This window comes from Streptomyces chengmaiensis, from assembly GCF_029846775.1.
Classification (GTDB): domain Bacteria; phylum Actinomycetota; class Actinomycetes; order Streptomycetales; family Streptomycetaceae; genus Streptomyces; species Streptomyces chengmaiensis.
Map to the genome: position 1 here is coordinate 55,734 of NZ_JARWBG010000022.1, position 114,583 is coordinate 170,316.

Here is a 114,583-nt window from a genome sequence, read left to right on the forward strand (position 1 = left end):
GCCGACTACATCCCGGCCCTGACCGAAGTCGATCCGCATGCCTTCGGCATGGCGCTGGCGACCGTGGACGGCGAGGTGTACGGGGTCGGCGACTGGGAGCAGCCGTTCTCCATCCAGAGCGTGTCCAAGCTCTTCACACTCGCGCTCACGCTCAGCCACGGCCCGCACGGCGACGAGCTGTGGAAGCGCGTGGGCCGCGAGCCCTCCGGCAACCGGTTCAACTCGCTGGTGCAGCTGGAGACCGAGCACGGCATCCCGCGCAACCCCTTCATCAACGCGGGCGCGGTCGTCGTCACCGACCGGCTGCACACCCTGACGGGGGACGCCGCCGGGGCCGTACGGGGGTTCCTGCGCACCGAGTCGGGCAACCGGCACCTCGACACCGACGCCCGGGTCGCCGCCTCCGAGGCCCTGCACGGCCACCGCAACGCCGCGCTCGCCCACTTCCTGGCCAGCTACGGCAATCTGGAGAACCCGGTCGAGACCGTCCTCGACCACTACTACGCGCACTGCTCCATCGCCGCGAGCTGCCGCGACCTCGCCCTGGCCGGCGGCTTCCTGGCCCGCCACGGCCTGCGCTCCGACGGCGCCCGGCTGCTGCCGCGCAGCGACGCCAAGCGGATCAACGCGGTGCTGCTGACCTGCGGCATGTACGACGCGGCGGGCGAGTTCGCCTACCGGGTCGGGCTGCCCGGCAAGAGCGGCGTGGGCGGCGGCATCCTCGCCGTCATCCCGGGCCGCGGCACCCTGTGCGCCTGGAGCCCGGCCCTGGACCCCGCGGGCAACTCCCTCGCCGCCGTCCACGCCCTGGACGCGTTCACGACCATGACGGGCTGGTCCGTCTTCTGACCTGACACCCCCGGTGCACCCGGGCATTGACAAGGTGTCATAATGGCCGTGTAGCCCTTCGCGTATCCCCCGTCGCGAAGGGCTACACCTTTGCGCGGGTTTGCAGTCGCGTCGCATACGGCCGGCACCGGACGACGGCCGCGCCCGGGCAGCGCCCCGGCGGCGGGCAGGACGGCAGGCACGGACAAGGGACTCCCCTCGTGGCCCCCTGCCCGTGTTTTTTCGAGTTAACAGTGGCGTAGAGTGTTTACGCAAGCCCGGCCCGCCCCCCTGCAACGGGCCGACCCACTCCCTCGCGCACGCCACGGCGTCCGTGACAGGGTTGGATACGTACACGCCCGTTGACCGCGGGCCGATGTGAACGTTGGGGGATCCGGATGGACGGCAACGGAGCGTCGCGAACACCCGAACTGAAGACGCTGCAGCAGAAGGTCGAGTACATGGTGGAGAAGACCTTCCCCGGCGAGAAGGTCTCGGGGCGGGCCTTCGCCGAGCTGGTCAGACAGCGGGGCGGTTCGCTCTCGCACAGCTACTTCTCCAACATCCTCGCCGGGAAGGTCACCCACCCCTCGGAGGACATCCTCAAGGCGCTGGGGCTGGGCTTCGGGGTGGACTGGCGGTTCTTCAAGGAGGAGTCCGAGGTCGTCGACGACGTCGTCGCCGGACTGCAGTTCCTGGCCAGGCGGCGCACGGGGGAGATCAGCGGCGTGGCCGAGCGGGGGCTGGAGGAGGACGGGCTGCCGCCCGAGCTGCTGCAGTTCGCCCTGGCCCTCCTGGAGGAGACCAAGGAGAAGCAGGCGGGAGAGCGGCACGGGAAGGAGCCGGCACGCGGGGGACAGTAAACTCGCCGATCGCATGTCACCCGTACGCGTGACGACGATCACGAGGCCCCATGTCCATGCGCGAACTGCGGAAAGAGTGCGAGGCCGGACTCGCCGGCCCGCCCGTCCCCGCCCCCTTCGGCGCCGAGGGCCCGGTGGCGAACATGGAGGCGGCGCGCGGCCGCACCATCGACGAGCGGCAGGCGCGGCACGTGCTCGCCGAGGCGCGCCGGCCGGCGGCCGCGGACCCGGCCGGGGCGACCCCATGAGCGGGACCGCAGCCGAGACGGGCGCCGCCAAGGCCGCCCGCCGCGTCACCGACGTCCTCCAGCCCCGCAACGTCCTCCTCGCCGGCATGCTCGGCATCGGCCTCGCCGCCGCCGGGGACTGGACAGGCCTGGCCTGGGGCTTGCTCGGCGCACTGTGCGCAGGGCTCATCCCCGCCGGCTACATCGAGTGGGAGCGCGGCCGAGGCGCCTGGGGCGACCGGCATGTCGTCGACCGCACCCAGCGCGCGCCGATCTTCTTCGTCATCCTCGGCTCGATCGGCGCAGGCTCCGCCGTGATGGTCGCCGGACGGGCCCCGGCGGGCATCCTCGCCTCGATGCTCGGGCTCTGGGTGATGACCGTCGGGCTCCTCGCCGTCAACACCCTGTGGAAGATCTCGGTGGACTCGGCCGTCGCCTCGGCCGTCGTCACACTGCTGTCCGCCGTGCACTCCCCCTGGTGGCTGCTCGCCTGCCCCCTCGCCGTCGCCGTCTGCTGGTCCCGCGTCGCGCTCGCGTACCACACCGTCGGGCAGACCGTCGCCGGAGCGGCCCTCGGAGCGGCCACGGCGACGGCCCTGCTCTTCGTCTGAACGGTTCGCGCGAGGGCGTGTTTTCGCCATTGACCCGGCATCCGCCGGAGGCGGACCCCGCGATGCGGTGCAATGACGCGGAGGGCGCGGCACGCAGGGAAGGCGGCACGGTGGCAGGCGAGGACACGGCGGCGAAGGCCGTACCGGACCCGGCGTCGGCGTCGGCCGATCCGCGCGGCATGCGACGGGTGGCGACGGCCGGCTTCGTCGGCACGGCGATCGAGTTCTACGACTTCTTCCTCTACGGCACCGCCGCCGCCCTCGTGCTGAACGACGCGTTCTTTCCCAACCTCTCCCCCGTCAACGGCACCCTCGCCTCGATGTCCACCTTCGCCGTGGCCTTCCTCGCCCGCCCCCTCGGGGCTGTGCTCTTCGGCCACTTCGGCGACCGGGTGGGCCGCAAGGCCACCCTGGTCGCCTCCCTCCTCCTCATGGGCCTGTCCACGGCCGCCGTCGGGCTGCTGCCCGGATACCGGGAGTGGGGCGTCTGGGCCCCCGCCCTGCTGGTGTTCCTGCGGCTGTGCCAGGGCATCGGCATCGGCGGCGAGTGGGGCGGCGCCGTCCTGCTGTCCGCCGAGCACGCGCCGCCCGGAAAGCGCGGCCTGTACGGCGCGTTCCCCCAGTTCGGCCCGGCCGCCGGCTTCTTCGCCTCCACCGGCGTGTTCATGCTGCTGTCGGGCGCACTCGACGACGAGCAGTTCCGCAGCTGGGGCTGGCGGCTGCCGTTCCTGCTCTCGTTCGCGCTCGTCGGAGTGGGGCTGGCGGTCCGCCTGAGGATCAGCGAGACGCCGGTGTTCGCCCGTGCCGCCGCCGCCCGCGAGACCAGCCGCGCCCCGGTGGCCGACGTCGTACGGCTGCACTGGCGGCAGCTGCTCCTCGGCGGCGGCGCGATGGTCGTCGTCTACGGGCTCTTCTACACCGCGACTGCCTACGCCCTGTCCTACGCCACGTCCGCCGCCGTCGGCGTGGACCGCACCATCATGCTGCTGCTGTCCATGGCCTCCGTCATCCTGCTGATCGCCGGCACCTGGTGGGGCGCCCTCCGCTCGGACACCCTCGGCCGCAGGCGCGTCTGCCTCCTCGGCGCGGCGCTGTGCACCGTCTGGGGGCCGCTGCTGCTCGCGCTGCTGGACACCGCGCGGCCCGCGCTGGTCCTCCTCGGGCTCTGCGGAGCGCTCGCCTGCGTCGGCGTCATCTACGGCCCGATGGGCTCCTGGCTGCCCGAGCTGTTCTCCACGAAGGTGCGGTACTCGGGCGCCTCGCTCGCATACAACCTGGGCGGGGTGCTGGGCGGCGCGGTCGCGCCGCTCGTCGCCACCCGGCTGCAGGACGTCCACGGCTCCCACGCCGTCGGCGGATACGTCGCCGCGATGGGCGTGGTGTCGCTGGTGTGCGTGTGGCTGCTGCCGGAGACCAGGGAGCGGGACCTCTACGCGGCCCCCAGGGCCCCGGCGCCCCGGCGCGCCGACGCCCCGGCACACGGTGACGTCACCGAACCGTAAGAGTTGCCGGGGCCCGCGGGAAGCGCGTCCGCTCTAGTCTCAGGACGTCACCCGACCCACAGGAGCCGACATGCGCGCCCGTGCCCGTACCCTCCTCGCCGTTCTGCTGTCCGCAGCCCTGCTCAGCGGATGCGGTTCGGGCGGCGGTTCCGAGGCGCCCGGGGACTCCCAGGACTCCCAGGACGCCGCGGCCGCGAGCACGCCCTCCCAGACCCCGCCCTCCGAGGCGACCGCGCCGCCGGAGGAAGCACCCGCGACGACCGGGACGCCCGAGGTGCTGCGCTTCACCGGAAAGACGGTCGACGGAAAGGACTTCGACGGCGCGACGCTCGCCGGAAAGCCGACCGTGCTGTGGTTCTGGGCCCCCTGGTGCCCCAAGTGCCGCGCGCAGGCCGCCGAGACCGCGAAGGTGGCCGCCGACTTCTCCGGCAGGGCGAACGTCGTCGGCGTCGCCGGGCTCGACCGGAACGACTCCATGCGCGACTTCGTCGCACAGACCCGGTCCGGGACGTTCCCGCATGTCTCCGACGAGGCGGGCGAGGTGTGGAAGCGCTTCAAGGTGACCCAGCAGAGCGTGTACGTCATCCTCGACAAGGACGGCAAGGAGACCTACAGCGGGGTGCTGCCCGGCGGCAAGGGCCTGGCCGAGAAGGTCGGGAAGCTCGTCGGCTGAGCGCCGGACAGCGCGCACAGGACCCCCGCGACCACCGCCATGGCCGACCTCCCTCTCGCCCTCGCCCTCAGCGCCGGAATGCTCGCCGCGGTCAACCCGTGCGGCTTCGCCCTGCTTCCGGCGTACCTCTCCCTCCTCGTCCTCGGTGACGACTCCCCCGGCCGTACGGCGGCCGTCGGCCGGGCGCTGACCGCCACCGCCGCGATCACCGCCGGATTCGCCGCCCTCTTCGGCGTCTTCGGGCTGGCGATCCTGCCCGTCGCCGGCCGGGTGCAGGAGCAGCTCCCGTGGTTCACCATCGGCTTCGGCGCGCTGATGGCGGCCGCCGGGGCGTGGCTGGCCGCCGGACGCCAACTGCCGGCCCTCGCCCCCAAGGTGCGGCGCGCTCCGTCCGTGACCCGCTCGGTTCCTTCGATGGCGCTGTTCGGGATGGCGTACGCCACCGCCTCGCTGGGCTGCACCATCGCGCCGTTCCTCGCCATCGTCGTCTCCGCCTTCCGCAGCGGCTCGACCGGCGAGGGGATCGCGCTGTTCGCCGCGTACGCCGCCGGTATGGGCATCATCGTCGGCGCGGCCTCGCTGACCGTCGCCCTCACCCGCAGCGCCGCCGTCGGCCGGCTGCGCGCCCTCGGTCGGCTCGCGCCCCGCATCGGCGGCGTACTGCTGCTGCTCATCGGCGCGTATGTGGCGTACTACGGCTGGTACGAGATCCGGGTGCAGAACGACCCGGCTGCCCAGGACCCGGTCATCGACGCGGCCGGAGCCGTCCAGCGCGCCATCGCGGACGCCGTGGACGCCGCCGGGCCCGGAACCGCCGCCGCGGCCTTCGCGGTGCTGCTGGCCGTCGCCGGAACCGCGGCCGTACGGCGGCGCAGGCGGTCCGGTCGACGGCCCGAGGGGAGCGCGGGCGCGGGGGCGGGGGCGCACAGTAGTGCGGGGTGAGCCAGGCCCTGGCACACCCCGCCCCCCTCTGAGATGCTTCCTGACGACAACGCGACGGCGGACGAGGAAGCCGGTGAGATTCCGGCACGGTACCGCCACTGTGTAGGGGGAGCGACTCCGCCATGGCCACCGCCTGCTGAAGGGTGGGAAGGCCGGGGAAGCGTCGATCCCGAGTCAGGAGACTCACGCCGTCGCACCTCGACGTTCCGGGGCGGATCTCCCCGAGAGAGGACGGTGGCACCCGTGTGCCCGCGTATCTGTGACAGCTCCTCCGTGCAGCCTGCCGTGCCGACCCCGGGCCGCTGCTGAGCGGCTCCCGGCACCGGACGTCTTCTTCCCCACGCCGTCAGGCGTTTCCCTTTCGCACGCCAGGAGCCATCGTGCCCGTTTCCCTGCTGCGCAGGCGCATGCCCGCGCGCCGCTCGACCGCCACAACCGCCACGACCGCCGCCGCCACCGCGTCGCTGCTCGCGCTGAGCCTCGCGCTCACCGCCTGCGGCGGCGACTCCGCACCGCCCGCCGCGGACACCAAGGCCGCCGAGAGCGGCGGCGACGGCTGCATCGCGGACTTCGACCCCGCCAAGGACTACTTCCCCGTCAAGTCCCGGGTGGAGCACGCCCGGAACTTCACCCTGCGCTATGCGAAGAGCTATCAGGTCCTCACCGTCAAGGAACCCTTCCCCAAGGGCAAGCCGGAGACGTACGTCCTGGTCAGGTGCGGAGCCCCCAAGCCGAAGCTGACCGGCGAGCTGGCAGAGGCGCCACAGATCACCACACCGGTCAAGAGCCTCTACTCGGCGTCCACCACGCATCTGCCGCTGCTGACCGAGACCGGCACACTCGATGTGCTGACCGGCGTCGGCAACAGCGCCTACATCAGCTCGCCCGAGGTGCGTGAGCGGGTGAGGTCCGGCGAGGTCGCGGTGTACGCGGCCGACAACAGCATCGACGCGGAGAAGGTCATCGCGGCCAAGCCCGATGTGCTGATGACCGGCGGCGCCGACGACCCGCAGTACCCGAAGCTGCGCCAGGCGGGCATCGCGGTCGTCGCCAACGCCGAGTGGCTGGAGCCCAGTCCGCTGGGCCGGGCCGAGTGGGTCAAGGCGGTGGCCGCGCTGACCGGGGCCGAGAAGCGGGCGGGCGAACTGTTCGACACCATCGAGTCGGACTACGGCAAGGTCGCCGCCAGGGCCGCCAAGGCCGCGGAGAAGAGCGAGCCGGTGAAGGTGCTGCCCGGCACCATGTACCAGGGCCAGTGGAGCATGGCCCCCGGCGGCAGCTACCTCGGCCGGCTCATCAAGGACGCAGGCGGCACGTACCCCTGGGCGGGCGACAGAAGCGCCGGCAACCTTCAGCTCGGCTTCGAGGCCGTGTACGCCAAGGGCGGCGACGCGAAGATCTGGCTGACGGGCGAGCAGTGGACGTCCTCCGCCGACGCGGTCAAGGCGGACCGCCGCTACGGCGAGCTGGCGGCCGTCAAGGACGGCGAGATCTGGACGAACACCAAGGCCCTCGGCCCAGAGGGCGGCAACGACTACTTCGAACGCGGGGTGCTCCGGCCCGACCTGGTGCTCGCGGACCTCTTCGCGATCCTGCACCCGGAGGAGGCGGCCGGCCACACCTTTGCCTTCCACCAGAAGGTGCCCAGGGCGTGACGGCCGTCACCGACACATCGCCGACCGCCCGCGAGCCGGTCCCCGAACCGGCCCGCGGGCCCGCGCGGCGGCGGCTTCTCGCCGTCGGCGCGCTGGCCGCGGGCACGGCCGCGCTGTTCGTGCTGACGATCGCCGTCGGCTCGTACCACGTCCCGGTCGGGGAGGTGGTGCGCGTGCTGTTCGGGGACGACGGGGCCGATCCACGATGGACCGTCATCGTCCACGAGGTGCGGCTGCCGCGCGCGCTGACCGCCGTCGCCGTCGGCGCGGCGCTGGCCGTGGCCGGAGTGCAGATGCAGACGCTGTTCCGCAACGCCCTCGCCGACCCGTTCTCCCTCGGTGTGAGCAGCGGGGCAAGCATGGGCGTCGCGGCGGTGGTCGTCACCACCGGCGGCGTCGCCGGAAGCTTCACCGGCGATCTGGCCGGGCTCGGCCGCATCGGCGTCATCATCGCGGCCGCCCTCGGCGCGGCCTGTGTGCTGGCGCTGGTGCTCACGCTGTCGCGCTGGGTGCGGTCGGCGGTCACCCTGCTGGTCATCGGCGTGATGATCGGCTCGGCCGCGACCGCGCTGGTGAGCGTGGCGCTGGTGTACGCCAGGCCGGAGCGCGCCCAGCAGTTCGTCATCTGGGGTCTGGGCAGCTTCTCCGCCACGACCTGGCCCGACCTCGCGGTGATGCTGCCCGTGATCGGAGCGGGGCTGCTGACCGCACTGCTGACGGCCAAGCGGCTCAACGCGCTGCTGCTCGGCGAGGACTACGCCCGCACCATGGGCCTCAACGTCCGGCGCACCAGGGACCTCGCCCTGCTCGGCACCTCGCTGCTCGCCGGGGCCGCCACCGCGTTCTGCGGTCCGGTGGCCTTCCTCGGGCTCGCGGTGCCGCATCTGACCCGGGTCGCCCTGGGTACCTCCGACCACCGGGCGCTCATCCCGGCGGCGATGCTCGCGGGCGCGTTTCTGGCGCTGGCGTGCGCGCTGCTCAGCCGGCCGCCGGGCATGGACGCGGTGCTGCCGCTGAACGCGATCACCTCACTGTTCGGCGCGCCCGTCGTCATCGCCTTCCTGGTGCGCAGCCGCCGCGGACTGCAAGGAGTGACGCCATGACGGAACTCGTGGAGACAGCGGCCGAGGACGCTTCCGCCGCGACCGGCACGACCGGCACCACGAACAGGACCCGCACCACGGACACGACCGGCGCCACGGACAGGACCCGCACCACGGACACGACCGGCGCCACGGACACGACCCGCACCACGGACACGACCCGCACCACGGACTGGACCCGCACCATGGACACGACCGCCGCCATGGTCACGACGGACACGACCGGCACGGAGGGGATCAGCACCCGCGGGCTCACCGTCGGCTACCGCATGCGCCGGGCGTCCCGGCGGCGGCGGGAGCGGGCCGTGCTCCGCGAGCTGGACCTGACCGCGCGCGCCGGAGAGCTGACCGTGCTCCTCGGTCCCAACGGCGCGGGCAAGTCCACCCTGTTGCGCACCCTGTGCGGGCTGCAGCCGCCGCTGGCCGGGTCCGTGCGCATCGGCGGCCTCGACATCGCCGGCCAGTCGCCCGCGGCGCTCGCCCGGCGTCTCGCGGTCGTACTGACCGACCGGGTGGACGCGGGACTGCTGTCCGCCCGCGAACTGGTCGCCCTGGGCCGCCATCCGCACACCGGGTTCACCGGACGCCTCTCCGACGCCGATCACACGGCCGTGGAGTGGGCCCTGGACGCGGTGGCCGCCGGGCATCTCGCGGACCGGCCCGCCGCCGAACTCTCCGACGGAGAGCGCCAGCGGGTGCTCACCGCACGCGCCCTCGCCCAGGAGCCGGCGGCCGTGCTGCTGGACGAGCCGACCGCGTTCCTCGATGTGCCGTCACGGGTGGCGCTGACCGTGCTGCTGCGCGACCTGGCCCGCAGCAGGGGCCTGACGGTGGTGGTCAGCACCCACGATCTGGAGCTGGCGCTGCGCGTCGCCGACGCCGTCTGGCTGGTCGACCGCTCCTTGAGGGTGCACGCGGGCGCACCCGAGGATCTCATCGCCCGCGGGGCGGTCGCCGCGGCCTTTGACGCCGAACATCTGGCCTTCGACGCCGCCTCGGGCAGCTTCGGGCTGCGCCGCCCCGCGCGGGCGACCGTGGCCATGGACGCCCCGCCCGCGCTGCGCCCGCTGCTGGAGAGAGCCCTGGCACGGGAGGACCTGGCCACAGGGGACGGCGACACCCTCGTCACCGCGGGCTCCGACGGGACGCTGACGGTGCGCGGGCGCGGCAGGACCGTACGGACGCGGTCCTTCCAGGAGCTGACCCGGGAGGTACGGACATGGTGAGGAACACCGCGCACACCGCGCACACCGCCGCCCTCGGCCTGGCCGGCCGTCTGGAGCGGATCAGCGCCGTGGGACCGTACTTCGCCGTCCACTGCGGCGATCTGCCGGACGCGGACGCCGCGGGCTTCCGCCCGATGACGGAGCTGTACGAGGACGGCGCGCTCACCGCCTACACGGAGACGGTGCGCGGGCGCATGGGCGTCGACCAGCCGCGCGTCGCCGCCTCCACGGTGCAGCTGGGCACCGCCTCCCGGCTGTGGTCGATCGCCCTCGCGACGGCCGCCGTCGGCGGACGCGTGCCCGATCTGCATCCCCGGACGCTGTGGTGGCGGCCGGGCGCGTCGGGACCGGTCGAGCTCTGGCTGCCCGTGCCGCGGGAGCTGCCGGACGCCGCCGCGGACGGCCCGGCCGACGCCGTGCACCGCACCGTGGCCGAGGCCAACCTCCGCCCCCTCGCCGACGCGGTCCACCGCGTGTTCGGCGTCTCCCCGCACATCCTGCGCGGCAACGCCGCCTCCGCCCTCATCGGCTCCCTGCGCGTGCTGCTCGCCCGTGTCCCGGAGGCGGACCGGGCGGCGGCCCTCGCAGTCGTACGCGACCTGCTCGGCCGGGAGCCGCTGGCCGGAGCCGGGGACTTCACCGCCGACGCGGACGGAAACGTCGCCTTCCGCCGCCGCAGCTGCTGCCTCTACTACCGCGTGCCGGGCGCGGGCGTCTGCGGCGACTGCGTCCTGACCAGCCGCCCGAGCCGGGCGAACCGAACCACCCTGGACAGCGGGACCACGCGGAACAGCAGGACCGCCCGGACCACCGGAAACAGCCGCTGAGGAAGGAAACAGCCATGACTGCCACGGAGTACGCCGTCGTCGAGACCCCAGGCGGCGGCGTCGAGCACGTCTGGGCGCTGCCCGCCGACGAGTCCACCCTCCTCGACCTGATCACCGCCGTCTTCACCGACCACTGGCAGCACATCCACTTCGGCCCCATCATCGAGGGCGCCGCCTGGGAGGTCGGCGCGCCGAACGCCCCGACCGGCATCACCGTGAACGACGGCTATGCCACGGTCGACTTCGGGGCCTGGCACTTCCATCTGTGCATCGGCGAGCACACCGCGTCCGGGGCGGAGATGGGCCGTATCCGCCGCTGCTCGCGCGCCGAGCTGTACCGCACCGTCGGAGCGGACGGCGCCCCGGTCAGCTGGGGCCTGCGGCTCTTCAACGGCCGGGACGAGCAGATGATGACCGTCCTGCTGCCCAATCCGTTCCTGAGCGACCGCCAATCCATCCTGGACGCACCCGACTTCGGCCGCCTCGCCGCCTGGGACGAGCTGCGTGAGCGGTTCCTGTCCCTGCCGCCCGATCCGCTGGACCGCACGGGCAAGGGCTTCGCCCACGGCTGAGGCGGCCCGGTCCGGCTCGGGCCGGCTCCGCCCGGCTCGGGTCGGCTCCGCCCGGCTCGGGCCGGCTCCGCCCGGCTCGGCCCGGATCGGGTCAGCTCAGCTCGGCTCCGCCCGGCTCGGCCCGGCTCGGCTCGGCTCGGGTCAGCTCAGCTCGGCGAAGGTCTCCACCGCTCGTGTCCTGCCGGTCACGATGATCACATCGCCCTTCTCGATGACCGTCTCGGCGGTCGCGTAGGTGAAGTCCTGTCCGGGCCGTTTGATGCCGACGACCGTGACGCCGTACTTGCTGCGCACGGCGCTCCGCCCGAGCGGCACCCCGGTGGCGATCTCCGGCGCGACCGTCTTGACCAGCGCGAAGTCGTCGTCGAACTCGATGAAGTCCAGCATCCGCCCGGTGACCAGATGGGCCACCCGCTCGCCCATCTCATGCTCGGGCAGCACCACATGGTGTGCGCCGAGGCGTTCGAGGATCTGGCCGTGCTGGCGGCTGATGGCCTTGGCCCAGATGTTGGGCACGTTCTCTTCCAGCAGGTTGGAGGTGACCAGGATGCTGGCCTCTATGTCGGTGCCGATGCCGACGACCGCGCTGGTGAACTCGTGCACGCCGAGCTGCCGCAGCACCTCCGGGTCGGTGCAGTCGGCGACGGCGGAGTGGGTGAGGGCGTCACTGTGCCGCTGGACGAGCCCGGGGTCGGTGTCGATGCCCAGCACGTCCCAGCCGCGCCGGGTCAGTTCATGGGCGAGCGAGCTGCCGAAGCGCCCCAGGCCGATCACCGCGACCCGCTGGTCGCCCAGCTCCGGACGCTGCTCGACGAGCCGCCTGCGGCGACGGCGGCGCAGTTGGTGCAGGTAGTTACCCAATGACAGGTCGCTCCTCGGGTAGCTGGTAGCGGCGTGTGCGCTCGCGCAGGGCGAGCGCCGACACCAGGGTGATGGGCCCCAGTCGGCCGACGAACATCAGCATGATCAGGATCAGCCGGCCGGAGTCCGGGAATTCGGCGGTGATGCCGGTGGACAGACCGACCGTGCCGAAGGCGGAGACGGCCTCGAACAGCACGTCCTCGAAGGGCGCCCGGATGACGGTGAGCAGCGCCAGTGTGGCGCTGATGACCAGGCCCACGCCCAGCAGCGCCACCGTCAGCGCCTGGCGCAGCGCGTGCGGCGCGAGGCGGCGGCTCATGACCGTGGAGTTGGGCTCGCCGCGCACCTCGGCCAGCATGGCCGCGGCCAGCACCGCGAAGGTGGTGACCTTGATGCCTCCCGCGGTGCCCGCGCTGCCGCCGCCGATGAACATCAGGGTGCAGGTCATCAGCAGCGTGGAGGCTTCCATCGCGCCGATGTCGAGGGCGTTGAAGCCGGCGGTGCGGCTCATCGCGGAGTAGAAGAAGCTCTCCAGCAGCTTGTCGCCCCAGGTGAAGGGGCCGAGCGTCGCCGCGTTGCCCCACTCCAGCAGGGCGGTGAAAAGCGTGCCCGACACCAGCAGCGCAGCCGTTGTGACCAGCGTCAGCTTGGTGTGCAGCGTCCAGCCCCGCCGTCCCGTGGTGCGCATACGACGCCGGTGCCGCAGCAGTTCCAGCAGCACCGGGAAGCCGAGACCCCCCAGAATCACCGCGGCGGCGATCGGCAGGGTCACCCAGGGGTCGGTGGCGTACCGGGTCAGGCTGTCCGGATGCAGCCCGAAGCCGGCGTTGTTGAACGCGGAGACCGCATGGAAGAACCCCAGATACACGGAGTCGACTGTGGACTCGCCGTACCCGAAGCGGAAGCGCAGCGCGAGGGCCGTGCCGATGGCCAGCTCCACGGCGACGGTCGTGCCCGCCACCCCGAGCAGCACCCGGCGTACGTCTCCGATGCCCAGGCTCTTGGTCTCCGCCTGCGCGGTCAGCTGCATCCGCAGCCGCAGCTTCCCCGACACCAGCAGCGCCAGCAGGGACGCCATGGCCATGATGCCGAAGCCGCCGACCTGGATGAGGGCGAGGATGACGCCTTCGCCGAAGCCGCTCCAGTAGGTTCCGGTGTCCACCACGACCAGACCGGTCACACAGACCGCCGACGTCGATGTGAACAGCGACGTCACAAGGTCCGTCGCACGGCCGTCCTGGGAGGAGACCGGGAGGGACAGCACCGCGGCGCCCGCGAGGATCACCATGGCGAAGGCCATCACGACCGTACGGGCCGGGTGGGTGGTGAACAGCTTCTGCCACACCCGCGTCACGCGTCCCGCCACCTGCCGGCCTTCCCGAAATCCCGTTGTCCCGTTCCGAGGTCCTGCCGGTCGACAGGGCCGGAGAGACCCTACCTGTACGGACTTATCCGTTACGCGGCGAGTCCCGGCGCGCCCCACACCGGAAACCAGCGGGACAGGTCCTTCTCGATGCGCAGATCGTCGGAGAGGAGCGACCTGATCTGGAGTTCGAGGGCGTTGTCGCGCTTCTCGACGGCGCCGGGGAGCGGAGCGAAGGGGTAGAAGGTACCGCGCTTGTAGAGGTAGACCAAGGCCAGGGGCCGCTCGGCCCGGTGCGCGTCCTCCTTCTGCTCCGCGAAGGCCATCAGTGAGCACAGCAGCTGCGGCCCAAAGCCCGCCTCCTGGAGCAGGGTGTTCACCGCGTGCAGATCGTTGACCAGCGCGGCCGTGTCCTCGGCGGGCTGGCGGGCCAGCAGCCATGTGTAGCCGTAGGCGTCCTGGCTGAACTCGACGGGGACGCCGCCGCGTGCGGTGTCGGCGTCGAGCAGCTCCCGTACGTCCTTCTGGAGTCGGCCGAAGGCCCCGCCTTCGACGCTGGCGAAGCAGACGGAGCCGACGCCGGTGGGGGTGAACCCGGCGGCGGCCTGGAGTGTGATGGCCGCGCCGGGGAGGGCGAAGAGCTGGTCGAGGTCGGGGCGTACGGGCTTGCTGCGCCCCAGCAGGGCGTCGAGGAATCCCACGGGCTCATCACGTCTCTCGTCGTTCGCGCCTGTCGGCGTCAGCGGCCGAGCTGGGCGGAGATCCGGCCGAGCTGGTCCAGGCGCTGCTCCAGGGTGGGGTGGGTGGACAGCAGCCGGGCCAGGCTCTCCTTGGAGGAGAAGGCGGGGGTGAAGAAGAAGGCGTTGAACGGCTCCGCCTTGCGCAGGTCCCTGGTGGGTATCCGCGCCATCTCGCCGTCGACCTTGGTGAGGGCGGCGGCGAGCGCGGAGGGCCGGCCGGTCAGCAGCGCGGCGGCGCGGTCGGCGGACAGCTCCCGGTAGCGGGAGAGGACGCGGGTGAGCAGGAAGCTGATGACATAGACCACCGCACTGACCAGGGGTATCAGGATCATGGCGATGGCGGTGCTGCTGTCCCGGCTGCTGCGGCCGAGGCCGCCCCAGAGCCAGACACGGGTCATGACGCCGGCCAGCACGCCGAGGAACGACGCGATGGTCATCACGGCGACGTCGCGGTGGGCGACATGCGAGAGCTCATGGGCCAGGACGCCTTCGAGCTCCTCCGGCTCCAGCCGGCGCAGCAGCCCGGTGGTGGCGCAGACGAGGGCGGTCTCCTGGTTGCGGCCGGTGGCGAAGGCGTTGGGCACGTCGCTGTCGGCGATGGCCACCCGCGGCTTGGGCATGTCGGCGAGGGCGCAGATCCGGTCGACCGCGCCGTGCAGCTCCGGGGCCTGCTGGGGGGTGACCTCGCGGGCGCCCATGCTGTAGGCGGCGATCCGGTCGCTGAACCAGAACTGGACGATGAACAGACCGCCCGCGATCAGCAGGATGATGGGCCAGGCGCCGCGCATCAGGGCCATCAGCACGCCGACGAAGACGACGTAGAGCAGCCCGATGAGGAACATGGTGGTCGCCATGCGGGCCGTCAGCCCCCGGTCGGGGGTGTAGCGGGTGTGGGACCGGGCTGCTGCCATCGGATGTCCCTTCTGCTCCGGCCCCGGCTGCCGCCGGGTGCCTCTGGTACGCCTCCCCCCTCCCTCGATTGTGCCTTTTCGCCCATATTTGCGAGATAAATCTTTTCTCAGGTAAAAGGCGTCAGCTGAGAGAGGCCTCGAAGTCGGCGAAAGCCCGCTCCAGACGCCACTGGAGAGCCGCCTTGGGGCTGGCGTCGAGGAGCCCGGCACAGGCCGCCGACGGGGGCGGGGCAAAGACCCGCGGGCCGGGGGCGCGGCAGACCCCCGCCATGCGATACGGCGCCGGGTCCTGCCACAGGCTGCGGCCGGGCAGGAAGGCGTGCTCTAGCGAGGCGCGGGCGAGGTCCTTCAGCTCCGGATAGCTCAGTGCGTAGGTGCGGGCGGCGCGCTGGTACTCGTGCGAGACGTCGGTCCGCGAGACGCCCGGATCGTCGGTGGCCAGCACCACCGGGACGCCGTAGGCGCGGTAGGCGTCAAAGGAGTGGTCCTCTCCCGCGACGCCGAGGATCTGCTCGTTGCTGGTGAGCGGGGCCTCTACGGCCACGCGCCGCTCGGCCATCGTGCGGGCGAGCTGCCGCCAGTCGTCCTCGTACTGCAGATCGACGCCGTGCCCGATGCGTTCGGCGCCGGCGGTGAGCACGGCCTCCCGGATGTGGAAGCGCAGGTGCTCGGGCTTGACCAGCCCCGGGACGAGCTCCCCGGCGTGCAGGGTGAGCCGGACGCCGGGGTGCACGCGGCGCAGCAGCCGGAGCATGCGCATATGGAGCCGGTAGTCGCGCAGCGCGATCTCGCCGTCCTCCGGCTGGACGAGGTTGACGGCGACGAAGCGGGGGTCGGCCTCGGCGAGCCGCATGCCGAGGACCATCTGGGTGAAGACCTGCTCCGGCGGCGTTTCGCGCAGCACCTGGTAGACGTACCGGACCGGCAGGCGGCAGGCCCTCGGCTGCGGGCGGGCCGTGTCGCAGCGCGCGACCCTGCGGAACTGCGCCGCCTCCGCGTCGGCCTCGGCGCGGGCGCGCGCGACGAGCCGGTCCATCCTGCCTTCGGCGAGCAGCGTGCGGTGCAGCCGGCGCAGCTCCGGGTCCCAGCCCACCTCGGCGGCCAGGGCGGCGGCCCCGTCCGACGCGGGGTTGACCATTGTCTCCAGGTAGAGCTGGTTGTGGTCGACGAGGGATCGGGCGACCTCTGCGAGCAGCCTGCCGCCGTTGCCCTTGAGCACCGCGCCGAACTTGCCGAAAGTGGCGAAGAAATGGTCGTGGCCGGACTGGCCCGTGGGCGCGCCGGCGGGAAAGTCCTGCATGGACCAGGCGCGCAGCAGCGCACGGTGGAAGGCCGCGTCGGTGCGGGCGTCGGCGGCCGGCCGGCTGCCGGGCGCATCGCAGGGCGGACGCACCGCGGTCAGCGACCCCTCCTCGATGCACAGCCTGTCCTCGCCCGCGATCCGGATCAGCAGTTCGGTCGTGGCCGCACCCACGAGGTGGCTGTGCAGCTCGCCCCCTTTGGGCATGGCCCGGAAGAAGCTCCGCAGGGCCTGCGGCCGGTCCTGCACCCCCTTCAGATACGCGTCGACACGCCGCTCGGCGGGCGTGACGGGACGCGGACGGGGGTGCGGGTGCGCGTGCGGGAGGGAGTGGGGGTGCGGGTGCGGGTGCGCGTACTGGAGGGGGTGGGGGTGCGGGAGCGGATGGGGGTGCGGGTGCGCGTACTGGAGTGGATGAGGGTGCGGGTGCTCCGTGGCCGTGGCCGTGGCCGTGGCCGTGGCGGGGGCGGCGGGCAGCAGGGCCGCGACGGCCAGGCCACAGGCGGGGAGGACGAGACGGCGGTCGGTACGCGAGAAGCCCACGCCCGCATCATCGCCACCCGCGCCCGCCGTCCCGGAGCCGACAAGCGGACGCGCGGCCCCGCGTCACCCGCACGCCCGACGGGGCGTGCGCCTCCCTGCCGGGGCTTCGCCCCCACACCCCCTGGCAGGCTCGCGGCGCTGCCGCCGCCAAGGCACACACATGGCGACAGCCGTGCATCCCGAGGTGCGGAACGCCCCTCGCGCCACCACGCCCTGAATGCCGTGCCGACCACCAGCGGGCCGGCCCGACGACGCGAAACCGCCGCGCAGAGGGGTGCGGGGCGGCAGCCCCGCAAACAGCCCCTCCCCCGAAGGGGGTCCGGGAGCCGGAGCCCCCGGAAACACTCAGAACGCCTGGGACGGCCAGTCCAGCAGACGGGCCCCGATCACCGCCGTCTGCAACGTGTAGCGGTGCATCGGATCCGCCGGGTTGGAACCCGTCAGCTTGTGGATGCGCTCCAGGCGGTACGTCAGCGCCCGCACGCTCAGCGACAGCCGCCGTGCCGCCTCCGCCGACACGCAGCCCGAGTCGAAGTACGCGGTCAGCGTGTCCAGCAGCGGCACCGCGCCGCCGCGGGCGTTCTGCAGGGGGCCGAGTGTGGACCGCACCAGGTCCGCCATCGCCTGGCGGTCGCGCGCCAGGACCGGGAAGACCAGCAGGTCCGCGGCGCGCAGCAGCGGTTCGTCGATGCCCATGCGCAGCGCCAGGTCGAGCGCCGTGAGGGCCTCCTCGTACGAGTGGACGATGCCGCCCGCGCCGGGCTGCGGCCGGCCGATCGCGACGCGGCCGCCGTCCGTGGCCGCGTGCGCCTGCTTGGCGAAGTGCGTCAGCACATCCGCCTGGTCGCCCGGCGCGATGCACACCAGCCGCCCGTCCTTGGTGGCGATCAGGATGCTGCGGTTGCCGTACCGCGCGCTCACCGCCTGGTCCACCCTCCGCGTCACCGGATGCGTGTCGTCGTATGTGCCGTCGCCCTCCGCCACCGCCACCGCATGGGCGTGCGACAGCAGCAGCCCGAACCGCTCCGCCCGCTGTGCCAGCCGCCCCAGGTCGCTGCGCCCGTGCAGCAGGTCGTCGACGAACTCCCGGCGGTCCGCGACCTCCTGCCGCACCGCCAGCCGCTGTGCCCGCTCGTATCCTTCGGCGAGCGCGTCCACGGCGTGCTCGACCGCCGCCAGCACCCGGTCCGTCCCCGTGGCGGTGTCCGCAGACCGCGCGGGCCAGTGCTCGCGCGTCGCCGACAGGTAGGCCGAGACGAGCGCGCGCAGCGTGTGCCCGGCCTCCGCGGCCTGCTCCCCCAGCGTCCGGCGCGTCTCCAACTCGTCGCGTGTGAGCCGCCGTCCGGTGTCCGCCGCCTCCGCCAGGATCTTGTCGTACCCGGCCAGGTACTCGTCCGGAATCTCCCGCCCCGTCATCCGCGGCCCCTCTCCCCGTCGTCGCCCCGTTGTGGTCACTTCACTGAATCCAGGTCCAAAGCGGGCAGCCTGTTCCCGCCCCAAGCCGAGCCCGTCCGGACAGAAAATGCCGGAACCCGGCAATGAACGGCCCCCAGGTCATGCCGCCAGGATCCTGTCAACGAACCTTATGAGACGTGTAAAGTCCCCGGCGGAGTGCCGGGAAGTCTGGTCGGCGATCAGGAGACGCCTCCCTCTTGCAGGTGTCTCCGCCCGTGTCCGCTAGCGTCATCTCTCGCCGATCGGGGGACCCAGAACCCATGGTGCTCGTTGCCGTCTTCGGTGTGGCACTGCTCATCGCCGTCCTGCTCTCCGGCCTCGCGGCCCGCACGGTGCTGTCCACCTCCTTCCTCTTCCTCGTCGGCGGCGCGCTTGTCAGCGACGGATTCCTCGGGCTGATCCACATCACCCCGGACAGCGGCATCGTCGCCGTCACCGCCGACCTCGCCCTGTTCGCGGTGCTGTTCACGGACGGCATGCACGTCTCCTTCCCCAAACTGAAGGAGAACTGGAAGAACCCGGCCCGAGCCCTCGCCCTCGGCATGCCTCTCGCCCTGGTCGGCATGGCGCTGATCACGCACTATGTCGTCGGCCTCGACTGGACGACCTCGTTCCTGGTCGGCGCGGTGCTCGCGCCCACCGACCCGGTGTTCGCCTCGGCCATCATCGGCCGCAAGGAAGTGCCGTCGAAGCTGCGTCAGCTGCTCAATGTGGAGAGCGGCATCAACGACGGCCTCGCGCTGCCCGTCGTGCTGATCCTCATCGCCGCCGCCGGCCCCACCGCGGGCCACACGGCCGAGATGTCGTTCGGCTCGATCGGCCTGGAGCTGGCCCTCGGCCTGGCCTTCGGCGTCGCCGCACCACTGCTGGTGCACTGGCTCGTACGGTTCCGGCTGCTGGGCGCCGAGCCCAAGCTGCAGCCGCTGCTGCCGCTGGCGACGGGCGTGATCCTGTACGGGGTGTGCCATCTGACGCACGCCAACCCGTATCTGGCCGCCTTCTCCGCGGGCGCGGTCATCGCCGCCACCTCCGAGGAGGCCAAGCACGCCTTCGAGCCGCTCGGCGAGGCGCTGGCGGAGCTGGCCAAGTTCGCGGCGCTGCTGGTCTTCGGCGCGCTGCTCACCCCGCAGCTCTTCGGCGACCTGTCCGTCGGCGGCTACATCGCCGTCATCCTGGCGATCGTGCTGATCCGGCCCGCCTCGCTGCTGCTCTCCCTGATCGGGACCCGCTTCGAGCGCAAGGAGAAGCTGGTGGCGGCCTGGTTCGGCCCCAAGGGCTTCGCCTCGGTGGTGTACGGACTGCTGGTGCTGCAGGCCGGCATCCCGCACGGCCAGGAGGCGTTCACTCTGATCGCCGTCTGCATCGCCTTCTCGATCATCGCGCACAGCAGCACGGATGTGCCGATCGCCCGCATCTTCCATGTGGAGAAGCTCGCCGGCATCCCGGGCAGCGATGACGACCACCCGTCCGGCGCCGCGGCCCGCGCCGACAGCGTCACCCGCCCCCGGACCGACGCACACACAAACACAGCCACAGACACGGACACAGCCACGGACACAGTCGCAGACACCGACACCGACACCGACGCCAGCCATGACGACGCCCCGCCGGCCGCGCTGCCGGAGCAGGGCAGCAAGGAGAGCAGCGGACGTGCGCGCACATGACCTCGCGGAGCCCTATCCCTCGGTGACGACGGACGACCCGGCGTCCGACGCGGCACGGCTGCTCGCCGAGAAGCAGCTGCCCGCGCTGCTGGTGCTCGACGCGGACGGCCAGCCGTATGCGATCGTGCCCGGCTCCCAGCTCGTACGGCAGCTGGTGCCGGAGTACGTCATGGAGGACCCGCTGCTCGCCTCCGTGATCGGCGACCGCCACGAGGAGGGGCTGATCGACGCGATCGCCGATCTGACGGTCGCCGAATGGCTGCCGCGGCGGGCCTACTCACCGCCGTTCGTGGGCCCCGACGCGGGCGCCCTGCAGGTGGCGGCCCTGATGGCGCGAACCCACAGCCCGTTGGTCGCGGTGATCGAACGGGATGCGCAAGGGGTCCGGCTGCTGGGCGCGATCACCGCGGCGCGCCTGGTGCGCCACTTCCTCAGCGAGGGGGACGGTCCCCCTCGCCCCGGGCCGGACGGTCCCGGAGCCTAGACGCCGCCCGGGGGCAGGGTCTCGCCGGGGACGCCGTCTTCCCGGAGGCGTACGAAGGGAATCCGCTCCCCGGCGGCGCGATAGGACTCCGCGGCGCGGTCGGCACGGTCGGCACGGTCGGCGCGGTCGGCGCGGTCCACAGTCAGTCCCATGTACCGGCAGAGCCGTCTCGCGGTCCTCGGGTGCTTCGCCGCATAGCGGGCCATGATCCGTCCGCCCTCCTCCGGCTCCACGAAATACGCCGTGACCAGCCGGTACCGGCGGCCGGACTGGATCGTGGCCTGCGGCTGCACCCGCAGATTCCGGTACCAGTCGGCTCCCGGGCCGAATCCGGAGGCCACCACCCAGCTGGAGGAGCCCGGGGTGTGCTCGACGACCTCGACGACCGTCTCCCTGGTCAGGCCCGTGCTGCGGCCCGTGTGCACCAGCCGCAGCAGCCGCCCGCCGAACAGCGGACCGAGGCCGATGCGGAAGAGCAGGTTCGGCAACCGGAAGGCGACACGCCGCCAGCCCGTCGGACGCGTCGGCCAGTGCCCTTCCAGGGGATCGGACGTCACGGTTCCGCCTTCTTTTCGGTAACGGAGAGATGAGCGGGAACGAGCGGGAAGATTCGCCAGTGGAACCTTTGCATAGTCTCATTGTCAGGCGGGAGAGGAGGCCGTCCGTCAACCGCCTGTGTCGCGGCCGCGCCCCCTGGCACGATGCATTGGGGAGAGCCGTTGTCCCGGACGCCGGGCGCACGCCGGGCGCCGATGCCCGGAACACATCCGCCGGCAGTCGGAGCGATCACCTGGAGTAGGCCTTGGCCGAGAAGCGTCCGCCGCCGCACCACCTGCTGCTGTCGGTGCTGCCGTTCGCCGTCATGGCCGTCGTCGCCGTCGTCGACGTCACGGCCGGGCCCAGCGTGGGCTTCCTGCCGCTGGTGTCGCTGGGGCCCGCCTTCGCCGGACTGGTCGGAGGGTGGCGGCGCACGGTGCTCATCGGCGCGCTCGCGCTCGTCCTGTGTGCGGGGCTGGGCCTGTACGACGGGCTCTTCGACACCCGGCGCGGCTACACCTCGATGGCCTCGGTCGCCGGTGTCACCGCGGCAGGCGTCGCCGCGGCCGTGATGCGGCAGCGCCGCGAGGCGGAGCTCGCCGGCGTGCGGAGCATCGCGGAGGTCGCCCAGCGAGTGCTGCTGCGGCCGGTCCCGCGCAGCGCCGGGCATCTGCGGGTGGCCGTCTCGTACACCTCGGCGGTCGCGGAGGCCCGCATCGGCGGGGACCTGTACGAGGTCGTCACCTCCCCCGGCGGGGTGCGCGTGGTGGTGGGGGACGTCCAGGGCAAGGGCCTGGAGGCGGTGGAGACGGCGGCGGTGGTGCTGGGCGCATTCCGGGAGGCCGCGCACGACGAGCCCGATCTGATGTCGGTGAGCGCCCGTTTGGAGCGTGCCGTGGACCGCACCCTTCGGGGGGAGAAGTTCGTCACCGCGGTGCTCGCCGAGATCACCTCGACGGGGCGGGTGACGTTCCTCAACTACGGGCACCCGCCGCCGATGATCGTACGGCCGGACGGCGCCGCACGGTTCGCCGAACCGCCGCAGTACGCGCTGCCGCTCGGACTCGCGGCCCATGGAATGCCCGGCCCCGAGCCGTACACCGCGCCGTTCGCGCCCGGCGACCAGCTGCTGCTCTACACCGACGGGGTGAGCGAGGCGCGGGACCGGGAGCGCAACTTCTATCCGCTGGCCGAGCGGGCCGGGCTGCTCAAGGACCCCGATCCGGAGGCCGCGCTGGAGGCGCTGCGCCACGATCTGAGCCGCCATGCGGAGGGACCGCCGCACGACGACGCGGCGATGCTGCTGATCAGACACCGGACGGGCTGACGCCGCACAGTCTGACGCCGCCGCGGGCCCGCGGGGCCCTGCTGTGCGCGGCCGACGCCCGACGGCCGACGCCGACGGGCGACGCCGACGGGCGGCTCGGCGTCCGGGCGGCTCGGCGCGGCACGCGCCGGGCACCCGGCCGGCGGCGGCTCCGGTCCCACCGACTGCGGGGGCGGAGGCTCCCTCCCTGCTCGCGCCCCCCGACGGCGGCCGGTCAACGCGTGACGCGCGACGCATCCGGCCGGGGGCGGCGGCCGAGGAGTTCGGCGAGTCCGCGCCGGGTGGCGGCCAGCACCACGCGGTCCTCCGGTTGCAGCACATAGCCGGGGTGGAGGTCCCACATCAGGCCGGTGGGGTGCTCCTCGCCGTCCGCGGGGTGGGGCGTGGCGAGATCCGGGCGGCGGTCGTCCGGCGCGGTGGTGTCCAGCGCGAGGAGCCGCCAGGCCCCGGGGCTGAAGGCCTCGGCGACCGTACGCCCCTCCAACTGCACATGGCCCGCCACTTCGAGCGCGGCGAAGAGCAGCACCTTGCGCTCCACGGGGATCGCGCCGAGGATCTGGCGGCCCATCATGGCCCCGGCGAAGGCGGGCGCGGCCAGGGTGGAGACGCTGCGGCTGCGGGTCAGCGCCTCGGGGTGGGCGGCGCGCAGGGTGCGGTAGACCGCGGTGGCGAAGTCGTCGTCGTACAGGCGCAGCGCGACCCGCAGATCGGGCTTGACGGTGCGCGCGTAGAGCGCTGCCTCCAGATTGGTGGTGTCGATGCTGGTGAGCGCGAGCAGCGCATGCGCACGGTGGATCTTGGCGGCCTCCAGGACGCCTTCCTCCGTGACGTCCCCGAGGACGGTCGGCACCCGCAGCCGACGGGCGAGGGGGACGCCGCGGGCATCGGGGTCCTCTTCCACGACGACCACCGGGATGTCGAGTTCACGCAGCCGGGCGAGCACCCGGGTGCCGACCTTGCCGAGGCCGAGCAGCACGACATGCCCGGACAGACCGCGCGGCGGGCGGCGCAGCGCGGAGTTGCCGCGGAACGCGCCCAGCGCCTCCAGTGCGCCCGCCACCAGCAGCGGCAGCAGTGCGAGCCCGACGAGCCCGGACAGCAGTTGGAGGATCTGCCGGGCCGGTTTCTCCCCGACGGCCGGGTCGTTGATGGCGAACAGGTCGAGGATCGTGATGTACGCGGCGTGCAGCGGGCCTTCGTCGGTGGTGACGATGGAGGCCACGGTGAGCGCGAGCACGGCGAGCCCGATGGCGGCGACGGCCCAGCGCAGTCGGCGGGAGAACAGTTCGCCCAGCGGTACGGAGCGACCGCCGAGCCGCCTGGCGGGCAGTGCGGGGCCCGCATGGCTGACGGTCTCCAGCACGACGGCGCCGCGGCCGACGGCGGCGTTCACGCTGCGGTCGTCGGGCAGCAGGGCCGGCCCCTCGGGTCCGCTGGCGTCCGAACCCTCCGAGCCCGCGGGGTCGTTGCGGGTTGCGGACAGCAGGGCGAGCGTGCACAGCCCGGGGTCCACGACCTCGCCGTCGGGGGGCGGGGTGCGCTCCACGGCCCGCAGCAGCAGCCCGTCCGCATGCACGATCTTGCTGGTCCCGGCGACGGCGGTGGCGGCGAGCGCGGGCGCGGCGGTGTCGGCGTCGGACAGCACCGTGGTCGACGCGTCCAGCGCGGCGGCGTCCAGCTCCGGCATGGCGACGGCGGCGGCCTGGTCGAGGAGCTCCTCCAGATGCTGGCCGAGCTTGCGGTTGTAGAGCCTGATGACCAGCCGGAGCCGGGGGTTGAGTCTTCGGGCGGTCAGCGCGGCGCGGATGTTGGTCTCGTCGACGTCATAGACGAGCGCGAGGGCGGCCGCCTGCTCGACCCCCGCCTCCGCCAGCACCGTCTCGGTCGGCTCCGCTGCCTCGATCAGCCGGTCCGCCGCCTGCTCGGGCACCCCCTCGGCCGCGGCCGCCGCCTGCGCTGCCCGCCCCATCACCGCGGACATCCGCTCCAGCAGCACCGACGCCCGCCCCCGCCCCGGCACGGTGAGCGGCGCGCTCGCCCCCTCGGGCGCGGCGTCGATGACGAGGGTGACCCGCTCCCCGTACACATCCCGGAGCTCTGCCCCGAGCCGGTGCGCGAGCGCATCGTCCCCGCACACGATCATGTGCCCGTCGGGTGTGCCGTACCGGCCCTGCGAAGAGGGTGAAGTCTGCTGAGGAAGTGAAACCACAGCCAAAGCCTGCACCGCACAAGGACTTTCATGCACGCGGGGGCGTGCCTGAGTCAAGGCCGGTCTTGCGGGCCTCCCGGCTCTCGAGGACGCCTTCGGCCAGCAGCTGCTGGCCCTGCTCAAGCAGTTGGACGCCGCCTGCCAGGCCACGGACGACCGCGCCGCAGCCGCCGAGACCGCCTTTCACCAGCACGCCGACAGCGAGATTCTGCTCAGCTTTCCCGGCCTCGGTCCCCAGCTCGCAGCCCGCGTCCTCGCCGAGGTCGGCGACGTGACCCGGGAGTCGGCCACCGCTGACGGAGGTGCCCACTTCGAACCGCTGTCGCGATGTTCGCCACCACGGACAGCACCCCCTCGGCATGATGGATTGATGATCAACCCGATAGCCCCCGTGGTGCCACCTGGCCGTATGAAGCAGACACGGCAGCCCGACTTTGCACTCTCCGGGAGCATGCATCTGCGCCCTTGGCGGGAGAGCGACGCACGGATCCTGGTGCAATCGTGCCTCGACCCGGACATCCAGCAATGGAACCGCCCCGGTCGGCTGACCACCGACACCGCCCGGGAGAAGATCGCGCGCTGGAAGCTGCGGTGGCAGAACGAGGAGGCTGCCATCTGGGCCATTGCTCCCGCGGACGACGACGCCCCTGTCGGATTGATCGGCCTCGCCGACCTGGACCTGCAAGGCGGCAGCGGCGAGTTTGTCTACTGGCTGTTGCCTGCTGGCCGTGGGCGCGGAGCCATGGTAAACGCCACTCTTGCCGTCAGCCATTGGGCCTTCGACACTCTCGGACTGCATCGCCTGCGTATTACGCACTCCGTGGCCAACACAGCCTCCTGCAGGGTTGCCACCCAAGCCGGGTTCCCCTTAGAAGGGACGATGCGCAGCGCGCTCCTCCACGCCGACGGCTGGCACGACGAACACCTCCACGCGCGCATCCAGGACGACAGTGGACCATCGTGAGCCAGTGGAGCCGTCCCACGGCAAGGCAGGCGACAGCGGCGACACGATGCATCATGACTCCCTCGGTGTACAGCCCGCGCATCCTGGCAAGGACCACTGCCAGCCCCTCCGAGTCGGCAGACTTCAGCGGCAGCCGTGCCGCTACTCCTCGGTGGCAGCGATCTCCACGGTGAAGCTCACTTCACCGGACGGTTCCACGCGCAGGGAGTTGGCGTCTCCCCCGACGTGCTCCAGGAAGTAGGTGGCCATGTTCCGCGTCAGCCGCTCATCAACGTGGACGGGCTTGGCGGGCGGATCACCAGGGGCATTCAGCCCTGCCATCGGTGCGTAACGAGGCAGGGCCACTTCGTGGCCCCAAGACCATGCTGCGGCTGCTACGACAACGCGCACCAGCTGCGGCTTGCGCCACGTGCGATTGGTGACGATGAGCGTGAACCGCACGGCGCCATCACCGTCATCCAAGCTCCACCCATGCGTCCACTCCAGCATCACCCCCACGGCACCTGGGAAGGAGCCGTCCTCCTGGCGGAATGTCGGCAAGAGGGCCTGCAAACTCGGATCCCGCAGGCGTTCTTTCAGGAACTCCAGCATGGAATCCCGCCAATGCTCGAAATACACCGTGCCGCCCCTCCCCGCCCAGCAGTACGGGCCCTTGGTCCATCGTGCACGGTCTCGGAAGGCTGTCACCGTATGTCCGCGCCATTGGCTCACATCGGCGCACGGCCGACGCGCAGCCAGAGCGTGCCCCTCACTCTCAGAGGGTCAGCGGGGCCGAACGTCGGGTGCGGCTTCGTCGTGGTGTGCGGTCGGGACGCGGGGAGGGTGATCGCTCCCTGGCGGGTATCTACTGCATAGCCACCGGTTGATGCGCCCGTTCGGCGTACCGTGGCGCTGGAGGTGGTGAACGGGATGACTACGGAGCTGGCGGACAACGTTCGCAAGTACCGGCGTCGGGCCGGGTTGAGCCAGGAGGAACTGGCCCACGCCGCAGGCGTGTCGCCGGGAACAGTGCGCAAGGTGGAGCAGGGCGGAACGGTCCGCATGGAGACGCTGCACACCCTCGCCCGCGCGCTGGAAGTGACCACGGCAACACTGCTGGCTCCGGATGCTCCGCAACCGGTGGGCCGCGCCGAGGACAGGAACCGCGTCAACCTCATCGAGCTGCGGGCCGCTCTGACTCCGCCGGTCGGGCTGGCCGATGGGGGCGGCGAGGCCGGCGAGGAAGAGCCGAACGTACGTCTCTTCCGCCGGGCGGTGCATGACGGCGCGGTGCTGTACCACTCCGACAGCTACAAGAGCGTCGCCTCCCAACTCCCCGGACTCCTGCGGGACGCCAGCAGCGCGGTCGCCTACTACGCCAACGGTGAGGAGCACCGCCAGGCGCTTCTGGCCCGAGCTGAAGCCCTGCAACTGGCCGGGCGGTACCTGACACAGGTCCGGCAGTACGACCTCGGCTACACCGCCCTGGCCGGTGCGATCACCGACGCCCGCCGTGCCGCGGACACACTCACCGCAGCGTCCGGCGTGATCGGCATGTGCTGGCTGCTCCTGCGCCAGGGGCGACTGGACGAGGCCGAGCGCCTCGCCGCCCAAACTGCCGACATGATCGAGCCGAGGCTCTCGAAGGCGACTCCCGACGAATGCGCGGCGTGGGGCTGGCTGGCACTACGTGCTGCGGCTGCCGCAGGCCGCAACAACCGCCCCGAGGAGGCCCGCCACTACCACCGCGTGGCCACCACAGCGGCATCAGCGGTGGGACGGGAGCACACCGGCTCGTTCTTCCGGCACTGGACGACCTTCGGCCCGCTGACCGTCGGCATGAAGGGCGTGGAGGATGCCATGGTCGTGGGCGACGCGCGCACCGTCGTCCGCAAGGCCGGCGAGGACGCCCTGTCGCCCAGGGCATGGAAGAGTACCGGGCGGCCGAGTGACGACAACTGGAACCGCCACCGCATGGACGTAGCACGCGCCCACGCCCGCACCGGCGACCTGACCGCGGCCATGGACGAGCTGACCGGGGTCCGCCGAGCATCCCCCCAGTGGCTCAGACACCAGCACGTGGCTGCCGAGACCATGCAGGAGATCCTGAAGAAGCGCAAGCGCACCCTCACCTCCGAGATGCGCGACATGGCCTCCTACCTGGCCGTCGTCGGATAGCTACCACGCAGCGCAGCACTTCGCACACTCGATGTCGCAAACTGCCCTGGCTCATATATGGAGTGACGGCCAGTCAGCTCCTACGGTCACCGTGTCCCTATCAGCGGCCCAGCCGGGGGTGCCCAGTGAGCCAGCCCAGGAGCGACGCGGACCGCCTGCGCCGCAGGGAACTGTACGACGCGGCAACGGGCCTGGTCGGCCCCCGCTTACTGCCGTGGACCACGCCGGACGGGTGCCCTTGCTATCTGAGCACCGACGGCAGGGGCTACCTGTCCACGCTCGCCGACAGCATCGAAGCCGTCCAGCTCGGCATGGGCGAGGAGCTGCTGGAACACGCCCGCGAAACCGTGGCCCCCGGCATGCGGGCACTGTCGGCCACCGAGTACCGCTGGCTCGCCTCCCGGCTGGCCGAAGCCCTCACCGACGCGCTCCGGGTGGCTGAGTCACGGGGGCAGCGCATCCCGGACCCGCAGGAAGAGGCGGCCGAGCGTGCCTGACGCCACCAGTGCCAGCACCCCGACCAGCAGGCGGCGCTACCGCTTCCGCCAGTACCACGTCACCGCCGTCGTGGACCCCATGACCCTGCCGACGGTCGAGGCCGTCTGCGTCACCGGCGAAGACCACGACTGCGGCGCGACCTCCGGCGCAGTGCACACCGAAGACGAACTGACCCGCTGGATCGCCGAACACTGCGCCCGGACCGGCCACGACTTCTACCACCGCACCACCCGCACCACCCTCCGCGCCGAACCCGGAGCCTGGCACTGACCCGTGTCTGTCCCCCCTCGATGTTCCCGCAGGTGTCGTACGGCTCCGTGCGTGCGGCGCTTGATGAGGGTGTGGAGCGCGGGGTGTGGGACTACGAGGAGGGCGCTGTATCAGCCCACCACGACGACTGGGGCTCGGGGACCGTCACACCAGCGCGATGAAGAGTGCCAGGGTCAGCAGTGCCAGCAGCGCGCCGTACAGGGCCAGGGTGAGGGCGCCGGCCTCGGAGGAGGGGTCCCGGTCCGCGGCGCGGGAGAGGCCGAGGGCGCTGCGCAGCAGCAGGGCGAGCGCGGCGACGGACAAGACGGCGAACAGCGAGTCGATCACGCTGGGAGATTCTCACGGGGCGTCGGGGGGCGCATGCCGGGCGGTGCCGATTCGGTGACGGGTGGTCAGGGTGCCGGCGTCTCCTGCTCCCCGGGGCCCAGGGCCGTCAGGGCGTCCGTCAGCCACTTGGTCCAGAAGGTCTCCAGTTCGATTCCGCCGCGCAGGACCAGATGGCGCAGCCGGTCCGTCTCCGCGGTGCGGCGCTCAGGGGGGAAGTCGCGGTCCTCGATGGACCGGTAGTGCTCCAGCTGGCTGCGGTGGAGGTCCAGATGGCGGGCGAGTTCCTCCCGTATGCCGGTGCTGCCGACGACCGCCGCGGCCCGCAGCCGAAGCAGCAGCGGGTCGCGGACGGTCTTGGGGTCCTCGCGTCTGGCGACCCAGGAGGCGAGTTCGGCGCGGCCGGCCGGGAGGACCTCGTACTCCTTCTTCTGGCCGCGCGCGGGCTGCTCCGAGGGGAGGGCGCGGATCTGGCCGGCCTGCTCCAGTTTGCCGAGCTCCCGGTAGATCTGCTGGTGCGTGGCGGACCAGAAGTACCCGATCGACCTGTCGAAGCGGCGGGTCAGCTCCAGACCGGAGGAGGGCTTTTCGAGCAGGGCCGTGAGGATCGCGTGCGGGAGGGACATGGCCCCGATCCTAGGGAGGTGGGAAGGCTGTCACGTCAGCCGGAGCAGCCGGGCAGCCGGAGCGGTCGGAGCGGTCGGAGCGGTCAGAGGGCGGCCGCCAGCCGGGTGCCCTGGTCGATGGCGCGCTTGGCGTCCAGCTCTGCCGCCACGTCCGCGCCGCCGATCAGATGCGGGGTGCGGCCCGCCGCGGTCAGCTCCTCGTACAGCGTGCGCTGCGGCTCCTGGCCGGTGCACAGCACGACCGTGTCGACGGGCAGGACGCGCTGCTCGCCGTCCACGGTGAGGTGCAGGCCCTCGTCGTCGATCCGCTCGTACGTCGCGCCCGCCGTCATCGTCACCCCGCGGTGCCTCAGCTCGGTGCGGTGTATCCAGCCGGTCGTCTTGCCGAGCCCGGCGCCGACCTTGCTGGTCTTGCGCTGGAGGAGGTGGACCTGGCGCGGGGGTGCGGGCCGCTCGGGGGCGGTCAGCCCGCCGGGGCCCTCGTAGTCCATGTCGACGCCCCACTGACGGAAGTAGGCCGCCGGGTCCTGGCTGACGCCCTCGCCGCCGTCGGTGAGGAACTCGGCGACGTCAAAGCCGATGCCGCCCGCTCCGATCACCGCGACGCGCCCGCCGACGTCCGCTCCGTCGCGCAGCACGTCCAGATAGCTCAGCACGCTGGGGTGGTCGGCTCCGTCGATGTCCGGGGTCCGCGGGATGACGCCGGTGGCCAGGACGATCTCGTCGTGGGCTGCGGTCTCCAGGTCGGCCGCCGTGACGCGGGCGCCGAGGCGCACCTCGACGCCCAGTTCGTCCAGCCGGACGCGGAAGTAGCGCAGCGTCTCCTCGAACTCCTCCTTGCCGGGAATCCGCTTGGCGATGTTGAGCTGGCCGCCGATCTCGTCCGCGGCTTCGTAGAGCACGACCTCGTGGCCGCGTTCGGCGGCGGACACGGCGCAGGCGAGCCCCGCGGGCCCGGCCCCGACGACGGCGACGCGCTTGCGCAGCCGGGTCGGGGAGAGCACCAGCTCGGTCTCGTGGCAGGCGCGCGGATTGACCAGGCAGGAGGTGAGCTTGCCGCTGAAGGTGTGGTCCAGGCAGGCCTGGTTGCAGCCGATGCAGGTGTTGATGGCGTCGGCGCGCCCGGCCCGCGCCTTGGCGACGAAGTCGGGGTCGGCGAGGAAGGGCCGGGCGAGGGACACCATGTCGGCGCGGCCCTCGGCGAGGATCTGTTCGGCGATCTCGGGGGTGTTGATGCGGTTGCTGGTGATGAGCGGCACGGACACCGCGCCCATCAGCTTCCTTGTCACCCAGGTGTACGCGCCGCGCGGCACGGAGGTGGCGATGGTGGGGATGCGGGCCTCGTGCCAGCCGATCCCGGTGTTGATGACGGTTGCCCCGGCCGCCTCGATCTCCTTGGCGAGCGTGACCACCTCGTCGAGGGTGGAGCCGCCGGGCACCAGGTCCAGCATGGAGAGCCGGTAGATCAGGATGAAGTCGGAGCCGACCCGCTCGCGTGTGCGCCGGACGATCTCGACGGGGAAGCGGATGCGGTTCTCGTATGAGCCGCCCCAGCGGTCGGTGCGCTGGTTGGTGGCGGCGGCGATGAACTCGTTGATCAGATAGCCCTCGGAGCCCATGATCTCGACGCCGTCGTATCCGGCGGACCTGGCGAGTTCCGCGGCCCGTACGAAGTCCTCGACGGTCTCCTCGACCTCCGCGTCGGTCAGGGCGTGCGGGACGAAGGGGCTGATGGGGGCCTGCAGCGCGCTGGGGGCGACCAGATCGGCGTGGTAGGCGTACCGTCCGAAGTGCAGGATCTGCATCGCGATCCGCCCGCCCGCGGCGTGGACGGCGTCGGTGACGACGCGGTGCTCGGCGGCCTCCGCCTCGGTGGTGAGCCGGGCCCCGCCCTCGTACGGGCGGCCCCGGTCGTTGGGCGCGATGCCGCCGGTGACGATCAGCCCGGCGCCGCCGCGGGCGCGGGCGGCGTAGAAGGCGGCCATCCGCTCGAAGCCGCGCTCGGCCTCCTCCAGGCCGATGTGCATCGACCCCATGAGCACACGGTTGGGCAGCGTGGTGAACCCCAGGTCGAGCGGGCTCAGCAGATGCGGATACGGGTTGCTCACGGCGGCACTCCTCGGCCTGAGGCGTCAGCGGTCGACGGTCAGCGTTCGGCGGTCGGCGTTCGGCGGCCGGACGTCACGGTCGGGGACGTCGGCGGCCAGGGAACGTCAGCAGCCTTTGTAGCCGCGCACCGCCGATTTTGCAACAAGGTGCAAAAGATCCGCTCCGCCATGCCTCGAGCGCGATGCGAGACGATCAACCCGGGCGTCGTCGGGGGCGGAAGGGGGGGAAGAGCCATGTGGATCCTGGGTGCCGTGGCGGGCGCGTTCACGGTGATGGTGCTGCCCGCCCTGCTCGGCCGCAGGCTGCTCGGCGTCGAAGCCGGTCCGCTGCGCACCGTGATCGCCGGGTTCGCCGGGATCTCCGTCTCCGGATCTCTCATCGCCCCGCAGCTCGAGAAGCAGGGCGCCCGCGTCGAGCTGTTCACGCTGATGGCGGGCGTGGGGCTGCTCGCCGCCATGGTGACCCTGGTCGTCCTCGACCTCGCCTCCCCGCCCGGCGGTCTGCGCCCGCTGTCCTGGGCCGGACGGCTGCGCGGCCGCATCGCGCGCGTGCGCCGCTACTCCCGGATCGTCAGGATCGCAGGGCGGCACGGCCTCGGCCCCTATCTGAGCGGCCGCGGCCGGCCGTACGAGACCCGGCACGAACTGCTCGCCCAGGAGCTCCGCCAGGCCCTCCAGGCAGGCGGCGCCACCTTCGTCAAACTGGGCCAGCTGATGTCCACCCGGCGCGATCTGCTGCCCGCCGTGTACGTCGAGGAGCTCAGCCGCCTCCAGGACCGGGTGGAGCCCGCCCCCTGGCCCGAGGTGGAGCAGGCGCTGCTCGCCTCGCTGGGCGCGCCGCCCGAGGAGGTCTTCGCCGCCTTCGACCGGATGCCGCTCGCCGCCGCCTCCATCGCCCAGGTGCACGCGGCCGTGCTGCACGACGGCGCACGCGTCATCGTCAAGGTCCAGCGCCCCGGCATCCGCGACGCCGTCGAACGCGACCTCGACATCGTGAACCGGCTCGCCGCCACCCTTCAGGCCCGCACCGACTGGGGCCGCGCCCTACGGCTGCCCGAGCTCGCCCAGGGCTTCGCCGTCGCCCTGCGCGAGGAACTCGACTTCCGCGTCGAGGCACGCAACATCACCGCCGTACGGCAGGCTGCGGCCGCCCGCGGCGACCGCAGCGTCGCCCTCCCGGAGCTGTGCCAACGCCTCAGCAGCGAACGCGTCCTGGTGATGAGCCGGATCGACGGGGTTCCGCTGGGCCAGGCCGAGACCGGCGGCCCCGAGCACGGCAAGGAGCTCGCCGACACCCTGTTCACCGCGCTGCTCAACCAGATCGTGCACGACGGCGTCTTCCACGCCGACCCGCATCCCGGCAACATCCTGCTGCGCCCCGACGGCACCCCGGCCCTGCTGGACTTCGGCTCCGTGGGCCGCATCGACGCAGGGCTGCGCGATGCGATGGCCGGGCTCTTCCTCGCCGTGGACCGGGGCGACCCGGCCGCGCTGCGCGATGCGCTGCTGGAGGTCACCGACCGGCCGGAGGACGTGGACGAGCAGCGGCTGCAGCGGGCGCTCGGCCAGTTCAGCGCGCGGCATCTCGGGCACGGGTCCGCGCCGGGCAGCGCGATGTTCACGGATCTGTTCCGGCTGGTCACGGACTTCCGCCTGGCCGTGCCGCCGGAGATCGCCGCCGTGTTCCGGGCGCTCGGCACCCTGGAGGGCACTCTGGAGCGGGTCGCGTCCGGGTTCAACATGCTGGCCGCCTCGCGGGCGTACGCGGCCGGGCAGCTGACCCGGCAGCTCGGCACGCAGGCCGCCCGTGAGACGGTGCGCGACGAACTCCTCGCCGTACTGCCGGTGTTGCGGCGGCTGCCGCGCCGCCTCGACCGGATCGGCAGCGCGCTGGAAGAGGGCCGGCTCGGCGTCGGCGTACGGCTGCTGGCCGATCCGCGGGACCGGCGCGTGGCGGGGGAGCTGCTCAGCCGGGTGCTGCTGACGTTCCTCGGCATCTTCTTCGGCGTGGTCGGGGTGCAGCTGCTCGGCACGGAGGGCGGGCCGCAGGTGACCGACGCGCTCAGCCTGTACGCGTTGATCGGCTACCACCTGCTGGTGCTGTCGGCCGCCGTGGTGATCCGTACGGTTTATGTGCTCACCCGTCCCTTGGAGTGACAATCAGAAAACTGTTCCGGTCACCCACACGGCGCAAATCCGGCATCAGTGCAGGTGGGACGCCCCTTAGCGTGCACGTGTGGCTGGTTGGGAGCAGTTGGGCGCACTGGGCATCGCAGTGCTTCTTGGCCCGCAGGGTGCATCGGTCGAAGTGGGGACGCCGGGCGGCGGCCCCGAGGTGTCGGTCGTCGTCCAGGTGACGGAGTGTCCGCCGCCTCCCCCACCGTGTCCAACGCCCGAGCCCACGCCAGAGCCGGAACCAGAACCGGAACCGGAGCCCCCCGCGCCAGAACCTTCCGCCTCGGAGCCGGAGCCGGAGCCGGCACCCGAACCAGAGCCCGAACCAGAACCAGAGCCCGAACCGGAACCGGAGCCCCTGGCACCCGAGCCTGAACGGCCCGCACCGCCGACCCCCGCGCCCGAGCCCACGCCCGACCCGGAACCGGAGCCCGCGCCCGACCCGGAACCGGAGCCCGCGCCGGAACCGGAACCGGAGCCCGAGCCGGCGACACCGCGACCGGCCGTACACGCGCCCTCACCGCCCGCGGACCCGCCCGCGGACCCGCCCGAGCCACCCCAGGACTTCGAGGTACGGGGCTACAGCGGCACCCATGCCGCGCCAAAGACCGGGACCTCGCTCGTCGTGCTGACGATGGTCACCACCACCCCGGCCGTCCTCGCCGCCGCCCTGCTGCGCCCGCGCTCACGAAGCGCCTCGGGCGGCCGCGGCGGCCGCTCGTCCTGACGGACGCCCCTCACCCCCACCCCGTTTCACTTCACACTCGGAGAGCCTCCATGTCCGAATGGCTGGTCCTGGCTGCCGCGATGGCCGCCGCCTGCGCCGTGGTCCTCGTCGTCGTCGTTCTCAGGCACCGCAGGCTGAACAGGGCCGAAGAGTCGGTCGACCCCTCGGAGACACCCGACGTCCTCGAATACATGACGATGATGGTCGGCGTCGTCTACGCGATCGTGCTCGGCCTTGCCATCGCGGGCGTGTGGGAGGCGCGCAGCGCCGCCCAGGACGACGTACGGCGTGAGGCCCAGGCGCTGCACGAGATCACCCAGCGCGCCAAGGTCTACCCGCCCGAGGTCCAGGACCAGCTGCACAAGAACGTCAACGCGTACGTCTCCCATGTGGTCCACCACGAGTGGCCGCGGATGATCGACAGCAACGAGCTGACGGGACGGGGCGACCTGCTGCTCGACACCGTCCGCGCGGGCATCGCCGAGCGGGTCCCGGCCAATGAGCTGGAGTCGCACGCCTACCAGCCGCTGGTGGACCAGGTGGCGGTCGCCAGCGACGCGCGGAACGCACGCGAGTCCCACGCCGGAGAGACGCTGCCAGGTGTGGTGTGGTTCGGGCTGATCACCGGCGCGCTGGTCACCGTGGGGCTGATCTTCACCCTGCAGATCCAGCGCTCACCGCGTGAACTGCTGCTCGCCGGACTGTTCAGCGCGTTGATCGCGTTTCTGCTGTTCCTGGTCTGGGACTTCGACGCGCCGTTCGGGCGGTCGGGCACGGACTCCGCCGAAGCGTTCCACCAGCTGTTCGGCGGAGCGCTCGGCCAGCAGGGCTGACCCGCTATTTTCCCTGCCCGCCGACATAGAACAGCAGGTACACGAACCCGGCGAAGAGGTGGCTGGCGAAGACGTAGACGAAGACGCGCAGCGCGACGCCGCGCTCCTTCCAGCTCTCGCTCTCGCGCTTGTCGCCCACCGTCACTCCTCAGGGGTCCGCACCGTCCGATACAGGGTACGAGACCGTGCGACACGGGGAAGAGTCCGACCGGACGGCCGGTCTGCCCAATTTTGCGTAGGCTTGCAGTGTGCGACACATACGTCACACACGGAGGTGGCCGCCATGGCTCCGCGCGAAGCAGCGAAGAAGGACAACGGCAGGATCGTGGTCGGCGTGGACGGCTCCGAGCCGTCGCTCAAGGCCCTGCGGTGGGCCGTACGGCAGTCCGGCCTGACCGGCGACACGGTGGAGGCCGTGATCAGCTGGGAGTACCCGGCGGCGGGCTGGGCCTCGATGGTGCCGAGCATGCCCGAGGACTTCGACCCCGAGAGACTGGCCGCCAAGATCCTGGACGAGTCCCTGGAAGGGACGCTCACCAAGAAGGACGCAGCGGCCGTCACCCGCACGGTCACCGTCGGCAGCCCGGCGCAGGTGCTGCTGGAGCGGGCCGAGGGAGCGTCGCTGCTGGTCGTCGGCGACCGCGGGTACAGCCTGTTCAAGTCGGCGCTGCTCGGGTCCGTAGGACTGCACGTCACACAGCACGCGCCGTGCCCGGTGGTCGTGGTGCGCGGCGAGGTCCCCGCAGCCTGACCCGGGCGCGCCTGACCCGGGCGCGCCTCATCCGGGCGCACCCCATCCGGGCGCGCCTGATCCGGGCCCGCCCGCTGACCTGGGCACACGGTCCGGGCGCGGCGTCAACCATCTGTCGTTGCCGGTGCCGGCTCCTGTCGTTCTCGGCATGCCCCTGCACTCATCTGGCGCGACCACCCCGCAGGCGTCCTCCGGGCCGCGATCGGCCGGGCGACGGGCGGCCACGGGGGTCTGGTGCCGGTCACCGGCGAGGCCGGCATCGGCAAGACGACGCTGGTCATGGACGCGGCGGACGAGGCGCGGCGGTGCTGGGCGGGTCGTGCTGGGATTCGCAGCGCGCTCCCGGGTACCGACCGTGAAGACGGAGCGCAGCACCTCGACCGCGTACAGCCCACTCGAACCATGGCCGCAGGTCGTCGCCTCCCTGCCTCGCTTCCGGACTCTCATCCGCCAGGCGCGAGACGACGACGCGCGGCCACCAGACCGGATCTGGCGGCTCCGTTTGCCGGTGCTCTCCGCGCTGTACGCGCTACTCGTGCGTGTAGAAGAGGTAGAAGGCCACGACGGTCACCCCCGCCCCCACCGAGACCCCGAGCCCCGTGGACCTGAGGACGCTGGACTCACCCGTCAGGCTGACCAGGAAGCCGATCGCCGCCGCCGACAGAGCGCCGTAGCAAAGGGCGCGCAGCTCACGCGGCAGGCTCTTCTGGTACCGGCCCAGCAGAAAGGCCAGCACGGCCATCACGGCCCCGGACACCACCGCGAGAACGGCCTGGCCGACCGAGCCGGGGCCGCCGTCGCGGGCGATGAACGCCGCGTAGGCCCCGTACGAGATGCCCAGCACGAGGGGCAGCGCCCAGCCGAGGTAGCCGTGGTGCCGGCGCGTGGGCGTCGCTGCGTGTGCCATGGCGGGACTCCTTCGCTCGTGTCCACCATGTGTCCTCCTCCCAGGGCACACCCGCATACGGCCGCGGTCAACTCGTGTGCCCTGCGGGGCGGCGGTCAGCGCACGCGACCGGGCGCTTCCGCGGTGAAGCGGGCGAACTCCGACACGTCGTGGGAGGAGAAGACGCGGATCAGCCTCGGGTCGTCGCGGCGGGCTTCGCGCAGGCGGTCGAGGCCGGTCAGGCGCTGGCCGTGGTTGTCGGCGACGAAGCGCTGGTAGAGGGAGAGGGGGCGGGGGCAGCGGGGGCGGCGCAGGTCGATCTCGCCGTGGAAGAAGTACGCGTCCCCCGCGTGCAGCAGCCAGTGGTCCGGCCGCTGCACCGCCACCGCGCAGTGGCCCCTGGTGTGGCCGGGCAGCGGGATCATCAGGATGTCCGGGGAGCGCTGGACGGGAGAGGCGGCGAAACCGTGCCAGGTCGAGTCGGCCGTGTCGTGGATGACCCAGTGGGGGCTGTGCGCCCAGTGGGCGGGCATATAGCGGCCCGCGTCGAGGCGGCTCTCGCGTCGCATCGCCGCCCGGTACTCGTCGGCCGTCACATGGACCCGTGCGTGGGGGAAGTCGGCGAGGCCGCCCGTGTGGTCGAGGTCCAGATGCGTCAGGACGATGTCCCGCACGTCGTGGGGGTCGTAGCCGAGCGCCCGTATCTGGTGCGCCGCGGTGCGCGAGAGGTCGAGCGTGGGCCGCGCGAGCCGACGGAACAGGGTCCCGAGGCGGTGCGGCTCCATCACGTCCGCGGCGCCGAGGCCGGTGTCGATCAGGACGAGGCCGCTGCCCGTGGCCACCAGCAGGCAGTGGCCGACCATCCGTTCGGCGCCCACCAGGGGGCTCATCGGCGCGCAGTCGAGGTGGTGGACCGCGGGCACGGACATCTGGGCCTCCAGGAACTTACAGCGTAAGTACGGGGGTAACAGGGGGTAGGGAAGCACTTACGCTGTAGGCCGTCAAGGAGTCGGGAGCCGCCCATGTCCGCCGCACCTCCGTCCCGCCGCGAGTCGACGGCCAAACCGCTGTCCCGCGAACGGATCATCGCCGCCGCGCTCCGCATCATCGACGCCGACGGGGCGGACGCCCTCTCCATGCGGCGGCTCGCCGCGACCCTGGGCGTGCAGGCGATGTCGCTCTACAACCATGTGGGCGGCAAGGCCGATCTCATCGACGGGGTGGCTGAGTTCGTCACACGCGAGATGCGGCTGCCCAAGCCGATGGAGGGCAGCTGGGAGGACCGGATCCGCACCATCGCCCACGCTTTCCGCCGGACGTCCCTGCGCCATCCGCGCGCCTGCCAGCTTGTCCTCACCCGCCAGCTCAGCTCGCCCACCGCGCTCGCCCCGATCGACTGCTCCCTCACCGTCCTCCTCGACCACGGCTTCGACGAGGAGACGGCGGTGCGGGCGCTGCGGCTGTTCACCGCGTACCAGGTGGGGTGCCTGCTGCGGGAGTTCTACGCCTCGTCCGAAAACCGGGGCGAGGACGACGCGGCGGTGCGCGAACGCGCGGGCCGACTGGCCGGGTCGGGCTTCCCCGCGGTCGCCAGGGTCGCGCCGATGCTCGCGGTGATCGACCATGAGGCGGAGTTCGCGTTCGGAGTGGAGACGCTGATCGAGGGGCTGCGCAAGCACGCGCCGCCTCTCGCGTCTGCCGGGCGGGAAGGCCGGTAGGGCCGGGGCGAGCAGTACGGGCAGCCCGGACAGCCCGAAGCCTGTCCGGCCCATCGAGTCCGTCCACCCGTCCGGCCCGGACAGCCGGGAGGGACCGGCCGGCCCCTCCACCCGTCCCACCCGGGCCACGCGAGCCGACCGAGCCACACGGGCAGGCGGGGCAGGCGAGCAGGCGAGCCACGCGGGCGGCCAGGCGGGCCGACCGGGCAACGCGGCCACACGGCCACACGGACCGACCGAGCCACGCAGGCAACGCGGGCAACGCAGGCAACGCAGGCAGGCGGCCACACGGGCCGACCGAGCCACGCAGGCAACGCGGGCAGGCGGCCACGCGGACCGACCGAGCCACACGGCCACACGGCCACGCGGACCGACCGAGCCACGCAGGCAACGCGGGCAGGCACGCGGGCACGCGGACCGACCGAGCCACACGGGCAGGCGGGCGGCCACGCGAGCCGACCGAGCCACGCAGGCAACGCGGGCCACGCGGCCACGCGGGCAACGCGGGCGCGAAGACTGACGTCTTCACAGGGCGAGCACGCGGACGACACAGCTCGGAGGACGGCGCCTTGGAGAGCAGCACCATCACCCCGGCGGCCCCGGAGGCCGCCGACGACACCACCGCGGCGCGCCGCGGCGGCCTTCGCCGTCTCGCCGGCTGGTCGGCCGTCGCGCTCCTCCTCGTGCCCACCGCCGTCGCCGCCTGCCGCACCGCGGACGTCGACGCCGTCACCCCCATGCCCCAGCTCCTCGCCTTCCTCCCCTGGATGCTCCTCCCGGCGGGCGCCGCCCTGCTGCTCGCCTTCCTGGGGCGGCGGCGCGCCTCTGTCCTGTGGGCGGCGGCGGTGCTCGCGCTCCTCGGCTGGTACGTCAGGCCGTACGACACCGGGCTGACCGAAGACCCGCCGGGGCCCGTCGCCGCCCGGCTCACGGTGCTCACCTCCAACCTGGAGTTCGGCGGCGCGACCGAGGGTCTGCTGACGGCGGTCCGCCGGGAGCAGCCGGATCTGGTCTTTGTCCAGGAGTGCAGCGTGGCCTGCGCCAAGGCGCTTCGGTCCCGGGTCTCCCGGACCGACTACCCGTACCGGCACATCGTCGAGGGCGATCCTGCGGAGGGGTCGGCCATCCTCAGCAGGCACCCGCTCGAGCCCGCCCCCGGCGTCGACTCCGTCCTCGCCATGCCGGGCGCGACGGCGACCGTGGGCGAGCTGCCGGTGAACCTCCAGCTCGCCCACCCGCTGCCGCCCGTCCCCAGCGCCGTGGACGACTGGCGGCACGAACTCGGCCGGCTCACCTCGTACGCCGCCGGAGCCCGGGACGGCGGCCGCCCGACCCTTATCGCCGGGGACTTCAACGCCACCCAGGACCACGCCGCCTTCCGCCGGGTCCTCGAAGCCGGCGAGCTGCGCGACAGCGCGACGCTGGCAGGCGCGTCCCGCACCCCGTCGTGGCCGGCCGCGGTCCGCCGCCCGCTCGGGGCCCAGATCGACCATGTGCTGGTCAGCGAGGACTTCTCGGTGCGGGGCGCCCGCTTCCTCGATCTGGCGGACACCGACCACCGCTCGCTGCTCGTCACCCTCGATCTGCACCTGCGCACTGAGTGACTTGCGCTGATCGCTCCCTTCGGGGTCTTTTGTTGACCATGCGCGAACGCGAACGCCCGACGGGGCTGATGACGCCTCCCGACTGGCTGCTTCAGGCGCTGCGCCCGCAGCGCGTCCCCGTCCCCTGGGCCGCCGTGGCCCGCGCCGGCGTCGCGCTGTCCGCACCGCTCGCGGTCGGCTTCGCCGCCGACCGGCCCGCGTACGGGGCGCTGGCCTCCATGGGCGCGCTCTCCGGCGTCATCGGAGACACCGCCGACGCCTACCGGATGCGCATCTTCAACATCGCGGTGCCGCAGCTGTTCGGCGCGGTGGGCGTCACACTCGGCACGCTGGTGTACGGGGAGGGCTGGGCGGCCGTCGCCGCGCTGACGCTGGTCGCGCTGGTCTCCGGGATGATCTCCTCGATCGGCGCGGTGGCCTCCGTATCCGGGCTGCTGCTCCTGCTGAACGCGGTGGTCGGATCCGGGCTGCCGCTGCCCGAGCCCTGGTGGAAGCCGCCGCTGCTGCTCGGCGCCGGCGGGTTGTTCGTCCTGGCGCTGACGCTGCTCGGCTGGCCGTGGCGCGGGCGGGAGCCGGAACGGGCCTCGGTCGCCGACGCCTACCGCAGCGTCGGCGAGCTGCTGGCCGCGGCCGGCGGCGACGCGTACCCGGCACGACGCCAGGACGTCACCCAGGCGCTCAACACCTCATACGACCTGATCCTGGCCCGGCGCGCCCGCGACCTGGGGCGGGGCAGCCCGATGACCCGGCTGCTCGCACAGCTGAACGCGCTGATCCCGCTGGTCGAGGCGGCCGCGGCGGCGCATCTGTACGGACGGGCCTCCCGGCGGCCCGAGATCGCGGAGGCGGTACGGGACCTGGCGGACGTGATCGCGGCCTCCCGCACCCGTCCTGTCTCCCGCACCCGTCCTGTCTCCCGCGCCCGCACCGGCCCCGCCTCCCCCGCCTCCCGCACCCCCGCGGCGCCGCCTCCCCTGCCCGAACCGGAGGGCCCGGCCGACCGCGCTGTCGACTCCGCGCTGCGCCACGCCTGGACGACGGTCCACCAGCCCGACCCGGACCCGTACAACGTCGACGACCGGCTGGGCCGCCCCGCGGCCCTCCGCTTCCGCGTCCGCCGCGGCGCCCGCGACATCCTGCTCTCCAATGCCTCCTGGCGGTACGGCCTGCGGCTGGCGCTCTGCATCGGCCTCGCGCAGACGCTGGTGACGCTGGTGCCGGTGGAACGCTCGTACTGGGTGGCGCTCACCATCACCTTTGTGATGAAGCCGGACTTCGGGTCGGTCTTCTCCCGCGCCGTGATGCGCGCGCTGGGCACCGCGGGCGGGCTGCTGATCGCCATCCCCGTCCTGGCGGAGGTCCCCCGCGGCTGGTGGGACGTGCCGGTGACGATGGCGCTCGCCGCGCTCATCCCGGCGTTCACCGTGAAGGGATACGCCTTCCAGACCGCCGCCATCACCCCGGTGATCCTGGTGCTCTCCGACCTCATCAACCACCAGGGCTTCGATCTGATCCTGCCCCGGCTGACCGACAGCCTCACCGGCTGCGCGATCGCACTGATCGCGGGCTATCTGCTGTGGCCGGAGAGCTGGCACGCCCGCATCGGCGACCGGCTGGCGGACGCCGTCCAGGACATCGCGGAGTACGTGGCGTGCGCGTTTCCGCAGGAGTCCGCCGAAGCCCCGGCGGCGCACATGGAACGGGTCCGCACCCGCCGCCGCATCTACCGCGATCTGTCCGCCGTGCGCACCGAGCTCCAGCGCGCCCTGACCGAACCCCCGCCGACGGGCACGCGGGCCGCCGCCTGGCAGCCGCTCGCCGTCGCAGTCGAACGCATCATGGACGCCACCACCGCCGCCCGCGTCCGCGTGGCCCACGGCGCTCCGCCCCCGCCCCCCGCCGAGGTCGCCGCCGTCACCCGCCAACTCCGCGAACTCGCCGACGGCCTGCGCTCCAGCAGCGTCCTCGTCACGGTCCGCGCCAACCTGGAGGGCGACGAGAGGGGCATCCTGGCCCCCCTCCGCCACGAAGTGACTGCAGCCCGCGCCATCGCCTCTCCCACCGGCCGCTGAGACCGGGCGAGCCGGCGGCCGGGCAGGCCGCACCGCGCGGGCTCAGCGGCCCCGGTCACCGGGGGCTTCGGGGGTTCAGCGGCCGCGGCCGCCGGGGGCTTCGGGGGTTCGCGGGGGGCCGCCGAGGCCCTGGAGGCGTTCCAGTTCGCGGCGGTCGCGCTTCGTCGGGCGGCCCGTGCCGCGGTCGCGGAGCGCGACGGGGGCGGTGAGCTCGCGCGGCGGGGGCGGGGGGCTCTTGTCCTCGTAGCACTGGACGGCGACCGGCGCGCCCACTCGCTTGCGGATCAGCTTCGAGACGACGACGATCCGCTCGCGGCCCGCGAGGAAGACGCGGACCTGGTCGCCGGGGCGGATGGCGTGCGCGGGCTTGACGCGGTCGCCGTTCACCCGGACGTGGCCCGCCCGGCAGGCCGTGGCGGCCTGGGAACGGGTCTTGGTGAGCCGTACGGACCAGATCCATGCGTCGACCCGTACCGGGCCCTCATCCGTCGCGTCTGCTGCCATGGTCACGACTGTACGTCGCCGGGGACGGCGGATCCTCCGACTTGTCCAAGGCCCCAGATCACAGGGCTGTCACGGAGTGCCGTCTGTTCCGCCGGGCGGCCACCCACCCCCTCACCCCGCCCCCTGCCTCCCACTACGATGCGCTCGATCCCATACAGCTCATCGGCTTATCCGATCCGCTCGCTCGCCATGGACTTCTGAGGGGTTGCCGATGGCCGTACGCCGACGACGCTTCACACCGGACTTCGACCCGGTCTTCGGGGACCGCCCTCTCGCCGCCGCACTCCAGGACATCGTTATCGGACGCTGGCAGACCGCCCGCGACCTGCTGTACGAGACCGGCGACGACTGGCCGCTGCGCACCCACCGGCTGCGGCTGCTGGCGCACACCGCCGCGGAGACCTCCGCCGCCGAGAGCTGGCGGGCCGCGGAGCCGGACAGCGCGGACGGGGCGGTGCTGGGGGCGGCGACGCAGGTCGTACGGGTGCTGCACACAGCGGTGGGGGCGGGCGCACACCATGCCGGCTCGCACTGCGGAGGCTGCACCGCCGACCGGGCGGTCCTGGACGCGACCGTGCTGTCCTGCCTCAAGGCCGCAGACGCCCGGCCCGCCGACCCCATGCCCTGGGTGTCGCTGCTGACACTGGCCCGGCTGTACGAGGAGGGGGTCTCGCCGCGCGAACTGTGGCGCTGGCAGGACGAGCTGCGCCGCCGCGACCCGTACAACATGGAGGGCCATGTGCAGCTGCTGCGCTACTACTCGGCCCGCTGGCACGGCACGCACGGCACGATGTACGACTTCGCCCGCGACGCGGCGGGCGCGGCCCCGCTCGGCTCGCCGCTGCCCGTGCTGGTGCAGATCGCACGCGTGGAGGAGTACCGCTATATCGCCGACATGGCGCGCGGCCGCCCGGTCCGCGGCTTCGACCAGCACTGGAAGCACGAGCTGGCGGAGGTCGAGGTCCGCCGCACCTGGCACCGCTGGATCCTGGGCCGCCCGCCCGGCCCGCCGGCCCCGCACGAGGTCGGCGACCTCAACTGCCTGACGCACGCCGCCTGCCACGCGGGGCTGAAGGAGCAGGCCCGCTCCCTGTTCACGCTGCTCGGACGGCAGGCGTCCCGGGTCCCCTGGTCGTACACCGGGGACCCGGCCGAGCAGTTCACCCGCTTCAGAAAAGCGGTGGGCGCGGCGGGCCCGCTGGGCTGACCCGCCGCGCCTGCCCGGAGCCGCCTCCGAGCCGCTCGGTCAGACGCCGATGTCGCGGCCGTCCTTGCGGTAGACCGCCACCACCGACGGGCGGACGATCCGGCCCGGCCCGTCGGGCCAGACACTGGCCGGGTTCTCGACCGACGCGCCGTCGACCTCTCCCGGGTGCTGCACGGCGACCAGCACGCGGCGGTCCTGGATGATCGGGCCGCAGGTCTCCGCGCCCGCCGGGACCGTCAGGAACTGCTTGATCTCGCCGCGCCGCTCGCCGCGCGTCGCCACGCCGAACAGCCCGTCGTGCGAGCCGAGCTTGTTGCCGTCCGTGGAGATCCACAGGTTGCCGTGGTCGTCGAAGGCCACGTTGTCCGGGCAGGAGATCGGGCTGACCTTCTCCTTGGGGAAGCCCGCGTAGTACGTCGCCGGGTCCTCCGGGTCGCCCGCGACCAGGAACAGCCGCCAGGCGAAGCCGTCGCCGGACGGATCGTCCCAGTGCTCGGCGAGCTCCAGGACCTGGCCGTGCTTGTTCAGGTTGCGCGGGTTGGCCTCGTCGGCGGCCGGGTGGCCGTCCTTGCCGCGGTTGGTGTTGTTCGTCAGCGCGACATAGACGCGGCCGGTGCGCGGGGAGGGCTCCACGTCCTCGGGGCGGTCCATCTTGGTGGCGCCGACCTTGTCGGCCGCCAGCCGGGTGAAGACGTACACCTCCTCGGCGGTCATGCCCGGGACGTGCGAGGTGTCGCCGGTCGCCAGCGGGATCCACACGCCGGAGCCGTCGAACTCGCCGTCGCTCGGCAGCTTGCCGCTGCCGTCGATGTCCTGCGGCGAGTCGCCGGTCAGCTTGGCGACGTACAGCGTGCCCTCGTCGAGGAGCGTGGCGTTGTGCTCGCGGGCGTGCCGGCTGTTGCCCCTCTTCATACGCTTCGACGAGACGAACTTGTAGAAGTAGTCAAAGCGCTCGTCGTCGCCCATGTAGACCACCGGGCGGCCGTCGGCCGTCAGCCGCGGCTGCGCGGCCTCGTGCTTGAAGCGGCCGAGGGCCGTGCGCTTGCGCGGGGTGGAGTGCGGGTCGTACGGGTCGAGCTCGACGACCCAGCCGAAGCGGTGCGGCTCGTTCGGCTCCTGCGCCGCGTCGAAGCGCTTGTCGAACCGCTCCCACTTGCGCTCCGTCGCGCCCGAGCCGATGCCGTAGCGCTTGTCCGTGGGGCTGGAGCCGTGGGCGAAGTACTGGTTGAAGTTCTCCTCGCCCGACAGGATCGTGCCCCAGGGGGTGGTGCCGCCCGCGCAGTTGTTGAGCGTGCCGAGCACCTTGCGGCCGGAGCGGTCGGCGGAGGTCTTCAGCAGGTCGCTGCCGGCGGCCGGGCCGGTCAGCTCGAACTCGCTGGTCGCGGTGATTCGGCGGTTGAGGTGGTGGCGGGTCACCGGGGTGAGCTTGCCGTTGCGCCACTCCTCCTGGACCACGACGACGGACAGGCCGTGCGCGGCCCAGGCGATCTCGACCTGCTCGCGGGTCGGGTTCTCGGAGTCGTAGCCCTTGAACATCAGCTGCTCGTCCGTGTACTCGTGGTTGGCCACGAGCACCTGGCGACGCCACTCGCGGGGCAGCGGGAGCAGCGAGAGGAAGTCGTTGTTGTAGCCGAACTGGCCGGCCTGCGCCCTGGCGCTCTGCCGGTCCGGGTGGAACGCGGGCGCGCCCCGCAGAATCGGTTCGCCCCAACGGATGACGACATTCTGCGCGTACCCCTCGGGAACGGTCACCTTGTCGTCGGTGTTCGGCGCGACCGGGGTGAAGCGCAGCCCCCGGGCGCCGTCGGCCTTGCCGGGGCGGTGCCGGTGGTCTCTGCCCGCAGGCGCGACTGCGGGCGCGGCCGCCTCGGCGGAGGACGCGCCCTGGACGACGGCCGCGCCGCCCGCGGCGGACGCGACGGTCACCACGGCTGCGGCCCGCATCATCGAGCGGCGCGACAGAGCGCCCGCTATGACGTCGCCCGCGTACTCGTTGTCGCTGGTGTTGGGCACCTCATGGAAGCAGGCGTCGCCGCAGCGGTAGCGGCAGGTGAGAGCGGAACGACCGCCCGCATGGCGGTTGACGTTCAACAGCGGCAGCATCTTGCGCACTTCGCTTCTTCCTCCTCCGGCGCCCCCGCGCCGACCGTATCGACAGTGTGTCGGAATAAGTCCGGCCATGACGGTAGGCCGGACGACGCGCGGTGTGGCGGACGAAAAATGAACACGGCGTGAATGCGACGGGTATGAGGCGGGGTTGACATCATGCGCGTGATGTGGGCGTGGTCAGCCCCGCCCCTGCGACGGTTCCGGCGGGGCGGCGGCTAACCTTACGTGTCCGCCATGGCCGTCGGTCTGCGTCGAACAGGGCGGCGATCCCCTGGCCCGTACGGCCGGAGTGCGGACGAACCACCGCAATCAACTCATGCGAAAGGCCTCGCCCATGGGCATTCGGAGCTTGCTGCGCAAGGTGTTTGGCGGACGCGACCGTGCGACGGGGCGCGAGGAGTCGACTACAGCCGCGGCGGCCGTCCCGCCGCAGCCCGAACGCCGCGAGGAGTCCGTGTCCGCGGGTGGCGCACCCGCGGACACGGAGGCGGAGGCGGCGGACACGGCCGCGCGGCGGGTTCCCTCGCCCTCCCCGGAGCGCACAACGGAGTCCGGTACGACGAAGGCCGACACGACGGAGTCCGGCACGACGAAGACCGACACGACGAAGACCGACACGACGGAGTCCGGCACCTCGGAGTCCGGCACGACGAAGGCCAGCGCTGCGGACCTGGTCTCCGCGGCCTTCGACAACCCGGCGCCCCGCCCGGGCGCCGCCACGATCCCGCCCCAGGCGGACGGCGAGCGAGAGGACCCCGCGAAGACCGCCGTAGCGGACACGGCTCCGACGGCGGACGCGCCCGAGCCGCCGCCCGGCGCCCCCGCGCCGCAGGCGGTCAACGGCGACAGCGCCGCGGACCAGCCCGCCCCCCAGCCGGAGGCGAACCAGGCGGACGACTCGGCCGCAGAAGCCGACGCGCCCGCCACCGCGGACCAGCCCGCACCCGCCGCCACCGCGGACACCGCGGACACAACCACCCCGACCACCCCCACACCAGACGACCGACCCGCCCAGGACGCCGACCCCGCCCCCCAGCCGGAGGCGACCCCCGCGCCCGCGACGCCGGCCGTGTCGCTCGCGCGGGTCAAGGCGCAGGCCGGGGGGCTCGTCGAGGCGTACAAGGCCGCCGGCAGCGCGCTGAAGAAGGCGGGGCTCGGCGGGGTCCGGGCGCGGGTGTACCTGGTGCTGGACCGGTCGGGGTCGATGCGCGGGTACTACAAGGACGGCAGCGCCCAGCGCCTCGGCGAGCAGGCGCTCGCGCTCGCCGCACATCTCGACGAGAGCGCGACGGTGCAGGTCGTCTTCTTCTCGACGGAGGTCGACGGAGCCGGCGAACTGGGCCTCGCCTCGTACGAGGGCCGGATCGACGAGCTGCATGCCTCCCTGGGCCGGATGGGGCGTACGAACTACCACCTCGCGGTCGAGGAGGTGCTCGCGCTGCACGCCAAGGGCCACGGCGACGACACACCCGCTCTGGTGCTGTTCCAGACCGACGGCGCGCCCGAATCCAAGACCGCCGCCACCGCAGCGCTCTCCGCGGCTGCGGAACGGCCGGTGTTCTGGCAGTTCGTGGCGTTCGGCGAGCATGACGCGAAGGCCTTCGACTATCTGCGCCGGCTCCAGGCCCCGAACGCCGGCTTCTTCCACGCGGGCCCGGCCCCCGGCGAGCTGGCGCACTCCGCTCTCTTCAAGGGCGTGCTGGAGGGCTGGAGGCCCTGAGCTGAGCGCCTATTGCAGGCAGTGACACGGTGACGGCCGGCCCGCCGTCCGGCCCCGGCCGCGCCGTCACCGTGCCGCCGAGCTCCTCGGTGACCGGCTCCGCGCGGGCCTCCTCGCCTTCGGCGACCAGCAGCCGCACCGTGCCGTCGTCACTGCTCTCGTCCCACTCGCCGCACTCGCCGCACTCGCGGCGTTTGCGGCGTTTGCGGCGTTTGCCGTCCTTTCTTCGGTGCCGGACGTTTCGCGTACCCCTCCGGTTATGCAGGTGAGTGGATCTTCACAGGGCCGATAGGATTTCGACCATGGCGGCCACTGGATCCGAGAAGCAGGGGGCGACGGCGTACTACGTCTCGACCCCCATCTATTACGTCAACGACGCTCCTCACCTGGGCCACGCCTATACGACCGTCGCAGGCGACGTGCTCTCCCGCTGGCACCGCCAGCGCGGCGAGAAGGTGTGGTACCTCACCGGCACGGACGAGCACGGTCAGAAGATCATGCGCACTGCCGAGGCGAACAAGGTCACACCCCAGGAGTGGTGCGACAAGCTCGTGGAAGAGGCCTGGAAGCCCCTCTGGGAGCATCTGGACATCGCGAACGACGACTTCATCCGCACCACCGAGAAGCGCCACACCGACCGGGTCCAGGAGTTCGTCCAGGACCTGTACGACAAGGGCGAGATCTACAAGGGCGGCTACGAGGGCCCGTACTGCGTCGGCTGCGAGGAGTACAAGCTCCCCGGCGAGCTGCTGGAAGGCGAGGGCGAGTACGCCGGTCAGCAGCTGTGCCCCGTGCACAAGAAGCCGGTGGAGATCCTCAAGGAGGAGAACTACTTCTTCAAGCTGAGCGAGTACGGCCCCAGGCTGCTGGAGCTCTACGAGGCCCGCCCCGGCTTCGTCCAGCCCGAGTCGGCCCGCAACGAAGTGGTGAACTTCGTGAAGCAGGGCCTGCAGGACCTGTCGATCTCCCGCTCCACCTTCGACTGGGGCATCAAGGTCCCGTGGGACGACAAGCACGTCATCTACGTGTGGATCGACGCGCTGCTGAACTACGCCACGGCTGTCGGCTACAACGAGAACCCGGCCAAGTTCGACGAGACCTTCCCGGCCGACGTCCACCTGGTCGGCAAGGACATCCTGCGCTTCCACGCGATCATCTGGCCCGCGATGCTGATGGCGCAGGGTCTGCCGCTGCCGGGGAAGATCGCCGCGAACGGCTGGCTGATGGTCGGCGGCGAGAAGATGTCGAAGTCGAATCTGACCGGCATCAAGCCGCAGGATCTGACCTCGCACTTCGGTGTGGACGCGTACCGCTGGTACTTCCTGCGCGCGATCGCCTTCGGCCAGGACGGCTCGTTCTCGTGGGAGGACTTCACCGCCCGCTACACCAGCGAGCTGGCCAACGACTACGGCAACCTGGCCTCGCGCGTCGCGGCCATGGTCGGCAAGTACTTCGGCGGCGCGCTGCCGGAGGCGACGGCGTCCGGCGACGCCGAGAAGGCCGTCCAGGAGGGACTGGCGAGGGCCGTCGCCGAGGCCGACCGCCGCATCGGCGAGGAGCTGGACTTCCAGGGCGGGATCCTGGCCGTCTTCGACTTCATCAAGCAGGTCAACGGCTACATCACGGAACAGGAGCCGTGGAAGGTCGCCAAGGACGACACCGCCGAGGGCCGGGCCCGGCTGGCGACCATCCTCTACACGGCCGCGGAGTCGCTGCGCGCGGTGGCGGTGCTGCTGAACCCGGTCATGCCCGAGACCTCCCAGGCGCTGTGGGACTCCCTGGGCGCTCAGGAGTCCCTGGGCTCACTCGCCGACCAGCAGGTCCAGCGCGCGGGCGAGTGGGGGAAGCTCCCGGCGGGAGCGACGGTCACGAAGGGCGCGGTGCTGTTCCCTCGGCTGGAAGAGCCGAAGAAGCCGTAGCCGTCGCAGGCTGACGGCACGCGCATACGCGAGGGGCCCCGGACCTGTACGGCAGGTCCGGGGCCCGCTGTCTGCGCCGGATGGCTCATCTGCCGAGCGAGGCCTTGTCCCCCATCACCACCACCGGCTGTTTGTCCGGATCCAGCCACCTCAGCAGCTCCCGCATGCGCTCCCGCTGCAGGGAGACGCAGCCCTGGGTGGGCCCGCCGTGGTCGACGTGGATCCAGATGCCGCCGCCCCGCTCCTCGCCGAGCGGGCGGGTCCAGTCCAGCGGGGTGGCCCCGGGCTTCCGGTTGTAGTTGATCGCCACGACATAGTCGAAGGACCCGGCGAGCGGCTCGCCCTCGAAGCCCGTCCCGCTGACGGTGAACGTGTCGTCGCGGTCGTACGGGAGCCGGGTGCCGGGATCGGGCAGCCGGCCGCCCGCGTCGGTGAGCCCGAAGACCCCGACGGGTGAGCGCAGGTCGCCCTCCCGGTGATCGCGGGTCCAGCCCTTCAGCCCGTTGTGCGCGGGCCAGACGCCGGAGACGGGCTTCCAGCCGCTCTCCGGGTCCCGCTCGTAGAGCACGACGTCGACCCGGTTCGCATCGGGCGAGTCTCCGGCCACCAGGACTGCCTGGGCCGTCCCGGAGGGGATCTCCGCCCGGGTCGCGGGCCCGAGGAACGGAATCTCGCCCTTCCGGCCGTCGTCGTCCCGGCCGTCATCGTCCCGGCCGTCGCCCTCCCGGCCGTCACCGTCCCGGCCGTCGCCCTCCCCGTGCCGGATGCCCGGACCAGGCGCCGACCGCCCCGCATGGCCCCCGCCGCCCCCTTTGCCGTCGGCGACGCCCACATCCGTCTCCACCTTCGGGGATGCGGGGCCGGAACCCCCCGTACAGCCGGCGAGCAGCCCGGCCGCAGCGAGCGAGACGAGGGCTGCGGGGGCGGCGAGGCGCAGCCGCCCAAGGGAAGAGGACATAGAGACGCCCTTCCTGCTCCGAGGCTCTTCTCAGGTTCTCAGGGTCTCGTCCGGCTCTCAGCACGAAGCCCCCGCGCCCCGGCGTGCACCGGCCCGCACTCCCAGCCTGCCCACCCGCTCACGCACAAAGGCCCGGAACCGGCCAAGGTTCCGGACCCTCACCTCAGAAGATGAGCTCACCGGCCGGGTAGCCGTATCCGATCTTCGTGCGGGGAGCGTAACCGCTGGCTCCGTCGCCGGCGTAGAACCACAGCTCTCCCGCACCGTCCCGGCCGACCAGGTCCACCTTGCTGTCGCCGTCGAGGTCGCCCGGCGCGACGAGAGCGGAGTACGTCTGCCAGCCATGGCCTATCTTTGTGCGCGGACTGTAGTAGCCCTTGCCGTCGCCCTTGTAGAGCCACAGATCACCGGCACCGTCCCGACCGATCAGATCTGCCCGCCCATCACCCGAGAAATCACCCGGCGCAAGCAACACGTCATACGTCTGCCAGCCATGGCCTATCTTCGTACGCGGACTGTAGTAGCCCTTGCCGTCCCCCTTGTAGAGCCACAGATCACCGGCACCGTCCCGACCGATCAGATCCGCCCGCCCATCACCCGAGAAATCACCCGGCGCAAGCAACACGTCATACGTCTGCCAGCCGGTGTCGACCTTGGTGCGTGCGCTGCCCGAGTACGAACCTGACGCCGTGTCGGCGGTGTATCGCCACAGGTCGCCGTTCCCGTCCACGGCCAGCAGGTCTGTGCCGTCGAGGTCGACGAGCCTCATGCTGCTCCAGCCGACGCCAACCTTGCACGCCTTCCCGAGCTCGCTGCCGGTCCCGCTGCCGCCCGCGTACCGGTACAGCACTCCGTGCGAGTCCCGGCGGATGACCGACCCGGACGCCGGGGCGGCGGGCCCGCAGTCGGACCAGAAGGCGGCACCGCGCACCAGCCGGTGGTCGGAGACCGCCGTGTCCAGAGGCAGCACGTCCCCCTTGGCCCCCTTGAAGTGGCGTGAGCCGAGGAAGATGTAATCGATCTTCTTGGTGCCGAAGGTCGGTTCCCCGGACCGGCAGCGGGTGTCCGTCGCCGGAGCGCAGACAGCCGGGTCGAAGTGGTCTCTGTCGGTGTCGTCGGCTTCGATGAAACTCCCTCGGCCACCGTCGACAACGCTCGGGTCATAGAAGCTGGAGAGGGCGGCTGAGCGGGGAGTGCCATTGAAGTCTCCGGCAAGGACCACCGGCACTCCGGAGTCCTCCCACTGCTCGGCCTGTGCGGCGAGGGCACGGGCCTCCGCTTCCCGGTACGATGCCTCGTTCCAGTAGAGGTGCACGGAGCAGGCCCAATTGACACGGCTCTGAATGTAGTTCTTGACGCAGGGCACCTTGATGGGTTCGTTCTCACCTCCCACCGTCAGATCCAGCACCTTGGTGTCGACGACAGAGCCCTTCACCAGAACGGCGGCCCCGTAGTCGTCGCCGTCGCAGATATCGGATCTGCCGGAGAGGGTCGCGGTGAACAGTCCGCGGAAACCCTTCGGGGCGAGGCGGGTCAGGATCTTGTCGTACTGCGATCGGCAGACCTCCTGCAGATGGATCTGATCCGCGTTCCAGCCGCTGTCCGCCGCTTCGTCGACGACTGTGTCGACCCTGCGCTGATTGTCGTATCCCTTCCCGTCCGAACAGACGTTTCCGCAGATGTTGTAGCTGATGAATCGGAGGGGTGGCGCGGTACCGGCAGACACGGTGTCGGCCTGGGCAGACGGCGCGAGGGCGACCGCCCCGGCCAGCGCGACTCCCACCGAACTCAATTTGGCCAGGAGGGATTTGATTGTGCGCACAGAGCGCTCCAGAGGACTTGGAGAGAGGGGATGCGAGAGCCCGGGCCGACCGGGGAGAGACGAGAGCGGAGGCCGTCGGACACCATGCCGGTGCCGACCGCCAGTCGGTCACCGGCTACCAGTTGGTGCCGATCTGGACGCGACTGCCGCCGGTGAAGCCGGGGCCCGAGTAGCGGTAGAGCCTGTCCGTGGCAGGGTCGACGGCCAACAGGTCAGGCACCCCGTCGCCGGTCACGTCGCCCACGCCGGTGATGCTGGTCATCGCATCCCAACCGGTCCCGATCTTCGCCTTCGTACCGCCGTTGTAATACGGCCCCGAGTAGCGGAACAGCTCACCTGTCCGGGAGTCGACGGCGATGATGTCCGCCACGCCGTCACCCGTCAGATCCCCCACACCCACGATGGTGGAGTAGGCGTTCCAGCCGTTGCCGATCTTCACCCGCGAACCGCCGTTGTAGTGCGGACCCGAGTAGCGGTACAGGTCGCCGGACGCTTTCTCCACGGCAATCAGGTCCGGCACCCCGTCGCCTGTCAGATCGCCGACGCCCGCCATGTTGATCATGGAGTTCCAGCCGGTGCCGATCTTCACCTTCGAACCGCCGTTGTAGGTCGGCCCCGAGTACCGGTAGAGCTCCCCGTTCTCGCCGTTGACCGCGACGATGTCCGCAACCCCGTCACCCGTCAGATCCCCCACACCCACGATNGGCACCCCGTCGCCTGTCAGATCGCCGACGCCCGCCATGTTGATCATGGAGTTCCAGCCGGTGCCGATCTTCACCTTCGAACCGCCGTTGTAGGTCGGCCCCGAGTACCGGTAGAGCTCCCCGTTCTCGCCGTTGACCGCGACGATGTCCGCAACCCCGTCACCCGTCAGATCCCCCACACCCACGATGTCGCTCATGCCGTTCCAGCCGTAGCCGAGCTTCACCCGGGATCCGCCGCCGAATGCCGGTCCCGAGTAGCGGTAGAGGTCGCCCGACTTCTTCTCCACCGCGATGATGTCCGGCACCCCGTCGCCGGTGAGGTCGCCCACAGGAGTGAGATGGGCCATGTTCGACTGCGGCGCCGGGGGCTCCGCCGGATACGGGTCGGCGTGGTCATAGGCCAGACCGGCCTTGGCTCCGCAGGTCGGCCAGGCGCCTGCTCCCTGGGTGGCAAGGACCTTCTCCGCGATGCGTATCTGCTGTTCCTTGGTGGCCTGATGGGCGTACGCGGCGTACTGCTTGCCGCCGAAAGCGTCCCAGGTGGACTTGGAGAACTGCAGCCCTCCGTAGTATCCGTTGCCGGTGTTGATGCTCCAGTTGCCGGAGCTCTCGCACTGGGCGACCTTGTCCCAGGTGGCGACGGAGGCCGCGTTGGCAGGCGAGGCCGCCAGCAGCGGCAAAGTGAGCGCGGCCAGCGGAGCGGCAATCACAGCTCTCAGCAGCGATGCCTTGCGGCGTGGGGTGGAGGCGTTGCGTACGGACATACGAGACCTCGGTTCTCGAAGCAGACGGCGTAATGGAGCGGCCGGACGAAGGAGGGAGCCACGGGGAACGGCCTGGCGCTCGGGCCCGCCGAACGGCGCGTGACTTGAGGCACAGGGGGAATCGGCCGTAGAGCCGGATCTATGTGACTTGCCGGCACAAGGTGGCTGTGGGCGGTGGTATCGGACGGCGGGTGGGGCCGCGTTCTGGCGCGGCCCCACCCGGTACGGTCGCGCTGTTACCAGCCCGTGCCGATCTGGACCCGTGTGCTGCCGCCGAAGCCCGGTCCGGAGTACCGGTAGAGCTTCTGCGTCGCCTGCTCCACCGCGAGCAGATCAGGCACCCCGTCGCCTGTCAGATCGCCGACGCCCGCCATGTTGATCATGGAGTTCCAGCCGGTGCCGATCTTCACCTTCGAACCGCCGTTGTAGGTCGGCCCCGAGTACCGGTANGGCACCCCGTCGCCTGTCAGATCGCCGACGCCCGCCATGTTGATCATGGAGTTCCAGCCGGTGCCGATCTTCACCTTCGAACCGCCGTTGTAGGTCGGCCCCGAGTACCGGTAGAGCTCCCCGTTCTCGCCGTTGACCGCGACGATGTCCGCAACCCCGTCACCCGTCAGATCCCCCACACCCACGATCGCGGTCATGCTGTTCCAGCCGTGGCCGATCTTCACCCGCGAACCGCCGTTGTAGGTCGGCCCGGAGTACCGGTACAGATCGCCTGTCGCGGTCTCCACCGCGATGATGTCCGTCACGCCGTCACCCGTGAGGTCACCGACAGCGGCGATGTTGGTCATGGAGTCCCAGTTGACGCCGATCTTCACCTTCGAACCGCCGTTGTAGGTCGGCCCCGAGTACCGGTACAGATCGCCGTTCTCGCCGTTGACCGCGATGATGTCCGGAACTCCGTCACCCGTCAGATCACCGACACCCACGATGCTGCTGATGGAGTCCCAGCCGTAGCCGATCTTCACTCGCTTGCTCATGCCCGTGTAAGTCGGCCCGGAGTACCGGTACAGATCGCCTGTCGCGGTCTCCACCGCGATGATGTCCGTCACGCCGTCACCCGTGAGGTCGCCGACGGCCGTGATGTGGGTCATGCCCTTGTCCGGCACGGTGACCGGAGAGTCGACAACCTTGTTGTAGCGGTAGGGCTTGAAGTTGTTGCTCGTGATGTAGCTGCGCGAGTATGTGCTCTTGCGGGCGTTGGTACCCGGCCTTGCCTCTTCCATGATGTTGGCCGTCGTGTGGCTGGAGTCGGTCCAGCCGACGAAGAGCACAACGTGATTGTTGATGTCGTTGAGCGCATCCCCCGGCTTCAGGTCATCCAGGCTGGAGAGCTTCGTCGAGTAGTTGGGCAGCGTCCACGTGGTGGCGCTGGTGTTGAGGTGCCACGCCATGGACACCATGCCGGAGCAGTCCGTGCGGTAGTTGCGGCCCTGCGGATCGCGATAGTAGGCGCTCTGGCTGTAGGGCACTCCCTGGTCGACCCAGTACTGAGCGCGCTCGAGTATCTCCGCGCGGGTGATGGAGCCGCCGACGGTCGACTGCGCGGTCGCTGCCGTGCTCGCCATGGCCGGAGCGGGCGCGGGAGCGGCGTGGGGGGAGGCCATCGCACCCAGAACGACGGAGGCCAGTGCGGCGGTGACGACGGCAGAACGGACAGCACTGCGGCGTGCAGTCATGGGCATGCCAATCTCCTGTTTGGTGGCAGAGGGAGGAAAGATGTAGAAGGCGAGAGAATGAGATCCAAGGCAGGGGCGGCGTCGGTCAGTCGGCCGCCATCATCGGGACGTATCCATGGGCCCCGACCGGCTCGCGTACACGGGCGAGCAGCTCACGGACGCCGGAGAGCGCCGCGGCGTCGGAGTCCGCCCGGAGGAAGACAATGGCTTCCATCCCGGCCTCGTGCGGGCGCACCCGGATGTGCTCGACTCGATCTGCCGGCTCGGCATGGGCCCAGAGCAGATCGTGCATCAGATGAGGCAGCTGATGCGACGGCCGATGAGAGCGACATCCGGGCCGGCCGGTTCCTGGTTCACCGACAAGAAAGGTCCGGACGACGCGCAAGGGCTCAGTCCCAGCCGATGCCGGTGAGCTGAAATGCACCCGGACGCGACGAGTCCCAGCCGATATTGCCTGCGGTGTCCACGACGGCACCGGATGAGTCCCAGCCGATGCCCGACGCCAGAGCGAGCCCTGCGGAGGAAAGAACGAGAGCAAGGCCGGCGGCGGCAGCGAGGCGGGCGGTCGCGGACATGGCGGGATCGTCTCCAATGCAGTCTGATGTTGCCGATGCGGCTGATTACCAGGGCAGTTGGTGCGGCCTCCGCTCCGGTGCCCTGCTGTTGATCACAATCTTGTCCGCCCATCGCACCCGCCGGAAGCCAATCCGGCTGGCACCAAGGTGGCTGGCACTCACGTGCCAGCACTCACCCGCCCTCTTGGCCTCCAGGTGAATTCACCTAGAATGATCATGAATCTGGCGGTGATCGCCACAGACGGCCGCACCACCTAGGGGGAAAGAGATGCTGGAGGCACTAGGGCTGGACTCCGCCCTTGAATCCGTCTACAGAGGGCTGCTGCAGTACCCCGACGCCGGGGTCGACGACCTGTGCGCACTGCTGGGCATCGGCGAAGCCGAGGTGCGATCCAGCCTGGACCGGCTCGTCGACATGGACCTGCTGCAATCGTCACGGGAGTGCCCGGGGATGCTGCGCGCAGTCAGCCCCGCAGTAGGACTGGAGCTGATTCTGCGCCGCCAGGAAGCCGACCTGCTGCGCCGTCAGGAAGAACTGGCACGCAGCAAGGAGGCCGTGGCACGGGCTGTCGCCGAGTTCGCGGAGCTGCGCCCCAACACCGACGTGGACGGCGCGGAGCGCTTGGTCGGCATGGACGCGATTCAGAGCCGACTGGAACAGCTCGCCCGGGACCTCGACCACGACTGTCTGGCGATCATGCCCGGCGGGGCACAGTCACAGGCGAGCTTGGATGCGTCCCGCCCGCTGGACAAGGAAGCGCTCCACCGCGGTGTTCAGCTGCTGACCGTCTACCAGGACAGCGCCAGAAACGATCCTTCAACCCTCGCGTACGCCCGCTGGATGAGCGAGCTGGGCGGACAGGTGCGTACGAGCCCAGTCGTCCCTCCCCGGATGCTGATCTTCGATCGCACCACTGCGGTCGTGCCCATCAACCCGGCCAACACTCGGCTGGGCGCACTGTGCACCAGCGCGCCCGGGATCGTCGCCTCCCTGGTGGCCCTCTTCGAGCAGACCTGGGAGACGGCAGTGCCGCTCGGGGCCGAGCGGCGAAACGACTCCCGGGAGGACACCGACGGCCTCACCGCCACCGAGCGGCAGCTCCTGAAGCTGCTCGCCTCCGGCATGACGGACGAAGCCGCAGGAAAACGGCTGGGGGTGTCCCTGCGGACGGTACGACGCCTGATGGCGGCCCTGATGGAGCGGCTGGACGCGACCAGCCGCTTCGAGGCGGGACTCAAGGCCGCCCAGAAAGGCTGGCTCTGATCAAGGCTCCACACCGTGTCGGGCCTGCTTCGGACAGGCCCAAGGCCCCGCCCGCCGACACATACGGGGCGGGGCCGTTGGCGCACCGGGCCACGACGACGTCCGGACGGCTGACCGCCTGCGCTCGCCACCCGGCGGCCGTTACTGCGCCGGCTTGTTCTCCGGCTTCGCCTCCGTCGCGGCCGCCGGCTTGCGCAGGGCGATGTTCAGCTCCTTCAGACGGGCCTCGTCCAGCTCCGTCGGGGCGCCCATCATCAGGTCCTGCGCGTTCTGGTTCAGCGGGAAGGCGATCGTCTCGCGGATGTTCGGCTCGTCGGCGAGGAGCATCACGATCCGGTCGACGCCCGGTGCGATGCCGCCGTGCGGCGGGGCGCCGTACTGGAAGGCGCGGAGCATGCCGGAGAACTCGCGCTCCACGGTCGCCCGGTCGTAGCCGGCGATCTCGAAGGCCTTGAACATGATGTCCGGCTCGTGGTTCCGGATCGCGCCGGAGGACAGCTCGACGCCGTTGCAGACGATGTCGTACTGCCAGCCGAGGATGTCCAGCGGGTCCTGGGTCCGAAGCGCCTCCAGGCCGCCCTGCGGCATGGAGAACGGGTTGTGCGAGAAGTCGATCTTCCCGGTGTCCGGGTCCTTCTCGTACATGGGGAAGTCGACGATCCAGCAGAACCGGAAGACGTTCTCCTCGAAGTGGCCGGCCCGCCTGGCCGCCTCCACCCGGACCGCACCCATGATCTTGGAGACCTCGTCGAACTCGCCCGCGCCGAAGAAGACGGCGTGGCCGGGAACCAGGCCGAGCCGCTCGGTGAGGACCTTGACGTTCTCCTCGGTGAGGAACTTGGCGATCGGGCCGGTGAGCTGGCCGTCGTCGCCGACGCGCACCCAGGCCAGGCCCTTCGCGCCCTGCTCGACGGCGAAGTCGCCGAGGCCGTCGAAGAACTTCCGCGGCTGGCCGGCCGTGTCCGGCACGGGCAGGGCGCGGACGTGCTTGCCCGCGAACGCCTTGAACTCCGAGCCCTCGAAGACGTCGGTGATGTCGACGAGCTCCAGCGTGGCACGCAGGTCCGGTTTGTCGTTGCCGTACTTCAGCATCGCCTCGCGGAACGGGATGCGCGGGAACGGTGAGGTGACATGGCGGCCGTTGCCGAACTCCTCGAACAGTTCGGTCATCAGCTGCTCGATCGGCGCGAAGACGTCCTCCTGCTCGACGAAGCTCATCTCCACGTCGAGCTGGTAGAACTCGCCGGGCGAGCGGTCGGCGCGGGCGTCCTCGTCGCGGAAGCAGGGCGCGATCTGGAAGTACCGGTCGAAGCCGGAGATCATCAGCAGCTGCTTGAACTGCTGGGGGGCCTGCGGCAGGGCGAAGAACTTGCCCGGGTTCAGCCGGGAGGGCACCACGAAGTCACGCGCGCCCTCCGGGGAGGTCGCGGTGAGGATCGGGGTGGCCATCTCGTTGAAGCCCAGGGCGGTCATCTTGTGCCGGATGGCCGAGATCACCGCGGTGCGCAGCATGATGTTGCGGTGCATGCGCTCACGGCGCAGGTCGAGGAAGCGGTACTCCAGCCGCCGCTCCTCGTTCACACCGTCGTCCGTGTTGATCGTGAAGGGCAGCGGGCCCGCCGCGCCCAGCACCTCGACCGCGGAGACCTCGATCTCGATCTCGCCGGTGGACAGGTCCGGGTTGACGTTCTCCGCGCCGCGGGCCGAGACCGTGCCGTCCACGCGGACGACGGATTCCTTGGACAGATGGCTCAGCGCCTCGTTGGCGGGGGTGCCGGGGCGGGCCACGAGCTGCGTGATGCCGTAGTGGTCGCGCAGATCGATGAAGAGGATGCCGCCCAGGTCTCGGCGATTGTGCAGCCAGCCGCTCAGCCGGACGTCGCTGCCGACGTCAGAGGCGCGGAGCTCGCCGCAGGTGTGGGACCTGTACCGATGCATCGTCGTTCATCCAGTCTTGGGGCTTCGGGGTGGGCACAACCTTTGCAAGGTTACCGTCCGGCCCCCGCTGCTCTCATTGGCATTGACATGCCACTCTCCTCGACGGGATTCCGACGGGATTCCGACAGACGGCCGGACCGACATCCAGACCGACATCCAGACCGACATCCAGACCGACATCCAGACCGGCATCCAGACCCAGAGCGGGACGACGGCCGATCGGACGACCGGAGGGGCGACCCGGCGGACAACCCAATGGATACCGGACATCTCATTCGAAGAGCCTTCGCAATAGTCTGAGGTCATGCGCACCGAGGACGTCCTGGCCGCGATCGCGACCGGCCTGTGGCGCTGGGACAACGTCTCCGGGACGGTAACCCTGGACGGCGAGGCCGCCCGGCTGCTGGAGCTGCCCGCCGAGCCCGGCGTCTACCCCTCCTCCGCCGTGCGCTCCCGCTTCCACCCCGTCGACTGGAACGAGGTCAGCGGCATCATCAGCCTCGCCGTCGCCGAGGGCACCCTCGCCGAGGCCCGGCTGCGGATCGTCGACGACTCCGGCCGGGTCGTCCGCACCGTACGCAGCCGCACCAAGCCGATCGTCAAAACGGCCGCGCCGTCGGAGGACTCCGGCTACCGGGTCCAGTTCCAGCTCATCGGCACGCTGCAGGAGGTCACCGAGCCGCAGCCGGGCAGCACCGCGGCCCAGACCCCCATCACCGGCGACTGGCGGCGCTCGCGCGAGGCTTTCCTGCTGGACGCGGGCCGGGCGCTGGCCGAGGCGCGGTCCACCGCCGAGGTGCTGCGGGTCGCCGCCTCGCTGTCCATGCCCGGCTTCTCGCCGGACGGCCTGGCCGTCTTCGGGGCGGAGGGCGACCGGCTGACGATCGTCGGCCACCACGGGCACGACCAGGTAGACGAGAACCCCTTCACCGACATGTCCCTGGACACCGACTATCCGGCGGCGGAGGTGGTGCGCACCGGCCGCGCGGTCTATCTGCCCACACCGCAGGAGTACCGCCGCCGCTATCCGTCGGCCTGGCCGCTGGCCCGCCGCTTCGGCCGGCAGTCCTGGGCGTTCCTGCCGCTGATCGTCGCGGGGCGGACGATGGGCGCGTGGATGGCGGGGTTCAAGCACCCGGTGGCCTTCACCCCCGACGAGCGGTCCGTGCTGACGACGGTCGCGCGGATGCTGGCGCAGGCGCTGGCCCGCGCCGGGGTCGCGGAGTCGGAGCGGGAGCTGTCCCAGGGGCTGCAGCGCTCGATGATGCCGGTGCTGGGCCCCGCGGTTCCGGGGATGACGGTGGCCGCGCGGTACGTCCCCACCGGCGGCGGGCTCCAGGTCGGCGGCGACTGGTACGACGTGATCCCGCTGCCGTCGGGCCGGATCGCCCTGGTCATCGGGGACGTACAAGGCCACGATGTGGGCGCGGCCGGACTGATGGGCCAGCTGCGGATCGCCCTGCGTGCGTACGCCTCCGAGGGGCACCCGCCCGACGCGGTGCTCTCGCGCGCCTCGCGCTTTCTGCACGGCATCACGGACGCGACGGACGCGCTGGGCCGCGGGGGACGGGGAGAGGCCGCCGACTACACGGCCCCGCGCTTCGCGACCTGTCTTTATCTGGAGGTGGACCCGGCGACCGGCGGCGTGGACATGGCCCGCGCGGGCCATCCGGAGCCGGCCGTGCGCACGGCCGACGGCACGGTGCTGCTGCAGCCCGTCGAGGGCGGGCTGCCGCTGGGCGTCGACCCGGACACGGACTATCCGACGACCCGCCTGGTGCTGGAGCCCGGCGAGATCCTGCTGATGTGCACGGACGGGCTGCTGGAGACAGGTGGGCACGATCTGGACTCCGGCTGGGCCCGGCTGCGCACGGTCCTGGAGGAGCATGCGGAGGAGCACCGCGACTCCTCGCTCGAGGTGCTGGCGGACAGCCTCGTCGATGCGGTGCACGGCCCCGCCTCCCACTACACGACCGGTCCGCTGGCGGACCGCCGCGAGGACGACATCGCGCTGGTGCTGCTGTCGCGTGAGGGAGCGCGGCTGCTTCAGCCCCCGCGGCGCACGGCGCTGACGGTGGCGCAGGCGGAGCCGGAGAGGATCGCGGCGGTGCGGCGGCAGATGCGGGAGCTGCTGCACGACTGGGTGGACGTGGAGCAGATCGACTCGGCGGTGCTGATGGTCTCGGAGATCGTGACCAATGTGCTGGTGCACACGGACGGCAACGCGCTGCTGGTCGCCGAGGTGACCAGCCGCCCGGACGGCGACGGCGGCGGGGCGGACGGCAGCCGGGACGTCCGCGACGGCGGGGACGGCGGGCGGCGGCTGCGCGTGGAGGTCGCGGACGGGAGCGACGAGCTGCCGCACAAGCGGCGGCCCGGGGAGCTGGCGTCGTCCGGGCGCGGTCTGGTGCTGATGGAGCTGCTGGCGGACGCGTGGGGCGTGGACCCGCGGGGCGCGGGCAAGTCGATCTGGTTCGAGCTCTACGAGCCGCCGTCCTCCCCCGGCCCGGCTCCCGCTGCGGGCTCCGGCGGCTCCGTGGCGTAACGATTCCTCAGCTCGCCGACCACCCCGAACGCCGCGGCGGTCAGCGGCACGGCCAGCAGCATCCCCAGAATCCCGGCGACGGACGCGCCCGCCGCGATCGCCAGCATGACCAGGGCGGGGTGCATCTGCACCGTACGGCTCTGGATCACCGGCTGGAGCACATGCCCCTCCAGGAACTGCACGGCCAGCACCACCCCGAGCACCCACAGCGCGATGGCGAAGCCCCGGTCGGCGAGGGCCACGAGGATGGCCACGGTCCCGGAGATGAACGCGCCGAGGTAGGGGATGTACGCCCCGACGAAGACGAGCGCCCCGAGCCCCACGGCGCCGGGCACCCGCAGGATGAGCAGCCCGGCGGTGATGGCGACGGCGTCGATGAGGGCGATGAAGGTCGTCCCGCGCATAAAGCCCTCGACGGCCTCGAAGGCCCGCCGCCCCATGGCCTCCACAAGATCGCCGGACGAGCGGGGCGCCAGCGAGCGCAGCACATCGGCGGCCTTGTGCGAGTCCCGCAGGAAGAAGAAGCTCAGCAGCAGCGCCAGCACGGCGACCGCGATCATCTCGCCGACCACGCTGAGCCCGCTGATCACCCCGGTGGCGGCCGTCGCCCCGAACCGCCCCAGCAGGTCCCTGGCGTTCGCCGCGAGATCGTCGAGCGAGGTCCCGGCGGCCCCGAAGTACCGGGCGAGATCGTCGGCGGCATGCCGCAGCGAGGCGACGATCTGGTCCCCGGTCTCGATCAGCGCGCTGACGATGATGTACGCGGCCCCGCCGAAGACCGCCACCACGGCGGCGCAGGTGAGACCGGCCGCCAGCGACCGGTTGACCCTCATCCGGATGAGCCGCCGGTGCAGCGGCCCGAGCAGCGCGGTCCCGAGGATCGCCAGCAGCACCGCCGTCACCGCCGTCTGGAACACCCCGGCGAGCCACACCCCGACCCCGACGACCCCGGCGGCCAGCAGGATGACGGCGCACCAGGCCCCCACCCGCCATGCCGCCTCGGGCAGCAGCCCGCGCCCGCCGCCGTTCCCACTCCGCACACGCCCAGCGGACCACGGCCGCGGGGCGGCGTCGCGCGGTGAGGCCCGCGAGGGTGACGCTCAGGCGCAGTCGTACTGCTGGGTGTTGCCCGTGCCACGCCGGTCAGGATGCACGGTGTGGCTCAGGACGCCGTCAGGAGTGGATCACGATCCCCTCAGGGGGTTCCGGTACGCCGTCTTGAGGCCGTCCTTGGCCGACTTCAGCTTTCCGTGGGCGCCCTTGAGGAGGTCGCGTATCGACTCGGCCCCGGGGAGGCTCGCTCCTCCCCGGGGCCGTCCCGCCGGGCCGTGTGGTCGCGGCTCGGCAGTGGGCTTCGTCAGCCGATCGCCCGTCCGAAGGCCACGCCCGCGGCCGGCAGGCCGTCCCGGCCTGGCTGGTGGGTGACCGCGTCCCCCGCGTCACCGAGACGCCCGGCGGTCACATTGCCCCACGGCAGGACGTGCACCGCGCCGTACTGGTACGCCTTGTACGGCATGCCCACATACAGATGCGTGCCGGTGGCCTGGATGTAGCGGCCGACGACCTGGCCCTCGCCCGGGGCGCCGGGCAGGCCGGAGGCGTTGCCCGCCTCGGCCCAGAAGTCGGTCTCGCCCGCGGGGCCGAAGAGGCCGAAGGTCTGCACGGCGCCGGCGTTGACCACGCTGCCGAGGTCCTCGCCCGGGACGCCGACGGCCAGGGCCATGGTGGAGTCCGTGCTCACCTCGCGGGGGGAGGTGTTCACCAGGAGGACCTTGTCTCCGAACTTGTCGTCGGTCTCGGCCGCGCCGGAGACGCCCTCGATCTCCTGGTGGGCGACCATGTGCTGGCTGAGCGCACCGTCGGCGGCGGCGCGGAGCACGGTCACGGAGCCGGCGTTGTCGCGGTTGGCGTCCTTGTTGACGATGCCCTCGCCGGGTGTGCCGACGGCGATGAGCGAGTCGGTCGCGGACGCGGCCCCGGCCGGGCGGTACTCGGCCAGGTCCAGGGACGCGCCGAAGCGGTCGCCCTCCTCGGGCACGCCGCTGATGCCGGCGGTGTCCTGGTGGACGGACTTCAGGTGCGAGGGGATGCCGTCGGAGCTGATCGCGTGCCGGAAGACTGCGACCAGACCGGCGTCGGCGACCTTGCCGACGGCCTCGCCCGGCGCGCCGACCGCCAGATGGTTCGGCGAGGCCGCCACGGAGGAGCCGAACTTGTCGCCCGCCTCCGCGCCGCCGCCGACGCCGGGCTTGTCCTGGTGGACGGCGGTGTTGACGTTGCCGCGCAGATAGATCGCGCTGCCCGCGTCGGTGACGGAGCCCAGGTCCTCGCCGGGGATGCCGATCAGCAGATACGGCTCCGAGGAGGCGGTGTGGCCCGCGGCGAGGGAGTGGCCGAAGCGGTCGCCCGCCTCCGACGCGGACGCGGCGATCGCGCCGGAGCCCTTGCCCTGCACCAGGTCGAGGGTGGAGCGGCCCTTGGCGAGACCCGCCGGGTCGCCGTAGACGACGTGCACGGCGCCGGCGTCCTTCTTGGAGCCGATGTCCTCGTTGGGTATGCCGACGGCGAGGTCGGTGCAGCCGTCGTTGTCGTGGTCGAACACGTCCAGGGTCCGGCCGTACCAGTCCTCGGCCTCCGCGCCGCCCGGGATGGCGTCGAGGTCCTGGTGGAGCTCGGCCGTGCCCTTGCCGCCGCCGTAGATCACCCGGATCAGGCCGGCATTCTTGTCACCTCCGACCGCGGCCTTGGGGTCGCCGATGGCGACGTCCTCGACGCCGTCGCAGTTGAAGTCGGTGAGACGAGGCGCGCCGACGGCGGCGGCCACCCAGTCGCGCAGGTCGTCGACGCGGGCGTCGACGGCGCCGGTGCGGGTCTCCGCCGGGTCGGCGCCGAAGCAACCGCCCTGCCAGGAGCGGCTGTTGACGGCCACCAGCTCGGCCTGGCCGCCGGTCGTCCGGACGGCGGGGCCGCCGGTGTCGCCCATGCAGACGGCGGCGCCGTCCCGGCCCGTGATGTCGATGGCGCCGGCGTTCACCGCGTCCACGGTGAAGCGGCCGCTGTGCCGGAGCAGCGGCGACCACTCGTCCTCGGTACGTCCGTAGCCCGCGACCGTCAGCTCCTCCCCGGCGACGGGCGGGGTGCTGCTCAGGGCGACGGGCGCGGTGTTCCTGACCGGGCTGGACAGCCGGCCGAGGACCAGGTCGCGCGAGGGGTGCGGGACGAGTTGGAGCACGGTGCGGGTTCCCCCGGCCGTGCCCGTCAGATCGGCGCGGCCGATGGTGGCGACGGTCTTCAGTTTCGGCTTCCCCGCGGGCGCTGCCGGGCTCGCGGCCGGGTCGTCGGCGAAGCAGCTGGCCGCGGTGAGCAGCCACTCCCGGTCGACGAGGGCGGCGGAACAGGCGCGCGCGCCCTGGCCGATGTCCAGTCGGACGGTGAACGCCAGGGCGTTGTCGGCGTCGGGTGTGCCGGTCACCGCGTGGGCGGGCGTCGCGAGGGGCGCGGCGGTCAGGGCCGCGGTGAGCGCGGCGGTGAGCGCGGCGAGCCCGGCGACGCGGGCGGGATGTCTGGGTCTCATGGCCGTTTCCTTGTAGCGGGTACAGGCTCCAGCGGCCGGTCGGCTGCCCGTGGGGGGGGCTGAAGACCGATCGCCGTCCGCCCGGTGGCCGGGCGGACGCGAAGCCGCCGCGTAAAACGGCATGCCAGATCTTCCAGAGACGGATCGTCAACTCCCCCGTTGCGACGCACGTTCCGGTTCCGTGGAACACAGTGGCGTGATCATTGCTATCACCCACGCCGCCCCGCACGAAAGTGCGACTTCAGGCCGTGTCCGCGGGGACGGTTCCCAGCCTGCCCGCCTGGAAGTCCTCGAACGCCTGCTGGAGTTCGGCGCGGCTGTTCATCACGAACGGACCGTAATGGGCCATCGGCTCGCGGATCGGACGGCCGCCGAGGAGGACCAGCTCCAGGTCCGGGGTGTGCGAGTCCTGGGCTGCGTCGGCCCGCACCGTGAGCGCGCCGCCGTTGCCGAAGACCGCGGTCTGGCCCGTGTGGACGGGCCTTCGCTCGACGCCGACCGCGCCGCGTCCGGCCAGGACGTACACGAGGCCGTTGAACTCCTCCCGCCAGGGCAGGGTGACCTCCGCTCCGGGCCTCAGCGTCGCATGGATCATCGTGATCGGGGTGTGTGTGACACCGGGTCCCCGGTGCCCGTCGAGCTCGCCCGCGATCACCCTCAGCAGCGCCCCGCCGTCGGGCGAGGCCAGCAGCTGCACCCGGCCCCCGCGGATGTCCTGGTACCGGGGGTCCATCATCTTGTCGCTCGCGGGCAGGTTCACCCACAGCTGGAGCCCGTGGAAGAGTCCGCCGGAGGTGACGAGGGACTCCGGCGGGGCCTCGATGTGCAGCAGCCCGGAGCCCGCGGTCATCCACTGGGTGTCGCCGTTCCGGATGGTTCCGCCGCCGCCGTTGCTGTCCTGGTGCACAAACGTTCCGTCGATCAGGTACGTCACCGTCTCGAAGCCCCGGTGCGGATGCCACGGCGTCCCCTTGGGCTCCCCCGGCGCGTACTCCACCTCGCCCATCTGGTCCATCATGATGAACGGGTCGAGGTACTGGTAGTTGATCCCCGCGAAGGCCCGCCGCACGGGAAAGCCCTCCCCCTCGAATCCCGCCGGCGCCGTCGTCACGGCGAGCACGGGCCTCGGCACGGCCCCGGCGGGCGCGGCGACGCGCGGCAGGGTGAGCGGGTTCTCGACAGTCACTGCAGGCATGGACGTGACCTCCTTGTGCACCCGAGTTTAGTTGAAGAATGAACTTCTTGCACATAGGAACGCGCCCGCTCACCGTCGCATTCCCGCCGATTTCCAACCGCCTCCACCCCAGGCGGACCGCCCGGCGCCTCGCTCGGCTTCCAGCCTGCGGACGCCTTCGAAGGCGACGAGGCGGTCGCCGAGCTGTCGGCGTAGACGCCGCGCGGCGAGCCGGCCGGGCACCCCGACCGGCAGGGCCTCAGGCGCGCGGCGGCCGCCTCGGAGCGAGGCTCAGGCCGCGACGGCGAGGGCCTCGAAGGACGCCGCGGCCTCGATCAGCTTCCCCGTCATATCGGCCAGGGTGGCGTCGAAGTCGGCGTTCAGCGCGCTGAGATAGTCGCTCTCCGCGAGCGCACGCTCGGTCGCCCGCGGCGTCAGCCGCAGCCCGAGCGTCAGCGTCAGACCGCCGTTCCCGTCGTCGCCGATCTGGTCGTAGATCTCCGCGAGGTCGGTGTGATCCTCATGCCGGAAGGCGATCCGGCCCGCCGCCTCGTCGGGGAAGACCCGCTGCACGAGCGTGCGCTCCCCACGGGACGCCCGGCGCAGGAATCCGCCGTCGGCATAGCGCTCCAGGATTGCGCACTCGGTGATCGCCGGAACGTACTCGACCGGGAACTCCGCCTTCCGCAGCATCGCCTTCCACAGCCGGTCGCGTGCGGTGGCGGGATCCCCGGGGACGACGACGGGAGTGGTCCAGGACAGCGCGAGCATCTGGGTTCCTCTCACAGGGAGCAACGATGCGTACGATGCTGGAACCCGCCGGATCCGGCCTCAATCGGCCGGAAACCACTTAGTCAGGTCGGGGCGGTGAAGGCTTCGCAACATTCCTTCACTTCCGCCGCACCGGTGGTCGATGATGGGCCCCCTCTCATCCCGATCGACTTGGGGGGACCATGCGCCAGTGCACATCGGCGGCCGTCATCACCGCGGCCGCGCTCCTCACCCTCACCGGCTGCGGCAGCCAGTCCGGGACGGACGGCCAACCCGATCCGGAAGCGACCGCAGTGGAGAGCGTCGGCCAGGCCCCGGGCGCCGACGCGGCCGGAATCTTCCCCGACCCGCCCACGCCCGAAGAGCGGCAGGCCTACCTGGACGCCCTCGCCGCGATCGATCCGGACATCGTGCACGGCAAGGAGGACAAGGCCGTCAGCCGCGGAAGGAGCACCTGCCAGACCCTGACGACGGATGTGCCCGGTGGACGCGAGGCGCTGATCGACATGACGAACACGCGCTTCACCAGCCCCGCCCACCCCGGCGGCCACGGACGCGCGACGGCGGCACAGATCCTGGACGCCGCGCACACCCACCTCTGCCCGGACTTCTGAACCGGCCCCCCGGCCCCGGCCCAGCAACCCGGCCCAGCAACCCGGCCCCGCGACCGGTAGAACAGGCCGGCCCGGACCGGCCCGCGGTCACCACGCGCTGATGACCGGCGCATCGGGTTCGTACTGCCGCCAGGCCTCATTGAGGCGCGCGAGCCGGTCCGCGGCGGCGATGCCGCACAGGGACGCGACCCTGCCGTCGCCGACTTCGAACGCCACGGCGCCCACGACCCGGTCGCCGACCACGGCGAGGACGGCCGGGGAGCCGTTGACCAGCGCGATGTACATCGCGGGGGACCCGCCGGCCAGCCGCCGCTTCGCCGGTGTGGGCTTGAAGCCGGCCCGCACATAGGAGGCGACGCGCTCCCGCGTCCTGTACCGCAGCAGCCGCCTGGCCAGTCCGGCGCCGTCCGAGACCGCGGTCACGTCGGCGGTGAGCATCGCCACCAGCCGCTCGGTGCGCCCCGACGCCGCGGCGGCGAGGAACTCCTCGACGATCCGGCGCGCGGACGCGGGATCCGCCTCGTCGACGCCGCGGCGCTCGGCGGCGACCCGGCGTCGGGCCCGGTGGACATGCTGCTGGCTCGCGGACTCGGTGATGTCGAGGATCCCGGCGATCTCGGCGTGGGGGTAGGAGAAGGCCTCGCGCAGGACATAGGCGGCCCGCTCGACCGGCGACAGGCGCTCCATGAGGGTCAGTACGGCCAAGGACACCGACTCGCGCTGCTCGAAGGTATCGGCGGGGTCGAGCATCGGGTCGCCTTCGAGGAGCGGCTCGGGCAGCCAGTCTCCGACGGCGCGCTCATGGCGCGCCTGCGCCGAGCGGAGCCGGTCGAGGCAGAGATTGGTGACGACTTTGGTCAGCCACGCCTCCGGCGTCTCGATGTGTTCCCGGTCCGCGGCCTGCCAGCGCAGGAACGCGTCCTGCACGGCGTCCTCGGCGTCGGCCGCCGAGCCGAGCAGACGGTACGCGAGCGAGGCCAGCCGACCCCGGCCGGCCTCGAACCGTTCGACGGCCGCGCTGTCCATGCGGAACAGCCTATGCGGACGCCCGCACACCGATCCGGTCGGACGCGGTGGCCAAGCGGCGCCTGCGTTGCGGCATGCCGAAAGTCGGGTGGGCGACGCCCCACCCGGCCCCCTTGAGCACGCCCGACTTGAGCCGCGCGGCGGTCCGGCCGCCCAGGTACCAGGACTTCGACCGGACGTCCCCGTCCACCATCTGGAAGATCGCGTCTCGCCGCCCGAGGCTGATGTGGTTGCCGTGGTACTTCAGCCCGGTGGTCGGGACCTTGCCGCCCGTCAGGCGCGCGATGATCGCGGCGGTCGCCTGCATATTGGTGTAGCCGGCCGAGGCGCAGGACATCGGCAGCGGCCGGCCGTTGTCGCCGATGGCGTGGGCGCAGTCACCGACGGCGTAGACGTCCGGGTGCGAGACCGAGCGCATCGTGCGGTCGACGACGATCCGGCCGGTCTCGGAGACGTCCAGGCCGCCGGCGGCCGCGATGGGCTGCACGGCGAACCCGGCCGACCACACGGTCACGTCGGCCGGGATGGACGTGCCGTCGGCGGCGATGGCGAGTGTCGGCTCGACGGCTTCGATGTCGGTGCGCTCGTGGACGGTGATGTCGAGCCGGTCGAAGGCCTGGCGCAGGTGACGGCGGGCCTTCGGGGAGAGCCAGGCGCCCAGCTCGCCGCGGGCGGCGAGGGCGATTGAGAGGTCGGGCCGGGACTCGGCGAACTCGGTGGCGGTCTCGATGCCGGTGAGCCCCTCACCGACGACCAGCACCGCGCCGCCCTCGCCCAGGCCGGCCAGGCGCTCGCGCAGACGCAGCGCCGAGGACAGGCCGGTCACATCGAAGGCGTACTCGGCCACGCCGGGGACGTCGTGATGGTCCACGGAGCTGCCGAGCGCGTAGAGAAGCGTGTCGTACGCGAGCTCGCCGTCGCCGTCCTCGCCGGTCACGGCGACGGTCCTGCGCTCGGGGCCGACGCCGGTGACGCGCGCCAGGTGCAACCGCACCCCGGTGCCCGCGAATACGTCGGCGAGCTTGCGCGACGCGAGGCCCTGGCCGACGGCGACCTGGTGGAGCCGCATCCGCTCGACGAAGTCGGGCACGGCGTTGACGACGGTGATCTCGGTGTCGGCGGGGGAGAGCCGACGGGCCAGATTTCCGGCGGCGAAGGCCCCGGCGTATCCGGCGCCGAGTACGACGATGCGGTGCTTCATGGCGTTGCTCCTGTCTCGTTCGCGTGCCCCTTGAACGAGACGGCGTCCTGATTCCTGACAGGAGCCGGGTGTGACGCGGATCACCGAACCAAGGCGCGCGGCCGAGCCTTGGGCAGGCGCTTGGGCCTGTTGCGGCTTTGGAGACGGGCACCGCCGAGACGGCGGACCGGCCCCGGGTCTGCGGTCGGTCGTCGCCCCTGATGGAGCCGCCGGGCGACCGGTCGGCGCACTGGAAACGACGCCTAAGCGCGGCCGGCGGGGGCGTCGGCGTGGGCGAGGGCGCTGGGGGTGCGGCAGCCGACGATCGCCGGGGCCTCCCGGACGAGCGTGTCGTCGGTGAGCGCCTCCACCATGAACAGCGCGAAGTCCACACGGCGCGTCAGATTGCTGGCCAGCACCGGGTCGCCCACGTGCCGGCTCCACACGGGCAGGCCCTGGCTCTCGCCCTCCTCCAGGTCGCTGCCGCGCACCACGGTCCACCGGGTGTCGCTGGCGAACACCCTGCGGCACGCCTCCACCTGGTCGTCGATCTCGACGGCGCGGACGAGCTTGGCCAGAAAGGCGACGACCCGGACGGCCGTCCTGAACATCCACGAGTACCGGTCCTTGCCGTCGCGCGTGATGTGCCAGCCGCAGGAGAAGACCAGGCGCGCGCCCGGCCGTGCGTGGTCGAGCACCGCCTGAGCCGTGCCCGACGAGTACTGCTGCACACCCCACGGCGCCAGCACCGTCAGCACCCCGTCGCACCCCGCGACCGCCCGCCGGATCACCTCCGGGTCGTTCGTGGGGCCGGGCACGATGGTCATCCGGTCCGCGAACGCGGCCAGCTTTGGCACGCTGCGCTCCCGGCACACGCCGACCACCTCGTAGCCGCGGTCCAGCGCGTGCCGGACCATGTACTGCCCGAGCTTGCCCGAAGCTCCGACGATGCAGACCTTCTTCATCCGATCCGTGCCCATGGCGCAGCCCTTTCGCCGCAGTGTCTACCTTATGCTGTAAGGCACGGTAGCCTTATGCCGTAAGGCAAGCAAGGGGACCGGAAGAAGGAGGGGCGGATGCGCGAGGGAGGCAAGGGCCGTCGCGGGGCGTCGGCGCGCACCCCGCTCAGCCGCGAGCGCGTGATCCGCACGGCGGTGACGGTGGCGGACGAGAAGGGGTCGGCCGCACTCACCATGCGGGCCATCGCCGAACCGCTGGGCGTCGAGGCGATGTCGCTCTACCACCACGTCGCGGGACGGGAGGACATCCTCGACGGCATGGTGGACGCGGTGTTCGACGAGATCGAGCTGCCGCCGGGCGACACGGACTGGAAGAGCGCCATGCGCCGCCGCGCGGCCTCTGCCCGCGCCGTGCTGCGACGCCATCCGTGGGCCATCGGCCTGATGGACTCCCGCAGCCGACCCGGCCCCGCGACCCTGCGCCACCATGACGCCGTCATCGGCGTGCTGCGCGCCGGAGGGTTCTCCGTCCCGATGGCCGCGCACGCCTTCTCACTGATCGACAGCTACCTGTACGGCTTCGTGCTCCAGGAGCTGAGCCTGCCGTTCAGCAACTCGGCGGAGCTGGACGAGGTCGCGGGCGCCATCCTTCGGGAGATGCCCGCCGACGCCTACCCCCACCTCGCGGAGATCGCCGTCGAGCACGTCCTCAAACCCGGCTACGACTACGCGGACGAGTTCACCTTTGGCCTCACGCTGATCCTCGACGCCCTGCGTCCGGACGAGGACGCGGAGTCGCCGAGCGCCTCGACCGGCCTGGTCTCGTCTGCCAGGAGGTCTTCGGCGACCTTCGCCGACCCAGCAGGTTGAGCGCGTCGGTCACGAGCGCGTCGACGAGCTCGGCGCGGGCGGCCTCGTCGTCCCAGGCGATCCTCGGCTTGCCCGCATCGGCGTAGTCATGAGCGGTTAAGTACGCGGCGGCGACCTCGTCGGCGCCGGGAACTTCACGCAGCACCCGGCGGACGGCTGAGATCAGTGGGCTCTCGTTCAGGCCAAGCCGGTGCGGTACGGGGATGTCCATCGCTCAGTCCCGTCCCCCGTGCCAGCGGACGGCGACGGCACCGGCGAAGTCGCCCGCGTGGGCGAATCCTCCGAGCACCACCAGGCTGCCGTCCTCGACCTGCCGGGAGCGGATCGCGTGGTCCAGGGTGATCGGGATCGCCGCGCCGAACAGATTCCCGTACTGATCGAAGGTGTTCGGGTGCCGTTCGGCCGGCAGTTCCAGCGCCTCTCGCCAGTTCCGCAGGAATGTGCGGTTGGGCTGGTTGGTGATGAGGACGTCGATGTCGGTGCTCGCCACGCCGAGCCGCCGGCACAGGTCCATGACCACCTCGGGGACGAGGCGGTTCCCGCGTGCCAGGACCTTGGCGACGCTTGCGTCGGTGAACCCGATCCGCAGCTGGGACTCTCCCGGCTCCCAGTACTTGCGGCCGTCTTCGAGCGCCACGGTCATGTCGCCGGCGTGATCGCCGATGTGCCGGGTTTCCACGTCGAGGACCGGTGACTGTGCCGACGTCGTCACGAACGCCACACCGCACCCGTCGCCCGGGATCGCAGCCTGGGCAAGTTTACGCACCTCGGACTGGGTGAACCATTGCCCCGCGGCGCTTTGCGCGTTGCAGATCAGAGCGGTCTTCGCGTCGGTCGAGGTGAGGATCTGCCGGGCCATCTTCAGCATGTACACGAAGGAGGCGCAGCCCGCGTTGGCCACGTCGACGAGCCACTCCGGGTTCAGGCCGAGCCGGCGTGCCACCTCGGTGCCGGCGCCCACGAACGGCAGGTCCGGCAGCTGGCTGTGCACCAGCAGCACGTCGACGCCTTGGATCTCTTCCCTGCCGTGCCGTTCGATCAGAGACTGTACGGCGCGTTCGATCATGTCCGCGTTGGTCTCGTCCGCGGCCACGTGGTGCCGTAACGGCGGAACCTTGAACATGGGGTGGTTGCGGAGCTTGTCCTCGGCTCCGGGGTACTCGGTGTAGAACTCCGCGGGGACCGGCTCGCCGGGGAGGTAGCCGGCTACGTCGGTGAGGCTGACCGTCGTCACTGCGCCGCCGCCTTCGCCGGAGCCACGTTGACCGGCAGGCCGTTGCGGTTGCGGTGTTCCAGGATGGCCTTGAGGTTGTTCATCTCCACGGTGTGGCCTGCGTAGAAGAGGTCCCAGTAGTCGCCCACCCAGGGCCGGTCCGGGCGCGGCGCCTTCTCGGGATGGGGGTTGGCGTCGTAGTGGGGGTGTCGGCAGTTGGTCCAGGTGATCACCGAACCCGGCTTGTCGAGTACCAGTCGGGCCGGGACGACACGCATCAGGTAGATCATCCAGAGCTGCTCGCCCTGGTCCCATGAGCAGTGGTAGTCCACGGTCATGGCCTCGGGGTTGGCGATCACCTTGCAGTAGATCCTGGTGTCGTCCTCCAGCCGGTCGTGACCGACCCACAGCCCCGGTGTGTCGGTGGGCGCGAAGTCCCGCAGGCTGCAGGTCCACTCCTCCAAGTGGTGTCCCTGGCGCAGGTAGTCGTAGGCAGTCTCCGGTGGGCAGTCGACGTACTCGTGGATGGTGCAGTACTGCCCGTAGACCTGATGGTGGGGGTAGACCGCGTGGGTGAGCTCCATGCAGTGGGCGGTCAGTTCCTCCTTGCCGGCGTTCTCGATCCGGATCAGACCGGGGATGTCAGCCAGCGCGGACGATGCCTCGCTCATCCGAACTCTCCTTGCTCTCGGCACTGTTGGGGCTTTCGGTGATTTCGGTGAAGGACTGGAACGGAAGGAACGGCGGGATCTCCCGTGGATCGCAGTCCACCGCGACGAACGCCGGGCCGCCGCTTGCATTGCTGCGCAGCAGCGCGGTGCGCAGCTGCGCAGCGTCGCCGGCTCCCGTGGCCTCAAGCGACGGGAAGGCGGCGGCCACTCCGGCGGCGAGGTCGGTCCGGGCGAACAGGTCGTCGCTGCGGACGCCGCCCTGGAGGAACTCCTCGCGCAGCGCGCACATGGCGTGGGCGTTGTTGTTGAAGATCACGAACGTCACGGGTGCGTCGTACTCCACGGCGGTGTGCACTTCCATCCCGTGCATGAAGAAGGCTCCGTCGCCGGCGAGGACGTAGGTGCGTCGGCCGGTGGCGAGCGCGGCGCCGATCCCGGCACCGAAGGTGTAGCCCATGCCGCCCATGCCGACTGCCACCACGAAGCGGCCGTGGCGCGGTGCAGGGAGAAGATGGATCGCGCTGGCCCCCGCGTTGCCGGCGTCCACAAAGACGTGTGCGTCCTGGGGGAGTGCCGCCTCCACCGCGGCGACGGCCCGGCTGTAGGGGACAGCTTGTCCACGGGTCTCAGAAGGCGGGCCCGGCATGGGAGCAGGACGGGGACCGGCGTGCGGCAGACAGGGACGTGGGCGGGGCGGCAGGCGGGCGGTCACCGCGCGCAGCGCGTCGCGGAGATCCCCACCCAGTGCGATGCCTGCCACGAACGGCGGTTCGGGGCCGAGGCAGACGACGTCGGTGGCCGCCAGGGCGCGGTCAAGGCCTCCGCGTGCCAGGAGCGGCAGCCGGGTACCGGCCAGCAGGCACAGGTCGGCCCGCCGGAGACAGTCTTCGACGTTGGCGTGACCCATCACCCCGGCCACGCCGGCGAATCGTGGATTACGGTTGTCGAAGACGTCCTTGGCGTCCGGGGTGACCGCCACCCACGCCCCGAGGCGCTCGGCCAGCTCGGCCAGCTCCTCGCGCGCGTCGTGGGCGGCAACATCCTCACCAGCGATGACGAGGACGCGGCCGGCACCGCGAAGGGCGTCCGACACGGCGCTGACGGCAGCTGGGTCGAGCCGCGCCGCGGACGTCGTCGCGGGGCCGCCCGGCATCGGCGCCGCACCGCGGGCGGGCACCTGGAACCGCGCCTGCTGCACGTCCTTGGGCAACAACAGCACAGCCGGCCCGCGTGGATCGGCCTGTGCCGCCGCAACTGCCAGGGGCAGCAACTCCGTGAGCGAGTCCGCGTCATCGACCCGGGCGCAGAACCGGGAGACGGGCGCGAAGACCTCCCGTGCATCGAAGGAGCCCGCCTTGCCGCTGGAGTCCTGGAACGCCCCGTGGCCTTCCTCGCCTGTGGGCGGCTGACCCACCAGGGCCAGCACGGGCACCCGGGAGGCGTACGCCTCCGCCAGGCCCGGTACGAGATTCATCGCCCCACCGCCCGAGGTGGCGGCAACCACGCCGAGGCGTCCGGTGGTGCGGGCGTATCCGTCGGCCATGGTGACGGCGGAGAACTCGTGCTTGGCGACGACGCCGCGCATGGCGCCGCCGCGGTGCACGGCGTCATACAGGTCCTCGATGTTCGCGCCGCCGACGCCGAACATGTGGGTGACGCCGGCCCTGGCGAGTTCCCCGGCCAGATGGTCGACCAGGCGTACCGTTTCTGCCTCGCGTAATTCCGAGGTCGAGGTGGTCATACGGGGCTTCTCTCCCTCTCGTGGTGCCGGTCGATGAGGCCGGATGGCGAGACGACCTGAAAGCGGTGCCGGTATTCCTTGGGGGTGAGTCCCAGGGTTCGTCCGAAGGAGCGGAAGAACGTCTCGGTGGCGGCGAATCCGCAGCGGCCAGCTATCTGACCGATCGTCAGGTCGGTGGTTTCCAGCAGTTCGCGTGCGCGGGCGATACGCGTCCGCTCGACGTACTGGCCGGGTGTCGTGCCCACCTCGCGCCGGAAGACCCGGGCGAAGTTGCGCTGACTCATGTTGGCCTGTCGCGCGATCTCGGCCACGGGCAGCGGGTTGTCCAGGTTGTCGAGAATCCACTCCTGTGCTGCCCGGATCGGCGGATGGTCGGCCAACTGGGCGTCGAGGACGGCGCTGTACTGGGACTGTCCTCCGTGCCGCTTGAGGAACAGCACCAGAAACCGTGCCGTCTCCAGCGCGAGCGCCGCACCGTGATCCGCCTCCACCAGGGCCAATGCCATGTCGATGCCCGTCGACACGCCCGCGGAGGTCACGAAGGGCCCGTCCCAGACGAAGATCGGCTCGGCGTCCACCGTCACATCCGGGTAGCGGCACGCCATCATCTCGCTGTACGCCCAGTGGGTGGTGGCGCGTCTGCCGTCGAGGAGGCCCGCCTCGGCCAGCAGGAAGGATCCGCCGCATACGGAGGCGACTCGGCGCGACCGGGCTGCTGCTCGGCCGATCCAGGACACGAGCGCCCGGTCCCGGAGCGCGTTGTGCAGACTCCATCCGCCCGGGACGAGGAGCGTGTCGATCGGGCCCTGCCCCGCTTCCAGTGGCGCGGCCTCGATCACCACCCCTGAACTCGTGCGCACCAGTGGCGCGTCGGCGGATACGAAGTCGGTCCGGTAGGGCGTTCCCGAGGGACCCAGCAGCCGGTTCGCGGTATCGAACACTTCAATCGGTCCGGTGATGTCCAGGGCCATCGCGCCCGCGTACACCACCACAACAACACGTCGCTCCAGCACGGTCACAGCCTGTATCGAATGCCGTACTGGCTGCAATGCCAGATTACTGACGTATCCGGCCAACAAGCGGTGTGGAACGGTCAGGAACTGCGCTGGCGAGGCAGTTCGTGCACCGAGCAGGCAGCACTGAGTGAGACAGCTCACAGGACGTTGGCGGCTGGGCGGCCTCGGGGCGCCAGCGAGGAGCGTGGGGTGAAGTACAGGCCGGGCGGGCCGCTATCCGCCCGGCGTCACGAGCCCCGATTCGCACGCCACCACCACCGCCTGTGCCCTGCTGTCCAGGTCCAGCTTGGTCATCGTGAAGCAGGCGAACTCCCCGCCCGCGTACCGCCGCGGCGGCTTCAGCGGCGCTCAGGCGGGGCGGGCGAGTTTCTGCACCCACACGGTTCCGTCCGGCCCCTTCGCGGTTCCGACGCCCGTGTGGCGGAACTGGCAGCCCAGCATGTTGTCCTGGTGGATCGAGCCGTCCATCCAGTCCTCCACGACGACCGCCGGGTCCGATGTGCCCCGGTCCAGATTCTCGCCCCAGACGCTCCACTCGTACCCGGCCGCAGTGATCCGGTCGTCGGCGCGCCGCCCTTCCGGATCGGCATGGTCGAAGTAACCGCGCGCCACCATGTCCTGCGCGTGCTTGCGGGCCGCCTCGCTGAGCTTTGGATCGATCCTCAGCGGTTCGCACCCGGCCTGGGCCCGACGGGTGTTGACGAGTTCCGTCAACCGCTGCTCGGAGCTTGCGGGGGACGGCGTGGGCGTCCGTTTGCCGGGCGTGGGCGTGGGTGACGGCGTGGGGGTGGGAGTGGGCGTGGGCGTGGCGTCAGGGGTGGGGGTGGGGGTGGGGGTCGATGAGACGGTCGCCGACGCGGCCGGCGGCACGGCTGCCGGCTCCGGCGGCGGTTCCGAGCCGGGCCGGATCAGCACGAGCAACAGCGCGCCGGCAACCACGNGCCGGATCAGCACGAGCAACAGCGCGCCGGCAACCACGCCGGCGCCCACCGCGCCAGCCGTCGGCAACACCCCGCGCGCACTGCCCGCACCACCGGCACCACCGGAATCACCCGCGCCACCGGGACCACCCGCACTGCCCGCACTGCCCGCGCCACCGGGACCACCCGCACCGCCGGGACCACCGGGACCACCCGGCGTCGCGGTGCCACTCGCGCCACCCGGCGTCGCGGTGCCACTCGCGCCACCGGCACCGCCCGCACCGCCGGCACCACCCGCGCCACCCGGCGTCGCGGTGCCACTCGCGCCATCGGCACCGCCCGCGCCACCCGCGCCCGACGTCGCGCCACCCGGCGTCGCGGCGCCACCCGCGCCGGTGGCAGGCTCTACCGGTCCGGGCGGGCCTCCTCCGACGGCGTCGACCGATCCCGTCGCCTCGTGCCCTCGGCCGACCGCATCCACCGGTCCGCTCGCGTCGGCCGCCGGACCACCGGGTTCATGGGCCCCGAAGGCATCGGCCCGGTCAAGGGCGCCCGTCGGATCGGCCGCTCCCTGCGGGGCGACCCCGGTCGGCGGGACGAACGGGTAGCCGTCCAGCGGGACGACCACCGCCGTGCCGGCCAGCAGCCCCTGCGCGGGCATCAGATCCGTCCAGTGCCCGGAACACACCCGGCACTCCCGGGCATGCCGGGCTATCCGCTTGCGCCAGACCGACGACGGCGCGCCGTCCCATCCCGCCGTGATCTCCGCCAGCTCGCGGCACCGTGACACGGCGGCGAGTGCCCGCACCACGACACGGCCGATCTCGAGCTGCTCCTTCATACGCTGCACGCGTACGGCCGCGTGCTGGGGCGTGACGCCCAGCGCCTCGGCCAGTTCGGCCCGGCTCAGCCGGCCCGCCGCCTCCTGCCACCACAGGGCCAGGACGTCGCGGTCCTTCTCTTCGAGCCAGCGGGTCGCCTCGGCGACCTCGCGGCGCTGGCCGGACAGCCCCAGCCGGAGGATGGTCAGGTCGACGAAGTCACCGGCCGGGTCCACGGTCTCCGGAACCCGCTCAAGGGGGGCCGCCGCAACGCGCTGCCGGCTGTGCCAGCGGTGACGTATCTGGTTCACGGCTATGGCGACCAGCCAGGAACGGAACCGGGAGGGTTCCCGCAGCCCGCCGATTCCGTCGAGCACGCGGAACATCGTCTCCTGCACCACGTCGTCCACGTCCGCGTGGCCGTTCAGAGCCCGTCCGACGATGTCGTAGACCAACGGCATGCAGCCCGTGACCAACTGCTCCCGCGCACGCGGGTCCCCGTCACGCGCCGCGGTGACCACGTCCGTCAGATGCGGATCGTCCCTGTGCATATGTGCCTCGTACCTGCCTTGCCTCCCCGACCAGAGGCCAGGACGGTACCGCACACAAGTACGACGTGTACTTGCCCCCGGGCACTCCGGGCAGCAGCAGAGCCTTGACGTGAACCTTCCAGGCTGCGGATCATCGGGAGAGTCAGGGGTGGCGGGAATTCGGGGGGATGGTCCAACGATGTCGGAAACGCAGGACGTCGCCGGGGGCGAGGACGACGAGCACGTCTTCGTCGACCCGATGCTTCCCAGCGAGGTGCGGACCGCTCTGGAGGCGTCCTCCGAGCGGTTGCTGACCGCCCGGCAGAAACGCGATCTGCCCGGGGAGCGCCCTGAGCCACGGGGCGTGCGCGTGCGGCGCGCCGCCGGCTGGCTGCTGTCGACGGCCGCTCTGATCGCCATGCTCGCAAGTGCCCAGTCCAAACCCGGGACCGCGATCACGGTAGTCGTCTTCGGGCTGTGCTTCATCGGCGTCAAGGGGGAGGAGGCCGAGACGGCCGGCTGTCTCGCGGTCCTCTTCGGACTGGGGATACTCGTCGCGCTGCCCTTCGTGCCGGTCGAGGCGATGGCGGTCGCCGCGGCCGTATACCTGGGCTGGCTGGGGCTGCTGCTTGCGCTGCGTCGCGACCGGGCCGGAAGCCGCCCGGAGCGGAAGTACCGCCGGCAGTACGTCCGCCTCACCGACCTCGACGGCGACGGCCGGGACATCGCGATGCGGACCGTGCGGGCCTCGCTGACCCTGGACCGACTCGCCGAGAGCGTGCCCGAAGACGTCGACGTGGCGCCCGCCCGCCAGTTGATCGCCGAGCAGCAGTGGCACATCGTTCAGACGCTCGCACTGCGCGAACAGCTCCGCAGCGAGCTGGTGGACCGGATCGACTCCACCGACTCCCCGCAGATACATGCCGCTGCCGAGCCCCAGACCGAGGTGCTGGAGGCCGTCCGCCACGTCATGGACAAGCAGGCCGAGGCCCTGACCGAGTATGTGGCCCGGGTGCGGCGGGCCGCGGAGCTCGCCGAAGAACGACGCCAGATCATGGAGATAGCCGACCGCAACGACGCCTACGCCGATCTGATAGCTCTGGCCACCGGCGGACAGCCTGTCGAGATGGCCATCGACTCGCCCGACGTGGCGGAGGCCGAGCGGGAACGCGACCTGCTGACACGGGAGATGGTGGACGCCGGCCAGTGGCTGTCGCAGGCAGCGGCTCAGGCACGCGCCGAGGTGGAGGCGAAGCTGACCGCCCTGCGCCACTCGCAGAGCCCGCCGCACTGACCCCTCGACCGCGCCGACTCCCGCACCGCACCGGAAGGCGGACGCTCGGAGACTCACATCTGAAGAAAAATGTTATGAGCACTCCGCGATCCGCTCTCCCATACGCCGGAACGACCGGCGAAGCACCGAGGAGAGCGGAGCCAGCATGCAGCACCTCGACCCCTACGCCGCCGACGGCGGGGGAGACACCCGGCCCATGCCTCCGGCGACCGGCGGCGGCATGCCAGGGCAGCAGGCCGCTTCGCCCCGGCCGGGCGGACGAAGGCGGCGCGCCGCCGGCACAGGGCGTCGCCGGCGGCCCCGCGGGCGCCCGGGGAACGGGGGCGGGCGTCCGACCGCGGGAAGGCTCGTGCTCGTGGGCCTGGTCGCGTGCAGCCTCACCGTGGGCGTGGGGTACGCCCTGAGCGGTTCCGGGGACGACGCCCGGACCCGCTCCGGGGCCACCACCGTGAGCGAGGCCCCCGAGTACGGGAAGGGGGACACGGTCCCCGCCCCCGGGGCATCCGAGACCGCCGGCCCCTCCGCGTCGGCTTCCCCGTCCACGTCGGCGTCCGCCTCGCCCTCGGCATCGGCCTCGGGGACGCCTGCCGGGGCCGGTGCGCCGTCCGCCTCCCGCACCGCTTCCGACGAGAAGACCGCCGCCCACACGAAAGGCACGACGTCGCGGCAGAGCGAACAGCGGACCACGGCCCCGCGGCCCTCCCGCACTGCCAGTGCACCCCGCCCCAGCTCCCCTGACACCGGCACCGGCGGCGGCGGCGGCGACGCGTCACTCGCCCGGCAGGTGGCCGATCTCGCGAACCAGGAGCGCGCCAAGGCGGGTTGCGCGCCGCTGCGCGTCGACAGCCGCCTCCAGGCCGCCGCCCAGGCCCACGCCGACGACATGGCCGCGCGCAACTACTACGAGCACACGAGCCCGGAGGGCAAGAGCGCCGGCGACCGCATGGAAGCGGCGGGCTACGACTGGCGCACCTGGGGCGAGAACATCCACAAGAGCCCGAAGGACGCTCGGACCGCGATGCGCGACTGGATGGACAGTCCCGGGCATCGCGAGAACATACTCAACTGCGAGTTCAAGGACCTCGGCGTCGGCGTGAACCTCAGCTCCAACGGCCCCTGGTGGGTGCAGAACTTCGGAGCGGGGAGCTGACCGCGTCCCCACGCCCCGCACCCCACGGCCCCTCGTCACCGCTCCGCCAGCAGCGCGCTCTGATGAACGGCGCGCACGCGCGGGCGGAGACGGTGACGGCGGGGCCGTGGGGGACCCTGGCGACCGCACGCCGGCTGACGGAGGTCCTGCAACAGCCGGCCGTCCCGGCGGACGGCTCCGCTCAGCGCTGGGTGTCGGACATCCCCGACACGGCACGCGCAGCGTCGTGCCAGCCGAACATCGCGCTGGACATCGCGCTGGACATCCCGCTAGCCGTACATACGGCGCATCGCGAAGTCGACCATCTGCTCCACGGCCTTCGCGTCGAAGACCATCCGGTGCTCGCCCTCCATGTCGAGGACGAAGCCGTACCCGGTCGGCAGCAGGTCGATCACCTCGGCCCCGGTGATCACGAAGTACTTGGACTCCTTGCCCGCGTACCGCCGCAGCTGCTTCAGCGACGTGAACATCGGGATCACCGGCTGCTGGGTGTTGTGCAGCGCCAGAAAGCCCGGGTTGTCGCCCCTCGGGCAGTACACCTTCGAGGTCGCGAAGATCTGCTGGAAGTCCTCCGCGGACAGCGACCCGGTCGTGAACGCCCGGACGGCGTCGGCGAGCGACGGCGGCGACGGCTCCGGGTACAGCGGCGGCTGCTGCGCGTACCCGCCCTGCATGGGCTGCTGGGGCTGGCCGTACTGCTGCTGCTGGGCGCCCAGGTTCTGGTCGTAGCCGTACATGTACGCAAGCGTACTGACTCCGCTGCACCGCCATGACCGGCGTACGGCGAGAACGGGTCGCCGTCACTGAGCCCCGTGCACAACCGGCCGCCCCTTTTCGCGCCCGTCTGGCGAACGGTGGCCAATCGGCGAATACCCCTCTGAAGTATGCCGATCCACCCCTATTCTGACTACTCTCTGCGATCGCCGGTGACGGTACGCAGTGACGCACGGTCAGCGACCCTCAGTTCGACAGTTCTGGAGGACAGCAGCATGACCTCACGCCGCAGATTCCTCGGCATGGCCGGAGCAGCCGCCACCACGGCGACCCTGCTGGAGATCATGACCGGAGCCGTACGGGCCGACGCCGCGCCCGCTGCCGACGGCCTGTTCCGCCCGGCCGGGAAAAAGGCGAACGGCAAGACGGTGGCGATCCTCGGCGCGGGCCCAGCCGGGCTGACCGCCGCGATGCGATTCCTGGAAGCGGGCTACGGCGTCACCGTCCTGGAGGCGACGGGCCGCGTCGGCGGGCGCACCCTCACCGCGCGCCCCGGAGACACGATCACCGAGGTCTGGGACGACGGCTCGGTCCACACCCAGACCTGCGCGTTCAGCGAGGGCCTCTATCTCAACCTCGGGGCCGGGCGCATCCCGTACCACCACCAGCGGCTGATCAAGCTCTGCAGGAAGCTCAAGGTTCCCCTGGAGCCGTACATCCACACCACCACGGCCAATCTGTACCAGTCCGGGAAGGCATGGCACGGCGACCCCAAGCACAACCGCCGGATCGCCAACGACACCCGCGGCCACATCGCCCAGTACCTCGCTCGGGTCGTGGGCAAGGCCTCCCAGTCCGACGACGGGCTGACCCCGCAGCAGCGCGAGCGCTTCATCAAGCTGCTCATCGAGTTCGGCGCACTCGACAAGGCCGACAGGAGCTACTCCGGCTCCACCCGGTCCGGCCTCGCCAAGCCGATCAGCGTGATGCAGATGGAGGAACCGGCCGACCCCCTGGCGCTCAGCGATCTGCTCGCCGCCGAATTCTGGGACCACGGCTTCTACCAGGACTGCAACTGGCACTGGCATACGACCTCGTTCCAGCCGGTCGGCGGCATGGACACCACCTGGCGCATGCTGGCCGCCGCGCTTCCCAAGGGCACGATCACCTACGACGCACCGGTCCACGGCATCGAACTGGCCGACGACGGCGTCCGCGTCACATGGACGGAGGAAGGGGAGGAGCGGTCCGACCGCTTCGACCACTGCCTGAGCAACATCCCCCTGCCGGTGCTGCGGAACGGCGTCGCCCTCTCCGGCTTCTCCGCCGACTTCCTCACAGCCGTCCAGAAGGCCCCCTTCGCCCCCGCGTGCAAGGTCGGCTGGCAGGCCAACCGGCGCTTCTGGGAGTCGGACAAGTACGAGATCTACGGCGGCATCAGCCGCATCGACCACGAGATCGAGCAGATCTGGTACCCGTCCAACGACTACTTCTCCCCCGACGACAAGGGCACGCTCACCGGCGCGTACTGCTCCTACGGCCGCGCGACCACAATGGGCGACCGCCCCCACGAAGAGCGACTGCGCGTCGCCCGCGAGGGAGCGACGAAGCTGCACGCGGAGTTCGCCAGCAACGCGGTCGTGCCCGACGCCCTGGGCATGTCGATCGCCTGGCACAAGATGCCGTATATGCGGGCCGCCTGGGCAGACTGGCAGCCCGGCAAGCCGGAGCACAAAGGCTGGTACTCCACCCTGATCTACCCGCAGGGCGGGAACAACCGCTTCCTCGTCATCGGCGACCAGGTCTCCGCCCTGCCGGGCTGGCAGGAGGGCGCGGTGATGTCCGCGGAGTGGGCCTACGAGTGGATCGCTTCGGCCAAACCGTTGGCCCGCCGCCCGGTCCAACGGGTCCCGGACGCCCGGGAACTCACCACGGGCCAGTCCGCGGACTGAGCCCCTCCGTCACCCCTCCGCCCGCAGCGCCCTGATGAACGGGACCCACGCGCGGGCGGAGACGGTGACCACGGGGCCGTGGGGGACCTTGGAGTCCCGTACGGGGACGAGACCGGGGAGATGATCGGCGACCTCGACGCAGTTGCCGCCCGAGGTGTTGCTGTAGCTGCTCTTACGCCAACGGGCCGCGCCCGGGAAGCCTTCCGCCACTTCGACGCAGTTCCCGCCTGACCCGTTGCTGTGCGTGCTCTTGCGCCAGACGGCGGATCTCAAGTCAACCTGGTTGCTTGCCATTTCGGTAATCCTCAGCCGCTGATTCGATCAAGGCGAGGGACGCCTCCGGCGGCAATGCGGCGGCCCTCAGCCGATCGTACGACCTTCGGTAGTCCTTCACGAGGCCCGGATCGTCGATGGTGGAGCCGCTGTGCAGGGACTCGGTGTAGACGAGCGGCGGAGCATCGACGAAGGTCATGATCATGGCCGTACCCAGCATGAATGGATGCGCCCCGGTCTTCCACGACAGCACCTGTGGATAGATCCGCCGCTGCTCGGCCAAGTCGATTACGCGATTGAGCTGTTCGGCCATCTGCTCCGGCGGGAGGATCGACAGCTTCAGCAGTCCCTCGTGGAGGATCACCCAGTAGTCGGGGCGCGAACGATCGTCCTCAAAGAGACGCGCCCTGGCCAGCCTGGCGCTGACCTTGGCTTCGGTCTCGCCATCGAGCTCAAGCGGGTGGGTGGCCCGGACGACCGCGCGGGCGTAGGCCTCGGTCTGCAACAAGCCGGGGAAGAGTGTCGGCGCCCACTCCTCAATGGTGTCCGCGTGCTTCTCCGCCTCCAGAATCCGCTCGAAGTAGTCGGCATGGCCCCGCTTCCGCGCCTTCCGTACGTCTCCGCAGCGCCGCTCGAAGAAGCCGTCCGTCTTCAGCACCTGGTCCACATGCCGTGCCAGCGCCTCCGGCATGCGGCGCTCGCCGCGCTCGATCTCGCTGAGGTAGCTGACGCCGTAGAAGCTGCCCTCGACGGTCTTCTCCAGCGTGAGGCCCGCTGCCTCCCGCTGGTAGCGCAACTCCGCTCCGTAGAACTCCGGGACGCTCGCCGAGCCGTCAATCTCCTTGCGCACAGCCATCAGTGATCGCCTTTCACACCCCGTGCCGTGGTCCTGAAACCCCTTCCACGGTAGGGACCGCCACGCCACTGTGTGAGCGATTCATCACAGCACGCACCGGAAGGCGTACCCCCATGACCGACACCCCCGCCCACACCGGCCCCGACCACGCCCGCGACGCCGACGCCTGCGTCGAGAGCCTCCGCGCCGCGCTCACCGCTCACGGCGTGCTGCTGCCGTCGCTGGGGCTGGATCTGCCGACGTACGCGAGCAGTTACCGCGTGCCGCCGCTCGTCGCGCTGGGCAACTGCAACCTGGCGACCGCGCGCCGGCTGACGGAGGCGCTGGAACAGTCGGCCGTCGCGGACGGCGACCGATGAGGCCGCTCACGCTCGACCTGCTGGCCCTCCCCAAGGCGGTCCCCGAGCTGCGCCGCACGGTCAGCGGGCACCTCGGGCGGTCATGCCCTGACGTGCAGCTCTGCCTGACCGAGCTGGTCGCCAACGTCATCACTCACCTCGGGGAGGGCACCCCGGTGACCGTCCGGATCGCGCCCACCGCGGACGGCGACCGCACCCGCATCGAGGTCACGGACCCGGACCGGAGCGGGTCACCCGCACCCCGGCACGCCGCCGACGCCGACGAGTCGGGCCGCGGCCTCGCGCTGCTCGCCGCGACCGCGAGCCGCTGGGGCGTCACACGCGGCCCGGCCGACAAGACGGTCTGGTGCGAGGTGCCCGGGCCGTCATCATCCGGGTGAAAAGGGGGCGAGCCGCCGACTGGGCCGCGGGTGCGGATGGAGCGGAACCTGGGCTGAGGCCGCCGCGACTTCACCGGGGTGGATCGGCGTCGTCCGTCAAGGGCCCGAATCCCATGACGACATACGCTTCGCCCGGCCCGGGCTGCCTGGTCCACGACCGGGTGGTGAACGCATGCAGGCGGCCCTCGGTCAGTGCGAACCGCGGAAGCGAGACCCCGAACTCCGCGGCGATCGCCTCCAGGGCCGCCCGCTCGTCCCACTGGCCGGACGTGGAGAAGCGGTCCGGGGCCAGGGCCGGGGGTATCGCCCCGCTCCGCCGGATCTCGGAGCCCAGGGCCGTGAACGCGTACCGTTCCTCGCCGTTCACGGCGACCGACAGATGGAAGTAACCGGGGGACCAGTCCGGCCGGGCGGGCTCGTACCAGACGACCACCGCGCGGGTGCCCCGGGACGCGGCCGCCGCCGGTGAGGTGAAGCGCTGCTCGTTGAACGGGTTGGGGCGCGCGTCGAAGGCGAAGCTCCAGCCCGGACCCGCCCGGCCCACGGCGGTCAGCGCTTTGTCGTCGTACGTCGAACTGGGCCGGTTGACACGGAACTTCTGCTCTGCCTCCCAGCGGTCCATCGGGTCGTGCAGCAAGGCTGCCTGGTCGCCGTCGTCCGCGAGGTGCGCGGGCAGCTCCCCAGGCGCTGCTCCCTCCACCAGGACGAAACGGCATGCCCCGTCCCACCCTCTTGGGTCCGGCTCGGTCAGCCACGCCAGGCCGCCGGGGTCGAGGTCCGGCGCAGGGGCCGGTACGTCGCCGGACTCCCCGCCCCTGGGGGTGGCGAGCAGTTCCCGGCACCGCTCCGGGGTGAGGAGCGGCCCGAGGACTCGGTCGGCGAGCAGACCGACCGGGGCGATGTGGTCGGGGCCCACGGGCTGCCAGCCCGGCAGCGCATCGGTCAGCGTGCGCCAGGCCGCGTCCGTCTCACCCCAGCGGGCCTGCTCCCGCGCCGCCTCCACCGCTCGGCCGAAGGAGCCCGCAGCCGCGTAGCGGTAGGCGCCCTCACGCATCTGCCGCAGCACCTCGCGGCCGGTCTCCTGCACAACGTCGGGGGCCTGCATGAACCTCTGCAACCACCAGGCGTCCTTGTCGCGGCGGCTCTCCACGTGCCGGTGGCGCTCCACATGCGCGGCGGCCAGTACGGGCACCACCTCCGCCGCGTACACCGGATCACATGCGAGCCCGGCGAACTGCAGGCTCCGCGTATCCCCTCGCAGCGCGGTGATCTGCTCGTGCATGGCCCGCGCACCGGGCCGCCCGTAGGACGCCGCCTCCGCCAGCGCCGCCTCGGCCCGCTCCCAGTCTCCGCGCAGTGCGTCGCGCCGGGCCTGCTCCACGGACGCGTCCAGCGCCCGCGTCGTGGCGTTGTCGAACTCCCTCCCCTCAGGGCGGTTCGCCGCCGAGGCGTGGAACTCGCGGTACCTCGCCTGCATATAGTCCCAGAACGACGCGTACCGGTCGGGGCACTCACCCGCCCAGCCCTTGTAGACGTACACGGCCCATTCGCCGTCACCGTCCACGTCCCCAGGGTCCAGCAGGAGCCATGTCATATCGGACTCGACGTCCACTTCCAGCGCGCGGGCCCACATCCCGGCGAGCTGATCGTCCTCCCCGTCCGCGTAGGCCTCGGTCATGCCGAGCGCGTCCTCGTGCCAGCGGACGCCTTCCGAACCACAGAGCACCCAGACGGAGTCGCCGACGCACCGCCAGCCGTCGGCGACCTCCAGGAACCCGCGGTACGACGGCGGGAGCCGACGGCCGAGCCGCTCCTCAAGCGCCGTTATCCGGGCGGCGGGGACGGGCTCGGAGCCGAGCCAGCGCCGCCTCAGGGCTGCCTCATCCGCCTCATCGTCGAGCTCGCCGGGGTGGTGCGCATCCGCCCACTCCTCGCTCCACCGAGCAAGGAAGGACCGCCAGTCGAACGCCGTGTCCGTCGTCGTGTCCGTCGTCGTGTGCGTCGTCATGACAGAAAGCGTGACACCCGCCACTGACAAAGGGTGCTCGCGCCGCTATCCGCCCGCCTCCGCCTGCGTGCGAGATTCGGCCACCCTCAGCGACACCGCGGCGACCCTCCGCACCGGCGCCCGGCGAGGCGCGTCACAGATGCCCGGAAGGGGTTGCTTCTTATTACCGGCGGGTAGCATCATCGGTGCTACTTGCTGCTATGCAGGTGAGGAACCTGCCTCCCGATCCTTACGGAGCCGTCGCCATGGGGCACTACAAGTCGAATCTCCGCGACATCGAGTTCAACCTCTTCGAGGTGCTCGGCCGCGACAAGCTGTACGGCACCGGCCCGTTCGCGGAGATGGACGTCGAGACCGCCAAGAGCATCCTTGAGGAGATCGCCCGCCTGGCGGAGAACGACCTCGCCGCATCCTTCGAGGACGCCGACCGGAACCCGCCGGTCTTCGACCCGGAGACCAACACCGCGCCGGTCCCCGCGTCCTTCAGGAAGAGCTACCAGGCCTTCATGGACTCCGAGTACTGGCGGCTCGGCCTGCCCGAGGAGATCGGCGGCACCACCTCACCGCGCTCCCTGATCTGGTCCTACGCGGAGCTGCTGCTCGGCTCCAACCCGGCGATCTGGATGTACTCGTCCGGCCCTGCCTTCGCGGGCATCCTCTTCGAGGAGGGCAACGAGGTCCAGAAGAAGATCGCCCAGATCGCGGTCGAGAAGCAGTGGGGCTCCACCATGGTCCTCACCGAGCCGGACGCCGGCTCGGACGTCGGCGCGGGCCGCACCAAGGCCGTGCAGCAGGAGGACGGCTCCTGGCACATCGAGGGCGTGAAGCGCTTCATCACGTCCGGTGAGCACGACATGTCAGAGAACATCCTCCACTACGTGCTGGCGCGTCCCGAGGGCGCGGGTCCGGGCACCAAGGGCCTGTCCCTGTTCCTCGTCCCGAAGTACCACTTCGACTTCGAGACCGGCGAGCTGGGCGAGCGCAACGGCGTCTACGCCACGAACGTCGAGCACAAGATGGGCCTCAAGGCCTCCAACACCTGCGAGATGACGTTCGGCGACAAGCACCCCGCCAAGGGGTGGCTGATCGGCGACAAGCACGACGGCATCCGCCAGATGTTCATGATCATCGAGTTCGCCCGGATGATGGTCGGCACGAAGGCCATCGCCACCCTGTCCACCGGGTACCTGAACGCGCTGGAGTACGCCAAGGAGCGCGTCCAGGGCTCGGACCTGGTGAACTTCATGGACAAGTCCGCGCCCAAGGTCACCGTCACCCACCACCCGGACGTCCGCCGCTCGCTGATGACGCAGAAGGCGTACGCCGAGGGCATGCGCGCGCTGGTGCTCTACACCGCCGCACTCCAGGACGACATCGCCGCCAAGGAGGCCGCGGGCGAGGACGCCAAGCAGCTCGTCGCGCTGAACGACCTGCTCCTGCCGATCGTGAAGGGCTACGGCTCCGAGAAGTCGTACGAGCAGCTCGCCCAGTCCCTGCAGACGTTCGGCGGCTCCGGCTATCTGCAGGAGTACCCGATCGAGCAGTACATCCGCGACGCCAAGATCGACACCCTGTACGAGGGCACGACCGCGATCCAGGGCCAGGACTTCTTCTTCCGGAAGATCGTCCGTGACCAGGGCCAGGCACTGAACGCCCTCTCCGAGGAGATCAAGAAGTTCCTGGCGGTCGGCACCGGCGGCGAGGAGCTGGCCCCGGCCCGCGACGCGCTCGCCAAGGCGGCGGTGGACCTGGAGGCGATGGTCGGCGCGATGACCAACGACCTCATCGCCACCGGCGACGACGTCAAGAACATCTACAAGGTGGGTCTGAACACCACCCGCCTGCTGATGGCCTCCGGCGATGTCGTGGTCGCCTACCTGCTGCTGCGCGGCGCGGCCGTCGCCGCGGAGAAGCTCGAGACCGCCTCCGCCAAGGACAAGGCGTTCTACCAGGGCAAGATAGCCGCCGCGAAGTTCTTCGCCGCGAACGTGCTGCCGCACCTCTCCGTCGAGCGCGCGCTCGCCGAGGGCGTGGACAACGCGCTGATGGACCTGGACGAGGCTGCGTTCTGACCGTACTGACCGGTCTGGCCGTTCTGGCCCTCCCGACGGTCCCGACGGTTCCCGCGGCCCTCGCCGTTTGATCACGGGCGGCCCGCCTCCGGCACGAAACGGGGGCGGGCCGCCCGTCTTCTCCCTCCGCGACCACGGTCGACCTTCCCCGTACGGGTGACCTTGTGCCGTATCGCCGGGTGGGCTGGCTAGACGGCCGAGAATCCCGTCCATGGGAGGAACCATGACCGCCGAAGCACTGCCCGACTCGCAGAACCGGCAGCCGGACGGCACCACGCGCCGGCTCCGGCAGGCGAAGAGTTCCAAGTGGCCGGTACCGCCTGCCGGCGGATACACCGTGGACGACTTCTTCGCGCTCGAAGACCTCCCGCCGCACACCGAGCTGATCGACGGGAGCCTGGTTTTCGCGAGTCCGCAGCGCAACTTCCACACACTGGCGATGTATTTGCTGGAGAGCGGCCTGCGGCAGAACGTCCCCGAGCATCTGCGGGTGCGCCGGGAGATGGCCGTCGTGCTCGGCAAGCGCAACGCCCCCGAGCCGGACATCCTCGTGGTCAAGGCGGAGGCCGTGACCGGCCAGCGGCAGACCCGCTTCAACGCGGAGGACGTCGTCCTCGCCGTCGAGGTGGTCTCCCCCGACTCGGAGGACCGGGACCGCGACACCAAGCCGCACAAGTACGCCGGCGGCCGCATCCCCTACTTCTGGCGGGTCGAGATGGTGGGCGACCACGACCGGCCGATGGTCTGCACCTACCGGTACGACCCGGTGACCAAGGCCTACGTCAGCACCGGAACCCATCACGACCGGCTCAAGCTCCCCGTCCCGTACGACATCGACATCGACCTCACCGCCTTCGACGAGCTGTAGACCCCCTCAGCGGGCCGATCCCGAGGTGACCGACCCGCCACGGCTCCGCAACCGCTTGAGGACGTCGGCCCGACGCCTCATAGGCTGGGGCGCATGAGCAGAGCACCCGCCCGGTTCGACCGCGGCCACACCGACGACCTTCTGTCCTTCCTGGCGGCCGGGCCCTCGCCGTACCACGCCGTGGCCGCCGCGGCCGAGCGGCTGGAGAAGGCGGGGTTCCGGCAGGTCCGGGAGACGGACGCCTGGGACGGGTCGAGCGGCGGGAAGTATGTGCTGCGGGGCGGGGCGATCATCGCCTGGTACGTGCCCGAGGGGGCCGAGCCGCACACGCCGTTCCGGATCGTCGGCGCGCACACCGACTCCCCGAACCTGCGGGTCAAGCCGCTGCCGGACTCCGGCAGCCACGGCTGGCGGCAGATCGCCGTCGAGGTGTACGGCGGAACGCTGCTCAACACCTGGCTCGACCGCGATCTGGGGCTGGCCGGGCGGCTCACGCTGCACGACGGCGCCGAGCGGCTGGTCAACGTGGACCGGCCGCTGCTACGGGTGCCGCAGCTCGCGATCCACCTCGACCGGCAGGTGAACGAGGGTCTCAAGCTCGACCGGCAGAAGCACATGCAGCCCGTCTGGGGCCTCGGGGAGGTCGTGGAGGGCGACCTGATCCGCTTCCTGGAGCAGGAGGCGGGGCTGGCGCAGGGCTCGGTCGCCGGGTGGGACCTGATGGTGCACTCCGTGGAGCCGCCCGCTTACCTGGGCCGCGACCGGGAGCTGGTGACGGGCCCCCGCATGGACAACCTGATCTCGGTGCACGCCGGCACCGCGGCCCTGACCGCCGCGGCCGCCTCGGATGACCTCTCGTACATCCCCGTCCTGGCCGCCTTCGACCACGAGGAGAACGGCTCGCAGTCCGACACCGGCGCGGAGGGGCCGCTGCTCGGCTCCGTGCTTGAGCGTTCCGTCTTCGCCCGCGGCGGGAACGTCGAGGACCGGGCCCGCGCCTTCGCCGGAGCGGTCTGCCTGTCCTCGGACACCGGTCACGCGGTGCACCCCAACTACAGCGAGCGGCACGACCCGACTCATCTGCCACGCGCCAACGGCGGCCCCATCCTCAAGGTCAACGTCAACCAGCGGTACGCCACCGACGGCAGCGGACGCGCGGTGTTCGCGGCGGCCTGCGAGAAGGCCGGCGTGCCCTGGCAGACCTTCGTGTCGAACAACGCCATGCCCTGCGGCACCACCATCGGGCCGATCACGGCAGCCCGGCACGGAATCCGAACCGTCGACATCGGCGTGGCGATCCTGTCCATGCACAGCGCCCGCGAACTGTGCGGCGCGGACGACCCGTATCTGCTGGCCAACACGCTGACCGCGTTTCTGGCAGCTTCAAGCCCCGCCGGCGGTTGAGGCGCGGGGGCCGGGGAGGCACCCCGGTTCGGGAAGGGACGGGAGCGACGGGCGGGTGTCCAGCTTCTGGCCGGGCGGGGCCTGGAAGACCACATCGAGCCGCAGGGTCCCGGGGGCGACCTCGGTCGCCGCGCGCTGCGTGCGGTGCGCCACCGCCTCCACACGCACCGCCTCCTCCGGCAGCCTCAGCCGGGTCAGCCGGTGCCGCCCCGACTCGACGACCACGATGTCGTCGCCGGCCAGCACCGCACCGCTGGGCTCGCGCAGATCCGTGGCCAGCGTGGTCACCTCGCCGGACGCGGGATCGTAACGGCGCAGGGCGTGGTTGTAGGTGTCGCTGACCGCGACCGACCCGTCCGGCAGGGCGGTCACGCCCAGCGGATGCTGCAGCAGCGCCTGCCCCGCCGTCCCGTCCCGGTGCCCGAAGTCGAACAGGCCCGTGCCGACCGCCGTGTGGACGACGTCCTCCGCGTCGATCCAGCGCAGCGCGGACGTCTCCGAGTCGGCGATCCACAGCCGGTCCCCGGCGGCCGCGAGCCCCGACGGCTGGGCGAACCAGGCCTCGGCCGCGGGCCCGTCCACCAGGCCCTCGTTCGTGGTGCCCGCCGCGGCCTGCACCGTCCCGGCCTCCGGGTCGTAGGTCCACAGCTGGTGCACCCCGGCCATGGCGATCCACAGCTTCCCGCCCCACCAGGCCACGTCCCACGGCGACGACAGCGACACCTCACGGGCCGGCCCGGCGGTCGGCTCGCCCTGCCACCACTGGCGGCCGGTGCCGGCGAGCGTCTCGATCGCCCCGCTCCCGGGGTCGTACGCCCGGATGCGGTGGTTCACGGTGTCGGCGACCGCGACCCGCCCGTCGGGCAGCAGCGCAAGCCCCTGCGGCTCCTTGAAGTCCCCCTCGCCGATCCTGCGCACCACGCTCTCGCCGTCCGGGGCGAGCTCGACGAGCTGGTGGCGGGTGGAGTCGGAGACGAGGAAGTGCCCGGACGGCACCAGCAGCGCCTTGCCGGGGAACCGCAGATGCGTCGCTGCGGGCTCCGGCGGCACATAAGGCCCGTCGCCGCGCCGCAGTGTCCCCTTGGCCTCGTGCTCGGCCTCCAGCTCCGCCACCAGCCGCTCGATGGCATGCGCATGCCCCTCACCGGCGTGCTGGGCGACGACATACCCCTCGGGGTCGATCACCACGAGCGTCGGCCACGCCCGGACCGCGTACTGCTTCCAGGTCGCCAGCTCCGGGTCGTCGAGCACGGGGTGGTGCACCTGGTAGCGCTCGACGGCGTCCACGACGGCCTGGTGGTCGGCCTCGTGCACGAACTTCGGCGAGTGGACCCCGACGATCACCAGTGTGTCGCGGTGCTTCTCCTCAAGCTCCCGCAGCTCATCCAGGACGTGCAGGCAGTTGATGCAGCAGAAGGTCCAAAAATCCAAGATCAATGTGCGACCTCGGAAGTCGGCGAGCTTCAGATCCTTCCCGCCGGTGTTGATCCATCCGCCCTTGCCGATCAGCTCAGGGGCGCGGACACGGGCACGGCGGTGCGGAATCGCGGAGCCGGAGGAGGCGGCCGAAGCAGCGTTCATGGGAACAAGGGTGCCATTGCGGTGCGGGGGCATTGACTCGGATGGGTGAGCCCAAGGGGACGCATGGGGCATTTCTCCGGGACAATTGCCCTGTGGCTGGTTCAGTTCGTGCACCCTGTCGGGTTGCTCCACCGGCCCGATAGAGGTTCATGCGCAGCAGTAATGCCCCCAGCCCAACGGAGGTGCGCTCATGACGCCAGACCCGACCGGCCCGTCGGAGGAGACGCCCGGCAAGAGCCGGTTCGACGACATCTACAACGAGCCCGACCCACGGCCGTACTTCCGGCGGCTGCAACCCTTCGAGTACGAGATTCCGCATCAGGCCCAGAACGTTTTCCGCCGAGTCCTGGCCGAGCGGGCCAGGGCGCCCGGCGCCGAGGGCCCGGTGACCGTGCTGGATCTGTGCTGCTCGTACGGGGTGAACGCGGCGCTGCTCAACCATGACCTCACGCTGGCCGACCTGTATGCGCACTACACCAGCCCGGAGGCGGGCTCCCTCACCTCGGCGGAGCTGATCGAGCGGGACAAGGAGTTCTACGCCTCGCGCCGGCGCTCCGACGCCGTCCCCGTCGTCGGCCTCGACGCCGCGGACCGCGCGGTGCGCTACGCCCAGGCGGTCGGGCTGCTCGACGCGGCGTTCGCGGAGAACCTGGAGCGACATCCCCCCAGCGACCGGCTCCGCAGGACCCTGGCCGACGTCGACCTGATCACGGTCACGGGAGGCATCGGCTATATCACCCACACCACGTTCGACGCCCTGATGTCCGGCACGACGCCGGGGCACGTCTGGGTCAGCGCGTTCGCCCTGCGGATGGTCTCGTACGACGCGATCGCGGAGACGCTCGCGGAGCACGGCCTGACCACGGTCTCCGACCCGTCGCAGGTGTATCCGCAGCGCCTGTTCACCGGGCCGGACGAGCAGCGCAACGCCCTCGAACAGCTCCGGCTGACGGGCCACGACCCTGCGGGGCTGGAGAGCGAGGGCCGGTACTACACCCTCCTGTACGAGTCCCGCCCCCGGAGGACGTAGCTCTCCGCGGAGTCCGGCGGGAGGCGCGGTGCGGGTCCGCCATGTGCGGGCCCGCACCGCGCGCGTCCGGACCAGCACGGCACACTCGCCCGGCCCGCACGGCCGCCCCGGACCTCGCCCGGCACGCACGGCCGCCCCGGGGTCAGGACGCGGAGCGCGGGGGCTCGACGCCCAGCACCCGGTCCTTCAGCGCCGGGAACTGCTCCCTCGTCGCCGTCACCTTCGCCGCGTCGAGTTCAACGGTCAGGACCTCCTCCGCCGTGCCCGCCTCGGCGAGCACCTCGCCCCACGGGTCGACGACCAGGCTGTGCCCGGCCTGCTCGACCCCGGCGTGCGTGCCCGTCGTGCTGCACGCCAGCACATATGCCTGGTTCTCGACGGCGCGGGCCCGCGCCAGCAGCGTCCAGTGCCCGCGGCGTCGGGCGGGCCAGCCCGCGGGCACGACGAAGCCCTGTGCACCCGCGTCCGTCAGCTGCCGGAACAGCTCTGGGAAGCGCAGGTCGTAGCAGGTCGCAAGGCCGAGGGTCAGCTCCGGCAGCGCCACGGTCCGCGGCGTCGTGCCCGCGCCCATCAGCGTGGCCTCGCCCTGGTCGAACCCGAAGCGGTGGATCTTGCGGTAGGCGGTGACCCGCTCTCCGGCCGGGCTGTAGACGAGCGAGGTGTTGTAGAGCACGCCGTCCGCGGCGCGCTCGACGATCGAGCCCGCGTGCAGCCAGACCCCCGTGTCGCTCGCCGCCTTCGCCATCGCCTCGTGCGTCGGGCCGTCCAGCGGCTCGGCCTCCTCGGCGAACGCCTGGTACGAGAAGGCGCCCACCGGCCACAGCTCCGGCAGGATCACCAGATCGACGTCTGACTGTTCCCGTACCAGCGAAGCCACTCTCTGCCGCCGGGAGTCGACCGACTCCTCCGGGTTTACCGCGATCTGCATCAGCGAAGCGCGCACACTACCACCGTCCTGGCATTCGAGCCGTCAACACGGGCCTACGATCGTCACACGAAAGCTCTGCCACTGCCCTGCCGGGCAGCGTAATTTAACTGTCGAAGCTGCCACCCGCCCCCCACACGAAACCGTCCCGCCGTATCCGCTGTATCACCCGCTGAACCGCCGAGGGGTCCCGTGACCGTCCATTCCAGCCTCCAGACCTACGCCGATGCCTGGACCCACTCCATCGAAGCGATATCCGAGCTGGTGACACCACTGGCCGAGAGCGAATGGAATCAGCCAACTCCCTGCCCGGGCTGGTCGGTGCGCGACGTCGTCTCGCACATCATCGGCATGGAGTGCGAGACGCTGGGCGATCCACGGCCGATCCACACGCTCCCCCGCGATCTGTTCCATATGCAGGGCGAGCTCGCCCGCTATATGGAGGTGCAGGTCGATGTGCGACGGCACCACACCGCGCCGGAGATGACCGCGGAGCTGGAGTACACGATCATCCGCCGGGCCCGGCAGCTGCGCAACGAGAACCGCGCCCCCGACACCACGGTCCGCGCGCCGCTCGGCGCGGAGCAGACCCTCGAACTCGCCATGCAGATGCGGGCGTTCGACGTCTGGGTGCATGAGCAGGATCTGCGGACGACCCTCGGCAAACCGGGCAACCTGGACTCCCCGGGCGCTCACGTCGCCCGCGACGTCCTGCTGGGAGGCCTGCCGAGGGTGGTCGCCAAGGAAGCGGGCGCACCGCCGAATTCGGCGGTGGTGGTGGATGTGCAGGGGCCGGTGGAGTTCCTGCGCACGGTCCGGGTGGACGAGAACGGCCACGGCACGATCGACGGCTCGCCCTCGCTCGGCCCGCTGGTGACGCTCGCCACGGACTGGGAGACCTATATGCGGCTGGCCTGCGGACGGGTGCGGGCGAGCGCCGTGGAGGACAAGGTCAAAGTGGAGGGCGACGGGGCGCTGGCGGCGGCGATCCTGGAGAGGTTCGCGCTCACCCCGTAACCGGGGCTCCGCCCCGAACCCCGTGCGGGGGCTCCGCCCCAGACCCCCACGCCCCAGGGCGTAGGGGGAGGGGTGGGGGAAGGACGCGCTGGGACGGCCTACGCGGGTACGTGCACCGTCTCCACCCGGCTCGCCACCAACCGCTCCCGCTCCCGCCGAACCGCCCGCCCCCGCAGCCGCAGGATCTGCCAGACGCCCAGCGCCTGGAGGACGAAGACGGAGGAGAAGGCGGTCCGGTAGTCGTCCCCGGTGGCGTCCAGCAGCACGCCCACGGCCAGCAGCGTCGTCATGGAGGCGATGAAGCCGCCCATGTTCGTGATGCCGGACGCCGTGCCCTGGCGCTCCGGCGGATTCGCGGGGCGGGCGAAGTCGAAGCCGATCATCGAGGCGGGCCCGCAGGCGCCCAGCACCGTGCACAGGGCGATGAGCAGCCAGACGGGTGCGTGGTCGCCGGGCCAGGACAGGGCTGCGGCCCACAGGGCGGCCGTCGCACCCACCGTGCCGAGGGCGAGCGGGGTCCGTGCGGCATGGCAGCGGGCGATGATCTGCCCGTAGACCAGGCCGACGGCCATGTTCGACAGGACCACCAGGGTGAGCAGCTCGCCCGCGGTCTGGCGGTTGAGACCCTGCGCCTCGACCAGGAACGGCATGCCCCACAGCAGCAGGAACACCATCGCGGGGAACTGGGTGGTGAAGTGCACCCACAGGCCGAGCCGGGTGCCCGGCTCCCGCCAGGACGCGGCGATCTGCCGCCGTACGTAGGCGACGCCGGCATGGTGGACGGGCGGCGGCTCCTGGCCTTCGGGGTGGTCCTTGAGGAAGAGCAGCACCAGCGCCAGCACGACGAGCCCGGCGAGCGCGCTGCCCGCGAATGTGGCCGTCCAGTCGAGATGGTGCAGCATCCGGGCGAGGACGATCGTGGAGACGAGGTTGCCCGCCATGCCGAAGAGCGCGGCCACCTGCCCGATCAGCGGCCCCCGGCGGGCCGGGAACCAGCGGGCGCCCAGGCGCAGCACGCTGATGAAGGTCATGGCGTCGCCGCAGCCGAGCAGCGCGCGGGAGGCGAGGGCCATTCCGTACGAGGGGGAGAGCGCGAACCCGATCTGCCCTGCGGTCAAGAGCACGATGCCCAGGGTGAGGACCTTCTTGGTGCCCAGCCGGTCGACCATCAGGCCGACGGGTATCTGCATGCCCGCGTAGACGAGCAGCTGGAGTATCGAGAAGGCGGACAGGGCGGAGGCGTTGACGTGGAAGCGGTCGGCGGCGTCGAGTCCGGCGACGCCGAGGCTGGTGCGGAAGGTGACGGCGACGAAGTACACGGCGACGCCTATGCCCCATACCGCTGCGGCGCGCCGGCCGCCGGGCGGGTCTGCGGACAGGCCTGAACCCGCCGGGGAGGCGGCCTGGCTCACCGGGCCTCACCCCGGACGAGGTCGCGGACCCGTCCCACGTGGCCGCTCACACAGCGGGCGGCGCCCTCGGCGTCCCCGGCCCGCAGCGCCCGAAGGATCTCGGCGTGCTCCGCGATGCTCTTCGCGATGCGGTCCGGGTGGGCCTCCATGACGGCGACGCCCATCCGCAGCTGGCGGTCGCGCAGCTGGTCGTACAGCCGGGACAGGATCTGGTTGCCGGCCTGCCGGACGATCTCCGCGTGGAAGCACCGGTCGGCCACGGCGACCGCACGCAGGTCCCCTTCGCGCGCGTGCCGCCGCTGTTCCTCCATCAGCTCCTCCAGCCGTGCGACGAGCCGTGCGGGCACGGGCACGCACTTCCGCACGGCGTGCTCCTCGACGAGCAGCCGGGTCTCCACCACATCGGAGATCTCCTGTGCGGAGACGGCGAGGACCAGCGCACCCTTCTTGGGGTAGAGCTTGAGCAGTCCCTCCATCTCCAGCTTCAGCAGCGCCTCGCGCACGGGCGTACGCGACACCCCGACGGCCTGCGCCAGCTCGCCTTCGGTGAGCAGCGTCCCGCCCTCGTAGCGGCGGTCGAGCACGGCTTCCTTGACGTGGTGGTAGACGCGTTCGGCGGCGGGCTGCTGAGAGGCGGACGACGAAGACGCGGCGGACGAAGACGCGGGGGACGGGTCTGAGGAACGTGCGGCGGCCAGCATGCGCACAGCATAGATACAAGTGGTGTGCATCAGCAGGGCCCGTCCACGATCCGGACGGGCCCCGCCGCTGGTCCGGCCGGCCTCAGCCGCCTATGGGCATCCAGCCGCTCCATGCGCCGGCCGCCTTGTTGGCGCCGTCCGCGCCGTTGCGCACGACGACCCGGAACTTCACATCGCCGCTCTCACGCATGTTGTAGTTGCACTCGCCCCAGCCTCCGTCGGCGGTGCCCGTCCAGTGGCACTCGCCGGAGCGGCCGTAGTCCGTGCGCCACTCGGCGACGACGCGCAGCCCGTCGGCCTTGTTGTCCTTCATCAGGAACTTGTCGCCGTACGACTGGAAGCAGGCCGTGCCCGCCAGGTCGCCGCCCCGGTAGACGTACCGGCAGTGCGTGTAGTCCGCCAGGGCGCCGTCGCCCACGGGCGCGGCCTGTGTGGCGCCGCCGCCGTTGCCGGCCGCCTGCGCGGGAAGCGAGGTGCCCAGGACGGCGGCCATGCCCGCGGCAGCGGCCGCGACTGCGTAACGAAGCTTCAAGGTGCTCTCCTCCATGAACCGTTCGCCGTGCGGATGTTCGATGGAACGCCTTTGCGCTTCGGAAGCTAGTTGTGGCGATGTCGCGTACAGAAGGAACTTCGGATGTATCTGTCGCCTTCCCGCCATCTTCCCGTTTACGAACGGTTGGCCGGGGCGCGGCTGGGATTCCGCCGGAGCCCGGGGTTACCGTGGGCTCGCTGCCGCGGAAAGCGACCTCAGGGGGCCGGGTTACGTGTGACCAGGGAGGGGACCACGATGCAGGGGGCATCGGAACGTCGGCACATCGTCGAACTGCTGGTGCGGGGCTGGAGCGACGACCGCATCTCGCGCGAACTGGCACTCAGCAAGCGGACCGTCCAGCGCCGCGTCCGGCGCCTGATGCAGGAGCACGGCTGCTCCAGCCGCTTCTCCCTGGGCTTCACGCTCGGGCTGCGGCTGGGCATGCGTGCGCTGAGCCGCCCGGGCGGCAATGCGAAGGGCCCGGGCGGCAGTGCGAAGGGCCCGGGCGGCAGTGCGAAGGGCCCGGACGCACCGTCGCGTCCGGGCCCTCGGCACACCTGGGCCGAAAGATCCGTCAGGCCCAGGTGATCAGGCGCTTGGGGCGCTCCAGGATCGCCGCTACGTCGGCGAGGACCTTGGAGCCCAGTTCGCCGTCGACCAGGCGGTGGTCGAAGGAGAGGGCGAGTGTGGTGACCTGACGGGGTTTCACCTTGCCCTTGTGGACCCAGGGCTGCGGCTTGATCGCGCCGACCGCGAGGATCGCGGACTCGCCCGGGTTGAGGATGGGCGTGCCCGTGTCGACGCCGAAGACGCCGACGTTGGTGATGGTGACCGTGCCGCCCTGCATGGCCGCCGGGGTGGTCTTGCCCTCTCGGGCGGTGGCGACCAGCTCCGCCAGGGCCTGGGCGAGCTGGGGCAGGGTCATGGCGTGCGCGTCCTTGACGTTCGGCACGATCAGACCGCGCGGGGTGGCCGCGGCGATGCCCAGGTTCACGTACTCCTTGCGCACGATCTCCTGGTCGGCCTCGTGCCAGGAGGCGTTGACGTCCGGGTTGCGCTTGATCGCGACCAGCAGCGCCTTGGCGATGAGCAGCAGCGGATTGACCCGCAGCCCTGCCATGTCCTTGTCGGACTTGAGCTCCTCGACGAGCTTCATCGTGCGCGTCACATCGACCGTGACGAACTCCGTGACGTGCGGCGCGGTGAACGCCGAGCCGACCATGGCCGCGGCCGTGGCCTTCCGTACTCCCTTGATCGGGATGCGGGTCTCCCGGGCGCCGGACGGGACCGCGGCGGGGGCCGCCGGGGCCTCGGGCTCCGGCGCGGGCGCGGCGGGGGCCGCCGGGGTCACGTGGGCCGGCGGGGCCTGGACCGGTGCGACGGCGGCGTGCACGTCCTCGCGGGTGATGATGCCGTCCGGGCCGGTCGGGGTGACCTGGGTCAGATCCACGCCCAGGTCCTTGGCCAGCTTGCGCACCGGCGGCTTGGCGAGCGGCCGCGGGGCGGGGACCGCGGCCGCGGGACCGTGGCCGTTCATCTCCGTCTGGATCGCCGCCACGGCGGCCGCGGGCGCCGCCGTGGCGGGAGCCGCCGGTCCCGGAGCGGCCGCGGCCTGGGCGGCTGCGGCCTGCTTGCGCGGACGGCGCTTGGTCGACGACCGGGCGACGCCGTAGCCGACGAGGACCGGCTGCCGGCCCTCGGGCTCAGGCTCCGGCTCCGGCTCCGGCTCGGGTGCGGGTGCGGCCTGCGGTTCGGCGTGCGGAGCCTCGGGCTCCGCCGCGCCGCCGCCCGCCGCGACGTCCACGGCGATGATCGAGGCGCCCACGTCCACCGTGGCCCCCTCGGGGAAGTGCAGCGCGTGCACCACGCCGTCATACGGAATCGGCAGCTCCACGGCCGCCTTCGCCGTCTCCACCTCGCAGACGGCCTGCCCGTCGGTCACGGTGTCACCGGGCTGGACGTACCACTTGAGGATCTCGGCCTCGGTCAGTCCCTCACCCACGTCGGGCATCTTGAACTCGCGGATCACAGCAGTTCTCCTCAGTACGCCAGCGCGCGGTCGACGGCGTCGAGCACCCGGTCGAGGCCCGGAAGGTACTCCTCCTCCAGCCGTGCCGGCGGATAGGGGGCGTGGAATCCGCCGACCCTGAGCACCGGCGACTCCAGGCTGTAGAAGCACCGCTCGGTGATCCGGGCGGCGACCTCCGCGCCGGAGCCGTAGAAGACGGGCGCCTCGTGGACCACGACCAGCCGGCCCGTCTTCTCCACGGACCTCTGGATCGCGTCGAAGTCGATCGGGGACATCGACCGCAGGTCCAGCACCTCGACCGACTTGCCCTCCTCCTCGGCGGCGGCCGCCGCCTCCAGGCAGACCTTCACCATCGGCCCGTACGCGGCCAGCGTCAGATCCGTGCCCGGGCGGGCCGTGCGTGCGGCGTGCAGCGGGCCGGGGATGGCGTCGACATCCACCTCGCCCTTGTCCCAGTACCGCCGCTTCGGCTCGAAGAAGACCACCGGGTCGTCGGACTGGATGGCCTGCTGGAGCATCCAGTACGCGTCGGAGGACGTCGACGGCGAGACCACCTTCAACCCCGCGACATGCGCGAACAGCGCCTCGGGCGACTCGCTGTGGTGCTCGACCGCACCGATGCCGCCGCCGTACGGAATGCGCACCACGACCGGCAGCTTGATCTTGCCCAGCGCACGGGCGTGCATCTTGGCCAGCTGCGTGACGATCTGGTCGTACGCCGGGAAGACGAACCCGTCGAACTGGATCTCCAAGACCGGCCGGTAGCCGCGCAGCGCGAGGCCGATCGCCGTGCCGACGATGCCGGACTCAGCGAGCGGGGTGTCGATCACCCGGTCCTCGCCGAAGTCCTTCTGCAGTCCGTCGGTGACCCGGAAGACGCCGCCGAGCTTGCCGACGTCCTCACCCATGATCAGGACCTTGGGGTCGTTCTCCAGCGCCGTGCGCAGCGACTCGTTGAGCGCCTTGGCGAGGGGAAGCTTCTGCACCGCCATGATCAGTTGCCCTCCTCGGCGAACGACGCCTGGTACGCCGCGAACTGCGCCCGCTCCTCGTCGACGAGCGCGTGCCCGTCCGCGTAGACGTTCTCGAAGATCGCCATGTCGTCGGGGTCGGGCATCGCCCGCACCGCCTCCCGCACCCGCTTGGCGAGCGTGTCGCTCTCCTCCTCCAGGGCCGTGAAGAACGCCTCGTCCGCGTGGCCCGCCGCCTCCAGATGGGCGCGCAGCCGCTGGATCGGGTCCTTCGCCTCCCAGGCCAGACGCTCGTCGTCGTGGCGGTACCGGGACGGGTCGTCGGAGGTGGTGTGCGCGCCCATCCGGTAGGTGAACGCCTCGATCAGCGTGGGGCCCTCGCCGCGGCGTGCACGCTCCAGCGCCCAGCGGGTCACCGCCAGACACGCCAGCACGTCATTGCCGTCCACGCGCACGCCCGGGAAGCCGAAGCCCTCGGCCCGCCTGTAGAGCGGCACACGGGTCTGCTTCTCGGTGGGCTCGGAGATCGCCCACTGGTTGTTCTGGCAGAAGAACACCACCGGGGCGTTGTAGACGGCGGAGAAGGTGAACGCCTCCGCGACGTCGCCCTGGCTGGACGCGCCGTCGCCGAAGTACGCGATCACCGCGGAGTCCGCGCCGTCCTTGGCCACGCCCATCGCGTAGCCCGTCGCATGCAGAGTCTGCGAGCCGATGACGATCGTGTAGAGCTGGAAGTTGTTGGTGTTCGGGTCCCAGCCGCCGTGGTTCACGCCGCGGAACATGCCGAGCAGATTGGTCGGGTCGACCCCGCGGCACCAGGCGACGCCGTGCTCGCGGTAGGTCGGGAAGACATAGTCGTCGTCGCGCAGGGCCCGGCCGGAGCCGATCTGGGCGGCCTCCTGGCCCAGCAGCGAGGCCCACAGGCCCAGCTCGCCCTGGCGCTGCAGGGCGGTGGCCTCGGCGTCGAATCGGCGGGTGAGAACCATGTCCCGGTACAGCCCGCGCAGCTCCTGAGCGCTGAGCTCGATGTCGTACTCGGGGTGCTCGACCCGCTCCCCCTCGGGGGTGAGCAGCTGTACGAGCTGGGGCTCGGATGCCTGCGGGCTCTGCTGCTTCTTGGCGGCGCCGGTGCGCTTGCCAGCGGCGCCGCTGCGTCGCGGTTTGCGCGCGGCAGTGCTCTCCACGGTCACGTGCGTGCTCCTCCGTCGGTCCGGCCCCCGGGTTCGCCGGGTAGGCCAGTGCGGCTCGCCCTGTTGTCCGTACCCGTGCACGGGGTGGGTGCGACTCGGCCGGGAACAGGTGTGGAAGGTGCCCCGGCACGGGTCTGCAAAGGCACGTTACCCAGTGTGCAGCATTCCTGCGAAACCCCACTTGACCTGCGATTTTGCTTGGATTTCCAAGTAAATCGAGAAAGTCGGGAACAATCACTGGTCACAGCCTTGCAGGTGGCCGGAACACCGGCACGTTATCCCGGTCACCCGGGGCACGGGAAGAGTCCGAGTGTGAGACTCCTTCCGTGCGCGAAGAAGGATAAATCACCGTTTTTCTGCTCGATGACCACGAAGTGGTCCGGCACGGCGTCCATGAACTGCTCTCAAACAGCACTTCCACACGGATCGCCCGGCTCGACGGAAGCGCCGGAGGACCGGGCGGCGGACAGGCGGCTGACAGGGCCGCCGATCGTCACGGTGCACGCACCGGCCCCTTACGAAGAGCGTCCACTGCGCCACGCCGGGTGATCTAACATCTGACGGGTGCCGCGCTCATCTGCTACTGCTCCGCCTCCCGTCGGCGCGCTGCTGCGCCGCTACGAGAATCCGGGCGAGCCGCTCTCCTGCAAGCCCGTCACCCAGGGACTGCTGAACCGCGGTTACCGCCTCGCGACGACCCGCGGGGCGTACTTCCTCAAGCACCACCTCGACGGCGACCAGGAGGCGATCAACCGTCAGCACCGGGCGACCCAGCGGCTGCAGGCCCTCGGAGTGCCGGTCGCGCCGCCCCTAGAGGACGCGCAAGGGCGCACGGTCGCGGTCATCCAGGGCCGCTGCTACGCCCTGCACCCATGGGTCGACGGCCGGCACCGGGACGGCGCACAGCTCACCGCGGCGCAGTCCCGGCGGCTCGGCGCGCTGCTTGGCGCGGTGCACACCTGTCTGGAACGGGTGATGTCGCCCGACCTCGAACAGCGCGGGCGGACATACGAACATGCGAGCGCGGACCCCGAGGAGACGTTCGCGCTCATCGACGAACTGCTGGGGCTGGTGCGGGGGTCGCGTCCACAGGAAGCGTTCGACGCGCTCGCCGAACACCGGCTGCTCGAACGGCGCGCCCTGCTGCGCCGCCACGCCGACCGGCGGCCGCCGCCGGGTTCGGCGCGCGGCTGGGTGCACGGCGACTTCCATCCGCTGAACCTGCTCTACCGCGGGCACGAGCCCGCGGCGATCGTCGACTGGGACCGGCTGGGGTTCCATCCCCGGGCGGAGGAAGCGGTCCGGGCCGCCGCGATCTTCTTCGTCCGCCCCACGGGCGAGCTCGAACTCCCCAAGGTCCGCGCCTATGCCCGCGCCTACCGCCGCACGACGGGCGCGGACCCGGCGGAACTCGCCGCCGCCGTGCACCGCGTGTGGTGGGAGCGCCTCAACGACTTCTGGATCCTCCGCTGGCGCTACCAGCTCCACGACCGCAGGGCGGACCCCCAGTTCCCCGCGACATCGGCGCTCGCGGTGTGGTGGACGCACGAATACGACGCGGTCCGCGAGGCGTTCACGACCTGACGTCCGCCTCGCCCGCCCACTCGCCCCATGGCTGCGGGCTCCGCCCACACACCCCGGAGGCCGGCGCGGACCGCGCCGATCCGGGCTCCCCCGGAGAAGCCGCACGGCGTTCTCGACGGCGTGCAACCGCCACTTGCCGGACGTGGGCCAGCCCCATGACTCCGCCTCACCGGGTGAGCCCGGGGGCTCCGACCGCGGCGAAACCCACGGGGCAGCCCCTCCCCGGAGAGGGACGAGGCCCGCACGCGGCGCGAAGCCGCCGCTTCCCGGGGTGCGGGGGCGAAGCCCCCGCGAACAACCTCACCCCGGAGGGGATTCGGGGGCGAAGCCCCGGGAGTCGGCTACTCGCCGCCTTCCTCGCCGCCGTCGCTCCCCGACGTCGCGCCCCCGTCGGCCCCCGACGTGGGCCCTCCCGGGCCGCCCGGGTCCGGGTCGCCCGTCGGATCGCCGGTCGGGGGCGTCGAGGGGGTGTTCGTGGGGTCGCCCGTCGGATCGCCGGTCGGGGGCGTCGAGGGGGTGTTCGTGGGGTCGCCGGTCGGGTGCGAGGGGGTGAACGACGGGGTGTACGAGGGCGTGTAGGACGGCCGGCGCGGCGGCTCCTGGTTCTGGCCGGACGAGGTGTCCGGCTGCTCCTGCTCGTCCGGCTCGCTCTCCTCCTCGCTCGGCGTCAGCGAGGTCTTGTCGGACTGCGACGGCGACTCGGAGACCGACGGGCTGTCCGTCGTACCGTCCGCCTCGCCTCCGGCGCGGTCCAGCGCGAACGCCACCCCGGCCACGATCGCGATCACCGCGAGCGCCGCGAACAGCATCACCTTGCCGCGGCCGCCCCGGCCGCCGGGCCGGTTGCCGCCGTATCCGTCGTCGTAGCCGCCGTATCCCCCGTCGTCCAGGTTCATCGGCGGCAGGATCGGCCCCTGCGAGGTGTCCCCGTGCCCGAGGCGCCCCTGCCCGGCAGGGCCCATCACGGCCGTCGCGCCGGTCGTCCCCGTCGCCGGGGTCGCCGCGGCGAGCCCGCCCGCCGGACCGGCGTCGGGCAGCGCGACGGGACCGGTGTTCCACATCCCGCTGTGGCCGCCCTGCTCCTGCAGCATCTGCAGGGCGTACTGCACCAGGCCCCGCATCTCCTCGGCGCTCTGGAACCGGTCGTCCGGATCCTTCGCCAGGGAGCGCATCACCAGCCCGTCCAGCTCCGGCGGCACGGAATGCAGCGCTTGCGACGGCGGCACCGGCATGTCCTGCACATGCTGGTACACCACCGACAGCGGCGTCTCACCGGTGAACGGCGGCCGCAGCGCCAGAAGTTCGTACAGCAGACAGCCCGTGGCGTACAGGTCCGAGCGGTGGTCGACCGCCTTGCCGAGCGCCTGCTCGGGCGACAGGTACTGAGGCGTGCCCATCACCATGCCGGTCTGCGTCATCGTCGCCTGCGCGCCGTGCAGGGCGCGCGCGATGCCAAAGTCCATCACCTTCACCGCACCGGAGTTGGTGATGATGACGTTCGCCGGCTTGATGTCCCGGTGCACGATGCCGTGCTGGTGCGAGTACGCCAGCGCCTCCAGCACCCCGGACACGATGATGAGCGCCTGCTCCGGCGGCGGCGCCTCCGCGCTGACCAACAGATCGCGGATGGTGCGCCCCTCGACGAGCTCCATCACGATGTAGGGGACGGTATGCCCGCCCACGGCGTCCTCGCCGGAGTCGTACACCGCGACCACCGCATGGTGGTTGAGGCCCGCGACCGACTGCGCCTCGCGTGTGAAGCGGGCCTTGGAGACCGGGTCCTCCGCAAGGTCCGCGCGCAGCAGCTTCACCGCGACGGTGCGGCCGAGCCGTACGTCCTCCGCGGCGAACACCTCGGCCATGCCACCACGGCCCAGGCGGTGCGTCAGGCGGTAGCGGCCGTCGCCGACCAGTCCGTCGATGCCCCAGGAGTCCGCCGCATCCGGCACTCCGCCGCCGCCTGCTTCGGGTTCGGGTGCCATCAGTCCTCGCCGTCGTATCTCAGGGTGCTGTGCCACGTCACGCTACAGCCTCCGCGCGACGAAGCGGATTCCAGAGGATCCACCCATGCCTGATACCGCGAAACCATGCGGTTCCTGTAACGCTTCCGAGACGCTTCTTGTGCGTACGGTCACGGAACGGGCGCTCGGCTTGACGTGTCGGACCCCTCGGGCAGACTGGCCCCGTACATCATCGCGGTCGCCGCGCCCCGGCAGGGCGGGCCTTGGGCTGCGTATCGAGGGGGAAGCAAGTCATGAGCCAGGACGGCGCACAGGGCCGCCATGCGGGCGGTTCCGTCGCGGGCGGCCGCTATCAGCTGCGCGATCTCCTCGGCGAGGGCGGCATGGCGTCCGTGTATCTCGCCTACGACTCCGCCCTCGACCGCCAGGTCGCCATCAAGACGCTCCATACGGAACTGGGGCGTGAACAGTCCTTCCGCGAGCGCTTCCGCCGCGAGGCGCAGGCCGTCGCGAAGCTGTCGCACACCAACATCGTGTCCGTCTTCGACACCGGCGAGGACACCGTGTCCATCGGCGGCTCCGCCGCGGGCGACGGCACGCCGATGCCGTACATCGTCATGGAGTACGTGGAGGGCAAGCCCCTCGGCTCCGTACTCCAGGACGACATCCGGCAGTACGGCGCGATGCCGGCCGACAAGGCCCTGAAGGTGACCGCCGACGTGCTGGCCGCGCTGGAGACCAGTCATGAAATGGGCCTGGTCCACCGGGACATCAAGCCCGGCAATGTGATGATGACCAAGCGCGGCGTGGTCAAGGTGATGGACTTTGGCATCGCCCGCGCCATGCAGTCCGGCGTCACCTCGATGACGCAGACGGGCATGGTCGTCGGCACCCCGCAGTACCTGTCGCCCGAGCAGGCCCTCGGCCGCGGCGTCGACGCGCGCTCCGACCTCTACTCGGTCGGCATCATGCTCTTCCAGCTGCTGACCGGGCGGCTGCCCTTCAACGCGGACTCGCCGCTGGCGATCGCGTACGCACATGTGCAGGAGGAGCCGGTGGCTCCGTCCAGCATCAACCGCTCTCTCACCCCGGCGATGGACGCCCTGGTGGCGCGCGCGCTCAAAAAGAACCCGAACGAGCGCTTCCCCAGCGCCGCGGCGATGCGCGACGAGTGCGCCCGCGTCGCGAGCGCCGGGCAGACCGGCGCACCGGCGATCGTCGCGGGCGGCCCGGCGAACAGCGGCGCCGGAGTCGGCTCCGCAGTCTTCCCCCCGCTGGACCAGTCGGCCCCGGCCCCCGGCCCGCAGAGCGTGCAGACGCCCTACCAGCCGGGACCGTCGTCCGTGCCGACGCCTGGACCGACGCCGGCCCCGGGACCGGCCCCGGCCCCGGCCCCGGCCCCGCAGGGCGCCTACGGGACCCCCGCGCCCCAGGCCCAGCCGCAGGCCCAGCCACAGCCGCAGCCGCACTACGGCTATCCGCAGAACGCCTCGCCCGCGCACACGCCCGCCCCCGGCTACCAGCAGCCGCACGGCGCGGCGACCCCGCCCCCGTACACGATCGCGCCCCAGCCGGCCCCCGCGGGCGGCGGCAGCGGCGGCGGGCGGCGGAACATGCCGGTCATCGTGGGGGCGATCGCCGTGGCGCTGCTCACAGTCGGCGGTGTGGTCGCAGCGGTCGCGTTCAACAAGGACGACGGCACGGGCGACCAGGGCGGCGGCGAGACGAGCGCAAGCGCCGGCGAGTCTGAGAAGGCCGGGTACAAGGCCCCGGAGCGGCACCGGACGATCAAGAAGACCGAGTGCTCGGACGCGCGGGAGAGCTCGTACGACCCCTCAAAGGTGCAGGCGCCCGACTTTGTCTATAAGGACATCCTCTCGGTCAAGGAGTGCGCCCAGACCCAGGGCTGGAAGATCAACGAGAGGCGCGTCGACAACGCCCAGTGGGGCGAGGACATCGTGATCTCCCAGTTCCCGCTGGCCGACACCGATATCTCCGAGGACAACGCGACCTTCACCCTCGAGGTCTCCACGGGCAACCCGGCCGACTGAGCATGCGCTCGACCGGGTCGGCGGCCGACGGGGCCGGCGCTCCAACGGGCTGACACCCCAGTGGGCCGACGACCCAGGGGGCCTGCGCTCGACCGGGTCGACGCCCGACGGGGCCGCCGGCTTCGCTGGGCCGGCGCTCCACCGTGCCGACACCCGACCAAGCCGGCGCTCCACCGGCTTCGCTGGGCGGGACCCTGTCCGACCGGGCCCCGTCCGACCTTGCTCACGCCGGGGCGGGCCCGCGCCCGAAGCGAATGCCCCGCCTGACCTGAAACAAGCACCACACCCCAAAAGTGCAGCATGTCCGAGATGCCGGATACGTCACGGCATGTGACGCTGAGTTCACCAAGCGGAACTCGGCGGCTCGGCACGGGAGGGTCACCCGGTGACACCCAGGCGGCTCGGCACTCGGTGCGTGGTCACCGCCGCGGCCACGGCGGCGCTGACCCTCGCCGCCTCGCCGCCGGAGTACACCGCGGCCCCCCCGCCTTCCTCCGCCGCGGCCGCCGCGCCTTCCTCCGCCGCAGCCGCCCCGACTCCGACTCCGGCGCCGGCGCCGGCGCCGGCGCCGGCGCCGGCGCCGGCGCCGGCTGCAGCGGACGAACCGACCGACGGCGCGGCGCCGACCGCTTCTTCGTCCTTCGCGGGGCGGCAGGCGGGGGAGGGACGGCCCCGGCCCGGACGGCGGCCGGGGAGCCGCAGCCCCCGCCCGCCCGAGAGCCAGAGCACACCCGCATCGCCGAGCCCGGACGGCACGGACGGCACCCCGGCCGCCTCCGGCTCCGCCACCGCACCCGCCCCCACGGCGTCGGGCGGCGTCGCGCCCACGGCCGGCACGCAGACTCAGGGCCGCGACACCGGCTCGGACTCCCGGCTGCAGGGGGACTTCAGGCGTCCGGATGGGCACAGGCCCCCTCCCGGGGAGGCGATGACGCCCGGCGGCGAGGAGACGTACCCGCCCCCGGACGGCGAGGGCAGCGCCGTCGTCCCCCTCCCGCCGGCAGCGAGCCTCACCGGTCCGGCGGACGCCCGCAACCGTGACGACCGCCCCCTCGCCGAGGGCGAGCCGCACCGGATCTCTCCCCTGTCCCTGGGGGCCGGAATGACGCTCATGGGGCTCGGGCTGGGCTTTCTGGGCCTGCGACTGCGCCGCCGCTGACTCCCCGGTCCGCTTCGCTTCAACCCCTCGGTCGCGCCCGCGCCCGCGCCGCTGCCCGGCCGACCGTCCTCCGCAGGGCGGTCCGTCCGCCTCAGGGCCTACCCACGCCATCCGTCTCAGGTCGGTTGGCCCACGTCGGCATACCCGGTATACATACTGAGTATGTCCATCCGCCACGGTCTTCTCGCCCTGCTTGAACGGGGCCCCCGATACGGCTCTCAGCTCCGTACGGAGTTCGAGTCCCGCACCGGCGCCACCTGGCCGCTCAACGTGGGGCAGGTCTATACGACCCTCAACCGCCTGGAACGCGACGGCATGGTCGCCCAGGACGGCGAGGACGCCGCGGGGCACGCGCTCTACGCGATCACTGACGCGGGGCGCACAGAGCTGAAGAGCTGGTTCGAGACGCCCGTGGACCGCAGCAGCCCGCCCCGTGACGAACTGGCCATCAAACTCGCCATGGCCGTCGGCGCACCGGGGGTGGACATCCGTGATGTCATCCAGTCCCAGCGCCGCCACACGGTGAAGGCGATGCAGGACTACACCCGTCTCAAGGCGCAGGCCCTGGCCGCCGTCGAGGGCGGGGGCCCGAAGGAACGGGACGATGTGGCCTGGCTGCTGGTGCTGGAACAGCTGATCTTCCAGACCGAGGCCGAGGCGCGCTGGCTCGACCACTGTGAGGCCCGGCTCATCCGCCTTTCCGCGGCGGCGGGGCCGGGCGCACCGCCTGTGCACGGCGCACCGCCCATCCGCGACGCGCCCTCTGTCCAAGGCGCATCATCCGCCCACGGCGCATCGCAGCCCCGCCGGAACACCGGCCCCGCGCATCCGGCCCGCTCCTCGTGACACCGGGGCCGGTCACATCTTCCGCACCGCCGGCCCTGTCCTCCGTACCACCGCTCATGCACACGCGCGCCATCTGACCGGGCGCGCCCCCGTGCATCCATACGCAACCGCCCAAGGGGGGCCCTTCCATGTCCACACAGTCGCCACACACATCACAGGGACAACAGCGACCCGTGCTGAGGCTTCAGCAGCTGAGCCGTGTCCACGGCAGCGGGGCCACCGAGGTGCACGCTCTGCGAGGCGTCGACCTCGACGTCTTCCCCGGGGAACTCGTCGCGGTCATGGGCCCGTCGGGGTCCGGAAAGTCCACGCTGCTGACGATCGCGGGCGGCCTCGACACCCCCACGTCCGGACGGGTCGTCGTCGAGGACACCGACATCACCACCGCCGACCGCAAGACGCTCGCCGCGCTGCGCCGCCGCAGCATCGGCTATGTCTTCCAGGACTACAACCTGATACCGGCCCTGACCGCGGCCGAGAACGTCGCGCTGCCGCGCGAACTCGACGGCGTCTCCGCGCGCAAGGCACGCGGAGAGGCGGTGACCGCGCTGGAGGAGATGGAGCTCGGGCATCTCGCCGACCGCTTCCCGGACGAGATGTCCGGCGGCCAGCAGCAGCGGGTGGCGATCGCCCGCGCCCTCGTCGGCGACCGTCGGCTGGTCCTCGCCGACGAGCCCACCGGAGCCCTGGACTCCGAGACCGGGGAGTCGGTGCTCGCCCTGCTCCGCTCCCGCTGCGACGCGGGCGCCGCCGGCATCCTCGTCACCCATGAGCCGCGCTTCGCGGCCTGGGCGGACCGCGTTGTCTTCCTGCGCGACGGCGCGGTCGTCGACCAGACGGTGCGCAGCCAGGCGGACTCCCTGCTGACGGGCCAGGCGGCCGAACTGTGATCACCTGGTACCACTCCTGGCGCGCCGCGATCCGCATCGCCCGCCGCGACGCCTGGCGCTCCAAGGGGCGCAGCTTCCTCGTCCTGGCGATGATCGCCCTGCCCATCCTCGGGGTGAGCGCGGCCGATCTGACACTGCGCAGCGCCGAACTGTCCACGGAGCAGAAGCTGGAGCGCTCCCTGGGCGCGGCAGACGCCCGGCTGACCGACCCCGGTTACGGCGGCGTCCCCGTCCTTCAGACGCCCAACGGGGAAAACTACACGCCCGCCGACGACTTCGAGGACAAGCCGTACCCGGAAGGCAGCACCGATGTCACCAAGGCGGCGCCCCAGGGTGCCAAGACCCTGAAGGACGCCACCGGTTCGGCGAAGCTGCGTACCGAGCACGGTCTGCTGCACACCGAGATACGGGAGTTGAAGGCCGCCGACCCGATGGCGAAGGGCATGCTGACACTGGTCAGCGGCCGCTTCCCGGCCGACGGCACCGAGGTCGCGGCGACCACGCACTTCCTCGCCTCCAGCGGTCTGCAGGTCGGTTCGACGCTGAGGGCACGCGGATTTGACCGCGAGTACACGGTCGTGGGGTCGTACGAGCTCTCCGACTCGCTGAAGTCCGACCAGGTCAACGCCCTTCCCGGCGCCCTTCTTGCCCCGCTCGACAAGGCGCTGAAGGCGGACGGCCTGCCCGGCACGGGGGCCGAGGCCACCTATCTGGTGAGCCTGCCGGGCGGTTTCACGTGGAACATGGTCAAGGAAACCAACACCAAGGGCGTGGTGGTCCATTCGCGGGTCGTCGACCTCGATCCCCCGGCCAAGTCGGACGTGCCGTTCTACCAGAAGAACAACTGGGGCGACTTCGGCATGAGCGCGAGCGCCAAGGCCGCCGCTCTCGCCGCGATCGGCACGGTCGTCGGTCTGGCAATGCTGGAGATCTGCCTGCTCGCCGGCCCCGCCTTCGCGGTCGGCGCGCGGCGCTCGCGCCGCCAGCTGGGTCTGGTGGGCGCCAACGGCGGTGAACGCCGCCATATCCGGGCCGTCGTCTTGTCCGGCGGTCTGGTCATCGGCGTCGCCGCGGCGGTCGTCGGCACGGCCCTCGGGCTGGCGCTGACGTATGCGCTGCGGCCGGTTCTGGAGGAGTACATCGGCCGGCGCTTCGGCCACTTCGACATCCGTCCGCTGGAGCTGCTGGGCATCGGGCTGCTGGCCGTGCTCACGGGCCTGCTGGCCGCGATCGTGCCGGCTGTCACCTCGTCCCGGCAGACGGTGCTCGCCTCACTCACCGGCCGGCGCGGCGTACGCAGGAGCAGTCGGGTACTGCCGGTGATCGGCCTGCTGGCAACGGTGCTGGGCGCGGCGATCGCGCTGTACGGCTCGGTCTTCTCAGACCAGTTCGCCATCGTGGCGGGCGGCAGCGCCCTCGCCGAGCTGGGCGTCGTCGCCATGACGCCCGCCCTGGTGGGCTTGTTCGGGCGCACGGGGCGGCTGCTGCCGCTCTCGCCGCGGCTGGCGCTGCGGGACGCGGTGCGCAACCGGGGCCGCACCGCGCCCGCCGTCGCGGCGGTGCTGGCCGCCGTCGCGGGCACGGTCGCCGTGGCCACATACGCGGCGAGCAGCGACGCCCAGCAGCGTGCCGAGTACAAGGCGCAGCTGCCGTACGGCGCGGTGTCGGTGATCATGGGCGAGGCGGGTTCGGCGCGTGACGTGCCCGCCGTGCGCTCCACCGTGCAGAAGCTGCTGCCCGTCGAGGTACGGGCGGACATGGACCGGATCTCGGTCGGGAGCGCCAACTGCTCGGTGTGGGGCGGGTCCGACGGCTGCGGCAGCTATGAGGTCGTCGTGCCCCCGCAGAACAGGTGTCCGTTGTGGGCGACCGACCCGGCGAACCCGGACGGCGATCCCGCGGAACGGTTCAGCAAGGAGGAGCGCCGCAAGCTCGCCGAGGACTGGCGCTGCCAGCAGTCGGGCGGACGGGGCGTGTACGTCCCCGACGGCGTGGTGGTCGCCGACGCGTCGCTGCTGAAGGTGCTGGAGATCGACGACCCGGCGGCGGCGAAGGCGCTGGCGGGCGGACAGGCCGTGGTCTTCGACAAGCGCTACATCGACAAGAACGGCGACGGCGGGAACGACGACGGCAAGGACGGAACCGACGGCAGGGACGGAACCGACGACGGGACGGACGAGGACGGGACGGTCCGGATCAAGCTGATCACGGACACGGAGGCCGCGGGCAAGGCGTTCGACGAGGGCAGGGAGGCGCCGGGCGAGATCAAGTCGTTCCGTGTCCATCGGACGGCGGACGACGTCGACGCCTACGGCCTGTCGGTGATCGTGCCGCCTGCTGCGGCCAAGGCGGCCGGGCTCACGACCTTGCCGCTGGGTGCGTACTACTCCACCGACTCGCTGCCGAGCACCGAGCAGCGCCAGCGGCTGGAGGGCGAGCTCGAC

98 protein-coding genes, 5 pseudogenes and 1 riboswitch (2 of these 104 only partly in view) are annotated in these 114,583 nt (G+C 71.6%); of the genes and pseudogenes, 51 read left to right on the top strand and 52 right to left on the bottom strand.

What is annotated here, in order from left to right; genetic code table 11:
• The 12 genes and pseudogenes from QCN29_RS19380 to QCN29_RS19435 all read left to right on the top strand — a co-directional run.
• Positions 1-849, top strand: the 3' portion of a protein-coding gene (locus tag QCN29_RS19380) for a glutaminase (protein WP_398859532.1). Its footprint begins 39 nt before the window's first position; the window shows 849 of its 888 coding nt (coding positions 40-888); the start codon falls outside the window, past its left edge; its stop codon occupies positions 847-849.
• 377 nt (positions 850-1,226) lie between these two features.
• Positions 1,227-1,691: a hypothetical protein gene (locus tag QCN29_RS19385; RefSeq protein WP_279929586.1), complete on the top strand. Its 465-nt coding sequence runs from the start codon at positions 1,227-1,229 to the stop codon at positions 1,689-1,691.
• 50 nt (positions 1,692-1,741) lie between these two features.
• A pseudogene (locus QCN29_RS19390) lies at positions 1,742-1,861 on the top strand (toxin); the annotation flags it as partial.
• A gap of 74 nt (positions 1,862-1,935) precedes the next feature.
• The gene (locus QCN29_RS19395; RefSeq protein ID WP_279929587.1) at positions 1,936-2,529 is read left to right on the top strand and encodes a hypothetical protein; all 594 of its coding nucleotides are present in this window, start codon (positions 1,936-1,938) and stop codon (positions 2,527-2,529) included.
• Positions 2,530-2,591: 62 nt separating this feature from the next.
• Positions 2,592-4,031: an MFS transporter gene (locus QCN29_RS19400; protein ID WP_398859490.1), complete on the top strand. Its 1,440-nt coding sequence runs from the start codon at positions 2,592-2,594 to the stop codon at positions 4,029-4,031.
• Positions 4,032-4,101: 70 nt separating this feature from the next.
• Positions 4,102-4,704, top strand: coding sequence for a redoxin domain-containing protein (locus tag QCN29_RS19405; protein ID WP_279929588.1), 603 nt, complete (start codon positions 4,102-4,104; stop codon positions 4,702-4,704).
• A gap of 39 nt (positions 4,705-4,743) precedes the next feature.
• Entirely contained in the window at positions 4,744-5,646 is a 903-nt protein-coding gene (locus QCN29_RS19410) for a cytochrome c biogenesis CcdA family protein (RefSeq protein ID WP_279929589.1), read from the top strand.
• A gap of 24 nt (positions 5,647-5,670) precedes the next feature.
• Positions 5,671-5,846: riboswitch (cobalamin riboswitch) on the top strand.
• A 180-nt stretch (positions 5,847-6,026) separates the two neighbouring features.
• On the top strand, positions 6,027-7,301 hold the full coding sequence (locus QCN29_RS19415; protein WP_279929590.1) for an ABC transporter substrate-binding protein: 1,275 nt from the start codon (positions 6,027-6,029) through the stop codon (positions 7,299-7,301).
• Complete coding sequence (locus tag QCN29_RS19420) at positions 7,298-8,404, top strand: FecCD family ABC transporter permease (protein WP_279929591.1); 1,107 nt, start codon at positions 7,298-7,300, stop codon at positions 8,402-8,404. Before QCN29_RS19415 ends, QCN29_RS19420 begins: the two co-directional genes overlap by 4 nt.
• Before the next feature lie 203 nt (positions 8,405-8,607).
• Positions 8,608-9,630: an ABC transporter ATP-binding protein gene (locus QCN29_RS19425; RefSeq protein ID WP_450169689.1), complete on the top strand. Its 1,023-nt coding sequence runs from the start codon at positions 8,608-8,610 to the stop codon at positions 9,628-9,630.
• Positions 9,624-10,457, top strand: a complete 834-nt coding sequence (locus tag QCN29_RS19430; RefSeq protein WP_279929593.1) for a (2Fe-2S)-binding protein — start codon at positions 9,624-9,626, stop codon at positions 10,455-10,457. Before QCN29_RS19425 ends, QCN29_RS19430 begins: the two co-directional genes overlap by 7 nt.
• Positions 10,458-10,471: 14 nt before the next feature.
• Complete coding sequence (locus tag QCN29_RS19435; protein WP_279929594.1) at positions 10,472-11,029, top strand: DUF7676 family protein; 558 nt, start codon at positions 10,472-10,474, stop codon at positions 11,027-11,029.
• Between the two features lie 141 nt (positions 11,030-11,170).
• Here QCN29_RS19435 and QCN29_RS19440 read toward each other — a convergent pair whose 3' ends face one another.
• The 6 genes from QCN29_RS19440 to QCN29_RS19465 all read right to left on the bottom strand — a co-directional run bounded on the left by QCN29_RS19440 (position 11,171) and on the right by QCN29_RS19465 (position 18,163).
• Positions 11,171-11,890: a potassium channel family protein gene (locus QCN29_RS19440; protein ID WP_240134496.1), complete on the bottom strand. Its 720-nt coding sequence runs from the start codon at positions 11,888-11,890 to the stop codon at positions 11,171-11,173.
• A complete protein-coding gene (locus tag QCN29_RS19445) occupies positions 11,883-13,244 on the bottom strand; it encodes a TrkH family potassium uptake protein (RefSeq protein WP_279929596.1) in 1,362 nt (453 codons plus the stop codon). Before QCN29_RS19445 ends, QCN29_RS19440 begins: the two co-directional genes overlap by 8 nt.
• A 101-nt stretch (positions 13,245-13,345) precedes the next feature.
• Positions 13,346-13,954 (bottom strand): PspA-associated protein PspAB, encoded by a 609-nt coding sequence (gene pspAB, locus QCN29_RS19450; RefSeq protein WP_279929597.1) that lies wholly within the window; start codon positions 13,952-13,954, stop codon positions 13,346-13,348.
• Positions 13,955-13,992: 38 nt separating this feature from the next.
• Positions 13,993-14,904 (bottom strand): zinc metalloprotease HtpX, encoded by a 912-nt coding sequence (htpX, locus tag QCN29_RS19455; RefSeq protein WP_279929598.1) that lies wholly within the window; start codon positions 14,902-14,904, stop codon positions 13,993-13,995.
• A gap of 121 nt (positions 14,905-15,025) precedes the next feature.
• Positions 15,026-16,747, bottom strand: coding sequence for an adenosine deaminase family protein (locus QCN29_RS19460; protein ID WP_279929599.1), 1,722 nt, complete (start codon positions 16,745-16,747; stop codon positions 15,026-15,028).
• 345 nt (positions 16,748-17,092) lie between these two features.
• Positions 17,093-18,163: a PucR family transcriptional regulator gene (locus tag QCN29_RS19465; protein ID WP_279929600.1), complete on the bottom strand. Its 1,071-nt coding sequence runs from the start codon at positions 18,161-18,163 to the stop codon at positions 17,093-17,095.
• Between the two features lie 299 nt (positions 18,164-18,462).
• Here QCN29_RS19465 and QCN29_RS19470 point away from each other — a divergent pair, with 299 nt between their 5' ends.
• Both QCN29_RS19470 and QCN29_RS19475 read left to right on the top strand, forming a co-directional pair.
• Entirely contained in the window at positions 18,463-19,866 is a 1,404-nt protein-coding gene (locus tag QCN29_RS19470) for a cation:proton antiporter (protein ID WP_279929602.1), read from the top strand.
• Positions 19,853-20,350, top strand: a complete 498-nt coding sequence (locus QCN29_RS19475) for a CBS domain-containing protein (RefSeq protein WP_279929604.1) — start codon at positions 19,853-19,855, stop codon at positions 20,348-20,350. The genes QCN29_RS19470 and QCN29_RS19475 overlap by 14 nt, the downstream gene beginning before the upstream one ends.
• Here QCN29_RS19475 and QCN29_RS19480 read toward each other — a convergent pair.
• Positions 20,347-20,907 (bottom strand): nitroreductase family deazaflavin-dependent oxidoreductase, encoded by a 561-nt coding sequence (locus QCN29_RS19480; RefSeq protein ID WP_279929605.1) that lies wholly within the window; start codon positions 20,905-20,907, stop codon positions 20,347-20,349. The genes QCN29_RS19475 and QCN29_RS19480 overlap by 4 nt on opposite strands.
• Positions 20,908-21,212: 305 nt before the next feature.
• On the opposite strand from QCN29_RS19480, the gene QCN29_RS19485 reads away from it, so the two are divergent.
• Entirely contained in the window at positions 21,213-22,214 is a 1,002-nt protein-coding gene (locus tag QCN29_RS19485; protein ID WP_279929746.1) for a PP2C family protein-serine/threonine phosphatase, read from the top strand.
• Between the two features lie 214 nt (positions 22,215-22,428).
• Here the strand turns inward: QCN29_RS19485 and QCN29_RS19490 are convergent, their stop codons facing one another.
• Entirely contained in the window at positions 22,429-24,357 is a 1,929-nt protein-coding gene (locus QCN29_RS19490; RefSeq protein WP_279929747.1) for an NAD-binding protein, read from the bottom strand.
• A gap of 139 nt (positions 24,358-24,496) precedes the next feature.
• On the opposite strand from QCN29_RS19490, the pseudogene QCN29_RS19495 reads away from it, so the two are divergent.
• Both QCN29_RS19495 and QCN29_RS19500 read left to right on the top strand, forming a co-directional pair.
• A pseudogene (locus tag QCN29_RS19495) lies at positions 24,497-24,694 on the top strand (IS110 family transposase); the annotation flags it as partial.
• Between the two features lie 99 nt (positions 24,695-24,793).
• Positions 24,794-25,387, top strand: a complete 594-nt coding sequence (locus QCN29_RS19500; protein ID WP_279929607.1) for a GNAT family N-acetyltransferase — start codon at positions 24,794-24,796, stop codon at positions 25,385-25,387.
• A 141-nt stretch (positions 25,388-25,528) separates the two neighbouring features.
• Here the strand turns inward: QCN29_RS19500 and QCN29_RS19505 are convergent, their stop codons facing one another.
• Positions 25,529-26,005, bottom strand: a complete 477-nt coding sequence (locus QCN29_RS19505) for a hypothetical protein (protein ID WP_279929609.1) — start codon at positions 26,003-26,005, stop codon at positions 25,529-25,531.
• Between the two features lie 291 nt (positions 26,006-26,296).
• Between QCN29_RS19505 and QCN29_RS19510 the strand changes: the two genes are divergently transcribed.
• From QCN29_RS19510 to QCN29_RS19520, 3 genes are all read left to right on the top strand, one after another.
• Complete coding sequence (locus QCN29_RS19510) at positions 26,297-27,544, top strand: helix-turn-helix domain-containing protein (protein WP_279929611.1); 1,248 nt, start codon at positions 26,297-26,299, stop codon at positions 27,542-27,544.
• Positions 27,545-27,669: 125 nt separating this feature from the next.
• Positions 27,670-28,041, top strand: a complete 372-nt coding sequence (locus QCN29_RS19515; protein WP_279929612.1) for a hypothetical protein — start codon at positions 27,670-27,672, stop codon at positions 28,039-28,041.
• A complete protein-coding gene (locus QCN29_RS19520; protein ID WP_279929614.1) occupies positions 28,034-28,312 on the top strand; it encodes a DUF7848 domain-containing protein in 279 nt (92 codons plus the stop codon). Before QCN29_RS19515 ends, QCN29_RS19520 begins: the two co-directional genes overlap by 8 nt.
• Positions 28,313-28,456: 144 nt before the next feature.
• Here QCN29_RS19520 and QCN29_RS19525 read toward each other — a convergent pair whose 3' ends face one another.
• The 3 genes from QCN29_RS19525 to QCN29_RS19535 form a co-directional block, all read right to left on the bottom strand.
• Positions 28,457-28,639 (bottom strand): hypothetical protein, encoded by a 183-nt coding sequence (locus QCN29_RS19525; protein WP_279929616.1) that lies wholly within the window; start codon positions 28,637-28,639, stop codon positions 28,457-28,459.
• A gap of 65 nt (positions 28,640-28,704) precedes the next feature.
• Positions 28,705-29,262, bottom strand: coding sequence for a PadR family transcriptional regulator (locus QCN29_RS19530; protein WP_279929617.1), 558 nt, complete (start codon positions 29,260-29,262; stop codon positions 28,705-28,707).
• Positions 29,263-29,345: 83 nt separating this feature from the next.
• The gene (locus QCN29_RS19535) at positions 29,346-31,370 is read right to left on the bottom strand and encodes an NADPH-dependent 2,4-dienoyl-CoA reductase (RefSeq protein WP_279929618.1); all 2,025 of its coding nucleotides are present in this window, start codon (positions 31,368-31,370) and stop codon (positions 29,346-29,348) included.
• 234 nt (positions 31,371-31,604) lie between these two features.
• On the opposite strand from QCN29_RS19535, the gene QCN29_RS19540 reads away from it, so the two are divergent.
• Positions 31,605-33,527: an ABC1 kinase family protein gene (locus tag QCN29_RS19540; RefSeq protein ID WP_279929620.1), complete on the top strand. Its 1,923-nt coding sequence runs from the start codon at positions 31,605-31,607 to the stop codon at positions 33,525-33,527.
• Positions 33,528-34,322: 795 nt separating this feature from the next.
• Positions 34,323-35,105, top strand: a complete 783-nt coding sequence (locus QCN29_RS19545; RefSeq protein ID WP_279929622.1) for a bestrophin-like domain — start codon at positions 34,323-34,325, stop codon at positions 35,103-35,105.
• 4 nt (positions 35,106-35,109) lie between these two features.
• On the opposite strand, the gene QCN29_RS19550 is transcribed toward QCN29_RS19545, so the two are convergent.
• A complete protein-coding gene (locus QCN29_RS19550) occupies positions 35,110-35,244 on the bottom strand; it encodes a DUF6126 family protein (RefSeq protein WP_279929624.1) in 135 nt (44 codons plus the stop codon).
• Positions 35,245-35,388: 144 nt separating this feature from the next.
• Here QCN29_RS19550 and QCN29_RS19555 point away from each other — a divergent pair, with 144 nt between their 5' ends.
• Positions 35,389-35,856: a universal stress protein gene (locus QCN29_RS19555; protein WP_279929625.1), complete on the top strand. Its 468-nt coding sequence runs from the start codon at positions 35,389-35,391 to the stop codon at positions 35,854-35,856.
• A gap of 162 nt (positions 35,857-36,018) precedes the next feature.
• Positions 36,019-36,212, top strand: a pseudogene (locus tag QCN29_RS19560) (hypothetical protein); the annotation flags it as partial.
• Between the two features lie 173 nt (positions 36,213-36,385).
• On the opposite strand, the gene QCN29_RS19565 reads toward QCN29_RS19560, so the two are convergent.
• Both QCN29_RS19565 and QCN29_RS19570 read right to left on the bottom strand, forming a co-directional pair.
• The gene (locus QCN29_RS19565; RefSeq protein ID WP_279929626.1) at positions 36,386-36,763 is read right to left on the bottom strand and encodes a hypothetical protein; all 378 of its coding nucleotides are present in this window, start codon (positions 36,761-36,763) and stop codon (positions 36,386-36,388) included.
• A 95-nt stretch (positions 36,764-36,858) separates the two neighbouring features.
• Positions 36,859-37,671 carry an MBL fold metallo-hydrolase gene (locus tag QCN29_RS19570; protein ID WP_279929627.1) on the bottom strand — a complete coding sequence of 271 codons (813 nt, stop codon included), beginning with the start codon at positions 37,669-37,671 and terminating at the stop codon, positions 36,859-36,861.
• A gap of 93 nt (positions 37,672-37,764) precedes the next feature.
• Here QCN29_RS19570 and QCN29_RS19575 point away from each other — a divergent pair, with 93 nt between their 5' ends.
• From QCN29_RS19575 to QCN29_RS19585, 3 genes are all read left to right on the top strand, one after another.
• A complete protein-coding gene (locus QCN29_RS19575; RefSeq protein ID WP_279929628.1) occupies positions 37,765-38,460 on the top strand; it encodes a TetR/AcrR family transcriptional regulator C-terminal domain-containing protein in 696 nt (231 codons plus the stop codon).
• Positions 38,461-39,029: 569 nt separating this feature from the next.
• Complete coding sequence (locus QCN29_RS19580; RefSeq protein ID WP_279929629.1) at positions 39,030-40,064, top strand: endonuclease/exonuclease/phosphatase family protein; 1,035 nt, start codon at positions 39,030-39,032, stop codon at positions 40,062-40,064.
• 38 nt (positions 40,065-40,102) lie between these two features.
• Positions 40,103-42,136, top strand: a complete 2,034-nt coding sequence (locus QCN29_RS19585) for an FUSC family protein (protein ID WP_279929630.1) — start codon at positions 40,103-40,105, stop codon at positions 42,134-42,136.
• A gap of 75 nt (positions 42,137-42,211) precedes the next feature.
• Here the strand turns inward: QCN29_RS19585 and QCN29_RS19590 are convergent, their stop codons facing one another.
• Positions 42,212-42,640: an RNA-binding S4 domain-containing protein gene (locus tag QCN29_RS19590; RefSeq protein WP_279929632.1), complete on the bottom strand. Its 429-nt coding sequence runs from the start codon at positions 42,638-42,640 to the stop codon at positions 42,212-42,214.
• Between the two features lie 211 nt (positions 42,641-42,851).
• On the opposite strand from QCN29_RS19590, the gene QCN29_RS19595 reads away from it, so the two are divergent.
• Complete coding sequence (locus tag QCN29_RS19595; protein WP_279929633.1) at positions 42,852-43,847, top strand: hypothetical protein; 996 nt, start codon at positions 42,852-42,854, stop codon at positions 43,845-43,847.
• A gap of 39 nt (positions 43,848-43,886) precedes the next feature.
• Here QCN29_RS19595 and QCN29_RS19600 read toward each other — a convergent pair whose 3' ends face one another.
• On the bottom strand, positions 43,887-45,959 hold the full coding sequence (locus QCN29_RS19600) for a PhoX family protein (RefSeq protein ID WP_279929634.1): 2,073 nt from the start codon (positions 45,957-45,959) through the stop codon (positions 43,887-43,889).
• A 331-nt stretch (positions 45,960-46,290) separates the two neighbouring features.
• On the opposite strand from QCN29_RS19600, the gene QCN29_RS19605 reads away from it, so the two are divergent.
• Positions 46,291-47,676 (top strand): VWA domain-containing protein, encoded by a 1,386-nt coding sequence (locus QCN29_RS19605; protein WP_279929635.1) that lies wholly within the window; start codon positions 46,291-46,293, stop codon positions 47,674-47,676.
• Positions 47,677-47,978: 302 nt separating this feature from the next.
• Positions 47,979-49,595 carry a methionine--tRNA ligase gene (gene metG / locus QCN29_RS19610; protein ID WP_279929636.1) on the top strand — a complete coding sequence of 539 codons (1,617 nt, stop codon included), beginning with the start codon at positions 47,979-47,981 and terminating at the stop codon, positions 49,593-49,595.
• An 85-nt stretch (positions 49,596-49,680) separates the two neighbouring features.
• Here metG and QCN29_RS19615 read toward each other — a convergent pair whose 3' ends face one another.
• The 6 genes from QCN29_RS19615 to QCN29_RS19640 form a co-directional block, all read right to left on the bottom strand.
• Positions 49,681-50,553 (bottom strand): L,D-transpeptidase family protein, encoded by an 873-nt coding sequence (locus QCN29_RS19615; protein ID WP_279929638.1) that lies wholly within the window; start codon positions 50,551-50,553, stop codon positions 49,681-49,683.
• A gap of 163 nt (positions 50,554-50,716) precedes the next feature.
• Positions 50,717-52,375 carry an FG-GAP-like repeat-containing protein gene (locus QCN29_RS19620; protein ID WP_279929640.1) on the bottom strand — a complete coding sequence of 553 codons (1,659 nt, stop codon included), beginning with the start codon at positions 52,373-52,375 and terminating at the stop codon, positions 50,717-50,719.
• Positions 52,376-52,490: 115 nt separating this feature from the next.
• The gene (locus tag QCN29_RS19625) at positions 52,491-53,843 is read right to left on the bottom strand and encodes a transglycosylase family protein (protein WP_279929641.1); all 1,353 of its coding nucleotides are present in this window, start codon (positions 53,841-53,843) and stop codon (positions 52,491-52,493) included.
• Between the two features lie 236 nt (positions 53,844-54,079).
• Positions 54,080-55,534, bottom strand: coding sequence for an FG-GAP repeat domain-containing protein (locus tag QCN29_RS19630; protein WP_279929643.1), 1,455 nt, complete (start codon positions 55,532-55,534; stop codon positions 54,080-54,082).
• A gap of 79 nt (positions 55,535-55,613) precedes the next feature.
• Positions 55,614-55,820, bottom strand: a complete 207-nt coding sequence (locus tag QCN29_RS19635) for a hypothetical protein (RefSeq protein ID WP_279929645.1) — start codon at positions 55,818-55,820, stop codon at positions 55,614-55,616.
• A 97-nt stretch (positions 55,821-55,917) separates the two neighbouring features.
• Positions 55,918-56,103 (bottom strand): hypothetical protein, encoded by a 186-nt coding sequence (locus QCN29_RS19640; RefSeq protein WP_279929648.1) that lies wholly within the window; start codon positions 56,101-56,103, stop codon positions 55,918-55,920.
• Between the two features lie 268 nt (positions 56,104-56,371).
• On the opposite strand from QCN29_RS19640, the gene QCN29_RS19645 reads away from it, so the two are divergent.
• Positions 56,372-57,367 (top strand): helix-turn-helix transcriptional regulator, encoded by a 996-nt coding sequence (locus tag QCN29_RS19645; protein WP_279929650.1) that lies wholly within the window; start codon positions 56,372-56,374, stop codon positions 57,365-57,367.
• Between the two features lie 141 nt (positions 57,368-57,508).
• Here QCN29_RS19645 and aspS read toward each other — a convergent pair whose 3' ends face one another.
• A complete protein-coding gene (gene aspS, locus QCN29_RS19650; protein WP_279929651.1) occupies positions 57,509-59,305 on the bottom strand; it encodes an aspartate--tRNA ligase in 1,797 nt (598 codons plus the stop codon).
• A gap of 304 nt (positions 59,306-59,609) precedes the next feature.
• Between aspS and QCN29_RS19655 the strand changes: the two genes are divergently transcribed.
• Positions 59,610-61,850 (top strand): ATP-binding SpoIIE family protein phosphatase, encoded by a 2,241-nt coding sequence (locus QCN29_RS19655; protein WP_279929652.1) that lies wholly within the window; start codon positions 59,610-59,612, stop codon positions 61,848-61,850.
• Here QCN29_RS19655 and QCN29_RS19660 read toward each other — a convergent pair.
• From QCN29_RS19660 to QCN29_RS19675, 4 genes are all read right to left on the bottom strand, one after another.
• Complete coding sequence (locus QCN29_RS19660) at positions 61,787-62,890, bottom strand: AI-2E family transporter (protein ID WP_279929654.1); 1,104 nt, start codon at positions 62,888-62,890, stop codon at positions 61,787-61,789. The two genes, QCN29_RS19655 and QCN29_RS19660, sit on opposite strands and share 64 nt — an antisense overlap.
• A gap of 317 nt (positions 62,891-63,207) precedes the next feature.
• Positions 63,208-65,424, bottom strand: a complete 2,217-nt coding sequence (locus tag QCN29_RS19665; RefSeq protein WP_279929656.1) for a S1 family peptidase — start codon at positions 65,422-65,424, stop codon at positions 63,208-63,210.
• A 241-nt stretch (positions 65,425-65,665) separates the two neighbouring features.
• Entirely contained in the window at positions 65,666-66,619 is a 954-nt protein-coding gene (locus QCN29_RS19670) for a pirin family protein (protein WP_279929658.1), read from the bottom strand.
• A gap of 270 nt (positions 66,620-66,889) precedes the next feature.
• On the bottom strand, positions 66,890-67,384 hold the full coding sequence (locus QCN29_RS19675; protein WP_279929660.1) for an AtaL-like protein: 495 nt from the start codon (positions 67,382-67,384) through the stop codon (positions 66,890-66,892).
• Between the two features lie 167 nt (positions 67,385-67,551).
• Between QCN29_RS19675 and QCN29_RS19680 the strand changes: the two genes are divergently transcribed.
• Positions 67,552-67,983, top strand: coding sequence for a DUF732 domain-containing protein (locus tag QCN29_RS19680; protein ID WP_279929661.1), 432 nt, complete (start codon positions 67,552-67,554; stop codon positions 67,981-67,983).
• Positions 67,984-68,070: 87 nt separating this feature from the next.
• On the opposite strand, the gene QCN29_RS19685 is transcribed toward QCN29_RS19680, so the two are convergent.
• From QCN29_RS19685 to QCN29_RS19695, 3 genes are all read right to left on the bottom strand, one after another.
• Positions 68,071-69,009: a sigma-70 family RNA polymerase sigma factor gene (locus QCN29_RS19685; RefSeq protein WP_279929663.1), complete on the bottom strand. Its 939-nt coding sequence runs from the start codon at positions 69,007-69,009 to the stop codon at positions 68,071-68,073.
• Positions 69,010-69,019: 10 nt separating this feature from the next.
• On the bottom strand, positions 69,020-70,210 hold the full coding sequence (locus tag QCN29_RS19690; RefSeq protein ID WP_279929664.1) for an NAD(P)/FAD-dependent oxidoreductase: 1,191 nt from the start codon (positions 70,208-70,210) through the stop codon (positions 69,020-69,022).
• A 242-nt stretch (positions 70,211-70,452) separates the two neighbouring features.
• Positions 70,453-71,169, bottom strand: a complete 717-nt coding sequence (locus QCN29_RS19695) for an NAD(P)-dependent oxidoreductase (protein WP_279929666.1) — start codon at positions 71,167-71,169, stop codon at positions 70,453-70,455.
• 96 nt (positions 71,170-71,265) lie between these two features.
• Between QCN29_RS19695 and QCN29_RS19700 the strand changes: the two genes are divergently transcribed.
• Positions 71,266-72,018: a TetR/AcrR family transcriptional regulator gene (locus QCN29_RS19700; protein ID WP_279929668.1), complete on the top strand. Its 753-nt coding sequence runs from the start codon at positions 71,266-71,268 to the stop codon at positions 72,016-72,018.
• On the opposite strand, the pseudogene QCN29_RS19705 reads toward QCN29_RS19700, so the two are convergent.
• The 7 genes and pseudogenes from QCN29_RS19705 to QCN29_RS19735 form a co-directional block, all read right to left on the bottom strand.
• A pseudogene (locus QCN29_RS19705) lies at positions 72,005-72,184 on the bottom strand (IS5/IS1182 family transposase); the annotation flags it as partial. The gene QCN29_RS19700 and the pseudogene QCN29_RS19705 overlap by 14 nt on opposite strands.
• 48 nt (positions 72,185-72,232) lie before the next feature.
• Positions 72,233-73,252 carry a 3-oxoacyl-ACP synthase III family protein gene (locus tag QCN29_RS19710; protein WP_279929669.1) on the bottom strand — a complete coding sequence of 340 codons (1,020 nt, stop codon included), beginning with the start codon at positions 73,250-73,252 and terminating at the stop codon, positions 72,233-72,235.
• Complete coding sequence (locus tag QCN29_RS19715; RefSeq protein ID WP_279929670.1) at positions 73,249-73,902, bottom strand: SRPBCC family protein; 654 nt, start codon at positions 73,900-73,902, stop codon at positions 73,249-73,251. The genes QCN29_RS19710 and QCN29_RS19715 overlap by 4 nt, the downstream gene beginning before the upstream one ends.
• Positions 73,874-75,643 carry a thiamine pyrophosphate-binding protein gene (locus tag QCN29_RS19720; RefSeq protein WP_279929672.1) on the bottom strand — a complete coding sequence of 590 codons (1,770 nt, stop codon included), beginning with the start codon at positions 75,641-75,643 and terminating at the stop codon, positions 73,874-73,876. Before QCN29_RS19720 ends, QCN29_RS19715 begins: the two co-directional genes overlap by 29 nt.
• Positions 75,640-76,719 (bottom strand): GlxA family transcriptional regulator, encoded by a 1,080-nt coding sequence (locus QCN29_RS19725; protein WP_279929674.1) that lies wholly within the window; start codon positions 76,717-76,719, stop codon positions 75,640-75,642. The genes QCN29_RS19720 and QCN29_RS19725 overlap by 4 nt, the downstream gene beginning before the upstream one ends.
• Before the next feature lie 153 nt (positions 76,720-76,872).
• Positions 76,873-76,956, bottom strand: a pseudogene (locus QCN29_RS19730) (DNA-binding response regulator); the annotation flags it as partial.
• A 51-nt stretch (positions 76,957-77,007) separates the two neighbouring features.
• Positions 77,008-78,951 (bottom strand): sigma-70 family RNA polymerase sigma factor, encoded by a 1,944-nt coding sequence (locus QCN29_RS19735; RefSeq protein ID WP_279929675.1) that lies wholly within the window; start codon positions 78,949-78,951, stop codon positions 77,008-77,010.
• A 178-nt stretch (positions 78,952-79,129) separates the two neighbouring features.
• Between QCN29_RS19735 and QCN29_RS19740 the strand changes: the two genes are divergently transcribed.
• A complete protein-coding gene (locus QCN29_RS19740; protein WP_279929677.1) occupies positions 79,130-80,224 on the top strand; it encodes a coiled-coil domain-containing protein in 1,095 nt (364 codons plus the stop codon).
• Positions 80,225-80,579: 355 nt separating this feature from the next.
• On the top strand, positions 80,580-81,374 hold the full coding sequence (locus QCN29_RS19745) for a CAP domain-containing protein (RefSeq protein ID WP_279929678.1): 795 nt from the start codon (positions 80,580-80,582) through the stop codon (positions 81,372-81,374).
• Between the two features lie 269 nt (positions 81,375-81,643).
• Here the strand turns inward: QCN29_RS19745 and QCN29_RS19750 are convergent, their stop codons facing one another.
• A complete protein-coding gene (locus QCN29_RS19750) occupies positions 81,644-82,111 on the bottom strand; it encodes an SseB family protein (RefSeq protein WP_279929679.1) in 468 nt (155 codons plus the stop codon).
• A 252-nt stretch (positions 82,112-82,363) separates the two neighbouring features.
• On the opposite strand from QCN29_RS19750, the gene QCN29_RS19755 reads away from it, so the two are divergent.
• Positions 82,364-84,040, top strand: a complete 1,677-nt coding sequence (locus QCN29_RS19755; RefSeq protein WP_279929680.1) for a flavin monoamine oxidase family protein — start codon at positions 82,364-82,366, stop codon at positions 84,038-84,040.
• Between the two features lie 9 nt (positions 84,041-84,049).
• On the opposite strand, the gene QCN29_RS19760 is transcribed toward QCN29_RS19755, so the two are convergent.
• Entirely contained in the window at positions 84,050-84,334 is a 285-nt protein-coding gene (locus QCN29_RS19760) for a DUF397 domain-containing protein (RefSeq protein WP_279929681.1), read from the bottom strand.
• Positions 84,315-85,169 (bottom strand): helix-turn-helix domain-containing protein, encoded by an 855-nt coding sequence (locus tag QCN29_RS19765; protein WP_240137033.1) that lies wholly within the window; start codon positions 85,167-85,169, stop codon positions 84,315-84,317. The genes QCN29_RS19760 and QCN29_RS19765 overlap by 20 nt, the downstream gene beginning before the upstream one ends.
• A gap of 113 nt (positions 85,170-85,282) precedes the next feature.
• On the opposite strand from QCN29_RS19765, the gene QCN29_RS19770 reads away from it, so the two are divergent.
• A complete protein-coding gene (locus QCN29_RS19770) occupies positions 85,283-85,528 on the top strand; it encodes a hypothetical protein (protein ID WP_240137034.1) in 246 nt (81 codons plus the stop codon).
• Positions 85,525-85,908, top strand: a complete 384-nt coding sequence (locus QCN29_RS19775; protein ID WP_240137035.1) for an ATP-binding protein — start codon at positions 85,525-85,527, stop codon at positions 85,906-85,908. The genes QCN29_RS19770 and QCN29_RS19775 overlap by 4 nt, the downstream gene beginning before the upstream one ends.
• A gap of 70 nt (positions 85,909-85,978) precedes the next feature.
• Here QCN29_RS19775 and QCN29_RS19780 read toward each other — a convergent pair whose 3' ends face one another.
• Positions 85,979-87,916 carry an SMI1/KNR4 family protein gene (locus QCN29_RS19780; RefSeq protein WP_279929684.1) on the bottom strand — a complete coding sequence of 646 codons (1,938 nt, stop codon included), beginning with the start codon at positions 87,914-87,916 and terminating at the stop codon, positions 85,979-85,981.
• Positions 87,917-88,161: 245 nt separating this feature from the next.
• Between QCN29_RS19780 and QCN29_RS19785 the strand changes: the two genes are divergently transcribed.
• From QCN29_RS19785 to QCN29_RS19795, 3 genes are all read left to right on the top strand, one after another.
• Positions 88,162-89,988, top strand: coding sequence for an acyl-CoA dehydrogenase (locus tag QCN29_RS19785; protein WP_240137037.1), 1,827 nt, complete (start codon positions 88,162-88,164; stop codon positions 89,986-89,988).
• Positions 89,989-90,199: 211 nt separating this feature from the next.
• Positions 90,200-90,856, top strand: a complete 657-nt coding sequence (locus tag QCN29_RS19790) for a Uma2 family endonuclease (protein WP_398859512.1) — start codon at positions 90,200-90,202, stop codon at positions 90,854-90,856.
• A 93-nt stretch (positions 90,857-90,949) separates the two neighbouring features.
• Positions 90,950-92,260, top strand: coding sequence for a M18 family aminopeptidase (locus QCN29_RS19795; RefSeq protein WP_279929686.1), 1,311 nt, complete (start codon positions 90,950-90,952; stop codon positions 92,258-92,260).
• Here the strand turns inward: QCN29_RS19795 and QCN29_RS19800 are convergent.
• The gene (locus QCN29_RS19800; protein ID WP_279929687.1) at positions 92,240-93,841 is read right to left on the bottom strand and encodes an NHL domain-containing thioredoxin family protein; all 1,602 of its coding nucleotides are present in this window, start codon (positions 93,839-93,841) and stop codon (positions 92,240-92,242) included. The two genes, QCN29_RS19795 and QCN29_RS19800, sit on opposite strands and share 21 nt — an antisense overlap.
• 190 nt (positions 93,842-94,031) lie before the next feature.
• Here QCN29_RS19800 and QCN29_RS19805 point away from each other — a divergent pair, with 190 nt between their 5' ends.
• Positions 94,032-94,871: a hypothetical protein gene (locus QCN29_RS19805; protein WP_279929689.1), complete on the top strand. Its 840-nt coding sequence runs from the start codon at positions 94,032-94,034 to the stop codon at positions 94,869-94,871.
• A gap of 142 nt (positions 94,872-95,013) precedes the next feature.
• Here the strand turns inward: QCN29_RS19805 and QCN29_RS19810 are convergent, their stop codons facing one another.
• Positions 95,014-95,814, bottom strand: a complete 801-nt coding sequence (locus tag QCN29_RS19810; RefSeq protein WP_240137044.1) for a carbon-nitrogen family hydrolase — start codon at positions 95,812-95,814, stop codon at positions 95,014-95,016.
• Between the two features lie 174 nt (positions 95,815-95,988).
• Here QCN29_RS19810 and QCN29_RS19815 point away from each other — a divergent pair, with 174 nt between their 5' ends.
• On the top strand, positions 95,989-96,813 hold the full coding sequence (locus QCN29_RS19815; protein WP_279929691.1) for a maleylpyruvate isomerase family mycothiol-dependent enzyme: 825 nt from the start codon (positions 95,989-95,991) through the stop codon (positions 96,811-96,813).
• A 98-nt stretch (positions 96,814-96,911) separates the two neighbouring features.
• On the opposite strand, the gene QCN29_RS19820 is transcribed toward QCN29_RS19815, so the two are convergent.
• The 3 genes from QCN29_RS19820 to QCN29_RS19830 form a co-directional block, all read right to left on the bottom strand.
• Positions 96,912-98,225, bottom strand: a complete 1,314-nt coding sequence (locus tag QCN29_RS19820) for an MFS transporter (protein WP_279929693.1) — start codon at positions 98,223-98,225, stop codon at positions 96,912-96,914.
• Positions 98,222-98,926 (bottom strand): GntR family transcriptional regulator, encoded by a 705-nt coding sequence (locus tag QCN29_RS19825; protein ID WP_279929694.1) that lies wholly within the window; start codon positions 98,924-98,926, stop codon positions 98,222-98,224. The genes QCN29_RS19820 and QCN29_RS19825 overlap by 4 nt, the downstream gene beginning before the upstream one ends.
• 82 nt (positions 98,927-99,008) lie before the next feature.
• Positions 99,009-99,458 (bottom strand): hypothetical protein, encoded by a 450-nt coding sequence (locus QCN29_RS19830; RefSeq protein WP_279929695.1) that lies wholly within the window; start codon positions 99,456-99,458, stop codon positions 99,009-99,011.
• Between the two features lie 255 nt (positions 99,459-99,713).
• Here QCN29_RS19830 and QCN29_RS19835 point away from each other — a divergent pair, with 255 nt between their 5' ends.
• Positions 99,714-100,046 (top strand): helix-turn-helix domain-containing protein, encoded by a 333-nt coding sequence (locus QCN29_RS19835; protein ID WP_279929696.1) that lies wholly within the window; start codon positions 99,714-99,716, stop codon positions 100,044-100,046.
• Here QCN29_RS19835 and QCN29_RS19840 read toward each other — a convergent pair.
• Genes QCN29_RS19840 through pdhA form a run of 3 tightly spaced genes read right to left on the bottom strand, consistent with a single transcriptional unit; the run spans position 100,033 to position 103,648 of the window.
• The gene (locus tag QCN29_RS19840; protein WP_279929749.1) at positions 100,033-101,469 is read right to left on the bottom strand and encodes a dihydrolipoamide acetyltransferase family protein; all 1,437 of its coding nucleotides are present in this window, start codon (positions 101,467-101,469) and stop codon (positions 100,033-100,035) included. The genes QCN29_RS19835 and QCN29_RS19840 overlap by 14 nt on opposite strands.
• 29 nt (positions 101,470-101,498) lie before the next feature.
• Complete coding sequence (locus tag QCN29_RS19845; RefSeq protein WP_279929697.1) at positions 101,499-102,479, bottom strand: alpha-ketoacid dehydrogenase subunit beta; 981 nt, start codon at positions 102,477-102,479, stop codon at positions 101,499-101,501.
• A 2-nt stretch (positions 102,480-102,481) separates the two neighbouring features.
• Positions 102,482-103,648 carry a pyruvate dehydrogenase (acetyl-transferring) E1 component subunit alpha gene (gene pdhA, locus QCN29_RS19850; RefSeq protein ID WP_279929699.1) on the bottom strand — a complete coding sequence of 389 codons (1,167 nt, stop codon included), beginning with the start codon at positions 103,646-103,648 and terminating at the stop codon, positions 102,482-102,484.
• A gap of 564 nt (positions 103,649-104,212) precedes the next feature.
• Here pdhA and QCN29_RS19860 point away from each other — a divergent pair.
• Positions 104,213-105,232 (top strand): phosphotransferase, encoded by a 1,020-nt coding sequence (locus QCN29_RS19860; RefSeq protein ID WP_279929700.1) that lies wholly within the window; start codon positions 104,213-104,215, stop codon positions 105,230-105,232.
• 341 nt (positions 105,233-105,573) lie between these two features.
• Here the strand turns inward: QCN29_RS19860 and QCN29_RS19865 are convergent, their stop codons facing one another.
• Positions 105,574-107,214, bottom strand: coding sequence for a protein kinase domain-containing protein (locus QCN29_RS19865; RefSeq protein ID WP_279929701.1), 1,641 nt, complete (start codon positions 107,212-107,214; stop codon positions 105,574-105,576).
• Between the two features lie 272 nt (positions 107,215-107,486).
• Between QCN29_RS19865 and QCN29_RS19870 the strand changes: the two genes are divergently transcribed.
• Positions 107,487-109,244: a protein kinase domain-containing protein gene (locus QCN29_RS19870; RefSeq protein ID WP_279929702.1), complete on the top strand. Its 1,758-nt coding sequence runs from the start codon at positions 107,487-107,489 to the stop codon at positions 109,242-109,244.
• A gap of 378 nt (positions 109,245-109,622) precedes the next feature.
• On the opposite strand, the gene QCN29_RS19875 is transcribed toward QCN29_RS19870, so the two are convergent.
• A complete protein-coding gene (locus QCN29_RS19875; RefSeq protein ID WP_279929703.1) occupies positions 109,623-110,072 on the bottom strand; it encodes a hypothetical protein in 450 nt (149 codons plus the stop codon).
• Between the two features lie 100 nt (positions 110,073-110,172).
• Here QCN29_RS19875 and QCN29_RS19880 point away from each other — a divergent pair, with 100 nt between their 5' ends.
• The 4 genes from QCN29_RS19880 to QCN29_RS19895 form a co-directional block, all read left to right on the top strand.
• Positions 110,173-110,403: a hypothetical protein gene (locus QCN29_RS19880; RefSeq protein WP_279929705.1), complete on the top strand. Its 231-nt coding sequence runs from the start codon at positions 110,173-110,175 to the stop codon at positions 110,401-110,403.
• Between the two features lie 162 nt (positions 110,404-110,565).
• On the top strand, positions 110,566-111,249 hold the full coding sequence (locus QCN29_RS19885) for a PadR family transcriptional regulator (RefSeq protein ID WP_279929706.1): 684 nt from the start codon (positions 110,566-110,568) through the stop codon (positions 111,247-111,249).
• A 128-nt stretch (positions 111,250-111,377) separates the two neighbouring features.
• Entirely contained in the window at positions 111,378-112,139 is a 762-nt protein-coding gene (locus tag QCN29_RS19890) for an ABC transporter ATP-binding protein (RefSeq protein ID WP_279929707.1), read from the top strand.
• Positions 112,136-114,583: the 5' portion of an ABC transporter permease gene (locus QCN29_RS19895; RefSeq protein WP_279929709.1), read on the top strand. 495 nt of this gene lie beyond the right edge of the window; the window shows 2,448 of its 2,943 coding nt (coding positions 1-2,448); its start codon is at positions 112,136-112,138; its stop codon lies beyond the right edge, outside the window. Before QCN29_RS19890 ends, QCN29_RS19895 begins: the two co-directional genes overlap by 4 nt.

Excerpts from the sequence above, each read along its gene's own strand:
- QCN29_RS19500 (WP_279929607.1), top strand. The coding sequence starts at position 24,794 with ATGATCAACCCGATAGCCCCCGTGGTGCCACCTGGCCGTATGAAGCAG.
- QCN29_RS19715 (WP_279929670.1), bottom strand. The coding sequence starts at position 73,902 with ATGAGCGAGGCATCGTCCGCGCTGGCTGACATCCCCGGTCTGATCCGG.
- QCN29_RS19435 (WP_279929594.1), top strand. The coding sequence starts at position 10,472 with ATGACTGCCACGGAGTACGCCGTCGTCGAGACCCCAGGCGGCGGCGTC.
- QCN29_RS19870 (WP_279929702.1), top strand. The coding sequence starts at position 107,487 with ATGAGCCAGGACGGCGCACAGGGCCGCCATGCGGGCGGTTCCGTCGCG.
- QCN29_RS19695 (WP_279929666.1), bottom strand. The coding sequence starts at position 71,169 with ATGGGCACGGATCGGATGAAGAAGGTCTGCATCGTCGGAGCTTCGGGC.
- QCN29_RS19770 (WP_240137034.1), top strand. The coding sequence starts at position 85,283 with ATGACCGACACCCCCGCCCACACCGGCCCCGACCACGCCCGCGACGCC.
- QCN29_RS19465 (WP_279929600.1), bottom strand. The coding sequence starts at position 18,163 with ATGACGGGGCGGGAGATTCCGGACGAGTACCTGGCCGGGTACGACAAG.
- QCN29_RS19780 (WP_279929684.1), bottom strand. The coding sequence starts at position 87,916 with ATGACGACGCACACGACGACGGACACGACGACGGACACGGCGTTCGAC.
- QCN29_RS19585 (WP_279929630.1), top strand. The coding sequence starts at position 40,103 with ATGCGCGAACGCGAACGCCCGACGGGGCTGATGACGCCTCCCGACTGG.
- QCN29_RS19670 (WP_279929658.1), bottom strand. The coding sequence starts at position 66,619 with ATGCCTGCAGTGACTGTCGAGAACCCGCTCACCCTGCCGCGCGTCGCC.
- QCN29_RS19755 (WP_279929680.1), top strand. The coding sequence starts at position 82,364 with ATGACCTCACGCCGCAGATTCCTCGGCATGGCCGGAGCAGCCGCCACC.
- QCN29_RS19570 (WP_279929627.1), bottom strand. The coding sequence starts at position 37,671 with ATGTCCGTGCCCGCGGTCCACCACCTCGACTGCGCGCCGATGAGCCCC.
- QCN29_RS19615 (WP_279929638.1), bottom strand. The coding sequence starts at position 50,553 with ATGTCCTCTTCCCTTGGGCGGCTGCGCCTCGCCGCCCCCGCAGCCCTC.
- QCN29_RS19470 (WP_279929602.1), top strand. The coding sequence starts at position 18,463 with ATGGTGCTCGTTGCCGTCTTCGGTGTGGCACTGCTCATCGCCGTCCTG.
- QCN29_RS19645 (WP_279929650.1), top strand. The coding sequence starts at position 56,372 with ATGCTGGAGGCACTAGGGCTGGACTCCGCCCTTGAATCCGTCTACAGA.
- QCN29_RS19800 (WP_279929687.1), bottom strand. The coding sequence starts at position 93,841 with ATGAACGCTGCTTCGGCCGCCTCCTCCGGCTCCGCGATTCCGCACCGC.
- QCN29_RS19395 (WP_279929587.1), top strand. The coding sequence starts at position 1,936 with ATGAGCGGGACCGCAGCCGAGACGGGCGCCGCCAAGGCCGCCCGCCGC.
- QCN29_RS19540 (WP_279929620.1), top strand. The coding sequence starts at position 31,605 with ATGTGGATCCTGGGTGCCGTGGCGGGCGCGTTCACGGTGATGGTGCTG.
- QCN29_RS19785 (WP_240137037.1), top strand. The coding sequence starts at position 88,162 with ATGGGGCACTACAAGTCGAATCTCCGCGACATCGAGTTCAACCTCTTC.
- QCN29_RS19690 (WP_279929664.1), bottom strand. The coding sequence starts at position 70,210 with ATGAAGCACCGCATCGTCGTACTCGGCGCCGGATACGCCGGGGCCTTC.
- QCN29_RS19775 (WP_240137035.1), top strand. The coding sequence starts at position 85,525 with ATGAGGCCGCTCACGCTCGACCTGCTGGCCCTCCCCAAGGCGGTCCCC.
- QCN29_RS19510 (WP_279929611.1), top strand. The coding sequence starts at position 26,297 with ATGACTACGGAGCTGGCGGACAACGTTCGCAAGTACCGGCGTCGGGCC.
- QCN29_RS19885 (WP_279929706.1), top strand. The coding sequence starts at position 110,566 with ATGTCCATCCGCCACGGTCTTCTCGCCCTGCTTGAACGGGGCCCCCGA.
- QCN29_RS19795 (WP_279929686.1), top strand. The coding sequence starts at position 90,950 with ATGAGCAGAGCACCCGCCCGGTTCGACCGCGGCCACACCGACGACCTT.
- QCN29_RS19685 (WP_279929663.1), bottom strand. The coding sequence starts at position 69,009 with ATGGACAGCGCGGCCGTCGAACGGTTCGAGGCCGGCCGGGGTCGGCTG.
- metG (WP_279929636.1), top strand. The coding sequence starts at position 47,979 with ATGGCGGCCACTGGATCCGAGAAGCAGGGGGCGACGGCGTACTACGTC.
- QCN29_RS19700 (WP_279929668.1), top strand. The coding sequence starts at position 71,266 with ATGCGCGAGGGAGGCAAGGGCCGTCGCGGGGCGTCGGCGCGCACCCCG.
- QCN29_RS19865 (WP_279929701.1), bottom strand. The coding sequence starts at position 107,214 with ATGGCACCCGAACCCGAAGCAGGCGGCGGCGGAGTGCCGGATGCGGCG.
- QCN29_RS19425 (WP_450169689.1), top strand. The coding sequence starts at position 8,608 with ATGGTCACGACGGACACGACCGGCACGGAGGGGATCAGCACCCGCGGG.
- QCN29_RS19720 (WP_279929672.1), bottom strand. The coding sequence starts at position 75,643 with ATGACCACCTCGACCTCGGAATTACGCGAGGCAGAAACGGTACGCCTG.
- QCN29_RS19750 (WP_279929679.1), bottom strand. The coding sequence starts at position 82,111 with ATGTACGGCTACGACCAGAACCTGGGCGCCCAGCAGCAGCAGTACGGC.
- QCN29_RS19410 (WP_279929589.1), top strand. The coding sequence starts at position 4,744 with ATGGCCGACCTCCCTCTCGCCCTCGCCCTCAGCGCCGGAATGCTCGCC.
- QCN29_RS19845 (WP_279929697.1), bottom strand. The coding sequence starts at position 102,479 with ATGGCGGTGCAGAAGCTTCCCCTCGCCAAGGCGCTCAACGAGTCGCTG.
- QCN29_RS19640 (WP_279929648.1), bottom strand. The coding sequence starts at position 56,103 with ATGTCCGCGACCGCCCGCCTCGCTGCCGCCGCCGGCCTTGCTCTCGTT.
- QCN29_RS19635 (WP_279929645.1), bottom strand. The coding sequence starts at position 55,820 with ATGCACGATCTGCTCTGGGCCCATGCCGAGCCGGCAGATCGAGTCGAG.
- QCN29_RS19405 (WP_279929588.1), top strand. The coding sequence starts at position 4,102 with ATGCGCGCCCGTGCCCGTACCCTCCTCGCCGTTCTGCTGTCCGCAGCC.
- QCN29_RS19605 (WP_279929635.1), top strand. The coding sequence starts at position 46,291 with ATGGGCATTCGGAGCTTGCTGCGCAAGGTGTTTGGCGGACGCGACCGT.
- QCN29_RS19565 (WP_279929626.1), bottom strand. The coding sequence starts at position 36,763 with ATGGCACACGCAGCGACGCCCACGCGCCGGCACCACGGCTACCTCGGC.
- QCN29_RS19835 (WP_279929696.1), top strand. The coding sequence starts at position 99,714 with ATGCAGGGGGCATCGGAACGTCGGCACATCGTCGAACTGCTGGTGCGG.
- QCN29_RS19765 (WP_240137033.1), bottom strand. The coding sequence starts at position 85,169 with ATGGCTGTGCGCAAGGAGATTGACGGCTCGGCGAGCGTCCCGGAGTTC.
- QCN29_RS19880 (WP_279929705.1), top strand. The coding sequence starts at position 110,173 with ATGACGCCCGGCGGCGAGGAGACGTACCCGCCCCCGGACGGCGAGGGC.
- aspS (WP_279929651.1), bottom strand. The coding sequence starts at position 59,305 with ATGCATCGGTACAGGTCCCACACCTGCGGCGAGCTCCGCGCCTCTGAC.
- QCN29_RS19400 (WP_398859490.1), top strand. The coding sequence starts at position 2,592 with ATGCGGTGCAATGACGCGGAGGGCGCGGCACGCAGGGAAGGCGGCACG.
- QCN29_RS19545 (WP_279929622.1), top strand. The coding sequence starts at position 34,323 with ATGTCCGAATGGCTGGTCCTGGCTGCCGCGATGGCCGCCGCCTGCGCC.
- QCN29_RS19485 (WP_279929746.1), top strand. The coding sequence starts at position 21,213 with ATGGCCGTCGTCGCCGTCGTCGACGTCACGGCCGGGCCCAGCGTGGGC.
- htpX (WP_279929598.1), bottom strand. The coding sequence starts at position 14,904 with ATGGCAGCAGCCCGGTCCCACACCCGCTACACCCCCGACCGGGGGCTG.
- QCN29_RS19490 (WP_279929747.1), bottom strand. The coding sequence starts at position 24,357 with ATGATCGTGTGCGGGGACGATGCGCTCGCGCACCGGCTCGGGGCAGAG.
- QCN29_RS19430 (WP_279929593.1), top strand. The coding sequence starts at position 9,624 with ATGGTGAGGAACACCGCGCACACCGCGCACACCGCCGCCCTCGGCCTG.
- QCN29_RS19590 (WP_279929632.1), bottom strand. The coding sequence starts at position 42,640 with ATGGCAGCAGACGCGACGGATGAGGGCCCGGTACGGGTCGACGCATGG.
- QCN29_RS19575 (WP_279929628.1), top strand. The coding sequence starts at position 37,765 with ATGTCCGCCGCACCTCCGTCCCGCCGCGAGTCGACGGCCAAACCGCTG.
- QCN29_RS19840 (WP_279929749.1), bottom strand. The coding sequence starts at position 101,469 with ATGCCCGACGTGGGTGAGGGACTGACCGAGGCCGAGATCCTCAAGTGG.
- QCN29_RS19825 (WP_279929694.1), bottom strand. The coding sequence starts at position 98,926 with ATGCTGGCCGCCGCACGTTCCTCAGACCCGTCCCCCGCGTCTTCGTCC.
- QCN29_RS19890 (WP_279929707.1), top strand. The coding sequence starts at position 111,378 with ATGTCCACACAGTCGCCACACACATCACAGGGACAACAGCGACCCGTG.
- QCN29_RS19760 (WP_279929681.1), bottom strand. The coding sequence starts at position 84,334 with ATGGCAAGCAACCAGGTTGACTTGAGATCCGCCGTCTGGCGCAAGAGC.
- QCN29_RS19530 (WP_279929617.1), bottom strand. The coding sequence starts at position 29,262 with ATGTCCCTCCCGCACGCGATCCTCACGGCCCTGCTCGAAAAGCCCTCC.
- QCN29_RS19665 (WP_279929656.1), bottom strand. The coding sequence starts at position 65,424 with ATGAGACCCAGACATCCCGCCCGCGTCGCCGGGCTCGCCGCGCTCACC.
- QCN29_RS19655 (WP_279929652.1), top strand. The coding sequence starts at position 59,610 with ATGCGCACCGAGGACGTCCTGGCCGCGATCGCGACCGGCCTGTGGCGC.
- QCN29_RS19740 (WP_279929677.1), top strand. The coding sequence starts at position 79,130 with ATGTCGGAAACGCAGGACGTCGCCGGGGGCGAGGACGACGAGCACGTC.
- QCN29_RS19555 (WP_279929625.1), top strand. The coding sequence starts at position 35,389 with ATGGCTCCGCGCGAAGCAGCGAAGAAGGACAACGGCAGGATCGTGGTC.
- QCN29_RS19790 (WP_398859512.1), top strand. The coding sequence starts at position 90,200 with ATGGGAGGAACCATGACCGCCGAAGCACTGCCCGACTCGCAGAACCGG.
- QCN29_RS19595 (WP_279929633.1), top strand. The coding sequence starts at position 42,852 with ATGGCCGTACGCCGACGACGCTTCACACCGGACTTCGACCCGGTCTTC.
- QCN29_RS19805 (WP_279929689.1), top strand. The coding sequence starts at position 94,032 with ATGACGCCAGACCCGACCGGCCCGTCGGAGGAGACGCCCGGCAAGAGC.
- QCN29_RS19385 (WP_279929586.1), top strand. The coding sequence starts at position 1,227 with ATGGACGGCAACGGAGCGTCGCGAACACCCGAACTGAAGACGCTGCAG.
- QCN29_RS19680 (WP_279929661.1), top strand. The coding sequence starts at position 67,552 with ATGCGCCAGTGCACATCGGCGGCCGTCATCACCGCGGCCGCGCTCCTC.